This is a genomic window from Pseudomonas sp. QTF5, assembly GCF_000512695.2.
Taxonomy (GTDB): domain Bacteria; phylum Pseudomonadota; class Gammaproteobacteria; order Pseudomonadales; family Pseudomonadaceae; genus Aquipseudomonas.
This window is the reverse complement of record NZ_AZRW02000005.1, coordinates 1-115343: the sequence shown is the minus strand read 5'-3', so window position 1 is coordinate 115343 and position 115343 is coordinate 1. Positions and strand designations below refer to the sequence as shown.

Here is a 115343-nt window from a genome sequence, read left to right as displayed (position 1 = left end):
CGATCTGCTGTCACGTCACTTCGGGCATGAGTTTCGCGGGATGCGCTGCAACGCTGAGGGCCAGGTTGCCCGCAATACGGCGACTATCCGGGGCATTGGCGTGGTCTGGTTCACGCAGGTCAAGCAACAGGACGAATAAGTTCGCTCGAGAATCGCCGAAGTCGCCTCCTCGAACAGCCTCATGTGCAGCTCCATCACCTCCAACCCGCCTATCTCCACCCTTTGAACGGAAAGTTTTCGTTCAATGCGTGGCGCTTTGCCTTGTTTGAACTACTTTCAAACTAGAAGAAAACATAACGGTTTGAATTACCACATTAGGTTCAGCGATCAGATAGCGGATTGGCAAAAGGAGTTACCTCACTATGGTCCTGGCAAGCGTTTTCCGGCTCTGTGCTTTGATTGCCGGTTGCTTTTTAGGGGAGTCCGGTCGGCGGACAGTGCCGTCTTTAGCCGCTATTGCTGTCGATCCTGTGCCTATCGCTCGGGTCGACAACTCAGGCATCTGGATCACTAAAAACCGTTTTAGCGAAGGTCGCTCGCTGTTCAGTCAGACCAGCGTATTGCACCTGTTTGCATGTAGCACCACGGAATATTGCCGGGGCCATTAGTCAGGGGTCTGGCGGGGTAGAGGGCCACTCAAGGCCCCTTGTAGTGATCCGAGGCAACCCAGTTAGCCTCAAAGATGGCCTATTCAGCGAGGATGCACTTAATGAGCTATCGTACCGTGCCCGCTTTCAAGCGAATTATCCATGGCCTGTTCTGGACGGGCCTCAGCGTGAATGCGGCTCAGGCCGCGCCGGCCAATTGTTCCCAACTGGACAGTTTGCCGGCAACGTTCGAGGTCGGTCAGGGGCTTCAGAATGAACTGCGCGTCCCCGTCCCAGTGACACAGCTGGCAGTCGGCGATCCGAAAATCGCCGACGTGCAACCCAGCGGCAGCAATGCCTTCATACTCACGGGCCTTGCGCCGGGGGCCACCAGCCTGATGGTCTGGACCGCCTGTTCGAAAACACCGCGCCAAAGCATGGTGTTCGTCAAGGGCAAGGCCACCTCGGCGCTGACCAGCGTCTCGACAGTGCCTTCCGAAGACCCGCTGTTGCCGATCCAGGTGCAAACCGACATCCGCTTCGTTGAAGTCAGCCGGACCAAACTCAAGGAAGCCAATGCCTCGATTTTTGGCCGCCAGGGCAACTTCCTGTTCGGCTCGCCGAGAACCTTTCCCTCCATCGACGGCATTGTCACGCCGTCGGTGCCGGTGAACAACGGCATGTTCAACTTCGCTTTTGCGTCCAGCGATACTCTAGTGTCGATCAACGCACTGGAAGGCAGCGGTTTCGCCTACACCCTGGCACGGCCAAGCCTGGTCGCGCTCAGTGGGCAGAGTGCGAGCTTCCTGGCCGGTGGTGAAGTGCCGATTCCAGTGCCCAGTTCCGGCAGCGATAACGTGTCCATCGAGTACAAGGAATTCGGTATCCGCCTGACCCTGACGCCGACCATCGTCGGGAAAAACCGTATCGCGCTGAAGGTGGCACCGGAAGTCAGTGAACTGGACTTCACCAACGCCGTGAGCATCGCCGGCACCATTGTTCCAGCGCTGACCATACGCCGTACCGACACCAGCATCTCCCTGGCCGACGGCGAAAGCTTCGTCATCAGCGGCCTGATCAGTACCCGCAACAATTCCCAGGTGAACAAGTTTCCGGGACTGGGCGATATCCCGATTCTGGGCGCGTTCTTCCGCGACAACAGCGTCAACCGTGAAGAGCGTGAACTGCTGATGATCGTTACCCCGCATCTGGTCCAGCCACTGGCTGCCAACGCACAACTACCGTCATTGCCTGGCGAACAGCTGCGCAATTACGACCCGAATTTCTACCGCATGTTCTTCCTCGAAAATGGCGATTTCGACAGTCGCTCCGGGCTCTCACAATGAGCCTGAATCAGACTTACCTCGCCCTCACTCCTAACGGTGACCTTGAGCGCTTGCCAGGCCAGCTTTATTGCCATTGGCCTGGCGTTCAACGTGTTGTAGCCAAAGGACATTCGATGAAAGCAGTCATTGCAATAATGGCGACATTAATGCTCGCAGGGTGTGCCACTAATGGTTTGTCTTCGCGACCGGCTATCTGTGCCAAGCCCGATTCGGATCAAGAGTTGGCCCTGAGTCTGGCCGACAACATGGCCAACGACGGCCGTTTGTATGCCAGCCTGGCGAATCTTGAAGGTTTGCCCGAGAACCTGGTTCAGGTTCGCCTGCGCAAGGCTCGGGTGCTGCGCTTGATGGGGCGTAACGAGGCGGGGCCGTTGTATCAAAGCTTGCTCGGCACCTGTCTGGCCGCCGATGGGGAACATGGCTTGGGCCAGTTGGCCGCGGCCAAAAATGATTACGCCACCGCGACCACTCACCTTGAGCGTGCGGTGAAGATGGCCCCCACCGACGACAAGATGCGCAATGACCTGGGGGTCGTCTACCTCAATCAACGACGTATCCCTGAAGCACGCTTCGAGTTCATGACCGCCATGGAGCTCAAACAGTCCAATTCATTGGCGGCACTCAATTTGGTGACGCTGCTGATCTATCAGGATAACTGGAAGTCGGCTGCCGAACTCGCGAACCGTGCCAGCTTGAGTCCCCAGCAAGTCGCCGAGGCTCAAAGCCGCGCGGAAAAACTCAAGGCCTCCGCTAAAAAAGTGGCGGCTTCGGAGGGGAATCGCAGGACTGAGGTAGCCGCTGCCTCATCCCGTGCGACAAAGTAAAACGTACGAGGAGTCGAAATGAATACCAAGAGGCTGTTGATCGTGTGCATGGCTTGCCTGTCCACCAGTGCCTGGGCTATTGAACCAGGCCCCTCTTCGAAGGAGCAAAAAGGCACTGAGCAGTGGTTGGTGTTACAGAGTCGCGGCGTAGTTGCCTCCCCTAAACTGCAAACCGCTTCGGCCACCGAACGTGACCTGGCCATGCAGCGTTGGCTGAACAGCTTCCTCTACCCGATTCCGGAGTTTTTTGACCAGGAAGCAGCAGGAGCGATCCCCGGCAGTAATTGAGCTACGTCAACGGGTGATCAGCCTCTGACGTCGTCTAAAGTGGCCTGGCTGCAAAGCCGGGCTAGACGTCGTATGCAGGAAAGTATGGGTATCTACACATTATCCAAGCCAGACCGGATTACCCTGTAGGCGCTGCCAAAGGCAGCGATCTTTTTGATTTTCAGTCTGTCAGCCAACATCCCGAATCAGCCGCCATGCCTAGCCCAGCGGCGGCTGTTTCATCCGTTCCGCATCACAGGCAAAGGCCGCCGTGGCCATGCAGTGTTTGGCGCTTACCCCCATCCCCTGACGAAACATTCTGAACTTGGGAAGTTTCTGGCAGGCCATCGAGACTCTTCCTACATCAATCCCTTTAATGCCTTGTTAGCGTGTTCGGCCATTGACGCAGGTTCAAGCCCGATAGGGTGTTGCGCCTCGCTTTCACTTTCAGCTTAAGGACGAGCAGATGAAAAGCAAAAGGACAAGCGCATGTTCGCCCCGGCCAATGCTGCCCATTTCACGCTTGAACTCCCGACGGTTCGCAACGACTTCAAAGTGCTGGCCTTTGCAGGCACTGAAACCATCAGCGCCTTGTATTCGATCCAGGTTGAACTGGTCAGCGAGTACCGCGATTTCGATCTGGAGAGCCTGCTCGGCCAACCGGCCTTCCTCCAGTTCGGCCTTAACGGCGAAGGCATTCATGGGCATGTCGACGGGGCGTTCGCCGGAGAAATAGGTAACCGCCTGACCCGCTATCGCCTGAGCCTGGTACCGGCGCTGCACTACTTGCAGTTCAGCCACGATCAGCGGATTTTCCAGCACCAGACGGTGCCGCACATCATCACTCAGGTGCTCAAGCAGCATGGCATCCTGGCCGATGCGTTCAGGTTCCACGTCCGAACCAGTCCCGAGCGCGAATACTGCACGCAATACGGGGAAAATAATTTCCAGTTCGTCCAGCGCCTGTGCGCCGAGGAAGGTCTCGCCTGGCACCACCAGCATTCCCGGGACGGCCATGTGCTGGTGTTCACCGAGGACCAGACCTTCTTCCCCACCCTGGGTGAAACCCCTTTTCGGGAAGATTGCGGGATGGTGGCGGAGCATCCGGTGGTCAGCCGGTTTTCCCCGGGTTTCAGCACCCGCCCCAGCAAAGTCACGCGCCGGCACTACGACCTGAAACGCCCGAGTCGGTTACTGGAAAGTCGCTTTACCGGCGAGTTCAGCCCGAGCTTGAAGACTACCGCTACCCGCTGTTTTTCGAGAGCGAGAAACGCGGGCAACAGCTTGCCCGGCAGGCGCTGGAACGGCACCGCACCGATTACCAGTTGGCCGAGGGCGAAAGCGATCAGCCGACCCTGCGCAGCGGTCATTTTTTCAGCCTGACGCAACACCCACGCGCAACGTACAACGATTTGTGGCTGCTGCTCAGTGTCACCCACCGCGGAAAACAGCCTCAGGTGCTGGAAGAGTCAGTCACCAGCGACGCCAAATCCGAGGACGGTTTTACCCAGGGCTACCGCAACCGCTTCAGCGCGATTCCCTGGGACGTGTTTTATCGGCCACCGCTGCCGGCCCCAAGGCCGGCGCTGGTCTGTCAGACCGCCCGCGTCACCGGGCCGGCCGGCGAAGAGATCTACTGCGATGAATATGGTCGGGTCAAAGTCGAATTTCATTGGGACCGGGCCGAGCGCAACAGCGAACACAGCAGTTGCTGGCTGCGGGTATCGTCCAGTTGGGCGGGTGAACATTTCGGTGCGGTGACCATTCCGCGCATCGGCATGGAAGTGCTGGTCACCTACCTGGAAGGCAATCCCGACCATCCATTGATCACCGGTTGCGCGCCGAACAAGCTCACGCCCGTCCCCTATCCCTTGCCCGAACACAAAACCAAAACCGTACTGCGCAGCCACAGTTCACCGCATACCGGTGGATACAACGAACTGTCGATTGAAGACCGCGCCGGGCAGGAACTGATCTACCTGCGCGCCCAGCGCGATCTGGAGCAGAAGGTTGTCAATGACAGCCGGCTGGAGGTGGGTAACGAACGCCGGGAAACCATCAAGGGCCACAGCATTACGCTGCTGGAGGCAGAAGAGCATCGCACGGTCATGGCGGATCGCAAGGTGCAGCTTCAGGCCAGCGACTATCTGCAGGTGGCCGGGAGCAGCCACACGAAAGTCGATGACACGCTGGTGGTCGAAGCCGGTCAGCAACTGCACATCAAGGCGGGTACCCACCTGGTGCTGGAGGCGGGCGAGAGTATTTCGTTGAAGGTGGGTGGTCAGCACATCGTGCTCAATGCCGACGGCATATTCAGCAGCAGCGTGCTTGAGGTCGGCGGCGCGCCGGTGGCGGGGATGGCCGCCCAGGCTTTGTTGCCGGGGGCGGCGGCCGGCTGGTTGGTCTCCGTCGCGCCTGCGCCACTGGACGAGGACGAATCGGCCGAACTGGAGGAAGAAGAGGAAGAAGTCGAACTGGAGGGGATTACCTTGCGGATCGGCGTTTTCTTCGATGGCACCGGGAACAACAAAGCCAACAGTGAAACCGTGGCGGCCTGCTACGCCCCGGATGCCAATCTGGCTGAAGCCGCCGAGGAGATACAGAAGCATTGCGCGGCTTACGGGTACGACGGCAACGGGAGTTCGCCGGATAATAGTTATGGGAATGATGTGAGCAATATCGCGCGGTTGTATGACCTATATCCCGATCAGTCATACAAGCCTATGCCTGAAAACGCGAAAAAAGCCTCTTTGCGCGTCTACCTCGAAGGCATCGGTACTAAAAACAATGGCGAAGACTCGCTCTACTCACAAGCAACAGGCAGGGGCGAAACAGGTGTAGTGGCCCGAGTTGAGCAGAGTCCGGAAAAGATTCTGAAGCAGCTACGCTTACTCGAAGAGGAAAACCCCGGAGTGATGGTCGAGAAAATCGAATTCGATATTTTCGGTTTCAGTCGGGGGGCGGCAGCGGCGCGGCACTTTGCGAACGAGGTACTCAAGGGCGAACACAGCATTCTGGCAGCTGCACTTCCGGCCGGCTCTCCGCTCCTGTCCAACCGCTTTGATTGGCGCCTGACAACCGATGTCACCATCAACTTCATCGGCCTGTTCGATACCGTCGCCGCAATTGCCAACCCTGGACTGTTCGATTTCACCGGCACCAACAGCAGAAACCCCGGCGTCAATCTCAAACTACCAGACGGCTGTGCCAATAAGGTGGTGCATCTGGTTGCTCGTGACGAAATCCGGGAAAACTTCGCCCTCAACAGCCTGGGAAGCATCGATCTGGCCTTGCCCGGCGTGCACTCGGATCTCGGCGGCGGCTATTTGCCCAGAGCCAGGGAAAAGCTTCTGCTGGGCAACCCGGTGACCAGCACCATCAGCCAAAGCATGTCCCCGACCCGCAGTGCGGCTTACCTCACCGCCGAAAAGGAAGCGTACAACTGGTACGAAAGAGGCGTCATCGATGTCGACGGACCGGGAAACGAACTCAGAGTGGCACTCTGGGAACGACCGCTGACTCAATCAGTAGAAAGGGGGGGGACCCGATCGCGATCCGCAGAAGCGGGTTTATGCCGCAGCCAGCATTGAACGCCCGGTGCACGGTGAACTGTCGCTGGTGTATTTACGCATCATGCGCGAGCTGGCCGTCAGACATGATGTGCCGTTCAAGGTTATCCCTGACCTCCCGGCTCTGCGATTGCCTGAGGAATTGGAGGCTATCCACAAAAAGCTTCAGGCCTATGCCCTTGGCGAAACAACGGTCGAGGGGCTGACGATCAAAGAAAGGGCATTGTTACGCAGTCGCTATATCCATCTTTCCGCTCATTGGAATGCAGCCAAGGACTTGAACAGCAGCGATATGGAATTTGTGTTTATCAACCGACCTGCTGACAAAAACCGGCGAGTGGTACATCCCAATGAATAACATTGCCCGACTTATCAAAACATGCGCAGGCCTGCTGGTTGTGTTGCTGTTTGCTGGCGGTTCGCAAAGCTTCGCGCAATCAAGCTACGACGAAACTTGGTCATTGGGCTTCGGAGCCCCGGATTACATGGAGGTCTGGATTGAAACAGCAGACGTGGTGGATATCCGGGAGCGCGTCTTTCGTCGAGCCGGCTCCGGGATTGCATCAGTACTAACCCCCGGCGACAACAAGGGCAAGCCCGCAGGTTGGCCCAAAAGTCCCGGTAGAGGGGCCGGTCGAGACGTCACGGGTGCCAACCTGCCCCGGCTGATCTATGTGCGCTGGCAATCCCTGGCCGAACCGCAAACCTATGAGGTCTACATCGTCATTCCCGAATCCGCACGGGAGATCATGCGCAAACCTGAAAAAGCCTTTTGTAGGGCTGATGGCAAATGGATCACCGACTACCGCGACGACATCGGCATCGGTCTGGCACCCGGCGGTATTGCCAAAGTCTGGCTAGGCGGTCCCTGCCTGAAGTCGGTCGAGATTGCTCGGGTCGTGGGCACTATCAATAAACAAGGACCGTCTCTGGGCAAAAATGAAGGCCGTTATGCCTTACCCCTGTCGCCGGAGTCCAAAGCCTACATCGAAAAATTCGGCATTCCTTATGACTCCTGGTAACAGCCCCCGCGCAGCCTCGTCTATCAACAAGGCGTTCCGCCCAATCAAAACATGCGCAGGCCTGCTGGCTGGGTTGCTCTTGGCTGGTTGCACACAAAGCTTCGCGCAATCACCCGATCACAAGGAATGGTTCCTGGGCTTTGGAGCACCCGACTATATGGAGGTCTGGATTGAAACGGCGGACGTCGTGGATATCCAGGAGCGCGTTTTACGAAGAGCCGGCTCCGGGATTGCGTCGGTACACACTCCCAGCGACAACAAGGGCAAGCCCGCAGGCTGGCCCAAAAGTCCCGGCAGTGGAAAAGGCCGGTACGTCAACGGGGTCGATCTGCCCCGGCTGATCTATGTGCGCTGGCAATCCCTGGCCGAACCGCAAACCTATGAGGCCTACATCGTCATTCCCGAATCCGCACGGGAAATCATGCGCAAACCAGAAAAGGCTTTTTGCCGCTTCGACGGCAAATGGATCACCGACTACCGCGACAGATTCGGCATTGGTCTGGCGCCCGGCGGCATAGCCAAGGTTTGGTTGGGCGCTCCCTGCTTGAAGTCGGTCGAGATTGCTCGGGTCGTGGCAACCATCAACCCAAAAGGACCTTACGAGGGTAAATCCGGCGGCAAGCATCGGCCCCTTTCTGAAGTGTCCAAAGCCTACATCGAAAAATTCGGGATTCCTTATGGTTCCTGGTAACAGTCACCGCGCAGCCTCGTCTATCAACAAGGCGTTCCGCCCAATCAAAACATGCGCAGGCCTGCTGATTCTGTTGCTGTTGGCTGGTTGCACACATAGCTTCGCGCAATCGTCCGATCTCAAGGAATGGTTCCTGGGCTTTGGAGCGCCAGATTACATGGAGGTCTGGATTGAAACAGCGGACGTCGTGGATACCCAGGAGCGCGTTTTACGAGGAGCCGGCTCTGGAATTGCATCGATACACACCCCCGCCAACAACAAGGGAAAACCCGCTGGCTGGCCAGACAGTCCCGGCAGAGGAAAAGGCCGGCATGTCACGAGTGTCGACCTGCCCCGGTTGATCTACGTGCGCTGGCAATCCCTGGCCGAACCCCAAACCTATGAGGCCTACATCGTCATTCCCGAATCTGCACGGGAAATCATGCGCAAACCTGAAAAAGCCTTTTGCAGGGCTGATGGTAAATGGATCACCGACTACCGCGACGACATCGGCATCGGTCTGGCGCCCGGCGGCATAGCCAAAGTCTGGTTGGGCGCTCCTTGCTTGAAGTCGGTCGAGATTGCTCGGGTAGTGGGCACCATCAACAAGCAAGGACCGTCTCAGGGCAAAAATGAAGGCCGTTATGCCTTACCCCTGTCGCCGGAGTCCAAAGCCTACATCGAACAATTTGGCATTCCTTATGGCTCCTGGTAACAACAATCCGGCTGCCACGCAGAGCAAACCGTCCTGTCCCATCAAAAAATACGCAGGCCTGCTGATTGTGTTGCTGTTGGCTGGCTGCTCGCAAAGCTCCGCTCAATCAAACTACGACGCCTTGGATCCATTGGGCTGGAGCTTAATGTAACTGCGCGTTGAAAACTCAGACTGGCCCCATGGAGCTGTCGAAGGCTGCGATCCTTTGATTCAGAGGCCTGGGCAACGAATTGCCTGCCAGAAAAATCAAAAGATCGCAGCCTTCGGCAGCGCTACAGGGGATGTGTAAACCTATGGCAGGAAAGTGCAGATCAGGCTCGGGTGGCAAGGCCATCGTGCTCGACAGCCCCCCGCCCGTTTACCTCACCTGAATGCTTTGAACACACCGATCATGGCCGGGCCGATTGCAACCAGAAAGAAGCTTGGCCACAGGCAGAAAATCAGCGGGAATATCAGCTTGGTACCGATTTTCGCTCCCGCCTCTTCGGCGGCCTGTGTACGCCGGTCACGGAATTCATCGGCATAGATGCGCAGGGTATCGGCCACGCTGGTGCCGAAACGGATACTCTGCGCCAACAGGCTGACCAACCCTTGCACGTCATCCAGACCAGTACGCACAGCCAGTTGCTTGAGCGCCTCAGTACTGGAAATGCCCGCGCGGATTTGCGCATTGACCAGAGCCAGTTCTTCAGCCAGCTCAACCTGACTGACCGACATTTCCTCAGCTACCCGCTCGATCGTCAGGGGCAAGGCCAGGCCTGACTCCACGCAAACCACCATCAGGTCCAGGGCGTCCGGAAAGGCCGCACGCAGCCTGCCCTGCCTCGCCTGCTTGCGTTTTCCGACATACACCGCGGGCACCAGCCATCCGATAGCAGCGGCCATCAACACCAGCAACAATCCCGTCATCAGAGAAAGCCTGGGGATTATCGGCAACACCAACAGTGCTACGCCAACCAATACCAGTGGCAACAACAAGCGCACCGCCCAGTACATCTGCACCGCCGACGGTGAACGGTAACCGGCGTGCATCAACAGGGTTTGGGTGGGCGACGTCTGGGCAGCCTCAGTCGAGCCAAAGCGTTGGCCGACCCGCTCCAGCAATAATTGCAGATTACTGGGTGCGTCCTGCCCAGCATTCCCTGTATGACCGCGTTTTATCAGCGCCAGACGACGCCGAACGGGGTCCTGTAGCCCCAACAGCAGTAGCACCACGGTGACGACCGCGAGCACCGCACTCAGACTCATCGCACCGACGAACAACAGGCGCGCAACTTCCTCATTGCCTGTTACTCGACTGAATAACTCGAGCAAATAGTCCATGACCTGCACCTCCTCATGGCGAATAACGCTTAAACCTGAATCCGGATGATTTTGCGAATCCAGAAAATCCCGACCAACATGGAACCAAAAGCCGCGAATATCAGCTTATGGCCGACCGGATCATTGAGCAGCACCGGCAAGTAGTTAGGGCTGGTGAATACGATCACCGCCGCCAGCACGAAGGGAATGGCCACCAATATCCAGGCTGACATCCGCCCTTCGGCCGACAAGGTTTTGACCTTACGCTGAAAGCGAAATCGCCCGCGAATCAGCCGACTCAGACGCTCCAGCACTTCGGTCAGGTTGCCGCCGGTCTCGCGATGGATGAGGATCGAGGTCACGAGCATCATCACCGTCATGCTTGGCATCCTCTCCAACAGGCCAAGCATGGCCCGGCGTACATCGTTGCCATAGTTGATATCGGCAAAGGTCAAGCCGAACTCTTGAGCAACCGCTCCCTTGTGCTCCTCGGCGACCAGGCGCAGGGTTTCGTTGAAGGGGTGTCCAGCGCGCAGGGCACGGCACATGGCATCCAGCGCATCCGGCAGGCCTTCCTCAAACTCAGCGAAACGTTTGCCACGGTCACGAGAAATTTTCAGCAGGGGTATCCAGAACACCCCGAAGCCCGCCAACAGCGCCATCCACCAAACTGACGAGATCATCCAGATCGAGATGCCCGCACAGACGCCCAGGAACAGCCCGAGCAATATCACCCGATAAGCACGATATTCATGGCCGGCCTGCTCGATTATCTGGGTCAGGTTCACCATAAAGGGCAACTGCTCGAGCATGGCCTCCAGTGGCGACAAGCGCGTCAGGTATTTCTGCCGCAACACCGTCTGCATGTTGGGCAGATTGTTGGCTTTCTCCAGTACATGCAGGCGGCCGCGGATGCGCTTGCGCATCTTGCCGGCCTCGCCGAACACCGGCACCACCACGCCCTGGGACAGGAGGAACACGGCGATAAACACCATGCCTAGGAAGATCAGAATGAATTCACCAGGAATATGGCTCATGACTGCCGTGCCTCCATCCATTCAGGCCTGAACATGTTAAGCGGCAATTCGATACCGCGTTTGGCCAGTACATCGCGGAAGGCCGGGATCATGCCGCTGGGGCGATAATCGCCGAGTACCTCGCCGTTTTCGCCCATGCCTTGGCGCGCAAAGGAGAAAATTTCGGTCATGGTGATGATCTCGCCTTCCATACCGTTGATTTCTTGCACACTGACCAGGCGGCGCTTGCCGTCCTCCTGACGTTCCAGCTGAATCACCACATCGATGGCCGAAGCGATCTGCTGCCGCATGGCCTTGATCGGGAAGGTCGCCCCGGTCATCGACACCATGTTCTCGATTCGCCCCAACGCATCACGTGCGGTGTTGGCGTGGATGGTGGTCAGCGAGCCGTCGTGGCCGGTGTTCATGGCCGTCAGCATGTCCAGCGCCTCGGCGCCGCGCACTTCGCCAATGACAATGCGGTCTGGGCGCATCCGCAAACTGTTGCGCACCAATTCGCGCTGGCTCACCTCGCCACGCCCCTCGATATTCGAAGGCCGGGTTTCCAGGCGCACCACGTGGGGCTGCTGCAATTGCAGTTCGGCGGAGTCTTCGATGGTAACGATCCGCTCGTTTTGCGGGATGAAACTGGACAGCACATTGAGCATGGTGGTCTTGCCGCTGCCGGTACCGCCGGAAATCAGTACGTTCAAGCGTCCACGAACGATCGCCTTGAGCAGCAGGGCAATGGCCGGGGTCAACGTGCCCACCGAGATCAAACTGTCGGTATTGAGCAGGTCCACCGCAAAGCGGCGAATCGACATGCTCGGGCCGTCGATGGCCAGCGGCGGGATAATCGCGTTGACCCGCGAACCGTCCTTGAGCCGGGCATCCACTAGCGGCGAGGACTCGTCGATACGCCGACCCAGGCTGGACACGATGCGGTCGATGATGTTGAGCAAATGCTGATCATCGCGAAAGCGCACATCGGTCCGTTGCAGTTTGCCGAAGCGCTCGACATAGACCGAGGCATGGCCGTTGACCAGAATGTCGGACACGCTGTGATCAGCCAGCAACGGTTCCAGGGGACCCAGGCCAAGCACCTCGTCGGTGATCTGCTTGATGATCAACTGGCGGCTGGTGGTACTCACCGGTGCCGAATGCTCATCGAGCAGGCGCTGGCAAATATCGCGAATCTGCCGCGTGGCCTCGGCCTGTTCAAGGGAGTCCAGCAAGGACAGGTCCATGACCTTGAGCAGCTGCTGGTAGATCTTTTCCCGCCACTCGGCTTCCACCGGGGTGACCTGGCTTCGGGTTTCGTAAAGAACGTCCGGTGTTACACGCTCCCACGCCATTATTTCCTCTGCCGGATCCAGCAGTTCGTCGCCTGGTTGAGCGGCCGACGATGAGGCGGGTTTACCGGACTGTTTGCGCAAGCGGTTACGAAAGTCGCTGATCATGGGTCATCCCCCGAAAAAACGGTTGAAGGCGCGTTTGAGTAAGCCTTTGTTTCCGGCCACCTGTTGACCGACCAGGTCCTCGGTCATGTCGCGCAGTGCGGCGGTGATCGCTGCCCTCGGCGCATGCAGCCCCAACGGCACGCCAGTGTTCTGACTCTGGCTGACCAGGTTGAAGTCGTTGGGTAGTTTCGACAGATTGGTGCAGCGCAGTGCCTCACCGATATCTTTGAGGCTGATTGCTGCTGCCTTGTCAAAGCGGTTGACCACGATCTGCAATTGATCCCCGCGCACGCCCAGGTCATCGCGAAGAATCCGCACCAGGGAGCTGGCATCGCGCAGATGGCTGACGCTCTGCTGCACCACCACGTACACCCGATCCACCTGTTCCAGCACGGAGCCGGTGAGGTGGTCGATTTGCCGCGGCAGGTCGATCACCACCCAGTCATAGCTGGCGCGGGCCAACTTCAATAGGGTGTCAAGTTGCTCGGGTTGGGCATCTTGCGGCAGACACAGCTCACCGGCCCGACCACCCAGCACATGCAAGGTCGGGCTGAAGTGACTGCAAAAACCGCGTAGCGCGACGCTGTCCATGCCGTCGATCTGGTGCAACACCTCCAGATGGCTGTGCGACTGCGCCACATCCAGATAATGCGTCACGCTGCCGAATTGCAGGTCCATGTCCAGCAACAGGGTACTGCCACCCCTGGCACTGAGCTGCTGAGCCAGATTGCAGGCCACCAGGGTTCCGCCGGAACCGCCCTTGGCGCTCATCACGGCGATCAATTTCCCCTCTACCCCACTGCCGGTCCGAACCTCCATGACCAGACGATTCAAGGCGGCGACCAGTTCGGTCTCGGCGATAGGCTCGGGCAGCACGTCACGGGCGCCGGCCTGCATCGCCATACGCATACCTTCCTGATCGCTCAGCAGACCGCAGACCAGCATCGGCGGACGCTCATGGGCCGGATGCAGCAACAGCGCCGCCAGCTCCTCACGCCACAGGTGGCTGACGCGCAGCAGTAAAAGATCGGGCATCCGGTCCAGACCGTAGAGCGGGTCGACATGCCCATTGCTCACCAGGCGAGTACTCACCTCCAGGCAGGGCATGCGTTGGCAAACACTCTGCAGATCGCGCAAAGAGGTGGCATCACGGCTGCTGATCAGCAACCGCAGCCCCGCTTTGCCGGTCGAGGTGGAGAGCGGAGTGTCCTTGGTATTCAGCATGGTGTGATCTCCCCGGAATCGGAATGACGCCCAAGGCTTTCGCGTGGCAACGTTGCCCTGAATGTGGGCAAGGTAATGGGCACGCCGAACCCGGGAATAAACAGGTTGAAAACGAAGTTTTGCAGGCTCAACTGGACGTAGCGGATGGCACGATAACCGTTGACGCTGACCAGGTCGCCCGGGTTGACCACCTGAGCACCGTTGACGTCCAGGTAGGTCAGCGTCAGGTTGGTGGTGGCCAGATTGCTGATCAGCTGACTCGTACCGGCGTCAGTCGCGGCATTGAAAATCGCCCGCCGCAACACCACCGGGTCGCTGATATTGCACACCGCCGCCAGACGCGTACCACGCCGTACGGCTTCATCCAGCGCATTGATCGTGAAGTACAGGCGGCCAAATTCCAACGTGCCGAACAACAGCGTGAACATCAGCGCGCCAATGATGGCGAACTCCACCACATAGGTGCCGCGCATGTGTTTGCGATTCATCACAGTGCCCTCATGACAGTGGTGGCGACCAGCGGAATGCTCAGCGCAATCGGATTCCCAAAAAACCCGGGAAGCGACCCGGTGCAATTGCCACCGCCAATCACCGGGCAGAACGTATACGTGATGGTGACTCGCACATGGTCGAGACCCACCGCGGCGACCACTACGTTCGCAGTCGTCAACCCTGACACCACCGCGGTCCCGGTATTTGCAGGCACGCCATAGACCGCGACGTTTTTCGTCTGGGTCTGTAGCGCATTGCTCAGAGAGACAACGCCGAGTGTCGAGTCCCAGGCCTTGCTGGCGACGAAACGGTCGGCATCACGGCTAGCCTGTAGCAGGACGTTGTACTGATAGAGCATGCGACCGAACTCACCGAAGGCCAGCAACAGCAGCAGCAACACCGGCAGGACGAGGGTGAATTCCACCATGGCCAGGCCTTGCTGGCGCCGCGGATGTTTAAACGCGTGAAGTCTCATGACGCCTCCTACGAGTCAGTACTCGGAGTGCCGATGCCGAGATAGGTTTTGTAGAGCTGAATGATCTGCGGGCCGGAATCGTTTTCCGGCGAGGGGCTGGGCACGTTGTCGCCTTCGCACTCCTTCACAAACTGTCCGAAGATCTGCGCGTCCCCGCCGCCACCACTCATTGGCTGCACAACGAAATAGCAGCCGAAACCCAGGACGGGGATCGAGGTTGAACCACCCTGTTTCCCGGTGCAGTTACCCACCACGATTTTCAGCATCCGGCGCTCGAACACGCCATTGTTCTGACAGCCGCTGCCCCCTGCCACACACGCGGCAACGCTCGCACGCCAGTCGTTGTAGTCAAGTATCGCGTTGCCGCCTGCGGTGAGATCGCCGTTGCTCGAGGTGACGGGTTGTCCCTGGTACTTCACTTGTGGCGGGTTGACTGAGTCGTCGTAAATGATCGCGGGGTTGCTGGACGTGGTCACCAGGTCTGGCGGATAGTCCGAAGCACTGACCGGGCCGTTGTAGATGCCGAAGCGCGTATTCAAGCCTTGAGAGGTAGGGCCGACCTTGTTGCCTGGAGCAGTCTGGACGTTTTGCCCCACGTTGCGGCAGACCGAGCCGCCTCCGGCCAGATCCTCCCTGACCGTACTGCCGCCCGAGCCAAAATCGAGCAACTGAAAGTTGCCTGGCCCAATGGCGGACGAATTGCCGGCGGCCGTCTTCAATACCTGCAAATCACCAAGGTGGAAGCCCCAGTAAAGGTCAGCGGCCGGGTTGTATTGAGCCGGGTCGGGGTTGCCACAGACCATCAAAGGTGCGAGATCACACGGGCTGGTGGGGCTGGGTCCAGCAGTGGCGATCGCCGCCACCCTTTTGTTCCCCAAGCCGCCGGAGCCGAATGTCTGGACGAAGTTCCAGAAAAACCCCGTCAGGTTATAGCTCGGTACTGATACCCGAACGTATTTGGCATCCGCAGGCCCAGGATAGGCGAAAGGTCCATAGACGCTGCTGGACAGTTCCACCACCGCAAATGTGCCTGAATTGCCGGCGATCGCCGTAGCCAATTCGTTATTGCCCATGGCATTGGCATTTTGGTTCAGCGTGTTGAGCGCGGCAGCCTGCGTCGCGCTGGCGGCGTTGATTCCCCCTGTCACCTGACTCAGGGTTTTGGCGCCACTCAGGGCGGCGGCGTCAACAGCATTCTGCAGGCGCGTTTTGTTCAACAACATGTGGCCCGCATCGAGAGCCAAACCTGCCACCATGAGAATCGCCGCCAACGCGATCACCATCAATACGCTCACCGATCCTTCCTGGCGCCTTGGCGTCGCAGTGAACGGCTGCTGAATACGAAGATTCATCATCAAGCCCTCATTTACCGATACTGATCCGGATCGGCTCCGCCAATACCTTGGTGCCCAGGCACCCCTACTGCCCTGTCAACGTTTGACTACACTGGCTTGGGTCCCGCGGATGATGGTGACAACCCCACCCACCTCGCCGTTGCCGCGGCGCACCACGCGTTTTGGCGCTGGGGCAGCGGCCATCGCCATGGCCGGGGCGGCAGGCGCAACGGTCGCGATTTTTTTCTCGGCGTTCAGCGGGTTGCGCAGGGTCAGTTGCAATTTCCCTTCGGTTTGCGCCGTGACCAGGGTTTCAGCCTCTGCGGTCGTCATCTCCAGCGTCACTGCACGCACCACCACCGGTTGGGTCTTGTCGGTACCCGCCGTCTGGTCCACCGCCAACACCCGCAAATTCTCGAGGATGGTCCTGGACACAGCGTTATTGCCGGCGCCATCAGTTTTTTTAGTCGCCAGCACATCGACCCGGTTACCGGGTAACAGGAAGCCGCCCACGCCGACCACATCGTCTACCCGTACCGAGATGGCACGTTTGTCTGTCGCAATCAGAGAGGCCAGGGTACTGCCGCCCAAGTGCTCGCTCAGGCGTGCGCCGCGCATGACGTCGCCACGCAAGATGTCGAACGTTGCGATCTTGCCCACTGCCTTGTCGGTGGAATCGAGAGCATCGTCCGGGATCGTGTCCATGGGCATGCGCACGGTGCTGACCTGTTGGGCCTCGATCATCTGCCCGAATGGAATCTCTACGGTGGCGACTACCACGCTTCGAAGATGGTCATCCGGGGTGGCATTGAGCCGGGAGCTCAGCCAGGAGTCGGCCATCCATGCAGCACCAAGGCCCATGACCAGGGAAACACCTATCAGGGAAACAGTACGAGAGCTCATGTCAGTATCTCCGTATCAAAGAAAGTCGAGCTGGACGAAGTAGTTGTGCCAGGCCCATTCCAACTCTTGTGGCGACAAGGCCCCGGAACCGCCCATATAACGCTGACGATCGAGGGCCATGTTCAGGAGATCGCGGGGATGGCAAGGCACCAGGGGCATGCCTTCACTTGCATAAAGCCTTTGCAGTACATAACGCAGCAGCAGCGGGTCAAAAGGAATGCCCAGGCGCTCGCTTTCCTGACGCCAGATCTTTTCGTACTCTTCAGGCTTCAGGTAACCGAATTGCAGCTTGTAGCCAATCCGGCGCAGGAAGGCCTCATCGGCTAATTCCAGAGGATTGAGGTTGGTGGAGAACACCAGAATCAGATCGAACGGCAACTCGCAATGCCGACCGCCGCCCAGATTGATGAAATCGCGCTTCTCCTCCATCGGGACGATCCAGCGATTCAACAGCTCGGCGGGTGCCATGCGTTGACGCCCCATGTCGTCGATGATGAACAGGCCATTGCTGGCCTTGAGCTGCAAGGCAGCCTGGTACTGACGGGTGTAGGGGTCATAGCGAACGTCCAGCTGTTCCATGCTCAACTCACCGCCCGTAATGACGATCGGGCGTTTGCAGCACAGCAGTCGACGGTCGATCCCTTCGTTGAGCATCAGATTGTTCTGTTGACCGTTGTCATCCAGACGCTGATGCACCTGCGGGTCATAGATCTCGATCACCGACTCGTTGATCACGATGGCATGAGGCACCCAGATGGCCTCGGCGAACAATCGAATCAGCCGGCTGCTGACGTAAGTCTTGCCGGTACCCGCGGGGCCATAAATCATGATCGCGCGCCCGGAGTTCAGCGCCACGCCCAACTGATCGAGCATTGCCTCCGTGAGCACTACGCCAGCGAGGGCTCTATGCATATCGTTGGCATTGATGCGACCGTGGTGAATGGTCTGGATTTTGATCAGGGAGCGGTAGGAACTCACCGGGAAGGGTGCCGCACCGATATAGCCACTGCGCGACAGGGCGTCGCGGGCGGCACTGCGACCGCGTTCGGTCAGGCCATAACGCAGCATCTGTCCACTGGATTGCCCCATCTGGCCAAGCACTTCGACACGGCCGTCCTTGCGCAAAAACGCCAGGACTTCTTCAAGTACGGCGCCGGTCAGCGCCAGACGCTCCACCAGCCGCGGCATGTCGAGCACGCCGGCGTCATGCAGATGCTTGCACACCAACTCGCCGAGAAAACTGTCGGTCAGACCAGTTTCGCGAATAGTGCAGGGCTGAGGCGCCAGTCGCTGCACCGCTTCCCGTTCGCTGGGGTAGGCATCACTATCGACGATGACGTGCATGACTAACCTCCGAATCCACCGGCAACGAGTTGCCAGTAGACGCTGTTCAAGGTCCCGAGCAGGATCGCAACCGAATAAGGAAAGGGCTTGCTGGCCACGTCGTCCGAGCTTGGCGCCATATAGGCCCGCGCCCGAAGCATCAACCGATAGCGCCCCAGGGTCTGTAACAATTGACCGCGCACCAGCACGATCAGGAAACCGCACAGGCCTCCCCACAGCAGACTGAAGAACACAGCCCACAAGGCGTAATGGGGAGGTAGAAAACTGCCAACCATGGCCATCAGTTTGACGTCGCCGGCAGCCATGCCGCCCAACGCATACATGGGCAGGAACAGCCCGAAACCGATCAGGAGGCCCAGCAGGCCGTCCCCCATCCCGCTGATCCCGCCTGAGTAAGTCTGGCCGGCCAATCCCAAGGCCAGACCCACCAGGATCAGCAGGTTGGGAATGCGGTGGCGACGCAAGTCGCTCACCACCGCCACGCCCAGCAGTCCTATCAGCACAACGGTCGCTACCAGCTGTTCCATGGACATCGCACATCTCCCTACTGGAGTTGTTATTAGCAAGTACCAGGAAGAACGGCGTTGCAAAGAGCTATCATCCTGGTGTTTACGGCCCCGCCAAGAAGCGTGAACGTTGCAACAACAGCTACCGTAATCAACCCACCGGCCACCGCGTATTCCACAATGGTCAGGCCATCTTCATCTTTGGCGAACTTCACTACCGAAGCCTTGATTGTTTGCATGATCATTTTGCCCACCTCACTCGAATGTTGTTTTTTCGGAAGGCAGTGCGTTTTGCTCTGCCTGGATGCAACACTAGTCAGGGGCAAGGCATGGGCGTTAGGAAGATTTTGCACATCACTAGGACTTTTTTGCGGGGCGGTGAAATAACGTTGATTGGCCTTTGCAGAAGTCATAGGAGGGGTAAAACAAGGCATGGCATTGCAAAGGCGCTTGTCGTTGTTTCACAAGCGACGAGCGGTTGAAGCCGGGATGCGTTGAAAACACGTAAACAAACGGTCGGCAAAGCAGCACTTAGTGCGAATAGACTTAAGTCGCGTCTTTCTTATCAGCATTTAATCTGCAAAGTGATAGCACGTTAGCAATACTACTCAGCGAACAGAGGCATGAAGAACCCCAGAGTAGAGACATGACGTCCAATTTGACCAGAAGGCCATCGCTACTGTGGTTCGATCTGACTCACGATCGTTCCACGAAAGGACTCATCGCGCAGTTCGAGGACACTTGCGACTGCAAATTGACGAAAAACTCCGTGTTGCCCCATGGGGAACAGGCAGACATGATCTGCATCCATTTCGATCGCCCCGACACACCAGGGTTGAGGTTGTTGCTGGAGATCAAACGCACTACCCCCACCATCCCGATCACCATGTTCACTGTGCAGCACTCAGAGGAACTGGCGGTCTGGGCCATGCGCTCCAGTGTCTGGGAATACATGGTACTGCCGCTCTCGGCCACCGAGAGGAAGCGCTACCTGTTGGCGCTGGAGCAGCTCTGCGAGCTGCGCCGAAATGGCAAGACATCGCTGATCGACCACTCCCCTACTCTCCCGGACAGCATCCGCCTGACTTCCGGACACCAAAAACACCAGGCGCTGAGCCATATCATGCTGTACATCGATCAGCACTTTCGGGACAGCATCGATCAGAGGGATTTGGCCAAGCGCTGCGGCATGACGACCTTTCGCTTCAGCCGCTTGTTCAAGGAAGCCAATGGCGTGGGCTTCACCGATTACGTCCTGGACAAGCGCATGAACTTCGCCAAACAACTGCTCGACAACAGCCAGATGCCGATTACCAGTATCGGCTATGAGGCCGGCTTCAAAGACCCATCCTACTTCGCTCGCGCCTTCAAGCAGTTCGTCAACTGCACGCCCAGCGAATACCGTTTGACATGCCAACTCAGAGCGGTAGCCGCGCAACCGGCGCTGGAGGATACAACCGTTGAAGCGCTCGAAAGCCTGGTGCAGAGCCTCGGAAGTTGAGGCAGTTGTTCAGATTGCATTATGGCTACCCGATGCAAATGACAAATAACGCGCACAAAACAACGCCGCTTGTTGAACGCAATGCCAGTCAGTTAAGACACGGAATCCTGGAGCGAGCTTGCTCCGGGCGGCGTTCCGACGAAAGCGGTATATCAGGCGACATCAATGTTGACTGGACCGCCGCCTTCGCGGGCAAGCCCGCTCCTACAGAATTGCGCTTAACTTGTTGGCGGGGGAATCAAAAGCGAGCCTTGACCGTCATGGTGAAGTTGCGCGGGTCACCGTAATAGTTACCGAAGTTTTCGGTGCCAATGGTGGTGTAGTAGCGCTTGTCGAACAGGTTGTTGCCATTGAGCGCCAACGACCAGGTGTCATCGATGCGGTAACCGATACGACCGTTCCAGACGGCGTAGCCAGCCTGGGTAATCTTTTCGCCCGTCGCCGGGGATACCCGGAAATTGTCGCTTTGCGCGTTGACGCCGGCACCGATGCTGAACCGCTCGAACGCCCCGGCAAGGGCGTAATCGCCCCACATGCGCAGCACATGGCGCGGCACATAACTGTTGAAGGCGGCGCCATTGAGGCTGCTGTCAATGTCGTTGAGGGTCTTGGTCTGGGTATAGGTGTAACCGGCGAGCAATTGCAGGCGCTCGATGACCTCACCGCTGATTTCGGCTTCGAAACCCTGAGCGCGGACCTTGCCAGCATTCAAATAGCAGAAGCCGTCCGATGACGGACAGGTCGAGTTGTAGTCCGTCTGTGCCTGGTCTTTCTGCAGGGTCCGGAACAGGTTGAAGGAGGTGTTCAGGCGCCCTTCGAACCATTCGCCCTTGACCCCCAGCTCATAACTTTCACCCACCAGCGGCTTGAGCACCGAGCCACTTTCCGAGCGGGTATTGCCTTGGGGCGTGAAGATGTCCGAGTAACTGGCATAGGCGGTCAGGTTATCGTTGAGGTCCAGCAACACGCCGGCAAACGGGGTGACTTGACCGGTCTCCGTGCTTCTGGCGTGTTCCGAAGTTCCCGAATTGATGAACACCGAGTCGGTTTTGGAGCTGTACCAGCTCACTCGACTGCCCACGACAAACGTCAATGGGTCTGCCAGTTTAAGACGCAGGGTCGAGTACAGGCCTTGCTGTTCGGTGACGGTTTTCACCGGGCCACCGCGTGTCGAGTTCTCGATGAAGTAGCTGTCGTCCGGTTCCGTAATATGTCGATCCGGGTTGAACACGTTCTGCTTCTGCGGCAGGAGCGCGACCGAGTAGAAATCATCCTTGTCCGAGCGACTGGCGTTGAAACCGACGATCAGTTCATGTTGCTGGCCGAACGCGCCGAACTTGCCATCCACGTAGGCATCGAGGCCGTAATCGACCTGATCGTAGTCGTACAGGCTGCCCACCATATCTGTGGTCGAGGTACCGGGCGTCACCGAGCCTGCCGCAAATGCATATTTGATGTCCTGGGTGTTTTTCGTATAAACCCCTGCCACTTTCATGGCCCAGTCGTCGTTGATCTGATGTTTCAGATCGCCGAATACCGTAGTCCTCTGGCTGCGCCAGGTATTCCAGGACGGATCCAGGCAGGTGGAACGACTCAGTTTCAGATCGCTGCCATCCTTGTAGTGAGGCAGGCCGCCCCAGCAAGGGCTGGCATCGACATCTTCATAGGCGACTCCCAGGCCGAGCGTTGTGTCGGGCGTCAGATCGAAGTCCAGTGCATCGTAGTAGATCTGGTCCTTGCGACGGGCATCGTCATAAAAATAATGCCGGCTCTGTTCAGCAATCACCGCCCTGCCGCGCACAGTGCCGGCATCATTCAACGGGCCACCGGTATCGACTTGCCCGCGGTAGTTGTCCCAGGTGCCACCGGAGAGGCTGAGTTCGGTCTGGGCCGTGGCCTGGCCGCGTTTGCGAACGAAGTTCACCCCGCCCGAGGTGCCACCCGAGCCCTTCATCATCCCCGCCGCGCCACGCAAGACTTCGACCCGGTCGTAATACGCCATGTCGCTGCTGAAACTGTCGGCCTGGACATAGCTGTTGCCTATGTCCAGCGGCACACCGTCGTACTGATACTGACCCGACATCCGGAACCCGCGGGAATAGAAATACTTGCCGCCCATGGTCGAGTCGTAGACGGTAATGCCCGGGGTCTTTTCCATCACCTGATCGATGGTGTTCAGGTTCTGGTCATCGAGCATCTTGCGGGTCATTACCGTGACCGATTGAGGCGTTTCCCGCAGCGAGTGCTCGCCCTTGCCGATAGTGACCGCTCCCGTGGTGTACGAGCCGCTGTTCTCGGTGGTCGCTCCCAGTAGTTGCCCGTTGATGTTGGTAGCGCCCAGCTCCAATGCCGAACCGGTGACGGGCGCTGCGCGCAGCACGTAGGTGCCGTTGGCTTGGGGTTCGGCTTGCAGACCGCTGCCGCTCAGTAGGCGAGCGAAGCCTTCGCTGACGGCGAAAGAGCCTTTCAGACCTGGCGATTGCAGGCCCTGGGTTTGCCGGGCATCAAACGAAATCGCGGCCCCGGCGGCACTGGAGAAACGGGTGAGAACATCCACCAGGCTGCCGGCCCCAATATCGTAGGACTGAATCAAACGCTGTTGCGTCGAGGCCTCTGGCGCCGAGCTGGCATTCGCCGACCAGGCGCTGGCCATCGTGGCTGCCAGCAATCCGATTTTCACTGCGATCGCCAGACGACTTGGCGCGTTCACCCGAGACATGCTTGCTTCCCCCAAAACGGTCAATAAAAACTCACTGAGGGATGAGCCGAACGATGCGGGTGAAAAGTGCAGACGAAGCAGAAACTTTTTATCCGCGCCGCGCCGTCAGCGCGAATCGCCATTCGATACCTGGACCCAGAAACGGCTGTATCGGGTGACGCGCAACGAAAAACCACTCTCCAGCGCCGCCAGGGCGAGATCGGTGTTATCGATGGGAAAGACCCCGGAAACCTTCAAGTTGCCAATGGCCGGATCACAACGCAGCACGCCCGTGCGATAACGCGAAAGGTCGCTCAGCAACACCGCCAAAGGACGGTCGATGGCAATGATGCTGCCTTGCTGCCAGGCGCCTACCGAGACATCGTTGCCACGCAGCGTTCCCAAGGTGCGGTCATTGAAATCCAGACGTCTGCCGGCTTCGACCCGCATCTTTGACCCTGCATCCGGCAAACTGACCTCTACCGCCTTCTCCAGCACCGCCACCTCACCGCCCTGCGCCTGAGTGCGGACGATAAAACGCGTACCCAATGCGAGCACCTCGGCCTGGCGAGTGACGACCTTGAAAGGACGCTGCAACGGATCGACCGCCGTCGTCACGAGCATCTCGCCCCACAACAGTTCCAACACCCGCTGGCGTCCATCGAAACGAACGTTGACCGATGTGTCGGTGTTGAGCAGTACAGTGCTGCCGTCCGCCAGCCGAAATTCGCGGCGCTCCCCCACCGCCGTGCGGAAATCGCAAATCAGGTTTTGTGTGGTCTGACTGCGCCAACCCAACCAGCCCAGGGCGCCGGCAGACGTCATCAGCAAGGCACTACGCAGCACCTGGCGACGGGATCGATTGTCGGTATTGCTCAAGGTCGGCGCCGCCAATGCGCCCGGCACGCTCGCCATCTGTTCGGCCACCGCCGCCATTCTTTGCCAGGCCTGGCGATTCAAGGGATCTGCGACGAGCCAGGCGTTCCATGCGGCTCGATCCGCGTCGGTCGTGGTGCCGGAATGAAGCCGGGCGTACCACTGCGCGGCGACGCTGATGGCTTTCAACTCCTGGGGGGGCAGGTTCATGCGAGCTGCAACTGAATCTGCATCAGACAGCAATGCTCCATGGCCTTGGCCATGTGGTTATTCACCGTGCGAACACTGACGCCCAGACGCTCGGCAATTTGCGGATACGTCAGGCCATTGAATTGCGACAGGATGAAAGCTTGCTTGACTCGAGGCCCCAGCCCTTGCAGCAGACGGTCGATTTCCATCAGCGCCTGGAACAGGATCGCCTGCTCCTCCAACGATGGCTGCTGTGATTCGGGCGTGGCGGCCAGCGCTTCGAGATAGGACTGTTCCAGCGAACGCCGACGAAACAGATCGATCAACAACCCCTTGGCGATCATCGACAGATACGGTCGCGGCTCGCGGATATCCAGGGCGGTGCGAGCCTTGATGACCCTGACGAAGGTATCCTGAGTCAGGTCCGCTGCATCGAAGGCATTGCCCAGACGCTTGCGCAGCCAGCCCTGGAGCCAACCATGATGGTCACAATACAGATCGTTGACAGCACTGCGTAAGGACAAGTCGTTGGCGGACATGACAATGGAATAATTCGCGACTGATAATGACTCGCATTGTCATGCGACTAACGGCTGGTTGCAACACAAACATATCGCCTTGTAGGAGCGGGCTTGCCCGCCCTTGATATACCGCTTTCGCGGGCAAGCCCGCTCCTACAGGGGTCCTGTGTCTTGACTGACTGGCCTTTTCATTCCAAATGACAAATAACGCGCACAAAAAAACGCCGCTCAATGAGCGGCGTTTTTTTTGAATTTGGAGCGGGAAACGAGACTCGAACTCGCGACCCCGACCTTGGCAAGGTCGTGCTCTACCAACTGAGCTATTCCCGCAAATGGCGTCCCCTAGGGGACTCGAACCCCTGTTACCGCCGTGAAAGGGCGGTGTCCTAGGCCACTAGACGAAGGGGACACGCTGCCCGGAACACATGGTGTGTGTTTCGGTGCCCAGATCCGCATCCGAAGATTTGGTTCTGGTTTCACTCAGCCCTGCCCGAAAGCAAAGCCGTTTAAAACTGGAGCGGGAAACGAGACTCGAACTCGCGACCCCGACCTTGGCAAGGTCGTGCTCTACCAACTGAGCTATTCCCGCATTGGCGTCCCCTAGGGGACTCGAACCCCTGTTACCGCCGTGAAAGGGCGGTGTCCTAGGCCACTAGACGAAGGGGACACACGTACAACATTCACTCCCTACCGCGTTTCGCTGTGTGCTTTACGCTGTAAGTGGCGCGCATTCTATGGATGGATTGAGGGGTCGTCAACCCCCAGATATAAATTTATTTAAATCAATGACTTCGACCTGCTTTCGGCTGCCATCCAGGTTTCCGTCGCCTGACCTCTGGCGCCTATATTCTGGCATCCATCAAGACGCTATAGTCCATGCCGAGATGATGGCAATGTGCATCTCGCACGCTATTTACTTATATAAGCAGCAATACGGCCGATATAAGCAGAGCCGTAGCCGATTCAACTCGTCGAGCGGCCCTAGGCGCCCAAATGCCAAGCCACTACACTCGACTCGCACGCGAACCCTATAAGAGGTCTTACCGGTGACACCACTCATGATCACCCTGCTAGTCGTAGCCGGGATCGCACTATTGATCGCCATTGGCTACATGAACCATGTGGTGGAAAACAACAAGCTGGAAAAGGCCCGCACCAAGGTTGAACTCAATGACCGCCTGCGTCGCTGTGGCGAAATCACCGAGACCTTCCCCGGTCAGTTTATGACACCAGCGCTCAAGCTGCTGTTGACCCGTCTGGAACTGAACGTCTGCCAGCGCCTGCTGAACCTGGAAAAATCCAGTGCCATATTGAAGGCACGGATTACCGAGCTGAGTGCCTTGGTCGCCCGGGGTGAATCGATCCCCGTCAACAACCCGCCAGCTCCGATCCAGACCGAAGCCAAAGCCAAAGACGTGCGCTTCCTGCTTGAAGCCATGCATGGCCAGATCACTCGTGCCGCACAGGATGGTTTCCTGCCACCCAACGAAGCCAAGCGCTGGATCCGCGAAGTGCGCCACATTCTGGTGCTGCTGCACATCGAATTCTTCAACAACCTGGGCCAGCATTCCCTGCAACAAAACCAGCCCGGCCAGGCCCGCCTGGCCTTCGAACGCGGCGTGCAATACCTGCGCAAACAACAGGAGCCGCAGGTTTACGCCGAACAGCTGGAATACCTGGAAAAACTCCTGGCCCGCGCCAATGCCCTGGTCATGGACACCATCGCCCCGGTTGAAGGCGAAGTAAACCAACTGACTGAAGGCCTTAAAGACGTCGAGGCTGATGCCGACTGGAAGAAAAAAGTGATCTACGACTGATCATGTAATGCCAGTCAGTTAGGCGAGCAAACCGCTTTTCGTAGGAGCCAGCGGTGCGGCGATCCGACTTGCCGGCGAGGCGCTTTCAAGGACGCCTTCGCTGGCAAGTCGGATCGCCGCACCGCTGGCTCCTACACGGGCATTATCCGGCCCAGTGGCTTTTCAACGTTCGCCAGCCCCTACAGCCTGAAATGCCCCACCATCCCCTTCAACTCAACCCCCAATTGCGCCAACTCAATACTCGACGCGGCATTGCCCCGCATTGCCAGCGACGACTGATCCGCACTGGCACGAATACTGGTGACACTGCGATTGATCTCCTCGGCCACTGAACTCTGCTCTTCTGCAGCCGCCGCAATCTGCTGGTTCATCTGCTGAATCAACGACACCGCTGCCGCAATGCTCCCCAAGGCGCTCTCGGTCTGCAACGCATCGCTAACCGCCAGCTTCACCAACTCGCCACTGTTCTGAATCTGCTGCACCGACGACTGCGCCGCCGAACGCAAGGCACTGACCAGCCGTTCGATTTCCTCGGTCGATTGCTGGGTTCGCTTGGCCAGCGCCCGAACTTCATCGGCCACCACCGCAAAGCCCCTGCCCTGCTCGCCGGCCCGGGCCGCCTCGATGGCCGCATTGAGCGCCAACAGATTGGTTTGCTCGGCGACGCTTTTAATCACGCTGAGCACCGTGCCAATGTTCTGGATTTGCGCACTGAGGCTTTCGATGCTGGAGCTGGCCGAGGTAGCCGAGTCCGCCAACTGTTCAATCCTCGTCATGCTCTGGCGCACCACCTGCTGACCGCTTTCGACCTTGCCGTCGGCTGTCTGCGCCGCCTGGGCGGCCTCCTCCGCGTTACGTGCGACGTCGTGCACCGTGGCGGTCATCTGGTTCATCGCGGTGGCGACCTGCTCGGTTTCTTCCTTCTGGCTGCTGACTTCAAGGTTGGTCTGCTCGGTCACCGCCGACAGCGATTGAGCAGAGCTGGCCAGTTGTTCGATACCGGCCTGCAAACCACTGACGATACTGCTGAGCCCCGCGCCCATTTGCTGCATGGCCTGCATCAACTGGCCGATCTCGTCGCGGCGGGTCACTTCAATCGTTGCACTCAAATCGCCCGCGGCGATCTGCTGAGCGACACGGATCACGCGGCGCAGCGGTGCGACGACCAAACGGGTAATCACCCACGCAGCAATCAGCCCCACCAGCAAGGCCAGTGCCGAGGAACCGATAATCAACAGCGAATTCTTCTTCAGCTCTGCCTGCATCGACTGATCTTCGGCAACATAGGCCTGGTCCACCCGCTCCACCACTTGAGCGGCACGCTGATGAAGCTGCTCGTAGACGGTCTTTTCCTGCGCCAACAAGTCGGTGTACTCGGCGAGTTTTTCACTGAAACTGGCAATATGACCGGACACTTCATTGAGGACGGTCTGGTAACCCTCATCCTTGATCGTGGTTTTCAGCTGCCCGGCCTGGGTCAGCGCCTGATCGGCCTGCTCGATCTTGCCCTGCCCGGCGCTGTCGTCGCCCTTGCGGCTCAGGTCCAGGCGCACGCGCGCTTCGTCCATGGCCTGCAACATCAGCCGCGATACCTGACTGACCTGATTGGCCTGCTCGATGAATTGCGCGCCATCCTTGCCCTCGGATTCCTTCAAGGTATAGGCACCATCATCGGCGAGCCCGGCCTGCAGCACATCGAGGTTATTGGCCACGCTGGACACCGACCAACTGGCCATTTCCAGCGCCAGATCCTTGGCCTGACTCAGCGAGACAAACTCGTCAAAAGCCTTGCGATAGGCACCCAGAGATTGCTCGACATCATTCATCACCGGCACATTGGCCGCTGACTGGGCCTTGAGCTGGGTCGCCAGAGCGATCAGAGCGTCCACCCCGGCGCGCAAGGCGTCCGCGGTTTTCGGATTACCGTGCAAGGCGTACTCCTGCTCGAGCAGGCGAACCTTGAGCAAACCACTGTTGAGCGACGACATCTGCTTGAGCCCGTCGAAGCGCTGACTGATGGTTTGCAGGGACCATACGCCGATGGCCGCTACCAGGGCGGTCAACAGCAGCACCAGTACAAACCCGACACCCAGTTTTTTCGCCATACCGAGGTTGGCAAAACGTCCTTGCACGGCCGAAATCATTGCGCGTAGTCCCCTGCCATTGTCTGTTGATGCAGATTCGCAACGGGCTTGTGCCAACACAAGTCTCCGGCGCCCGAATAATGGCAAAAAGCTACGCCTACGTCGCTTTCAGAACGCTTGAGGTCGATCCCGAGCGGTGGCCTGAAAAAATGCCCGGGCACGAGGATCGCAGGCATAGGCAACGTTGATGCGCTGCCAGTCATGAGCCTGACCGGTCGGACTGAACGTCGTTGGGCAAGACAGCAGGACACCGAAGCGCCGTGCCTGAGTTCGCACCTGAGCGTAGTCAGACTTGCGCGATCGCGCCCAGATGAACAGGCCGCCCGACGGCTTGCCGAAAACCTCCCACTCCGCGTCTTCGAGCACCTGCAAGGCCGCCTCCCGGTCTGTGCTTAAACGCTGACGCTGACGTTGCACCAATTTACGATAGGCACCACTGGCCAACAGACAAGCCAGCACCGACTCGCTAAACCGTGAAGCGCCCATGCTACTGATCATCTTGACCCTGGCGAGTCGCGAAATAATGTCGGCATCGGCCACTACAAAGCCAACCCGTAACGAACTGCTGAGAGTTTTGGAGTAGCTGCCGACGTAGATCACGTTGTCATCGATACCCAGTGCCGCAAGGCGCGTGCCGGGGCCGCTGTGCAAATCGGCATAGACGTCGTCTTCGATCACCAGCACGCCATGGTTTTTGGCCAGTTGCAGAACCTGCTGAGCGACCCCCGGGGTCAAACTGCTGCCGGTGGGGTTGTGATAAAAGCTGTTGATGAACAAGCCACAGGGTTTGTACTTGCGCAACAGTGCCTCGAGTGCTTCGGTATCTGGCCCGCGTGGGGTTCGTGGCACCTCGATCATGCTGATCCCGTGTAGCCTGAGCAAATCGAACAACATCGAATAGCCGGGACTCTCCACCACGACGCAATCGCCCGGTTTGAACAGGGTACGCACAATCAAATCGAGCCCATGACTGGCCCCCGCCGTGGTCAGGATTCGGCTTTCATCCACCGCAATATTCAACTGTTTCAATCGTTTGAGGATCTGCTGACGCAAGGCAGGCAGGCCCAGCGGCGTACTGTAGTTGAACAACCCGGCCATGTCGGTGCGGCTGACCTGGCGTATGGCGTAGCTCAGGTCGTCAGTCTCACGCCAGCTTTCGGGTAATCCGCCGCACCCCAGCTTCAGTGCGCCGACGAGGCCGCTCTGCTGCTCAACCCCTTCGGACCAAGGAAGATCCCATTGCCCCTGAGTGGCCAGCGCCGTTGCCGCGACAAAGAAACCCGCCCCGTTACGCGTCGCCAGCACCCCTTGAGCCACCAGCCGTTCACAGGCTTCGACGACACTGGATTGACTGAGCAGATTGATCCGCGCGATTTGCCGCACGGAAGGCAAACGCGCCCCCGGCAACACCTCGCCGCGACGGAGCCAGTCGGCCAATGCGTCGACGATTTGCTGTACGACAGGCACCAATGCCTGTCGATCGATTCTCAACTCCATGAGCAAGCAAACTCCTGTCTGTTTTGCGGGAAACAGTTAATCACAGGAGTGCTCGAGGGGATGTGCGACAAAGCCGCCAAAACCCTCGATTCTAACCATTTGAAACACATTGTCCGGTGTCTTCACGGAACCGGCGCCGATCGATAAACAAATGTGGGAGCGGGCTTGCTCGCGAAGACGGCAGCACAGTCAACATTGATGTCGCCTGACACACCGCTTTCGCGAGCAAGCCCGCTCCCACAGGTTCCGCACCATCGCAGCCTGCAGCGTTAAAACGCCGTGACGCCACCATCCACCGCCAGCGAATGACCGGTGGTGAACGCCGCGCCGTCACTGCACAGGTACAGCACCGCGCTGGCAATTTCTTCGACTTTGCCAATACGCCCGACCGGGTGCATGGCATTGGCGAACTCGCCCTTCTTCGGGTCCGCTTCATAGGCTCGACGGAACATGTCGGTGTCGATCACCGCCGGGCACACTGCGTTTACACGAATCTTTTTCTTGGCGTATTCGATGGCCGCCGATTTGGTCAGGCCGATCACCGCGTGCTTTGAGGCAGCGTAAATGCTCATCTTCGGCGCAGCCCCCAAGCCGGCGACCGATGCAGTGTTGACGATCGCGCCGCCGCCCTGGGCCAGCAGCAACGGCAACTGATACTTCATGCACAACCAGACGCCTTTGACGTTGACGCCCATGATCGCGTCGAACTCATCGACCGTGCCTTCGGCCAGTTTGCCTTTCTCGATTTCGATACCGGCGTTGTTGAAGGCATAGTCGAGACGGCCGTAGGTATTCACGACCTCGTCCATCAGATTTTTTACATCGCTTTCCACAGTGACGTTGCAACGCACGAAGGTCGCTTCACCGCCGGCGGTGCGAATCAGCGCCACCGTGCCTTCACCGCCGGCCGCATCCAGATCGGCAACCACCACTTTCAAACCTTCAGCGGCGAACGCCAAAGCGGTTGCGCGGCCAATACCATTGGCCGCGCCTGTCACAACGGCGACCTGGCCGGAAAACGTCATGCTCATTGTTATGTCCTCGGAGGGAAGAATGCGGGGGATCGCGTGTGCCCAGTCTAGTCACAGGGGCGTATGGCACGGCAGCACTATCAGAGGGCCGGTTGGGCGCCCATGAGTTGCAGTGATAGAACGGGCGCCCTGACTATCACTGCACTGGATCGATGTGCATTCGCAGTGTCAGCCAACCTTGCGACATCGTCCATGAAGGTCTATCAACAAGACTTCATTCATCTTGAGTGCCTGTCATGACTACCCAGACCAATCGCCAGTTCCTGCTCGCCAAACGTCCCGTGGGTGCGGCTAGCCGCGAGACTTTCACCTATCAAGAAGTACCGGTCGGCGAGCCGGCGGCGGGTCAGATCCTGGTCAAAAACGAATACCTGTCCCTGGACCCGGCCATGCGTGGCTGGATGAACGAGGGCAAGTCCTACATCCCTCCGGTCGGCATTGGCGAAGTCATGCGTGCATTGGGCGTAGGCAAAGTCATTGCTTCGAACAATCCGGGTTTCTCCGTGGGGGACTACGTCAACGGCGCCCTCGGCGTGCAGGATTACTTCCTCGGCGAGCCACGAGGTTTCTACAAGGTCGATCCGAAACTGGCACCGCTGCCGCGCTATTTATCCGCGCTGGGCATGACCGGGATGACCGCCTACTTCGCCCTGCTCGATGTCGGCGCGCCGAAAGCCGGCGACACCGTGGTGCTGTCGGGCGCGGCTGGCGCGGTGGGCAGCATTGCCGGGCAGATTGCCAAGATCAAAGGTTGCCGGGTGATCGGCATTGCCGGCGGCGCGGACAAATGCAAATTCCTGATCGACGAGCTGGGTTTTGACGGTGCCATCGACTACAAAAACGAAGACGTGCAGGCCGGCCTCAAGCGCGAATGCCCGAAAGGCGTCGATGTGTATTTCGATAACGTCGGCGGCGATATTCTCGACGCTGTGCTGAGCCGCTTGAACATGAAGGCGCGGGTGGTGATATGCGGCGCCATCAGCCAGTACAACAACAAGGAAGCGGTCAAAGGCCCGGCCAACTACCTGTCGTTGCTGGTCAACCGAGCACGGATGGAAGGCTTTGTGGTGATGGATTACGCTGCACAGTTCGGCGCTGCCGGGCAGGAAATGGCCGGCTGGATGGCCAAGGGGCAGCTCAAGAGCAAGGAAGATATTGTCGAAGGACTGGAAACATTCCCGGAGACGCTGATGAAGTTGTTCAGCGGCGAGAATTTCGGGAAGTTGGTGTTGAAGGTTTAAACCCTATATCTGAAACGACCACAAACAAATGTGGGAGCGGGCTTGCTCGCGAAGAGGGAGTGTCAGTCAACATCGATGTCGACTGACACTCCCTCTTCGCGAGCAAGCCCGCTCCCACATTTGGATCTTCAGCGTTTGGTTAAGCGAGTTCGGCAACGACCGCAGCCAACGCCTTCGCCGGATCCGCCGCCTGGCTGATCGGACGGCCGATCACCAGATAGTCGGAACCGGCATCCAACGCCTGACGGGGGGTCAGGATGCGGCGTTGATCGTCCTGGGCGCTGCCCGCCGGACGAATCCCCGGGGTCACCAGTTGCAGCGACGGGTGAGCGGCTTTCAAGGCCTGGGCTTCCAGGGCCGAGCAGACCAGACCGTCCATCCCGGCTTTTTCCGCCAGCGCGGCCAGGCGCAGCACCTGCTCTTGTGGCTCGATGTCCAGACCGATACCCGCCAGATCCTCACGCTCCATGCTGGTCAGCACGGTCACGCCGATCAACAGCGGTTTCGGGCCGCTGCGCTGATCGAGCACTTCACGGCAGGCGGCCATCATGCGCAAACCACCGGAGCAGTGCACGTTGACCATCCACACACCCATTTCCGCAGCGGCCTTGACGGCCATGGCGGTGGTGTTCGGGATGTCGTGGAACTTGAGGTCCAGGAACACTTCGAAACCCTTGTCGCGCAGGGTGCCGACGATTTCCGAAGCGCAACTGGTGAACAGTTCTTTACCGACTTTGACCCGGCACAGCTTCGGGTCCAGTTGATCGGCCAGCTTCAGTGCGGCGTCACGGGAGGGGAAATCCAGGGCGACGATGATAGGCGTCTGGCAAGCGGACATGAGTGGGCTCTCAGGCAAGTCGAAATCGGCGCGCATTGTAGCGGAACCAGCGCCGCTGCGGGACCCGATGATCGGTAATTCGTCGTCGCGGCTCAGACAAGACTAGCTGCTGCGGCAATTGTGTCGAGTTCGGTACACACACGACACGCCCACAACACCCTTCAACGCTACCCTCGGCAGCCGCAACAGGTCCTACAGCACTTCCCGCCTCACGGCCGGACGCCTATGCTGAAGCCACAACCTCGCAGCCTATCTTTGTGGTTGGCAGCCTATCTGGCAGATGAACGCACGCATGCACAACTCCCCAGCACCTCTGAACGACGATCAAAAAGCGCCGACCGACGATAAACGCTGGAGCATTCGCGCCCTGATCGTAGACGATGACGTCCCGATCCGTGAACTGATGATCGACTACCTGGCCCGGTTCAGTATCCACGCCAGCGGCGCTTGCCCGCGAAGAACATTAAACATCAATGTTTAAAAAACCTTTCCAGACACTCACTCAGGCTACACAACCTTGCGTCGCTGCCTACGACTGCGCCAGAATCCGCCGGCTTGTGCGCCTTGAGCCTTGCCTCTATCGTTTCCCTGCCACTGCCTATCAGTGGTCGGGTTTCGCAGCCTGGGTCAATCAAGGCGCATAGCGCCACCGTTTCCTTTCAGTTGGCGCTTTTTTTTGTCTACTGCATTGCGTTATGGCGGCTGTGCGCGGGAGATCTTCGGGTCTGCCGGGTTCCTTGATTCCCGGTCTGCGAACCTGCGTACAGCTGCCACCTCCCTTCGTTTCGCAGCGAATCGTGGCGGCTCCACTAATCAAGGAGTATCACTATGTTCAAAGCCACACCCAATCCCCCTGTAACCAATCCAACTTCCCCCTACGAATCCCTCGATTCGAAAAAACTCCACGAAGCGGCCGACCGCGCCCTCGATCACTACCTCAAACCACCCACCCCCAAAGACACCCAGCGCAAACCCAGCACCATTTACCACGTCGGCGCCAAGGTCGATAACGAAACCCTGCTGGTCAACGCCTGCGAATCTCTGGCATCGGCGAGCGTGATGCTCAGTGAGTTCGCCGGGTTGATGGACATGCCCCATCGCAACATGATGTTGGGGATTCAATCGGTGGTCATGCTGGGGGAGTTGGCGGTGAATCGGGTGCTGGATAATCTCGATCCACAAGGCTGACGAAAATCTGTGGTGAGAGCACTTATTGTGGCGAGGGAGCTTGCTCCCGCTCGGCTGCGCAGCAGTCGTAAAACCTGAGTTTGCGGTGTGTCTGAAAAACCGTGATTGCCGGGTTTTGGGCCGCTTCGCAGCCCAGCGGGAGCAAGCTCCCTCGCCACAGGGATCGCGGTTTATCAGAGGAGCTCCCACAGGGGGAATGCGGTCAACTGTGTGCGAGCCTGCTCGCGATAGCGATTATCCAGACAACAAAAAACCCGCCATCCCCTGTCACCGGGAGGGCGGGTTTTGTCGTTTCAACTCACACGGTATCCACCTTCAACGAATGATCATTGAGCATGCCGTTGATGATCGTCGCCGTATCGTGACCGCCGGCAATCACGCCACCCGCTCCGGGGGTGACGCCGTAGTGGCTGGCCAGATTCACACCCGCCAGGTCGATGGTCTGGTTCGGCGTGGCACCGGCCATGGCGCTGACGTCGATGCTGGTAATCACCGAGGCGCCACTGCCGCTGACGGTGAAGTGCAGGTAGTCATCCAGTGACGCCGCCGTGCCGTTTTCGCCTTGTAGCAGTTGCGACAGGTCGAGTTTGTCGGTGCCTGGGGTGAAGTCGGTGATGACGTCGTGGCCGCTGTTGCCTTTGAGCCACTGGAAGGTGTCAGCGCCGCCGCCACCAGTGAGAGTGTTGTTGCCCAGGCCACCGATGAGGAAGTCGTCGCCGCCCCCGCCGTTGAGCACATCGTTCCCCAAACCGCCGTTGATGATGTTGCTGTTGTTGTCACCCATGAGGCTGTCGTTGAAGTTTGAGCCGGTGAGGTTTTCGATGCCCGTCAGGGTGTCAGTGCCCGCGCCAAGGGTGTTTTGCGCGGTAAGCAGGCCCAGGTCGGCGGTGACCCCGGCGGTGGCGTGGGCGTAGTTCGCGGTGTCGTTGCCGGTGCCGCCATCGAGCAAGTCGGTGCCGACGCCGCTGAACAGCAAGTCATTGCCGGCGCCACCGTGCATCTCGTTGTTGCCGGAACCTGCGGTGAGCACATCATTGCCGTCGCCGGCATTGATGACGTTGTTGCCAGCGCCCGCCACCAGTACATCGTCGCCCGAAGTGCCGGTCAGCGTATGGCCGTTCTGATAGCTGATGGTCACATTGGCCGAGTCGCTGCCGCCGTGGTTGTCGTTGGCGGTGTAGCTGCCGTGGAAGTCCGAAGTGCTGTCCTGAGCGCCGGCGTAGTTGACGGTCATGGTCAGCTGGTAGTTTTCCGCCCCCTTCCCGCTGTTGCCCGGACCACCGTCATCGATGTTGATGATGTGGATCCGGTACGTGCCGTCCGCCGTGGCGGTGATGGTCTGGCCGTCGGCGATGGCAGTGAAAGCCCCGCCGTTGACCGAGTACTCCAGGGTGATGCGGCCGGCCGCCAGGTTGTGGTCCAGGTTGAGGGTTTCCCCCTGTTTGAGGTTGACGGTGATGAGATCCTCGTCATTGGTGTTGTTGTTACTGACCGAGCCCAGCGCCCCACTGACCACCAGCACCGCCGTCATGGCCGCGGTGTTGGCGACAAATGCGCTACGGGCAATGGTGACTGCCTGGACGTTATTACCAGTGAAGCTGAAGCTCGAGTGGGTACCGATGAAGTCTGCGCCCTTGCCCCCCCATCCGGTGTTGAAGGTGGTCGGCGATGCCGTGAGCGCATCGCCATTGACGTCGGTGTCATTGGCCAGCAGCAATTCGCCCGGCAGCACAATGCTGCCCGACAGCACGTTGGTGATCACGTGGTCATCGACCGCCCCCGGTGGCGTGTTCGGAATCACGTTGATCACCAGCGTTGAGCTGGCCAGATCGCCGTCGTTGTCGCTGGCGGTGAAGCCGATGTTTTCGCTGATCGCCACGGCTGTGGTTGTCTGCGAGGTGTAGGTGTACTCGCCGGTGTCGAGGTTCACCAGCAGCGTGCCGCTGTTGTCGGTGGCGATGCTCAAGGTGTTGTTGGCGGTGTTGAACGTGCCGTGGTTGGCGCCGCCGCTGAAGTTCAGCGAACCCTGATTGTTGTTGGCTTTTGGATCATAGGTATAGGTGGTGCCATCGACGGTGATGGTTTTGATGAAGCCGCCATCGGCGCCGAACGTACCGCCCTCGCCCTCGCCCAGCAGCAAGCCGGTGACCGGCGCGCCTTGCACGGTGCCCGAGAGTACCGAGTTGAGTTGATTGAGGTCGGTCACCGCCACGGCATTGGTGTCGGTGTGCGTACTGCCGTCATAAGCCACTGGATCGAGGCTGTCGTTACTGACACCGCTACCGAGGCCGATGGCGTAGTTCTTGATGCCATTGGCGTCGAGGAAGGCTTTGAGGGCGATCTCGTCCGCGGTGCCGATGTCGCCTTCGTTGGGTTTGCCATCGGAGAAGAAGTAGCCGACGTTCTGCGCCCCGATGAGTTTGCCCGTGGTGTCGAACGCACTTTGCATGGTCGCCACGGCTGCGTCGTAATTGGTCCCGCCGCCCGCCGTCAGTGTAGCGATGAGCAACTTGGCGGTTGCCACGTCGACCCACACCGAGCTTTGGTCCGTAGCGCTGCTGCTGAAGGTGACGATCTTCACTTTCACATCGCCGAGGTCATCATATTTGTCGAGCAAGGCGCTGATCGCCTGCTTGGCCAGTTCCAGTCGCGACAGCCCCGACACGCCGGAGGGGTCGTCCATGCTCCCGGACACGTCGATCACCAGCAGCAGGTTGGAGTCGATCTGCACCGCGGGCACCGAACGGCCCGAGGCGACGGCGTCAGGCGGCACGTCATCGACGATGTTGACTACAAGGGTGCCGGTGGTGCTGTTGCCCACCGAATCGGTGGCGGTGTAGGTGAAGCTTTCGTTCAGGGTGTTCGCGCCGTCGTTGGCGTTGGGCGAAGTTTTCGGCGCCGAGGTCAGGGTGTAGGTGTAGCTACCGTCGGGGTTGAGCAGGATCTGCCCGTAGGTTCCGGTGGCGCTGCCGACCAGGGTGTAAGTGATCGCGCCGCTGGCGCCGGTGACCGCACCGACCAGCGTACCGGAGCCGGTTTCACCGGTGTTGCCAGACTCGCTGCCAGTGACGTTGCCCGCCGCCAGATCCAGGCCGTCCTTGGTTAAGTCCAGGGCTTTTTCGTAGACGGTCACGTCGGTATCGGTGACTGTTACGAGGCAGTTGTTGGACACGTCGATGGTCAGGGTCGTGGTGCTTTCATCGCCATCAGCATCGCGCACGGTGTAGGTGAACACATCCATGGCGCCCGGCTCGCCGACCGAGTTCGGATTGCTGTGGTACACGGCGTTGCCGTTGGCATCCAGAATCAGGTAGCCGTAGGTGCCGTTGATTTGCGTGTTCAAACCGCCCATGGCCGAGGTCGAAGTGTCGCTGCCGGCGCGCACGCCGACCACTGCACCTCCCAATGCCGGGCCGTCAGCACCGAACACATCGTTGTGCAGCACATTCCCGCTGACCGTACCGCCCTCTACCACCGAGACTGAATCGCAGTGAGCCGTCGGCACGTCATCAACGATGGTGATCACGATGGTGCTGGTGACGCTGTTGCCCAGCGCATCGGTGGCTTGATAGGTGAAACTATCGTTCAGGGTATTCGGCCCATCGTTGGCATGGGGCGTGGTCGCTGGTGCGGACGTCAGCGTGTAGGTGTAGCTGCCATCCGGGTTGAGCAGGATTTTCCCATAGCTCCCAGTGGTGCTACCGACCAACGTGTAATTGATCGCGCCAGTGGCGCCGGTGATGGAGCCAACCAAGGTGCCGCTGGCGGTTTCGCCGGTATTGTCAGGCTCACTGCCGGTAACCGTGCCTGCTGCCAGGTCCTGACCATCCAGGGTCAAATCCAGGGCTTTTTCGTGAACCGTCACGTCGGTATCGGGGGCCACTACGAGGGAGCAGTTGGACACATCAATGGTGAGGGTCGTGGTGCTTTCATCGCCATCACCATCGCGCACGGTGTAGGTGAACACATCCGTGGCGCCCGGCGCGCTGACCGAGTTCGGGTTGCTGTGGTACACGGCGTTGCCATTGGCATCCAGGGTCAGATAGCCATAGGTGCCGTCGATTTGAGTGTTCAGACCGCCGATGGCCGAGGTGGAGGTGTCGCTGCCGGCGCGCACGCCGACCACTGCACCACTCGATGCAGGGCCGTCAGCACCGAACACATCATTGCCCAGCACATTCCCGCTGACCGTTCCACCCTCTACCACCGAGACCGCATCGGCGTGAGCGGTGGGTACGTCATCGACGATGCTGATCACGATGGTACTGGTGACGCTGTTTCCGAGAGGATCGGTGGCTTGGTAGGTGAAGCTTTCACTCAGGGTATTCGGCCCGTCGTTGGCGTTGGGTGTGGTCGTTGGTGCGGAGGTCAGGGTGTAGGTGTAGCTACCGTCGGGGTTGAGCAGGATTTGCCCATAAGTCCCGGTGGCGCTGCCGACCAGGGTGTAGGTGATCGCGCCAGTGGCGCCGGTGACGGAGCCGACCAACGTGCCGGAAGCAGTTTCGCCGGTGCTGCCTGGCTCGCTGCCGGTGGTCGTGCCCGCCACCAGGTCCTGGCCATCCTTGGTCAAATCCAGGGATTTTTCGTTAACCGTCACGTCGCTATCGCTGGCCGCCACGAGGGTGCAATCGGCCACGTTAATGGTGATGGTCGTGGTGCTTTCATCGCCGTCGGCATCGCGCACGGTGTAGGTGAACACATCCGTGGCGCCGGGCGCACTGACCGAGTTCGGATTGCTGTGGTACACGGCGTTGCCGCTGGCATCCAGAGTCAGGTAGCCATAGGTGCCGTTGATTTGAGTGTTCAAGCCACCGATGGCCGAGGTCGAGGTGTCGCTGCCGGCACGCACGCCGACCACCGCACCACTGAGTGCCGGGCCGTCGGCGCCACCGACGTCATTATTCAGCACGTTGCCCGAGGCCGTTGCGCCCTCGGCGATCGTGGCGAGATCAGGATTGGCGGTGGGCAAGTCATCGACGATGTTGACGTTGATCTGACCCAATGCCGTGCTGCCATCGACGTCGGCGGCGACGACGTTGAGGTTCTCGGTGATGCTGTTGGTGCCGTTGGCGTTCGGGTGGGTTTCGTTATCCACCAGGGTGTAGCTGTAGCTGACCACGCCAGTCGTGCCGTTGAAACCGGTGATGGTCAGCGTATTGCCGAGTGCAGTGACAATCGATTGCGGGAAGCCGGCGGCCACGCCACCAGTAACTACCGCGATGCCGCCCACGGTCAGGGTTTGCAAACCGTCGAGGGCGGTGACGGTGAAGGTGCCGCTCTGGGTCAAGGCCGGTGTGTTGGGGCTGGTACCGTCGCTGAGGTTTTTCTCATAAACGGTGAGTTCGCCGCCGTTGACGTTCAGCCCATCGAGGGTCACCGGGTCATCGTTGTTATGGATGTTCAGCACCAGCGTCGCAGTGCTGGTATCGCCATCGGAATCGGTGAGGGTGTAGACGAAACTCTCGGTAGCGTTGCCACCACCGTTCAGGGCTTTGAAGTCCGCATCGCTGGTGTTCAGGGTGTAGGTGTACGTGCCATTGGCGTTGAGCACCAAGGTGCCGTAAGTCCCGTTGAATGTGCCGCCGATAATCGGCCCGCTGTCAGGGCCGGTGGCAATGCGGTCGGCGCCCTGAAGGTCATTGGGCAGCACGCTGCCGGTCAGGGTCAGCAGGGTTTCCGAGGCGCTATTGGCATTGGTGTCGTCGATGGCTTTGGGCACATCGTCGGTGATGTTGACGTCCAGCGAACCGGTGGCGGTATCGCCGTTGCTGTCACTCGCGACCACGGTGAACTGTTCACTGAGATTGTTGGCACCGTCACCAGCCGAGTGGGTTTCGTTGCCGACCAGGGTGTAGCTATAACTCACCACGCCAGTGGCCGGGTTGTAGCCGGTGATCGTCAGGGTGTTGCCCAGTTGAGTGGTGATCGACTGCGGAAAACCGGCGGGCACACCGCCACTGATCACGTTGATCCCGCCGATGCTCAGGCTGGTCAGCCCGTCTGCCGCAATGACTGTGAAGGTGCCGTTTTGAATCAGCGCTCCGGGGTTGCTGGCCGAACCGTCCGCCAGGTGGGCTTCATTGAGGGTCAGCTCGCCCCCCGCCACCGACAGGCCAATGAGGGTGACCGGGTTATTCAGCGCGCCTGTACCTCCTGCACCTCCTGCACCGTTGTCGCCGTTGTCCGGGTCCCGGCGTTCCAGGGGGAATTCGGGAATACCGTTGAAGCCCGCGGTGGAGAAACCAATCGTGGGATCAACCCGGCCCCCCACTTCCTCCAGCAACACAAAACTATGACCGCCACCCAATCCACCCGGCGCGCCCGTGGCGCCTGGCCCGGCGGCGGTGGCCTCACCGGTCTGGGTCGGGTCGGCGCCGGCGGCAATGGCTTTTTGCAGTTGCTCGACATCGGTCAGTTGCGCCTGGCTGGGCGCCACCACCTCGGCGGCCTGCGCATGCGGGGCCTGATGAGCCAATAACTGCGCCGTCATCGGCATACTGCTGTCACGCCCCAGGGTCAACTCCTGGCCATTTTTCAACTGCACCGCCACCGCGCCTTCGGCCCCGGTGACCAGCTGCTCGCCGGCAAACAGCCGATCGCCCTCGACCAGGGTGCGTCGCGTGCCATCACCCGCCACTGCGTACACCTGACCGATGACCTTACTGACGATACCGATGAGCGTTGCCATGTGCATTTCCTCCGCTGCCAACTGCTGTCGGCATCCTGTTTGCGCGAAGAACGTGCTCATGGTTCAAGCAGGTTGGCCTGGCGGATCGTTTGCCGAGAAAGCGTTTACCTGACGTAAACCGCCGCCTCCCGACTCTCTCGCCAGGCGTGTCGCTCGCGAGGGTAATTTCTGGATCGGGATAAAACCCTCTGCAATCAACGGCATCGGGGTCCACTTCCAAAATAACCGGCCTGCGAACAATGCGTAACGGTTCTGAATCACCAGAGCGACAAAAAAATGTCGTCTCTAAACCGTCTCGCTTCCCTCCCCTCCAGCACTTCTTCGCCCTGTGTCGAAAAGTGAATGTAACTTTTCCAAAGCCTTTCGATGCCCCTGAGAGCTCATAAAAACAAGGCTTTCGCATTGAACAATGTGCTGGATTTTTCGGAGCGCATAAGTTTTTTTTGGCATAGCTCTTATGAAAAATTTTTCTTAGCTACGCCTCAGGATGTTCTTAGCTCTGTTGTAACAAGCATGAAACGGGTTCACTTTAAAATAACGTCAAATATTTGGCGACTCTGCTAAACACCATCAGGAATCAGGGAGAGGCATCCATGCGCGTTTTAACCCCCCTCTGCAGCGCGATTTTGCTGGCCATGGCCTGCACTTCTCAAGCTCAGGCGATGTCATTGACCGAGGCGATCCAGAGCACCATTGCGACCCACCCGGAACTGGCGTCGCGGGTCGACGCCCGGCTCTCGGCCGACGAGCAGATTAAAGTCGCCAAAGGGGGCTTTTATCCATCGGTGGATTTGAACGCCGGCTACGGGCGCGGCTACAGCGATAACACCACCACGCGGGCACAGGGCAATCACCACACCGAAATCCTCACCTACACCCAATCGGAACTGCGCCTGCGGCAGATGCTGTTCGACGGTTTCAACACCTCCAACGAGGTCGCGCGCACCAAAGGCGTGGCCAACTCGCGAGCCTATTACGCTCAGGGCACCGCCCAGGATCTGGCCCTGCGCACCGTCGAGGTGTACCTCGAAGTGCTCAAGCGCCGCGAACTGGTGACCTTGGCCAAGAACAACCTGCAAGCGCACATGCGGGTCAACGATCAGATCGGCCTGCGCACCCAGCGTGGGGTTGGCAGCAACGCTGACTCCGACCAGTCCACCGCTCGCCGGGCACTGGCGCAAAACAACCTCGACACCGCCGAAGTCGATCTGGCCGATGCCGAGACGAATTTCTACAGCGTTGTGGGGCGCATGCCCGATGAACTCGAAGCGCCGCCATCGACCCGCGGCGAATTGCCCGCCAGCCTGCCGGAAGCCCAGCAGAGCATGGTGGAAAACAACCCGTACCTGAAATCCGCCCAGGCCGATGTGCAATCGGCCGAGAGCCAGTATGAAGTCGCCAAGTCGCCGTTCTACCCTCGCTTCGATGCTGAAGCAGCGGTGGGCGCGAATAACAATATTCAGGGCGACGAAGGCCACGACAACGAATGGCGAGTGGGTGTGGTGATGAACTACAACCTGTTCCGCGGTGGCAGCGACAAGGCCCGGCTGGCCTCCAATGCGCACCAGATCAACCAGGCGCTGGACATCCGCAACAACGCCCTGCGCCAGCTCAACGAGAACATTCACCTGGCCTGGAACGCCATGCTCAACGCCAAGAAACAAACCCCGACCGCCCGTGAATATGCCGAAACCACCACCCGCGTGCGGGCCGCGTATCAGGATCAGTTCGGCCTTGGTCAACGGACCCTGCTCGACTTGCTCGACAGTGAAAACGAACTCTACAACGCCAACCGCCGCTACACCGAAGTGCGCTACACCGAGGAATTTTCGATGTACCGCGTGCTGGCGAACATGGGTCAGTTGCTGAGCAAACAACGGGTGGTGCTGCCCGCTGATGCGATCGCCTCCACCGAAGTGAAAAACGAAGCTCGCTTGCCTGAACTGAAATGAAGTCCCCGACGTGACCAATTGTGGCGAGGGAGCTTGCTCCCGCTGGGTTGCGCAGCAACCCCGAACACCGTTTGAAGATGAAGACAGTGTGAGTGCTGCGCACTCAAGCGGGAGCAAGCTCCCTCGCCACAGGCAATCAATATGACCAGCATGGAAACAGGCAACACTGGCGTCGATCCGCGTCTGAGCTTCGATGACCCGCTTCTGGACGGTCTGTTGATCCTCTGCAAACTTCATGGCGCGACGGTCAGTCGCGCCAGCCTGAGTGCTGGGCTGCCAATGGCACACCAACGCTTGAGCCTGGACCTGCTGCCGCGCGCAGCGGCCCGGGCCAGTTTGCAGGCGCGTGTGTTGCGCCGTGAGCTGGGAGAAATTTCCGCGCTCAACCTGCCTGTGATGCTGATCCTCAACCATGGCCGCTGCGCGGTCTTGCGTCGCTTGGGCGATGACGGTCAGGCGCTGATTCTGCCGAGCGAAGCCGACGGCGGAGAACAATGGGTCAGCACGGACGAGCTGGCCGCCAACTACAGCGGCCAGGCTTTGTTCGCCCGGCCGCGGCATGAACTCGAAGACTTGCGCGCGCCGCTGGTGCCGCGAGTCGAAGCGTGGTTTCGCGACACGCTGAAGTTGTCGAAATGGCTGTACAGCGACGCGATTCTGGCGAGCTTTCTGATCAACCTGCTGGGCCTGATGGTGCCGCTGTTCGTGATGCAGACCTACGACCGGGTGGTGCCGAACCAGGCCACTTCAACGTTGTGGGTGCTGTCGATCGGCCTGCTGATCGGCACCGGTTTCGAACTGGTGCTGCGGGTGGTTCGCGCGCACTTGCTGGACACCGCCGGGAAGAAAACCGACGTGATTCTTTCGGCGACCTTGTTTGAACGCATCACCGGCATGGCGATGAAAGCGCGGCCAGCGACCATCGGTGGTTTCGCCCAGAGCATTCATGACTTTCAGGGCCTGCGGGAATTTCTCACCGCCGTCACGCTGACCAGCCTGATCGACCTGCCCTTCGCGGTGTTGATGCTGGTGGTGATCGGCCTGCTCGGCGGCTGGCTGGTGGTGATTCCGCTGTTGGCCTTCCCCATCACGATCATCTTTGCCATGGTGATCCAGGCACGTCTGCGCGACACCGTGCAGAAGAGTCTTAGCCTCGGTGCCGAACGCCAGGCTCTGCTGATCGAAACCCTCGGCGGCCTGGAAACCCTCAAGGCGTGCAGCGCCGAAAGCGAACGCCAACACAAATGGGAAAGCACCCATGGCGCCCTCACCCGCCTCGACAGCCATGCGCGCAACCTCTCGGCGCTGGCCACCAACGGCACGCTGTTCATTCAGCAATTCTCTGGCATGGCGACCATCGTCGCCGGGGTCTACAGCATCATCGCCGGCAACCTCAGCGTCGGCGCGCTGGTGGCGACCTACATGCTCGGCAGTCGCGTGCTCGCGCCGTTGGGGCAGATCGCCGGGCTGATCACCCGTTATCAGCAAGCGCAATTGACCATGAAAAGCACCGATGCGCTGATGTCGTTGCCGCAAGAACGTGACGCCAAACAGCGGCCGCTGGAGCGCACGCAATTGCAAGGCGCACTGGATGTCAGCGGCGTGACCTTTCACTACAACGGCCAGAATGCTCCGGCCCTGGCCAACGTCAGCTTCAGCATGAAACCCGGCGAACGGATCGGCATCATCGGCCGCAGCGGCTCGGGCAAAAGCACATTGGCGCGGCTGGTGATGGGTTTCTATGCGCCGGAAGAAGGCCAGTTGCTGCTCGATGGCCTGGACCTGCGGCAACTGGACGTCGCCGACCTGCGTCAACAGATCGGCTATGTCGCCCACGACCTGCCGCTGCTGGCCGGCAGCCTGCGCGACAACCTTACCCTCGGCGCGCGCTACATCAGCGATGCCCGGATGCTTGAAGTCGCCGAACTGACCGGCGTCACCGAGTTGGCTCGTCAACATCCCCAAGGCTTCGACCGGCCGGTGGGTGAACGCGGTCAGTTGCTGTCGGGCGGTCAACGGCAAGCGGTGTTGCTGGCGCGGGCCTTGTTGCTCGACCCGCCGATCATGCTGCTCGACGAACCCACCAGCGCCATGGACAACAGTAGCGAAGACGTCCTGCGGCAAAAACTCCACGGCTGGATTCAAGGCAAAACCCTGCTGCTGGTCACTCATCGCACCTCGATGCTCAGCCTGGTGGACCGGTTGGTGGTGCTGGACAACGGGCGGATCGTCGCCGACGGCCCGAAAGAAGCTGTCATCGATGCATTGCGCAAGGGCCGTGTCGGCTCTGCGACGGTTTAGGGGCGCCCACTCGATGCCAATACAAAACCTGTGGCGAGGGAGCTTGCTCCCGCTGGGTTGCGAAGCAGCCCCAAAGCCATTCACCTCGTTGGGTCAGCTGGAATGCATCGGCAGATTTTGCGACGGCTTCGCCGTCGAGCGGGACGGTGCGGCGATCCGACAAGCTCCCTCGCCACAGGTTGTGTTCGGTCTTGTTTCTCTTAACTGACGGGTATTGCCCATGTCTGCTCAAACACCGGATTCAGCCGCCCGAAGCTACCTCGGCAGTTTCAGCAAAAGCGCCGAAAGCGAATTCATGCCGGAAACCGCCGGCGCCTCGTTGCAGGATTCGCCGCGCTGGTCGCGGATCACCGTGTGGCTGGCGGCAGCGCTGCTGATCACCGCGCTGGTCTGGGCAAAATTCGCCGTGTTGCAGGAAGTCACCACGGGCGAAGGCAAGGCGATTCCGTCGAGCAAGATTCAAATGATCCAGAACCTGGAGGGCGGCATCGTCACGGAAATCTTCGTGCGCGAAGGGCAAATGGTGAACAAGGGCGACACCTTGCTGCGCCTGGATGACACGCGATTTCTGTCGAACAAGGGTGAAAGCGAAGCGGACCGCTATGCACTGACTGCGCAGGTCGAACGGCTGTCGGCCGAAGCGGAAGGCCGGCCGTTCAAGCTGTCCGCGGAAGTGATCGCCAAGGCGCCGCAAGTGGCCGAGGACGAACGCTCGCTGTACGAACAACGTCAGCGCCGACTGGCCAGCGAACAGCGCACGCTGACCGAACAACTTCGGCAGAAAACCCAGGAGCTGGCGGAATTCCGCTCCAAACAGGGGCAGTTCAGTTCCAGCCTGGCACTGCTGCAACAAGAGATGAACATGTCTGCGCCGCTGGTGGGCACCGGAGCAGTTTCGCCAGTGGAAATCCTGCGACTCAAACGCAGCGCGGTGGAAATCCGCGGCTCGCTGAACGCCACGACCCTGGCGATTCCCCGTGCCGAATCGGCGATCAATGAGATCAAAAGCAAGATCGATGAGTCCGAGCAATCCTTCCGCTCGGACGCGGCAAAAGAGCTGAATGAGAAACGCACCGACCTGTCGAAAATAACCGCGACAAGCATCGCCATCGATGACCGCGTGACGCGCACCACCGTGGTGTCGCCGGTTCACGGCATTATCAAAGTGCTGAAGGTCAACACCATCGGCGGCGTGGTCCAGCCGGGCAACGACATGGTGGAAATCGTGCCGCTGGAAGACAACCTGCTGATCGAAGCCAAGGTCCGCCCTCAAGACGTGGCGTTCCTGCACCCGGGCCAGAAAGCCATGGTCAAGTTCAGCGCTTACGACTATACGATTTACGGGGGGCTGAGTGCCAAGCTGGAGCTGATCGGGGCGGACACCATCACCGATGACAAGGGCAACAGTTTTTATCTGATTCAGGTAAGGACCGATAAAAATCACTTGGGCGGGGATGTGAAACCGCTGCTGATCATTCCGGGGATGGTGGCGACGGTGGACATTATTACCGGGGAGAAAACGGTGCTGGATTATTTGCTTAAACCGGTGTTGAAAGCGCGGACTGAGGCGATGCGGGAGCGGTAGTTTGTGATGTGATCGTTCCCACGCTCCGCGTGGGAACGATCACTATCTCGGCCCATGATTACGCAGAAAAACCTCCTCCCCCATCGCCGCAATCTGCCCCTCGATCAACGCCTCGAACGGTTTCAACAACTGCTCGAAAGTGGTCGGAGCTTCGAGGGTCTGCAACGCCTGCACAATCGCCTCCACCGTCGACAACGCCCCCGGCCCCGGAGCCTTGCGCAAGCGATAACGCGATACCGCCCCCTCAGCCAGGGTCACTCTGGGCAACGCGGCCAACAACGGATTGAGGTGCAGCATTTTGCGCGCCTTGCGCCAGGTGCCGTCCGGGACCACCAGCAGCAGCGGCTCATCATGAGCGGTGTAGGCCTGCATCGGCTGCGCCTCCTCACCGGGAAACAGCAACCGTGCCTGATAACCCGGCTGATTCAACAGCGTCGGCAAATCCTCGAACACCTCGCCCACAATCAACTCGGCATTCTTCAACCCCAGCGCCGCCAATCGCGCAGTGTTCAGTGCGTGGTTCACTTCGCTTGGATGCTGAAGTAGCAACACCCGAGTGCGGCTGTCGAGGCTCGGGATCAGCGGGCACAGGCAATGGGTTTGCGGGCGTAGACAGCGTGAGCATTGGATTCTGGACATCGCTTCTTTTTCCTTTAAGCGGCCTGATTGAGCTGCGCTTTGAGCAGGTCGCGGAAGGTCTGGATCAGTGGTTCGCGGCTGCGGCCACGGCGCACGATCATCGAGAACGGTGCCTGATAACCGAACGTCGCTGGCAGCAGCACGCGCAAATCACCTTTGTCGGCCCAAGCCTGGGCGTAGTGCTCCGGCAGGTAACCGATGTAGGCGCCGGACAGCACCAGAATCAGCTGGGCCTCCATACTTTCCACCGTTGCCGCGCTGTGCTTGAAACCGTGGCGCGCCAGTTCGGCCTGGCTCCAATAGCCGCGACCGACCATGCGCTGTTGGGTGATGACTTGCTCGGGAATGCGCCGCTCGGTGAACAGCGGATGGCGGCTGCTGCAATACAGCCAGTGCTGCTCGCGATAGAGCGGCATGTAGACCAGACCGCTCATGCGCGTAGAAAAGGCACCGATGGCCAGGTCGAGGCGGTTGTCCTGCACGCCGAGTTGCAGTTCGTAGGGGCTCATGACCGACAGATGCAAATGCACTGCCGGGTGTTCCTGACTGTAGGCACCGATCGCTTCGGCGAACGGCAAGGCCTTGTCGCTGACGGTGGAGTCGATCACGCCCAGGTTCAAGGTGCCGCGCAACTCGCCTTTGAGGGCGGCGGCGTATTGTTCGAAACCTTCCAGTTCGCCCAATAGACGCAGGGTTTCCTGATGGAACAGCTCGCCCTTGCTGGTCAGGCTGAAACCACCGCGACCGCGATGGCAAAGCACCAGGCCCAGGGCCGCTTCGAGCTGGCTCATGTAAGTGCTGATGGCCGAGGTCGAGAGGTTGAGCTCTTGCTGGGCGTTGGCGAACCCCTGATGGCGAACCACGCTGACGAAGATGCGTAATAGTTTCAGGTCGGGTAAAGCGTTGGCCATGAGGGGCTCCTGGTACAAGGATACGCACGGTGCTTCTGTTGAAACACAACCCTTGTGGGAGCGGGCTTGTTCGCGAAAGCGGTGTGTCAGGCAACATTGATTTCGACTGACACGACGCCTTCGCGAGCAAGCCCGCTCCCACATGGGTTGCGGTGTTCAGCCTCTGAATGACAGGCATCAGCGATTCTGTGCACGACGGCAAGTCTATCTCCGCCCTCGCCATTAGTTTAGAAAAATCTGAACTAAGTATTTGCCCGTAGCGATTCTTCCCGGTCACTACATTTCGCAGAATCGGCCCACAGCGGTGCCCGTCTCTCCCGAGCGTGCAACCGACATAATTAAAACAACGACGATGAGGCCTTACCCGTGGACAAGATTCTTCACCAACCACTGGGCGGCAACGAAATGCCGCGCTTCGGCGGCATCGCCACCATGCTGCGACTCCCCCATTTGCCATCCGCTGCTGGCCTGGACGCTGCCTTTATCGGCATCCCGCTGGACATCGGCACTTCCCTGCGCCCCGGCACCCGTTTCGGACCGCGTGAAATTCGCGCTGAATCGGTGATGATCCGCCCGTACAACATGGCCACCGGCGCCGCGCCGTTCGATTCGCTGTCGGTTGCCGACATCGGTGACGTGGCGATCAACACGTTCAACCTGCTGGACGCCGTGCGGATCATCGAAGAGGCCTACGACAATATCCTCGAACACGATGTGATCCCCCTGACCCTCGGCGGCGATCACACCATCACCCTGCCGATCCTGCGTGCCATCCATAAAAAGCACGGCAAGGTCGGCCTGGTGCACATCGACGCTCACGCCGATGTGAACGATCACATGTTCGGCGAGAAGATCGCCCACGGCACCACCTTCCGTCGCGCCGTAGAAGAAGGCCTTCTGGATTGCGACCGCGTGGTGCAAATTGGCCTGCGCGCTCAGGGTTACACCGCTGATGACTTCAACTGGAGCCGCAATCAAGGTTTCCGTGTGGTTCAGGCTGAAGAATGCTGGCACAAATCCCTGGCACCGCTGATGGCCGAAGTTCGCGAGAAAGTCGGCGGCGGTCCGGTGTACCTGAGTTTCGATATCGACGGCATCGACCCGGCCTGGGCACCAGGCACCGGCACCCCGGAAATCGGCGGTCTGACGACCATTCAAGCGATCGAAATCGTGCGCGGCTGCCAAGGCCTCGACCTGGTCGGTTGCGACCTGGTAGAAGTCTCGCCTGCGTACGACACCACCGGTAATACCTCGCTGTTGGGCGCCAACCTGCTGTACGAAATGCTCTGCGTACTGCCGGGCGTGGTCCATCGCTGAGGATCGGTCATGAGCGAACGTGATCAGGTACTCAACGCCGCCAATGAGTTGGTGTCGGCCTTTGCCCGTAACGATCGCGAAGCCTACTTCGGTGCATTCAGCGCCGACGCCAGCTTCGTGTTCTACACCCTCGAGCAGCCCTTGCTGTCGCGCGATGCCTATCAGGCGTTGTGGGACACCTGGCGCGCCGAGGACGGCTTCGAGGTGCTGTCGTGCACCTCGAGCAACGCCTTCGTCAGCCTGCAAGGTGACGTGGCGATTTTCATCCATGACGTAGCCACCGAGCTGCGCATGCAAGGGGAGCAACACTTCAGCCAGGAGCGCGAGACGATTGTTTTCAAAAAACAGACGTCTGGCCAAGAACAACAAGGCCTATGGCTGGCCTGCCACGAACATTTGTCCGCTATGCCGGAAGGGCTGCCACCCCCTTAGCCAAACAGGTGACTCTCACGCACGATGAGCGCGCCTTTATGATCGGAGCAGATCATGAATAACAACAACAAAGAAAAAAGCCTTAGCAGCATCGAAACAAACGGGGTCGAACAGATCCCGGATCATGAGCGCGACGCCAGACCCAGCGACCTGTTTCGCCTGATCTTCGGCGGCGCCAATACCTTTGCCACAGCGGTGCTCGGCAGTTTTCCCGTGCTGTTCGGACTGTCCTTCCAGGCGGGCGTGTGGGCGATTGTGCTGGGCGTGGTACTCGGGGCGCTGATCCTTGCGCCGATGGGCCTGTTCGGGCCGATCAATGGCACCAATAACGCTGTGTCCTCCGGCGCCCACTTCGGCGTGCACGGACGGATCGTCGGTTCGTTTCTGTCGCTACTGACCGCCATTGCCTTCTTCTCGCTCTCGGTATGGAGTTCGGGTGATGCGCTGATCGGTGGCGCCAAACGCCTGATCGGCATCCCGGAAACCGACCTGACCCTGGGCCTGGCTTACGGTCTGTTCGCGATCCTGGTACTGACCGTGTGCATCTACGGCTTCCGCTTCATGCTGTGGGTCAATCGCATCGCGGTGTGGGCCGCCAGCCTGCTGTTCCTGCTCGGCATCTTCGCGTTCGCCCCGACATTCGACAGCCAGTTCGCCGGCACCGTCGCCATGGGGCAGGCCGGTTTCTGGGCCGCCTTCATCGGCGCCGCGCTGGTCGCCATGAGCAACCCGATTTCCTTCGGCGCTTTCCTCGGCGACTGGTCGCGCTATATCCCGCGTGACACGCCCAAAGGCCGGATCATGCTGTCGGTGATCGCCGCACAACTGGCCACACTGATTCCGTTCCTGTTCGGCCTCGCCACCGCCACCATCGTGGCGATCAAGGCACCGGATTACATCGCGGCCAATAACTACGTCGGCGGTCTGCTGGCGGTATCGCCGAGCTGGTTCTTCCTGCCGGTGTGCCTGATTGCGGTGATCGGCGGCATGTCCACCGGCACCACTTCGCTGTACGGCACCGGCCTGGACATGTCCAGCGTGTTCCCGCGGGTGCTGTCGCGGGTCAAGGCCACGCTGTTGATCGGCGTGATGTCGATTGCCTTCATCTTCATCGGGCGCTTTGCGGCGAACCTGGTGCAGAGCGTGTCGACCTTCGCCGTGCTGATCATCACCTGCACCACCCCTTGGATGGTGATCATGATCATCGGTCTGGTCGTGCGTCGCGGTTTCTACTGCCCGGATGACCTGCAAGTGTTCACCCGTGGCGAAAAAGGTGGCCGTTACTGGTTCACCCTCGGCTGGAACTGGCGTGGCCTGGGTGCCTGGATCCCGAGTGCGCTGGTGGGTTTGTGCTTCGTGAACCTGCCGGGGCAGTTTGTCGGGCCACTCGGAAATCTGGCCGGCGGTATCGACATCAGCCTGCCAGTGACCCTCGGTCTGGCCTCGCTGGTGTACCTGACGCTGCTGAGCCTGTTCCCGGAACCGGCCACAGTGTTCGGCCCCAACGATCCACGCAGCAAGGGCACGGATTCGCTCGGTAAACCGGCGATGCGACAAACGGCCTGATTCAACACATTACCTGGTCAACGCATTACCTGTGGGAGCGTGGCTTGCCCGCGAAGGGAGCGCCACGGTCCACCAGGCAGACCGCGTTATCGTTCTTCGCGGGCAAGCCACGCTCCCACAGGTAATGCGGTGACCACAGGGATTGATTTTCGCCTCACCATAAAAAAGACAATCGGAGACACGCCATCATGGCTTTGGATTTATTCGTCGTTCTCATTTACGCCGCCGCGATGCTGGTGCTCGGCTACTTCGGCATGCGCAAGGCCAAGACCCACGAAGACTATTTGGTCGCCGGCCGTAACCTCGGCCCAGGTCTCTACATGGGCACCATGGCCGCTACCGTTCTGGGTGGCGCATCCACCGTCGGCACCGTGCGCTTGGGCTACGTTCATGGCATTTCCGGTTTCTGGCTATGTGCCGCACTGGGCTGCGGGATCGTGGCGCTGAACCTGTTCCTCGCCAAACCGTTGCTGAAGCTGAAGGTATTCACCGTTACCCAGGTGCTGGAAAAGCGCTATAACCCAATGGCTCGTACCGCGAGCGCGACCATCATGCTGGCCTATGCACTGATGATCGGCGTGACCTCGATCCTGGCGATCGGCACCGTGCTGCAAGTGCTGTTCGGCCTGCCGTTCTGGCTCTCGGTGCTGCTTGGTGGCGGTGTAGTGGTGATTTACTCGACCATCGGTGGCATGTGGTCCCTGACCCTGACCGACATCGTCCAGTTCGGTATCCAAACCGTGGGCCTGATGTTCCTGTTGCTGCCGATCTGCCTGTACCGGGTCGGTGGCTGGGATCAACTGGTTGCCCAATTGCCGGCCGCCAGCTTCAATTTCACCAGCATCGGCTGGGACACGATCATCACCTACTTCCTGATCTACTTCTTTGGCATCCTGATCGGTCAAGACATCTGGCAACGGGTATTCACCGCACGAAGCGAGAAAGTCGCCAAGTACGCCGGTACGTCTGCCGGGATCTACTGCATTGTCTATGGTCTGGTTTGTGCGCTGATCGGCATGGCCGCTCATGTGCTGATTCCGGATCTGGACAACGTCAACAATGCCTTTGCCGCCATCGTCAAAGTATCCCTGCCGGACGGTATCCGTGGCCTGGTGATCGCGGCTGCACTGGCGGCCATGATGTCCACCGCCAGCGCCGGCCTGCTCGCCGCATCCACCACCCTGACCGAAGACCTGTTGCCGAAACTGCGTGGCGGCAAACAATCGAACGTGAGCGTCAATCGCCTGTTTACCCTGCTGACTGGCATCGCGGTATTGGGCATCGCGCTGGTGGTCAATGATGTGATCAGCGCACTGACCCTGGCTTACAACCTGTTGGTGGGCGGCATGCTGATCCCGCTGATGGGGGCCATCTACTGGAAACGCGCCACGACGGCCGGCGCGATCACCAGCATGGCACTGGGCTTCGTCACCGCGCTGCTGTTCATGATCAAGGACGGTATGGACGCCAACACCCCGATCTACTACAGCCTCGGCGTGGGCCTGGTGAGTTTCGTGGTGGTCAGCTTGCTGTCCCGTCGCCCGGCAGTGGTAGCGAGCGCGATCTAAGCTGATGTTGTAGCAACGATTTCTTCGACGGGTGTGGCGTCGGTTGCCACACCCGTTTTTTTTCGTCTGAAGGAAACTGCTATTTACGCACGATGATTGACGAGTGGCAGCGCCGACACGCCTGAAGCCTGCTGTACTCAGCACCAGGAACAACAACAATAACGCCCTCGAAGAACAACCATGACAAGAGCCGACGTTCGTACAGCCGTGCATCGCTTCATCCGCCGCCTGCTGGAAAATCAGGATGACTTCGATGACAACACTCACCTGGTGCAGTTGGGATTGGATAAAGAGGATATTGAAGAGCTGATCTTCCATCTGGAAGATCAGTTGGGATTGACGGCGTTTACCGCTGAAGAAGACCGGATGCTCAAGACCGCGACGACCGTCGACGACTTGAGCCGGTTTTTGATTGAGATTGGGCGGTATTGAGACAGATCGTCAAATACACCCGATGCGACGAATGAACCTCTGTGGCGAGGGAGCTTGCTCCCGCTCGATTGCGCAGCAATCGCAAGCTGGGTCCGCGTTCAACCTGCCCTCCCTGATGGCGATGAATGAGGCCGCTGCGCGCCCCGGCGGGAGCAAGCTCCCTCGCCACAGGTGATGTGCCTGGCTTACCTGCGGCGCTGCTGTTGGCGGCGACGTTGTTCGTCGTCAGTGCGAATAGGCACGGGTTGCAGAGGCGGTTCGATCAAACCGAGTGCGACACCCAGGTCATGCAGCCAGTTTTGGATTTTCTCTTTCATGGTGCCCCCTTCAGGGTAGTGCCGAGCGGCCGAAGTTCTGTAGCCCCTTCGCACTGATAATAGTCCGAAGTCCTACGCAATGCTCGCCCAAGTTCGCAAATGATCTGTTACTGAATTGATCCAAATCCCTGTCCGTTGGTTTGTTTTGCCGTGGTTGGCTCAGCGGGCCATTGCTCGCGGCGCTGAGCAGTCACTTCAACGGTGAATTGCAACTCGCACTGTGATCGTCGGTAACGATTTGCTGCGCCCGGTCAGGGTTGTCCAAGTGCTTTGCGCAAACGACGGCGGACCCACTGTTCTGCGCTCACAAAAGTGATCCCGAGCAAAACCAGCACCGCGCCGATCACGAAGTTGAGGCTCAGTTCTTCCCCCAGCAGCACCACGCCGAACGTGACGCCAAACAGTGGCGTCATGAACGAAAATACCGCCAGGTTCGCCGCCAGATAACGGCGCAACAGCCAGAACCAGGTCAGGTAACTGAAGAACGACACCACCAACCCCTGAAACAGCACGCTGGCCACGGCAACAGGGGTCAGGCTGACATGGGTGACCTGACCGCTGAGGATCGCGATCAACAGCAGGCCGACGAAGCCGACGATCAGTTGATAAAACAGCGTCAGGGTCACCGGCGCTTCCGATAGACGCGAGGCACGCACCACCACGGTGGTCGCGCCCCATGACGCGCCGGCCAGCACGCCCAACGCATCGCCCATCAGCATGCGGCGGTCGAGGTTATCCCACGACACGCCACCGGCAAACGCAATGGCAATGCCGACGAAGGCGAGAACAATCCCCAGCCACTGCACCGGTCTTAAACGCTCACTCGGCAGCAGCCAATGCACGCCCAGCGCGGTGAAGATCGGCGCGGTGTAGAGGAACACTGACATATGCGCCGCCGTGGTCAGCAGCAGACCTTCGGAAATGAAGAAGAACTCCAGGCCAAACAACGCACCAGCCAGCAAGCCGCCGCGCCAGGTAGTACCGACCTGATCCCAGCCGCCCTTCCAGCAGATCAACAATCCTACGAGTAACGCGGAAATACCCGACCGCCCCGCCGCCTGCATGACCGGCGCGATGTCGGGCGCGGCCCATTTGATCATCACCTGCTGCACGCCCCAGATCAGGCACAGCCCGACCATCACTTGCAGGGCAAACCCATCGGCGCTACGCCGGGTGGCGCTCACCGGAACACCTCGACAACACAATCCATGGCAGTGACTCGACAGTAAAAATAAAGCCCCGGCCTCCTCTTGCTGAACAGAGGGTGCCGGGGCGAAAAATGATGCTGCCGATTATTAACCAGATGGACAGAAAAAGGTGTCTGCAAAAGACCTTTAAATCGTTGCTTGCGTCATGTGGCCGTCGCGTCCTCTCTGTAAGAGCTGCCGCGGCTGCGATCTTTTGCCTGTAAAAGATCAAGATCAAAAGATCGCAGCCTGCGGCAGCTCCTACAAGGGCCGGCGTCAGGTCAGCTGAGTTCGATACGATCAGCGTGAATGACGATCTGGCCGTTCTTGTACAACGCGCCGATGGCCTTTTTGAAGTTGCCCTTGCTGACGCCGAACATACTGCTGATCAGCGTCGGGTCGCTCTTATCGCTGACGGGCAGCGTGCCGTTGTTGTCGCGCAACTTGGCGAGAATCTTCGAGTTCAGACTGGTGGCCGCTTCTTCGCCCACCGGTTGCAGGCTCAGGCTGATCTTGCCGTCGGCGCGGACTTCTTTGATAAAGCCCTTCTCTTCTTTACCGGCGCGCATGAACTTGAAGATTTCGTTCTTGTGGATCAGGCCCCAGTGCTTGTTGTTGATGATTGCCTTGAAACCCATATCGGTCGCTTCGGCCACCAGCAAATCAACTTCCTGGCCAGGAGTGTAGTTGGCCGGAGTCTTGTCCAGGTAGCGGTCCAGACGTGCTGTCGCGGTAATGCGTCGAGTATGTTTGTCGAGATAAACGTGCACCACGACATACTCACCGGCCGTCATCTGGCGCTTTTCTTCGGAATACGGCAGCAGCAGATCCTTCGGCAACCCCCAATCCAGGAACACGCCGATGCTGTTGACTTCTACGACCTTCAAACTGGCGAATTCACCGACCTGAACTTTCGGTTTTTCGGTCGTGGCGATAAGTTTGTCATCGCTGTCCAGATAAATAAAAACGTTGAGCCAGTCTTCATCTTCGCTGGGAATATCTTTGGGGATATAACGATTAGGCAGAAGGATTTCGCCATCCGCGCCACCGTCCAGATATAAACCGAAGTTAGTGTGTTTAACCACTTGCAAACTGTTGTAGCGCCCGACTAAAGCCATGTCCAATACCCTCATTGCGTGGGCGGCATTCTACCCGGTTTTGCGGACGGTGTTCGGCGGCCGGCCCGGTGGCGCAGGAAAATCCGCGCAAGGCCTTAATTTTCCTGGGTTTGGCCATGGTCATTTGGCCGCTCGTCAGGCCGTTCGGGTGTTCTGTCACCTGGCCAGCTCATTCAAAAAGCGCTTTTTCTCCACTAGGGTTTTTAGTTAAAACAGCAGCTTAGGAGAACATTCCGAATAACAACTTGCGATAAATTACGTTTCTACGACGTGTATTTCGGGAGGATATTTGCCAAGCAATTGTCAAGCATTTCCTGTACCATACCTGGCCAAGTTAATTTCTACAGGTTAATGGCCGCCATGCGTGTAAAAGCATCCAACAGCAAAGCAAAGCCAGCTCCCGCCGTTGAAACCAGCGAATCGATCAACGACCAGATCGCTGCATTCCTCAAGTCCGGTGGCGAGATCCAGCAAATTGCCAAAGGCGTCAGCGGCCAGACGTTCGGCCCGTCCAAGCAGATCACGCTAGGCAAGAAGTAATTTCCCCTGCGTTAACTGGTCCATAAGCGCTTTGAGCTTCGAAGCGCTTGGACTGGAACCCTCCCGCAATTCCCCATCAAACAAATCAATATTTCAAAAATCGACGAACGGCCCTTGATGCCGAACATTCGCCGGTATGCTTGCACGTGTCTGGATCAAGCGTTTCAGTAGGTTTTCAGGACCTGCACCTCGCTGCTCATGGAGTGACGCATGTTCAAGCCCTCTCTTTTCCTGCTCGGCAGTCTGCTGTGGTGTTCGGACGTCCATGCGCAAGTCTTCCAGCGCGAACTGGGCGACTTCGATCTCAAACTCGCCACCACCCCCAGCCGCAGCATGGCCCAAGGTCTGGTCAAACCCTCGACGACCGGCTCGTTCCATGGTGGCCTCGACCTGAGCCACGACAACGGCTTCTATGTGGGTCAATGGTCCCCCAGTATGGGACTGAGCCCGTCGAGCAACCTTGAAGTGGACTCCTACATGGGCTTTAAACAGCCTTTCGATCAATCCCTCGGTTACGAAGTGGGCATGATCCATTACAGCTACCCGAAAGCGGACACCCTCGACAGCCAGGAGCTTTTCGGCGGCCTGACCCTGCTGGGCAGTCGCTTCGGCGCGGCCTTCAGCAACGACCCGGACAAACAGAACAGCACCCTGTTCGCCGACCTCAGTGGCAATCAGCCGTTCGGCATCGGGATCAGCCTGAAATACACCACCCACCAACTCAACACACCGGTGTCCGTTGATGATGGGTATGTAGGCAGCTTTACCGACTGGTCAGTGAAATTGTCCCGGCCGTTCATGGGCATCGATCTGGACTTGATCTACAGTGACTCAAGCCTGAGCGGCAGTGATTGCTCCGCTTATTCCGGCCACAATAGCCAGTGCGACGGCCTGGTGACGCTCAAGGCTGCGCACAGCTTCTATTAATCGGCTGAACTGCCGGGCTCATCCCGCGATCACATAAGAGAACCCCATTAGAAACCAGGTCTTCGCAAGGACTCGCCATGTCGCACTGGTTGAAACAGATCGGCGTCATCATCACCCTCAGCCTTACCGTCGCCGCGTGCAGCCGCGTGGGCCTGGCTTACCGCAATCTCGACGTGATCATTCCCTGGACGCTCAACGACTATCTGGAAATGAACCACGAGCAAAAAGACTGGTTCAACGAGCGTCTCAAAGAACACCTGAGCTGGCACTGCACCACGCAATTGCCCGGTTACCTCGACTGGCTGGATCGCTTACAGGCCATGGTCGAATCCAACAAGATCACCAACGCCGCACTGCAAACCCGCACCCAGGAAGCCAAACTGGCCATTGCCGAAACCGCCCGGGAAATCACCCCATCGGCCATCGAGTTGTTGCAGGGGCTGGATGACAAGCAAGTCGCGGAAATGAACGACGCCTTCGCCAAGGACCAGCGCAAACGCCAGGAGGCCTACCTCAAGCCGTCTCTGGAGCAACAGATCACAGAGCGAAGCAAGCGCATGGAGAAACGCCTGAATGTCTGGCTCGGACCGCTCAGCCCACCCCAACAGCAACGGGTAATGGCCTGGTCGAATGCCTTGGGTGATCAGAACAAGCAATGGATTGCCAACCGCGCCCATTGGCAACAGCAATTCAGCGCGGCAGTCGCGCAACGGCAAAGTGCAGAATTCCCACAGCGAATCGAGACACTTCTGGTAAATCGCGAGCGTTTGTGGACGCCAGCTTACCGCGAGGCCTACGCCAACACCGAAGCCCAGGCTCGGGCGTTGCTGGTGGACGTAATGGCCGAGAGCACACCGGTTCAGCGTGAACAGTTGTTGAAGAAGATTGAAGGTGTGCGCAAGGATTTCACTGATTTGCAATGCCTGAAAGCGGCGCGGCAGGATTAAGCGGGCCACCACCATCCAATGTGGGAGCGGGCTTGCTCGCGAATGCGGTTTAACATTCAAAATCTTTGCCGACTGTCACACCGCATTCGCGGGCAAGCCCGCTCCCACAGGGGGTAAACGTGAACTTCAGGCAATCTGCGCCTTCGACGCCACTTCACTAAACGTCAGCTCCTCCAGCGCATCTTCCTGTTCATCCAGCACCTGCCGCGGATGCTCATTACCCGGAATGCTGCTGTCGATCAAGCTCAACAATCTCGAGCCCCGGGGCGTCAAAATGTAATTCTCGCCATTGCCACCCTGATCCTCCGGTCGAGGCTCGATATAACCCCGCTGCAGCAGTAACTTTTCGTACTCGCCAGCCACCGTTTTCAGGTGATCCAGGTTCTCAAACGGCTCGCCCGCGTTGGCTTTCGCCGCCGCATACTGCTCGGCATAAGGCCGTGGGGTGAAACTGTGGCCGGCGCCGTTCTGCACTTCATGCAGCAAGCGTTCAATCAAATCCCAGTTATAAGTCATCCTGATCAACCTCCAGTGCCCGCGAGTGAGATGGCCTTCACAGTTTGTGACCGACAGGAACGGCGGCCGTTCAGCCGAGGTATTCCGCCCTACCGACCGGCGGTATGTCGAATAGGGCACAGGCCAAACGACTAGGCTACGTAAGACGGTTTACCCCTCTGCGCAGATCGACTTTCGCCAAAGCATGCAGGAGAAATCATCATGAACATTCAGAATCACCCGGTCGTGCCCCGAGAAGAATGGCTCGCCGCTCGCAAACAACACCTGGCCCACGAAAAAGCCTTCACCAGGGAGCGCGACAAACTCAGCGCCGAACGCCGCGCCCTGCCCTGGGTGAAAATCGACAAGCCATACCGCTTCCAGGGCCCCACCGGCGAGCTGAGCCTGGCCGATCTGTTCGGCGGCCGCAGCCAATTGATCATCTATCACTTCATGTTCGCCGCTGGCTGGGACGAAGGCTGCCCGGGTTGCTCGTTCCTGTCCGACCACATCGACGGCGCCAACCAACACCTGGCCCATCACGATGTAGCCGTGGTCGCAGTTTCCCATGCACCGTTCGCCGAATTCCAGCCCTTCAAACGGCGCATGGGCTGGAAATTCGACTGGGTGTCGTCCGAAGGCTGCGATTTCAACTATGACTTTGGCGTCTCAGCCCGAGCCGAAGACGTCGCCGCCGGAAAAGCTACTTACAACTACGAAAAATCCGACGGTGCCGAAGAAGAACTCCCCGGCCTCAGCGTGTTTTATCGCAACGAAGCGGGCGAGATTTTTCACACCTATTCAACGTATGCCCGCGGCCTGGACCTGCTGGTCGGCGCCTACAACTATCTGGACCTCACGCCTAAGGGCCGTAATGAAGAGGAAATCATGGATTGGGTGAGGCATCACGATCGGTATGAGGACAAGGCACCGGCCAGTTGCTGCCAGGGGGGATAAACCGCAGCCATCGCGGGCATTGGGCCGGGTTGAACACAACATCCGCCAACATCACAAATCCCCTGTGGGAGCGAGCCTGCTCGCGAAGACTGACTAACATTCAACATTGATGTCGGCTGATGCACCGCTATCGCGAGCAGGCTCGCTCCCACGAGGTTGCGTGGTGTTCTGTAGGTTGTGCGTTTGCCTGTGCCCTATAACAACCTCGGAATAAGGCACGTCCTGCTCTGTCACTGAACTTTTTCCGCTCTTCAGCCCTCAACCGGATAACCCGCCTTATCCGGAACCGAGGCCTGACTTTATGAAAACCCTGCTCAAACTCACTCTCGCCGCCACCCTCGCCTGCGCCCTCCCCGTTTGGGCCTGCCCTCCCGACGAAGCCACCGCCAAGCGCGAACAACTGGCCAAGGAAGTCGCCAAGATCACGGAGCAGAACCCGGCCAAGGCCAAGGAGATCAATGACGAGTTGCAGAAGATGGACCTGGAGACGGCCAGCGCGGATTTGCCGGACAAGTGCCAGTTGATCGATCAGCGTCTCAAGGAGTTGCAGTCGGCAGAGAAAAAGGCCGAGAGCTAACGGGCCAGATCAAAAGATCGCAGCCTTCGGCAGCTGAGCGTGCAGCTGTAGGAGCTGCTGCGATCTTTTGACGTAAAAAAAACCCGGACACTGTCCGGGTTTTTTATTGGATCGCTACCGCGCTTTATTCAGCAGCCGGTGCTTCCGGCTTGCGGCGCTTGAGCGGGGCCATGCCGTCCTTGCTGACCAGCGACAGGGCGTCGGTCTTCGGGCGGTTGGCGATCTTGCGCTTGGTCGGGGCCTTGGCGCCGGTTTTCTTTTTGTCGCCCTTGGCGTCGACCTTTTTCTTCTTCACGCCAACGGCTTTGCCCGAGGCCTTGACCTTTTTCGGTCCGCCGTAGGTGCCTTTGACTTCCTTGATGGTGCGGCGCTCGAAGCTCTGCTTGAGGTAGCGCTCGATGCTCGACATCAGGTTCCAGTCGCCGTGGCAGATCAGCGAGATGGCCAGGCCATCGTTGCCAGCGCGGCCGGTGCGACCGATGCGGTGAACGTATTCGTCGCCGCTGCGCGGCATGTCGAAGTTGATCACCAGGTCCAGGCCTTCCACGTCCAGGCCACGGGCAGCGACGTCAGTGGCCACGAGAATCTTCACGCCGCCCTGCTTCAGACGGTCGATGGCCAGTTTGCGGTCCTTCTGGTCTTTGTCACCGTGCAGCACGAACGCTTTGTATTCCTGCGCCACCAGACGGCCGTAGATACGGTCGGCCATGGCTCGGGTGTTGGTGAACACGATGGCCTTCTGATAGGTCTCGTTGGCCAGCAGCCAGTTCACGATCTGTTCTTTGTGCTGATTGTGGTCGGCGGTGATGATCTGCTGACGCGTGGTGGCGTTCAGATCGCTGACGTTGTTCAGCTGCAAGTGTTCAGGGTTGTTCAGGACCTTGGCGACCATCTCGCGCAGGCCCGAACCGCCGGTGGTGGCGGAGAACAGCATGGTTTGCTGACGGTTGGTGCACTCTTCCACCAGACGCTGCACGTCTTCGGCAAAGCCCATGTCGAGCATGCGGTCGGCTTCGTCGAGCACCAGCACTTCGACTTCTTTGAGGTCGAGGTTGCCGGCGTTCAGTTGCTCGATCATCCGGCCCGGCGTACCGATCAGGATGTCCGGCACCTTGCGCAGCATGGCGGCCTGGACCTTGAAGTCTTCACCGCCGGTGATCAGGCCGGACTTGATGAAGGTGAACTGAGCGAAGCGCTCGACTTCCTTGATGGTCTGCTGGGCCAGCTCGCGGGTCGGCAGCAGGATCAGGGTCTTGATGCTGACGCGGACTTTAGCCGGGCCGATCAAGCGGTTGAGGATCGGCAAAACGAAGGCAGCGGTTTTGCCGCTACCGGTTTGCGCTGTCACCCGCAGGTCACGCCCTTGGAGCGCCAGCGGGATAGCCGCTGCTTGCACAGGCGTTGGCTCGACAAATTTAAGCTCGGCCACGGCTTTGAGCAGGCGTTCGTGCAGGGCGAATTGGGAAAACACGGGTGCTACCTCGAAGAAATACAAAAAAACAGCTGCATAGGGTAACGGTTTCGAGCGCGAAGGCCGAGTTTCTTTATACAAACGGCTGCAAACAGTGGTTTTTTTGTTGCCTGTTTTGTCTCAAAACGTCATCCGGAACGTCTTAAATGCTCTAATCGCCCCGTCGCGTCCTACAGAAGAACCGTTTTCACCCATGGATATCAAACAGCTCTGGCTCAACGCCCAAGACCTCTGGGGTGCTCTCGATCAGCACCCGCTCCTGCATTCCACGCTCGCGCTGATGTTGCTGCTAGTAGTGGCGCTGGTGCTCGGACGAGTGGCGCGTTACCTCATTCTTCACGCGACCAAAATGCTCGGCCGCCAGCCGTCGCTGCACTGGATCACCGATTTTCGCCACAACAAAGTGTTTCATCGCCTGGCGCAGATGACGCCCTCGCTGATGATCCAGTTCGGCCTGCACCTGGTGCCGGAGTTGGGCAAGACCAGCCTGAATTTCCTCGGCAACGTGGCGCTGGCGTTCACCATTCTGTTCCTGGTGTTGGCCGTCAGCGCATTGCTCAATGCCCTGCTGGACATCTATGCCCGCACCGAACACGCCCGTACCCGCTCGATCAAGGGTTACGTGCAACTGACAAAAATGGTGTTGTTCGTGTTTGGCGCGATCATCATCGTCGCCACGTTGATCGACCGTTCGCCGCTGTTGCTGCTGTCGGGTCTGGGTGCCATGTCGGCGGTGATTCTGTTGGTCTACAAGGACACCCTGTTGTCATTCGTCGCCAGCGTGCAACTGACCAGCAACGATATGCTGCGGGTCGGCGACTGGATCGAGATGCCGCAAGTCGGTGCCGACGGTGATGTGGTGGACATCACCTTGCACACGGTCAAGGTGCAGAATTTCGACAAGACTATTGTGTCGATCCCGACCTGGCGCCTGATGTCCGAGTCGTTCAAGAACTGGCGCGGCATGCAGCAGTCCGGCGGGCGACGGATCAAGCGCAGCCTGTTCATCGACGCCAGCGGCGTGCGTTTCATCCGCGATGATGAAGAGCAGAAACTGTCCCAGGTGCATCTGCTGACCGACTACATGAGCCGCAAGAAAGCCGAGCTCAAGGCGTGGAACGAAGCTCAGGGCAACGTCGCGGCGATGTCGGCCAATCGTCGACGGATGACCAACATCGGCACCTTCCGCGCCTATGCGCTGGCGTATCTGAAGAGTCACCCGGAGATTCAGCCGAACATGACCTGCATGGTTCGCCAGATGCAGACCACCGCTCAGGGCATTCCGCTGGAGATCTACTGCTTCACCCGCACGACCGTGTGGGCCGATTACGAGCGGATACAGGGGGATATTTTCGATTACCTGCTGGCGGTGCTGCCGGAGTTTGGCTTGAGCCTTTATCAGCAGCCGAGTGGCGGGGATCTGCGCTCGGGGTTGCTCCCGGCGGTGTTGGGCGCGAGCCACATTCCCGAGCCCGAAAAACACGTTATGTAACACCGTCTCTAACCTGTGGGAGCGGGCTTGCTCGCGAAGGCGGAGTGTCAGCCGACATCTATGTTGAATGTCATACCGCATTCGCGAGCAAGCCCGCTCCCACAAGGGATTAGTGTGCAACCACCGGCCGGCGTACACCCAACCGACTAATCCATACCGCCATCAGAATCACCATCCCACCAAACAACAACCGCCCCAGCTCTTCATGCTGATTCCAGATCAGCAAATTGATCAGCAACCCCACCGGCACATGCAAATTGTTCATCACCGCCAACGTCCCGCCGTTGACCAGGCACGCGCCCTTGTTCCACCAATACAAACCCAGCGCGGTCGAGACCAGGCCGAGGAACAGCAGCACGCCCCATTGCAGCGGTGCTTCGGGCAGGAAGTTCTGTTTGCCGAACAGCAGAAACGCCGGCAACGCCACCGCCAATGCACCCAGGTAGAAGTAGCCGAAGCGCCGGTAATGCGGCAGATCGCTCGGATGGCGGGCCACCAGATGTTTGTAGAGCACCTGCCCGGCGGCGTAGGTGAAGTTGGCCAGTTGCAGCAATAGAAAACCCATGAAGAAATCCGGGTTGATCCGGTCATAGCGAATCATTGCCGCGCCCGCCACCGCCACCAGTGCCGCGATCAATGCCCAGGGATTGAAGCGCCGGTTTAGTGCGTCTTCGATCAGGGTCACGTGCAGCGGCGTGAGGATGGTGAACAGCAGCACCTCCGGCACCGTCAGCACTCGAAAGCTCAGGTACAGGCAGACGTAAGTCACGCCGAACTGCAACGCGCCGATCAGCAACATCCCGCGCATGAACGCCGGCTCGACCTGACGCCAGCGCGTCAGCGGAATGAACACCAGCCCCGCCAGCAGCACCCGCACCAGCACCGCGAAGTAACTGTCGACATGCCCGGCCAGGTATTCGCCGATCAAGCTGAAGGAAAACGCCTGGATCAGCGTGACAAAAAGTAGATAGCCCATGGTCGCCTCGTTTCGAATGGCGGCGACGATAGCGGGTTTTGCCCGTCATCGCGAATCGCCAGGCAACACATAAATCCCCTGTGGGAGCGGGCTTGCTCGCGAAGAGGGCGTGTCAGTCGATATTAATGTTGACTGACCCACCGCATTCGCGAGCAAGCCCGCTCCCACAGGTGTTGTGTGTCCGCTTACCAAATCGCAGGCAAAAAAAAGCCCGATCTCGCTAATGCGTTCAATCGGGCTAGAGCACTCAGGAGCAACAAGTGCAAAGGAGGTTCGATGCGCGTACAGGCTTGAAGGGTTGCGCCAGGTCACTAGACCCTCCAGCGATTATCTGGCGATTAACGGCTCAGGCAACCTGGGAAAGTTTGGCGTTGGCCTGGTTCAAGCCTTTCTCCTGGAAGCCGCCGCCCAGGTTCATGCCTTCGGCGTGGATGAACGTCACGTCGTGGATGCCGATGAAAGCCATGACCTGACGCAGGTACGGTTCCTGGTGATCAGAGGTGGCTCCGGCATGGATACCACCGCGCGCGGTCAGCACGTACGCACGCTTGCCGTTGAGCAAACCCTGGGGACCGGTTTCGGTGTACTTGAAGGTCACGCCAGCACGCAGAACGTGGTCGAGCCAGGCTTTAAGGGTGCTCGGAATGGCGAAGTTGTACATCGGCGCGGCCATCACCAGTACGTCGGCGGCCAGCAGTTCGTCGGTCAACTGGTTGGAGCGTTCCAGCGAGGCCTGCTCGATGTCGTTGCGTTGTTCGGCAGGTTTCATCCAGCCGCCCAACAAGTTGATGTCCAGGTGCGGCACCGGATTGGCGGCTACGTCCCGGACAGTGATCTGGTCGTTCGGGTGCGCGGCTTGCCACTGGCTGATGAACGTCTGGGTCAACTGACGGGAAACCGAGTCTTGCTGACGGGCGCTGCTTTCGATGATCAGAACGCGGGACATGGGATGTAGCCTCCATCTGAGAATGCTGTAGGTCGATGGAGTGAAGGTTAAACAGAGTCATATCGATGAAAAAGCGCAAATAACTGCTGCAAAGCATCGATAAATTCGTTTATAAGCAGAGCATGCCCTGTAGTAGCGGGCTTGCTCGCGAAAGCGGTGTGTCAGCCAACAGTGATTTCGACTGACACGATGCCTTCGCGAGCAAGCCCGCTTCCACTGGGTTGTAAAGTCATTTCGGGGTGCAGGTCAGGTTGATACGCATCTTGATAATGGTCCGGGTGAACTTGGCGGTGGCGTTTTTGTGTTTACCGGCGGGCACTTCGATTGTGCGGTTACGCGGCGCTTCCGGACCATTGTTGAAAACCACTTTGCAGATCGCATCGGTGCTGCCGTAGTTGTTCACCTGAATGGAGGCGATATCGGCATCTGTATCAAAGGCGTTGTAGTCGATGCTCAAGCCGTTCAGTTGCTTTTGAACGTCGATCGGATAAGCAAATGCAGTCAGCGGCAGCATCGCCAACACCGCATAACCCGCCATCACACAACACAGTTTTTTCATTCGGCAGTCTCCAATAAGGACTGCCAGCTTAGGACAAGAGGAGCTCAACATGAAAGCGCCCCGCGTGACCCTTGATCAATGGCGAACATTGCAGGCCGTGGTCGATCACGGCGGTTTCGCCCAGGCCGCCGAAGCGCTGCACCGCTCGCAATCGTCGGTCAGCTACACCGTAGCGCGCATGCAGGACCAACTCGGCGTGCCGCTGTTGCGCATCGACGGCCGCAAAGCGGTGCTCACCGAGGCCGGCGGCGTGCTGCTACGCCGTTCCCGGCAACTGGTGAAACAGGCCAGCCAACTGGAAGACCTGGCCCATCACATGGAGCAAGGCTGGGAAGCGGAAGTGCGACTGGTGGTCGACGCCGCCTACCCCAGCGCCCGCCTCGTTCGCGCCCTGACCGCGTTCATGCCGCAAAGCCGTGGTTGCCGGGTGCGTCTGCGCGAGGAAGTGTTGTCGGGTGTGGAAGAAGTGTTGCTTGAAGGCGTGGCCGATCTGGCCATCACCGGGTTCAGTATTCCAGGGTATCTGGGCGCGGAATTGAGCGATGTCGAATTTATCGCGGTCGCCCACCCCGAGCATCCCTTGCATCGCCTGAACCGCGAACTGAACTTCCAGGACCTGGAAAGCCAGATGCAAGTGGTAATCCGCGACTCCGGCCGTCAGCAACCGCGAGACGTCGGCTGGCTCGGCGCCGAACAGCGCTGGACCGTCGGCAGCCTGGCCACCGCGGCGACTTTCGTCAGCAGCGGCCTGGGCTTCGCCTGGCTGCCCCGTCACATGATCGAACGCGAACTCAAGGAAGGTACGCTCAAAGTGCTACCGTTGGATCAGGGCGGCAGCCGCAACCCGAGCTTCTACCTGTATTCGAACAAGGACAAACCCTTGGGCCCGGCCACGCAGATTCTCATCGAACTGCTGCGCACCTTCGATACCGCGCCGCTGGATGCGCCCTTCGCTGCCCCCGAACAAGCCTGACACGGAGTGTACCCATGGCTTATTTCGAACATGAAGGTTGTAACCTGCACTATGAGGAATATGGCCACGGCACCCCGTTGCTGCTGGTTCACGGGTTGGGTTCCAGCACCCTGGACTGGGAAATGCAGATCCCGGCGCTGTCGGCCCGCTATCGGGTGATCGTCCCGGATATTCGCGGCCACGGGCGCTCCGATAAACCCCGCGAGCGCTACAGCATCGCCGGGTTCAGCGCTGATCTGATAGAGCTGATCGAACATTTGAAACTCGGCCCTGTTCATTACGTGGGCTTGTCCATGGGTGGGATGATCGGTTTTCAGTTGGCCGTCGATCAGCCGCAACTGCTCAAGAGCCTGTGCATCGTCAACAGCGCGCCCGAGGTCAAACGGCGCAGCCGCAACGATGACTGGCAGTGGTTCAAACGCTGGAGCCTGATGCACGTGCTGAGCATGGGCACCATCGGCAAGGCCCTGGGCGCCAAACTGTTTCCCAAGCCCGAACAAGCTTCGTTACGACAAAAAATAGCGGCGCGCTGGGCAAAAAACGACAAACGTGCTTATCTCGCCAGTTTCAATGCCATCGTTGGCTGGGGGGTTCAGGAACGACTTTCCAGGGTGTCCTGTCCAACCCTCATCGTCAGTGCCGACCGTGACTACACCCCGGTCGCATTGAAAGAAACCTATGTAAAACTGCTGCCCGATGCGCGGCTGGTGGTGATCGCCGACTCGCGCCACGCCACCCCGCTGGATCAACCCGAACGCTTCAACCAAACGCTGCTCGAGTTTCTCAACGCAGTCGACACCACCACTCAGGATCACTGACCCATGCTGAAAAAAATCGCCCTCGCCGCCGGCTCCGTTCTGTTTGCTGCCAACCTGATGGCCGCCACGCCAGCCAAGGCGCCGCACGTGCTGCTGGAAACCACCAACGGCCAGATCGAAATCGAACTGGACCCGGTCAAGGCGCCGATCAGTACCAAGAACTTTCTTGAGTACGTCGACAGCGGCTTCTACAACAACACGATTTTTCACCGTGTGATTCCTGGCTTTATGGTCCAGGGCGGCGGTTTCACTCAACAAATGCAGCAAAAAGAAACCAAGGCGCCGATCAAGAACGAATCCAAAAACGGCCTGCATAACGTGCGTGGCACGCTGTCCATGGCCCGTACTTCCGTCCCGGATTCGGCCACCAGCCAGTTCTTCGTCAACGTCAAAGACAATGACTTCCTCGATCAGGGCGACGGCTACGCGGTGTTCGGTAAAGTCGTTAAAGGCATGGACGTCGTCGATGTCATCGTCAACTCCCAGACCACCACCAAAAGCGGCATGAAAGACGTGCCAGCCGATCCCGTGTTCATCAAGTCGGCCAAGCGCATCGACTGAGACTAAGCTGAACAGGGAGTTTTGAGCGGCCGCCGGTTCTTCCGGCGCCGCTCATATCGTTTAAAGGAGAGCCCGTGCGCGGGCGGAGAACTGATGCTTTATCGCCGTTTTGAAAAACTCATCGACATTTTCCGCGATGCACCGACGGCGGCTCCGCCGGATCGGGTTCTCCCCTTCTACACCTACTACCTGAAGCAGGTCTGGCCGAGTTTCGCCGTCCTGCTGATCGTCGGCCTGTTCGGCGCGCTGATCGAAGTGGCGCTGTTCAGCTACCTGAGCCGCATCATCGACCTCGCCCAAGGCACGCCCAACGTCAATTTCTTCAAGGAACACGGCATCGAACTGGCCTGGATGGCGGTGGTTGCGCTGGTCCTGCGCCCCATATTTGTTGGCCTGCATGACTTGCTGGTGCACCAGACGTTGAGCCCCAGCCTGACCAGCCTGATCCGCTGGCAAAACCACAGTTACGTGCTCAAACAGAGCCTCAATTTCTTCCAGAACGACTTCGCCGGGCGCATCGCCCAACGCATCATGCAGACCGGCAACTCGTTGCGCGATTCGGCTGTGCAAGCGGTGGACGCGCTATGGCACGTGCTGATCTACGCGATCAGTTCATTGGTGCTGTTCGCCGAAGCCGACTGGCGCCTGATGATCCCGCTGCTGACCTGGATTGCCGCCTTCATCGGCGCCCTCTACTACTTCGTGCCACGGGTCAAGGAACGCTCGGTGGTGTCGTCCGATGCGCGCTCCAAACTCATGGGGCGGATCGTCGATGGCTACACCAACATCACCACCCTGAAGCTGTTCGCCCACACCAACTTCGAGCAGCAATACGCCCGAGAAGCGATCAAGGAGCAAACCGAAAAAGCCCAACTTGCCGGCCGTGTGGTCACCAGCATGGACGTGGCCATCACCAGCATGAACGGCCTGTTGATCGTCAGCACCACCGGCCTCGCGCTGTGGCTGTGGACGCAATCGCTGATCACGGTGGGCGCCATAGCCCTCGCCACTGGCCTGGTGATCCGCATCGTCAACATGTCTGGCTGGATCATGTGGGTGGTCACTGGCATTTTCGAAAACATCGGCATGGTTCAGGACGGTTTGCAGACCATTTCCCAGCCGGTCAGCATCACCGACCGTGAGCAGGCCAAGCCTTTGAATGTGGCGCGTGGCGAGGTGCGTTTCGAGCACGTCGATTTCCACTACGGCAAGAAGAGCGGGATCATCGGCGACCTCAACCTGGCGATTAAACCCGGCGAGAAAATCGGTCTGATCGGCCCTTCCGGTGCTGGCAAATCGACGTTGGTCAATCTGCTGCTGCGCCTCTATGACGTGCAGGGCGGGCGGATCCTTATTGACGGCCAGAACATCGCCGAAGTCGGCCAGGAAAGCCTGCGTGAACGCATCGGCATGATCACCCAGGACACCTCGTTGCTGCACCGCTCTATCCGCGACAACTTGCTGTATGGCAAACCCGACGCCACCGATGCCGAACTCTGGGAAGCGGTGCACAAGGCTCGCGCCGACGAATTCATCCCGTTACTGTCGGACTCTGAAGGCCGCACCGGTTTCGATGCTCACGTCGGTGAACGCGGAGTGAAGCTCTCCGGTGGTCAGCGTCAGCGCATTGCCATCGCCCGGGTGCTGCTTAAGGACGCGCCGATCCTGATCATGGACGAAGCCACCTCGGCACTGGACTCGGAAGTCGAAGCGGCGATTCAGGAAAGCCTCGAAACCCTGATGCAGGGCAAGACCGTGATCGCCATCGCCCACCGCCTCTCGACCATCGCGCGGATGGACCGCTTGGTGGTGCTGGAAAACGGCAAGATCGCCGAAACCGGCAGCCACGCCGAACTGCTGGCCCATGGCGGCTTGTATGCGCGGTTGTGGCAGCACCAGACCGGAGGGTTTGTGGGAATCGATTAAGGTTTGTGATCAACACCGGCCCTGTGGGAGCGGGCTTGCTCGCGAATGCGGTGTGTCAGGCAACATCGATGTTGACTGACACTCCCTCTTCGCGAGCAAGTCGAATCGTCGCACCGCCGCTCCCACACTGGATCTCCACTATCGGCGGGTTACAGCGTCAACACCATCTCATGCCACGCCATCCCGCCATGGTCCGACGCCGAAGGCTTGATGTAGGCAAAACCAAACCCGGCATAGAGCGCAATGTGCCGCTCTTTGCACATCAGATGGATACTCGCCTTGTTCAGGGCACGCATGCGCTGGATGAACTCACCCATCAAGCGTTTCGCCAGGCCCTGCCCTTGATAGTCCGGGTGCACCACCACCGACATGATCACCACATGCGGGCCGGCCGGGTCATGGCCGATCAGCTCCTTGAACGCCTCGTCCGACATCTCCACCTCAAATGCCGCACCGGAATTGATGAAACCGGCTACAACCCCATCCACTTCCGCGACGATGAAGCCCTCGGGCCAAGTGGCGATGCGGGTGGCGATCTTCTCGCGGGTGGCAGCCTCATCGCCTTCGTAGGCAACGGTTTCGATGGCGTAGCAGCGGTCCAGGTCAGCGGGATTGACGTGGCGGATGACGGTGTTCATGGCAGCTCGGAATCGGCGTGGGAAAGGTTGGGGATCATAAATCAGCAACAACCCGACATCGAGAGGCGAATCACCGACCCGCCTCTCGATCCAGGCCATTACGCCTTGAGCGGCAGCCAGATTTCCAGCACGCCGGTATTGAGCTTCGGGTTGAAATCGTCGCTGTAGCGTTCGAACTCCGGAGCGTCCGCCGCTTCATGACCGGACTTCGGCAGCCAGGTTTTCCAGATGTATTGAAAGGTCTGGGGCAAGGCATCCAGCGAGCCCTTGTGTTCGAAGACTGCATACTTCTGAGGCTGAACTTCGATCCAGCGGTACTTCTCGGGCAGGTCGTCGAGCTTGCTGATTTCGACACCGGCGATGTATTCGAAACCACCCTTGCCATCCGGATTGCAGCAGATGCCGTAGGTTACTTCGCTTTTCTGACCGGGAATTTTGCCAATCTCAGGAATGAATTTCTCCCATAGGTCGGGGATCGCTTTGGTCGTATCCGCAGTAAATCGTCCACCAAGCCCCGCTATGAGCATGAAGTGCCCGTTTTCGAAGCGTGGCTCGGCCGTTTCGACGCCTGATTGCTCATCCATGGCTCAACTCCTTGTACAAAAAGTGGGTTCGGCTGGGAGTATAGAAGCCAAATCCGATTCGCCCAATTACAGTGCATGCAACTGTTCGACGACACCCGGACCGATAAACTCGTTGTAACCCGATAGGATCACGTAGACCGCGAAATAGCAGAAGATCGCTGCCGATGCCATGTAGGAATAACGCAGCAGTTTGTCGCCGAGCAATTTTCCTCCGTGGCTCGCTGCGAAGCACAGACCGACACACCAGAGCACTCCGGCGCACAGGAAGCCGCCGAGAAACAGCGCCGAGCTGAGCGCGTCACCGCCGCCGGAGCGGGCGATCAGCGAGCCGCCCACCGCGGCGAACCAGAGAATGGCACTGGGCGATGACATGGCGAGAAAAATTCCGCGAAAAAACTCCTTGCGATGGGAGTTGTGACCGACTTCAGCGGTCTGCGCCAACAGCGCTTCATGGTGAATCGCCGAATAAATCATCTTCGCCGCGAAATACACCAGCAACGTCGACCCGCCAATCCACAACACCCAGCGCACGGTTTCGTACTGCAGCAATACGGTCATGCCGGCCAATGCCAGTACCGCGTAAATCAGGTCGCCGACACACGTCCCCAACCCCAGCGCAAAGCCTTGAAAATAGCCGCGCTGCATCGCCAGCGTGATCATCGCGATATTGGCCACGCCGATGTCCAGGCACAGCGAAAGGCTCAACAAGAAGCCACTGGTAAATTCCATCGACCATATCCTTGGGAAAAAATTATTGATGCGCAGGCTAGACAGTTTGCCACGACTGCCCTTACATTCCGCCACAGGCCACCGCAGTGGCCAGCGTCGCTCGGACGGTTCCGGGCGCTTACGTTATCCGAGGCAACAATGGCCGAACAAGGTTCGCCGCGCCGCTTTGCGCGCATAGATCGACTCCCCCCTTACGTTTTCAACATCACTGCCGAGCTGAAGATGGCCGCCCGTCGTCGTGGCGAAGACATCATCGACTTGAGCATGGGCAACCCCGACGGCGCCACGCCGCCGCACATTGTCGAAAAACTCGTCACTGTCGCCCAGCGCGAAGACACTCATGGCTATTCCACGTCCAAAGGGATTCCGCGCCTGCGCCGGGCGATTTCCAATTGGTACAAGGATCGCTACGCGGTCGACATCGACCCGGAAACCGAAGCCATCGTCACCATCGGCTCCAAGGAAGGTCTGGCGCATTTGATGCTGGCCACCCTCGACCAGGGCGACACTGTGCTGGTGCCGAACCCGAGCTACCCGATTCACATCTACGGTGCGGTGATTGCCGGCGCCCAGGTGCGGTCGGTGCCGCTGATTCCTGGCGTTGATTTCTTCGCCGAACTGGAACGGGCGATTCGCGGCTCGATCCCGAAACCGAAGATGATGATCCTCGGCTTCCCGTCCAACCCCACCGCCCAGTGCGTGGAGCTGGATTTCTTCGAGCGGGTGATCGCCCTCGCCAAGCAGTACGATGTTTTGGTGGTGCACGACCTGGCCTACGCCGACATCGTCTATGACGGCTGGAAAGCCCCGTCGATCATGCAAGTGCCCGGCGCCAAGGACATTGCGGTGGAGTTTTTCACCCTGTCCAAGAGCTACAACATGGCCGGCTGGCGCATCGGTTTCATGGTCGGCAACCCGGAGCTGGTCAACGCCCTGGCGCGGATCAAGAGCTACCACGACTACGGCACCTTTACCCCGCTACAAGTCGCGGCCATCGCAGCGCTGGAAGGCGATCAGCAGTGCGTCAAAGACATTGCCGATCAGTATCGGCAGCGGCGCAACGTGCTGGTCAAAGGTCTGCATGAACTGGGCTGGATGGTCGAAAACCCGAAAGCGTCGATGTATGTCTGGGCCAAGATTCCCGAGGCTTATGCACACTTGGGTTCGCTGGAATTCGCCAAAAAACTGCTGGCCGAGGCCAAGGTCTGTGTCTCGCCGGGTGTGGGATTTGGCGAGTATGGAGATGATCACGTGCGCTTCGCCCTGATCGAAAACCAGGACCGGATTCGTCAGGCCGTGCGGGGGATTCGCGGGATGTTCCGGGCGGATGGGCTAGTCACCAAAACCAACGCCTGACACACAAAACCCGGTGGGAACAAACATCTGTGGCGAGGGAGTCCGCCCAGCCTGCGATGAGGCTGCGCTGTCGCGCAGAGAACATGCCGATAAATCGGCAAATAAATTTATCTTTAAAATCAATGAGATAAATTTTGTTCTATAAGAGCTTGCTCCCGCTGGGTCGCGAAGCGGCCCCAAAACCAATCACCGTGTTTTTTCAGATAGAACAGGTGGACGGATTTACGACTGCTGCGCAGCCGAGCGGGAGCAAGCTCCCTCGCCACAAAAAGCTTGCTCGACATTGGGTTAGATCTCACCCACAAAAAAACCGCATTGCTGCGGTTTTTTTGTGTTTGCCGATCGTGTCAGACGAACAACGACAACAGCAGGATAAAGCCCAGGCCCACCACGGACAGGATGGTTTCCATCGCGGTCCAGGTCTTGAAGGTTTCCGCCACGGTCATGTTGAAGTACTGCTTCACCAACCAGAACCCTGCGTCGTTGACGTGGGACAGGATCAGCGAACCGGCACCGGTGGCCAGCACCAGCAGCTCACGGTTCACACCCGGAATCATCCCTACCACCGGCACCACAATGCCAGCGCCAGTAATGGTCGCTACGGTCGCTGAACCGGTCGCGATACGAATCACCGCCGCCACCAGCCAGGCCAGAAGGATTGGCGAGATCTGCGCTTCCACCGCCATGTTGCCGATGACATTACCCACACCGCTGGTCACCAGCATCTGCTTGAAGCCGCCACCGGCCCCGATGATCAGGATGATCGCGGCGGTCGGCGCAAGGCTCGCGTCCAGCCATTTGAGCATCTGTTGCGAACCGATGCCCTGCTTGTAGCCGAAGGTGTACAGCGACAGCAGCAATGCCAGCAGGAGCGCCGAGATCGGGTGACCGATCAGGTCCATAAAGGTGCGGAAGAAGTTGCCGTCCGGCAGCGCCACATCGGCAAAGGTCTTGAGCAGCATGAGGAACACTGGCGACAGCACAGTGATCAGGGTGATGCCGAAGCTAGGCAGATCGCCTGCATCCTCATCGCGCACCAGTTGATCCACCAGTTCCTGATTCGGATGACCAGGAATGTGCTTGGCAATGAACGTACCGAAGATCGGGCCGGCAATAATGGCCGTCGGCAGCGCAACGATCAGGCCGTAAAGGATAGTTTTACCGATGTCGGCACCGAACACGCCGATGGCCAGCAACGGACCCGGGTGCGGCGGAACCAGACCGTGCACGGCGGACAGACCGGCCAGCAGCGGGATACCGATCTTGATGATTGACACGCCGGTGCGACGGGCGACGATGAACACCAGCGGGATCAGCAGCACGAAGCCGATTTCGAAGAACAGCGGGATGCCGACGAGGAAGGCCGCGAACATCATGGCCCACTGCACCTTGTCCTTGCCGAAGGCTCGAATCAGGGTCTGGGCGATCTGGTCCGCCCCGCCCGACTCGGCCATCATTTTGCCGAGCATGGTGCCCAGCGCCAGAATGATCCCGACAAAACCGAGCACCCCACCGAAGCCGTCCTGGAACGCCTTGATGATGGTGCCGATCGGCATGCCGGAAGTCAGCCCGAGAAAGGCAGCGGCGATGATCAGGGCAATGAACGGGTGAAACTTGAACTTGGTAATCAGGACGATAAGCCCGATCACCGTGACCACTGCATCTAGCAGCAGAAACGTCTCGTGGGACATGCCAAACATTAGGGGTGTCTCCTGGTTGTTGTTGTTATTAAAGCGGTTAATCAGAAGCCGTCAGGACAGCGCTATCTCTTGGAGTAAAACTCAACTGGCGAGTTTCAAGCCATGATCGAGCCACCAGGCATGTGCCTGCTTCGCCAATTCATCGACGCTATGGCTGGACGCATCCAGAGCCAGGGTCAGGGGCTCACCAACAGGCGATTCAAGTGTGGCGAACTGGCTGTCGATCAAGGTCGACGGCATGAAGTGGCCCGGCCGATGAGACACACGATCGGCGGCGACTTCGGGGGTCAGCTCAAGGAAAACGAAGCCCAGGCCCGGCAAGGCACTGCGCAAGCGTTCGCGGTAACTGTGTTTGAGGGCCGAGCAAGTCAGCACTGGGCGTTCGCCCTTGGCATCAATGCGGCGCAGTTCATCGCACAAGCTGTCGAGCCAGCCGGCACGGTCTTCATCGTTCAGGGGGATACCCGCGCTCATCTTTTCGATATTGGCCGCAGGGTGGAAAGTGTCGCCTTCGATGGCGGTCGCGCCGCTAAGCTGGCACAGGGACTGGCTGACGCACGTCTTGCCGCAACCGGCAACGCCCATGATGACCAGGGCGGTGATGGGATGATTCATGTAACACCTCAGCGCGCAGACAGCGCTACCTTTGCTACGTAAGACTCCAGTGCAAAAGCAGAAGTTGCCGACGCCTTCTTGTCATTTTTGTGGGTTGCAGCATGTTCGTTCTCGATGCCAAAAAGCGAGGATCAGGCAAACCCCGCTCATGCATTTGCAGCCGCCTCGAGACAGCGCTACCTTAGTGCCTTGAATTTTGTTTGGCAAGCCGTCCGATGATTACCCCTAAAAACGATAAAAATACTCGCACCACTGGCCGCCCTACCCTCAACGAAGTCGCGCGCCTGGCCGGTGTCAGCCCGATTACCGCGTCCCGCGCCCTGCGCGGCGTGAGCACGGTGGCCACCGAACTGGTGGAAAAAGTCCAGAAGGCCGCCCTCGACCTGAACTACGTGGTTAACCCCGCAGCCCGTGCCCTGGCCTCGGCCCAGAGCCATTCCGTGGTGGTTTTGGTGCCATCGCTGTCCAACCTGCTGTTCATCGACACGCTGGAAGCCATTCATCAGGTTTTGCGACCAAAGGGCTTCGAAGTCCTGATCGGCAACTTCCATTACTCGCGCGATGAAGAAGAAAACCTGCTGCGCAATTACATGGCTTATCAGCCTCGCGGCTTGTTGCTGACCGGTTTCGACCGCACCGAAAGTTCGCGGCGAATGATCGAGGCCAGCAACATTCCCAGCGTCTACATGATGGAACTGGACAGTGCAGCCGGGCTCAATTGCGTCGGTTTTTCTCAAGTCGCTGCCGGCGAAACCGCGGCTGAGCATTTGCTCTCCCGCGGTCGCAGACGCCTGGCCTACATCGGCGCGCAGCTGGATCAACGCACACTGCTACGTGGCGAAGGTTTCCGTCGCGCGCTGCAAAAGGCCAATTTGTATGATCCAGCCCTGGAAGTGCTGACCCCGCGCGCCTCCTCCGTGGGGTTGGGTGGTGAACTGTTCCTGCAACTGCTCGCCAGCCATCCCGATGTCGATGCGATCTTCTTCGGCAACGACGACCTGGCCCAGGGCGCACTGCTCGAAGCCCTGCGCTGTGGCATCAAGATCCCCGAACAGGTGGCGATCCTCGGCTTCAACGACCTGCCGGCCTCGGCTCACATGGTCCCGCGCCTAAGCAGCATCAGCACCCCACGCGAGGCCATTGGCCGTCGCTCTGCGGAGCTGATGCTGACCTTGCTGGCCGGCAATTCAGTGACCAAACCGGTGCAGGATATGGGGTTTGAATTGAAGGTGCGCGAGAGCACCTGACGCGCGACCATTCCCATGCTCCGCGTGCTAGATTCCCGATACCTGGAACAGCAAACGGAGAAGCTCAATGGGACATACGCTGAAGATTTTGGGTCGGGCCTCGTCAATCAACGTCAGAAAAGTCCTGTGGACCTGCGACGAACTGGGGGTTTCATACGAACGCGAAGACTGGGGCAGCGGCTTCGCATCGACCCAGAGCCCGGAATTTCTCCAGCTCAACCCCAATGCACAAGTGCCGGTCCTCATCGATGAAGCCGGCGTGCTGTGGGAGTCGAATACCATTTGCCGGTACCTGGCCGGCAAACACCAAAACACTGACCTGTTGCCCATTGAACCGGCAGCCCGCGCTCGCGTAGAGCAGTGGATGGACTGGCAAGCCACCGAACTCAACCCGTCATGGGGCTACGCATTTTTTGCGCTGGTCCGGCAATCGCCGAACTTCCAGGACTCGCAGCGGATTGCTGATGGCGTTCGCGGCTGGAACGCGAAAATGGGCATCCTCGAACAGCAACTCGCGACAACCGATGCGTATGTTGCCGGACCACACTTCACACTGGCCGATATTCTCATCGGGTTGTCGGTCAACCGCTGGCGCATGACACCGATGGAGCGCCCGGACTACCTCGCCGTCGACGCCTATTGCCAACGACTGGCGCTACGGCCGGGGTTCATGGAACACGCCTGTAATGGTGTGCCTTGATTTCGCCTGAACGACTAACTCGGTCCGCCCCTGAACGGGCGATCGACCCACACGGATAATGCCAATCAGTTAGGCACGGAACCTGTGGGAGCGGGCTTGCTCGCGAAGGCGGTGTATCAGGCGACATCAATGTTGATTGTGTCGCCGTCTTCGCGAGCAAGCCCGCTCCCACATGGATTGCGCTCTGCAAGCATACCCAACAACGCCCGCACCGCCGCCGAAGGTTCTTTGTTGGGCGCGACCATCAAGGCAAACTCGCGATCGATACGCGGCGTCACGGGCACGACACGCAGGCCTTGGCGATTACTCGGCAGGGTCATTTCCGGTACCAGGGTCACACCGATATTTTCCCGCACCAGAGTGAACGCACTGCTCCACTCTCGCACCTCGGCCCGCACATCCAGCAGTTTCAGCCCGGCATCGGCGGCCAGACTGCGGGCATTGGTCGAACAACCGCCCGTGGCCAGCACAAAGGGTTGCTCCGCCAGTTCCGCCAGTGAGACGCCCCCTTCATTCGAGCGGCGCGCCAAGGGGTGTCCACCGGGAAGAACCGCCACCCAGGCATCTCGCCCCAAACGACCGGCATTGCGCGCGGGTGCCGGGTTCAACGCCACGCCGACATCCACCAGCCCGTCACTGAGCAACGCTTCCACTTCATCGTCGCTGACTTCCAGCGCCACCACTTGAATGCCGGGATACAGTCGATTGAACTGGCGCAGCAGCGGCGGCAGAAAGGTCGCCAGCACCAACGGGAAACTGGCCAGGCGAATCGTCCCACGCTGGATATCTTTAGTGGCGTCGACGGTACTACGAATGTTCTCCAGAGCACCGAGCATGGTTCGCGCCTGTTCGATCACAGGCAAGCCGATGGCGGTCGGCAAGGTCTGACGGTTTTCCCGGCTGAACAGCTGAACGCCCAGGGTTTCTTCGATCAGTGCCAGCGCCTGACTGGCACCGGACTGGGTCATTCCGACCCGCTCGGCGGCCCGGGTAATGTTGCCGGTATCGGCCACCGCCACCACCATTCGCCAGTGCATCAGGTTCATCATGGCAGTAGCTTTCCTAATGGCAGTTTTCTGAAAGATTAATTTTACCGAGCGTGCCGCGCACTATGACACTGGCGCAAATCCGCAACCAGAGCCCTGCCCATGAAGTTGTATTACGCCCCGCAAGCCTGCTCATTGGCGCCGCACATTGTGCTGCGCGAACTGGATTTGCCGTTCGAGTCGGTCCGCGTCGACAACAGTACCAAGCAAACCATCACTGGCGAGGACTTCCTCGCCATCAACCCCAAAGGCTACGTCGCGGCGTTGCAGCTGGAAAACGGCGATGTGCTGACCGAAGGCCCGGTGATCCTGCAATACCTGGCGGATCTACGGCCTGAGGCGAACCTGGCACCGGCAAACGGGACGTTCGAGCGGGTGCGTTTGCAGGAATGGCTGAACTTCGTTTCGACCGAGATTCATGGCGGGCTGGGTTGGCTGTTCAACTCACAGTTTCCGGATGATGCGAAAACGCTCATCAAAGAGAAATTGTTCAAGCGCTTTATCGTGTTGAATCAGACGCTGGAGCGGCAGGATTATTTGATGGCTGGCGAATTTGGTATTGCTGATGCGTATCTGTTTACGGTACTGCGCTGGACTCAGGTGTTTGGCATCGATTTGAATCGGTGGCCGGCGCTGGCGCGGTTTCAGATACGGATTGATCAACGGCCAAGCGTGAAAGCGGCGTTGGCTGCGGAGGGATAAAAAACAAGGAGCCCGAAAACTCAGGCTCCCTTGACGCGGGATCAGTGGCCGAATACACCCACCTTCTTGGCTTTCTTGTCCGCACGCTTCTCAATCGCGGTTTTCGCCGGCTTTTTCTTCGCCGCTTTCTTTGAATCCATACCTTTGGACATGATACGTACTCCACTCAGACCGGATGTGAGATCAGGTATACACCTATCCCCGCGCGCGTGTTCTTTTATAATCACCCGCTTTGCATACCGACTGTCCGAGCCCATGCCCAACACCCAATACACCTTGCTCGACGAGCCGTTATGGCCGTTGATGAACAAGTTTTACCGCGCCCACCAATCGTCGATGAAAGCTGTGCGCGATGCTCGGCTGTGGGTCGCAAAACGCGATGAAATCATCGCAGCGTTATGTTTGCGCCCAGTGGCCGGCGGGCATTGGCTGACCGGGCTGTTCGTCGACCCGCGTTGTCGCGAACAAGGGATCGCTGCGGCGTTGATTGCCCACGCCATCAAGAACCTCGAAGAACCAGTCTGGTTGTTCTGTCATCCGGATTTACGTGGCTTTTATGAGCGCCGCGGTTTTACGTTCGACCCGCCCCTGCCCTACGCCATGGCTGAACGGTTGAACCGTTATGCGCGCAGCAAACCGATGATTGCCATGGGACTGGAACCGAAGCACTAAAGACCTGTGAAGATTTAAATGTGGGAGCGGGCTTGCTCGCGAAGAGGCCGTCACATCCGACATCTCTGTCGACTGACACTCCGCTTTCGCGAGCAAGCCCGCTCCCACATTGGCTTTGTGTTGGATTCGAAGGGCGGTGTCAGTCATCCGCCGCAGGGTCGAGGTCAGGGAACATCACCTCGGTAAACCCGAATTTGCTGAAATCACTGATGCGCGACGGGTATAACCGGCCGATCAGGTGATCGCATTCATGCTGCACCACCCGCGCGTGAAATCCTGAGGCAATGCGCACGATCGGCTCGCCCTTGGGATCGAAGCCTTCATAACGAATCTGCTGATAGCGATCCACCGCCCCCCGCAGCCCCGGCACCGACAGGCAGCCTTCGAAACCCTCTTCGAGGGTCGGGCTCAACGGCGTGATCAGCGGGTTGATCAGAATCGTCTGCGGTACCGCTTCGGCGTCCGGATAGCGTTCGCTGTGCTCAAAACCAAAGATCACCAGTTGCAGGTCGACACCGATCTGCGGCGCGGCCAGGCCAACTCCGCCGACGCTTTCCATGGTCTGGAACATGTCGTCGATCAATTGCCACAACTCGGGGCTGTCGAACATTTCTGCCGGCACCGGCGGGGCAATGCGCAGCAGGCGCTCATCGCCCATTCTCAGAATGTCACGGATCATTTTATGGCTTCGTCAGTGGTCGGCTTGATTGAGTGGTCCCGTCCCAGTCCCGAAACGTGTTGTTTGGGTTCTTCGGGCACCTTTTCGCCAGGTTTTTTGCCTTCGGTCGACATGTGCTCGATCGCTGCGTTCATTTCCGCGCCCAGCAACAGCACCGCGGCGGAAATATAGAAGTACAGCAACAACACGATGATCGCGCCGATACTGCCATACATGGCGTTGTAATTGGCGAAGGTTTTGACGTAAAGACCAAAGCCCAGCGAAGCGATAATCCAGACCACCACGGACAACACCGCACCCGGGGTGATGAAGCGAAACTCTTGTTTGACGTCGGGCATGACGTAGTAAATCAGCGCCACCGCCATCATCAGCAGAACGACGATCACCGGCCAGCGCACAATAGTCCATAAGGTCACGATGAAATCTTCGAGGCCGACTTGCGCGGCGATCCAGCCCATCACCTGCGGCCCGAGCACCATCAGCGCGGCAGCGATCAGCAACATACCGGCGATGCCAATGGTGTAGAAAATCGACAGCGGAAAACGTTTCCAGACCGGACGCCCTTCGACCACGTCGTACGCGGCGTTCATTGCGCTCATCATCAGCCGCACACCGGCGGACGCGGTCCACAGGGCGATCACGATACCCACCGACAGCAACCCCCCCTCCGATTGCTGGAGTTGGTCGATCACCGGGTTCACCTGCTCCAGCGCCTGGGGCGGCAGAACCAGTTCCGATTGCAGGCGCAGCCAGGAGAAAAAGTCCGGCAAGTGCAGAAAACCGATCAAGGCGATCAGGAACAGGATGAAAGGAAACAACGAGAACAACATCTGATAGGCCAGCGCCGAGGCATAGGTCGACATCTCGTCGTCGACGAACTCGGTGACCGTGCGCATCATCACGCGATGCAGGGGCAAACCTTTCATGGTCGGAAAAAACATTAGCGTCTCCTTTCGCCGCAAAAAGGTTGAAGTCAAGGCGACTCAGGGGCCGTTTTCTACATCAAAGTAGCCTACTTGGCGACTTCGAAACAATTACAGGGACCATCCCGCTTATTCGACACAAAAACGGCCATCCGTGGATGGCCGCGCTCTTGCACTTGTCAAAGGCCGAATCAAGCCTTGTCGACACCTTTTTTGATGGCGTCCTTGGCTTTGCCAACCGCTTGCTGCGCCTCGCCTTTCTTCTCCTGCACCACGCCTTCGGCGCGCATTTTGTCACTACCGGTGACCTTGCCAACGCCTTGTTTGACGTTGCCGGCCGCTTCGTTTGCCATGCCTTTCACTTTATCGCCAGTGCTGCTCATGGTATTTCTCCTGTGAACATTTCAACGGGGAAAGTCGTTACACAAGGATTGACCCAAGGCCTTTGCGCGGAGTTTCATTTATTTTGCAGCAGAACATTTCATCGTTCCAGGCAGGTTAGGCTTTATGTTTTCAGGCTTTGCCCGGAGAATGCGCAACGTATTCAGGCCATGGCGCTGAAGATCCAATCCCGTAGGAAAGTTATGAAACTCGATAAAAAGCAGGCCATTGCCCGCAGAAACCAGGAACTCGGCGGTGCAGTGCTTGGCGTCAACAACTGCCATTTCACCGAATTGAACCGCAACCGCAATATCTTCTGGTTCGATATTCCGGTCGCGCGCCTGGCCGTTGGTCAGTACGAATGGATTCACTTGCTGATGCACACCCCGGATACCGACGAACTGCTGCACCTGAAAGTGCCGACAGTGTTCCTGCGCGAGAAACTCGAAGGCCTGGTGGTGCGCAACCAGGGCAAGCGCAAGGCAGCCCTGAGTCTGGAACTGAGCGCCGACAAGGACTCCTACCTGCAGGACATGCGCCCGGCCGGCACCAACGTTGATTTCGCGCAGTTCCGCCTGTAAGTTGATCGTTCCCACGCTCTGCGTGGGAATGCCGCCACGGACGCTCCGCGTCCGATGCTGGGACGCAGAGCGTCCCGGGCTGCGTTACCACGCAGAGCGTGGGAACGATCAGTCAGGCAACAAAAAGCCCCGTATCTGCGGGGCTTTTGTTTGACTAGGCGCTGACTTTCTTCACGCCCAGTTTCTTCAGCTCTTCGTCGCGCAGTTCGCGGCGCAGGATCTTGCCGACGTTGGTGGTCGGCAGCGCGTCGCGGAACTCCACGGCTTTGGGCACTTTGTAGCCGGTGACGTTGGCGCGCATGTGCTCCATCACCTGTTCCTTGGTCAGGGTCACACCCGGTTTGGCGACGATGAAAATCTTGATCGCCTCGCCCGACTTCTCGTCCGGCACACCGATGGCCGCGCATTGCAGAACGCCCGGCAGGGTCGCCAATACGTCTTCCAATTCGTTGGGGTACACGTTGAAACCGGAGACCAGGATCATGTCTTTCTTGCGATCGACAATGCGCATGTAACCGTCTGGCTGGATCAGCGCGATGTCACCGGTCTTCAACCAGCCTTCGCTATCGAGTATTTCATCGGTGGCATCCTGGCGCTGCCAGTAGCCCTTCATGACTTGCGGACCTTTCACACACAGCTCACCGATGGCGCCCAACGGCTGTTCAACACCGGCATCGTCGATGATTTTGCACAGGGTCGATGGCACCGGAATACCGATGGTGCCGATCTGGATGTTCTGGCTCGGGTTCACCGTGGCCACCGGGCTGGTTTCGGTCATGCCGTAACCTTCGCAGATCGGGCAACCGGTGACCGCTTTCCAGCGCTCGGCCGCGGCCAGTTGCAAGGCCATGCCGCCGGACAGGGTGATTTTCAGGCTGGAGAAATCCAGCTTGCGGAACGCTTCGTTGTTGCACAACGCGACGAACAGCGTGTTCAGGCCGACGAAACCGCTGAACTTCCATTTCGACAGTTCCTTGACCATCGCCGTCAGGTCGCGCGGGTTGCTGATCAGGATATTGTGGTTGCCGATCAGCATCATCGCCATGCAATGAAAGGTGAAGGCATAGATGTGGTAAAGCGGTAGCGGCGTGATCAGAATCTCGCAACCTTCGTTGAGGTTGGAGCCCATCAGCGCCTTGCACTGCAGCATGTTCGCCACCAGGTTGCGGTGGGTCAGCATTGCGCCCTTGGCCACGCCGGTAGTGCCGCCGGTGTATTGCAGCACGGCAACATCGCTGCTGGCGGGGTTGGCTTCAGCCACTGGCTGACCATGGCCCTTGCTCAGCACGTCATTGAATTTGATGGCCTTGGGCAAGTGATACGCCGGGACCATCTTCTTCACGTACTTGATGACGCTATTGATCAACAGGCGCTTGAGCGGCGGCAGCATATCTGCCACTTCAGTGACGATCACGTGCTTGACGCCGGTTTTCGGCACGACGGCCTCGGCCAGATGCGCCATGTTGGCCAGGCAGACCAAAGCCTTGGCACCGGAATCGTTGAATTGGTGTTCCATCTCCCGCGCGGTGTACAGCGGGTTGGTGTTGACCACGATCAGCCCGGCGCGGATCGCACCGAAGACGGCGATCGGGTACTGCAACACATTGGGCAGTTGCACGGCGATTCGATCACCGGGTTGCAAATCGGTATGCTGTTGCAGGTAAGCGGCAAAGGCACCGGACAATTCGTACAGCTCACCGTAGGTGATTGTCTTGCCCAGGTTGCTGAATGCCGGTTTGTCAGCGAAGCGTTGGCAGGATTGCTTCAACACTGCCTGAATATTCGGATACTCGTCTGGATTGATCTCGGCAGCAATTCCAGCTGGGTACTTATCCTTCCAAAAGTCTTCGATCATGGAAGCCCACTCCTCAGCAACGCGAATTCAAATACCGCATTTGATGCGATTATTATTGGTGTTTGATTATTGGTGAGTCTGGCTTTTAACAAGGCCGAGAAGTCACAAAGCGCGCCGAGAGTAGCAGCTTTGCCAAGGGGCTACCAGAGCCTAAATCGGCCTCCACGGTCACTTTAATGACTCAAGAATAGCAAGCGGTCATTTTAGAGCAAAAATTCTATAGAGCCTTAAAAGCCCTGTATTTTGGGCCTCTTCCCTCAAAAGCATCGCGGGCAAGCCCGCTCCCACAAGGTCCGCGTCGTACACATTCTTTGTGCACAACACTAAACCTGTGGGAGCGTGGCTTGCCCGCGATCGCGTGATGCGCGGCCATTCACCGATCAGGCGATCTCACGCAACTCCCGTCGCAGAATCTTGCCCACCGGCGTCATCGGCAATGACTCACGCAAGACGATGTGCTTGGGCACCTTGTACGCCGTGAAGTTTTCCTTGCAGTAAGCCTTCAGCTCTTCAAGGCTGACCCCGGATTCACGGGCCACCACAAACAACTTCACCGCTTCCCCCGAACGCTCGTCCGGCACGCCGATCACCGCGCAGTTGGCGACTTTCGGGTGGGCCATCACCACATCTTCGATCTCGTTCGGGTACACGTTGAAGCCCGAGACGATGATCATGTCTTTTTTTCGATCGACGATGCGCACGAAACCGTCCGGGTCGATCACCGCGATGTCACCCGACTTGAACCAGCCGTCGGCGTCCAGCACTTCGGCGGTGGCTTCGGGCTTCTGCCAGTAACCCTTCATGATCTGCGGGCCCTTGATGCACAGTTCGCCACGCTCGCCCAGCGGCTGCTCGACGCCTTCATCGTTGATCACTTTCAGTGTCGTACCCGGCACCGGCAGGCCTACAGTGCCGATGCGCGACTTGTCGCCATAAGGGTTGGTGCAGGCCACCGGCGAGGTTTCGGTCAGGCCGTAACCCTCGGTGATCCGGCAGCCGGTGAGCTGTTGCCAGCGCTCGGCCGTAGCCTTGACCAGCGCAGTGCCGCCGGAGTTGGTGAGTTTGAGACTGGAGAAATCCAGGCTCTTGAAGTCGGGATGATCCATCAGCGCGACGAACAGTGTGTTGAGCCCCAGCAGCGCCGAAAACCGCCAGTTCTTCAGTTCCTTGATGAAGGCGCCAATGTCCCGTGGATTGGTGATCAACACGTTGTGGTTGCCGGTCACCATCATGCACATGCAATTCGCCGTGAAGGCATAAATGTGATACAGCGGCAGCGGCGCGATCATCACTTCCTGGCCTTCGCGCAGCAGCGGTTGACCGTCAGCGCCGAATTGCCCCAGACACGCCCGCGCCTGCTGCATATTCGCCACCAGATTGCCGTGGGTCAGCATGGCGCCCTTGGCCAGCCCGGTGGTGCCGCCGGTGTATTGCAGAACGGCGATATCGTCGAGGCCGACGTTCAGCGGTTTGATGCCCAGGCCCCGGCCCAGACGCAGCGCGCTCTTGAAGGAAATAGCCTGCGGCAACGAATACGCCGGGACCATTTTCTTGACCTTGTCGACCACGGTATTGATCAGCCAGCCCTTGGCGGTGGGCATCAGGTCGCCCATCTTCGCTTCGATCAGGTACTGGATGTCGGTGTCGGGCAGCACTTCCTGGACCTTCTGTCCGAACACGTTCAGGTAGACCAGCGCCCGGGCACCGGAGTCCTTGAACTGATGACGCATCTCCCGCGCGGTGTACAACGGGTTGGTGTTGACCACGATCAGCCCGGCGCGCAAGGCACCGAACACGGCAATCGGATAATGCAGGACGTTGGGCATCTGCACCGCAATGCGATCCCCCGGCACCAGGTCGGTGTGGGCTTGCAGGTAACCGGCGAACGCTGCGCTGTAGCGTTCCAGTTCGGCGTAGGTCAGGGTCACGCCCATGTTGCTGAATGCCGGGCGGTCGGCAAATTTCTTGCAGGAACGCTCGAACACCTCGATCACCGACTTATAGACTCCAAGATCAATATCCAGGGGCACGCCGGCCGGGCGTTTGTCATTCCAGAAATCAGGTTGCATTATTTTTGTCCTCTTTACCTGAGCCTATCCGGGGGCCGCTTTCTGTCCTTCTCTCTCATTCCTCAAAAGCAGAAAGCGAAAAGCGGTGCTTCCCGGACACTAGCAGCTATGGTGAATCAGGCAAATATGCGCACGGGCGTCATAGATCGCGTGAATCTTGCTGCCCCGCCGTGGCCTGATCAGACGGTAGGCGACGGATGCGCTATACAATGCAGCGGGGCTGTTTTCCACCCAGCAGTCTCATGCAGTCCAACGCAAAGGAATCGCCATGATCCACGACACTTTCTGGCTGACCGCGAGTGACCGCAGCCGCCTTTTCGTCAACCAGTGGCTGCCGGCCGCGCCGCTCAAGGCGGTGATCCTGCTGGCCCACGGCATGGCAGAACACAGCGGTCGCTACGGCCGTCTGGCGCAAGCATGCTGTGATCAGGATTACGGCGTTTATGCGCCGGACCTGCGTGGACATGGCAAAACTGCCGAAAACGGCACCCTGGGCCATTTCGCCGACGATGATGGCTGGTGCAAAGTGGTCGGCGACCTGGCCAGCCTTAACCAACACATCGGCCAACAGCATCCCGGCGTGCCGATCGTGTTGCTGGGTCACAGCATGGGAAGTTACATCGCCCAGGCTTATTTGCTGCACCACAGCGCCAGCCTGCACGGGGCGATTCTCAGCGGCTCGAATTTCCAGCCTATAGCGCTCTATCGCGCAGCACGACAGATTGCTCGCCTCGAACGCCTGCGTCAGGGCCCAAAGGGGTGCAGTGCGCTGATCGAGTGGCTGTCATTCGGCTCATTCAACAAGAAATTCAAACCGGCGCGCACGCCGTTCGACTGGCTGAGCCGCGACCCGGCCGAAGTCGACAAATACGCCAATGACCCGCTCTGCGGCTTTCGCTGCACCAATCAACTGTGGATCGATTTGCTCGGCGGCTTGCAGCAAATCAGCAAAGCGTCCAATCTCGCCCAGATCGATCCGGGCCTGCCGCTGCTGGTGATTGGCGGCGAATGTGATCCGGTGAGCGAAGGCAAACGTCTGAAAGATCTGGCCCACGCCCTGCGCGACGCTGGCTGCCAGAGTCTGCAGCTGACGATTTACCCGCAGGCCAGGCATGAACTGTTCAACGAGAGCAACCGCGACGAAGTGATGGCCGATGTGCTGAACTGGATCGCCCAAGCCTTGAGCGCTCGCCGGCCACCCAGAACCGAATAATTTTTTGTGTGTTTTTTAATTCGTCACAGGAATCGAGACAGATGACCCAGGTTACCAACACCCCTTACGAAGCCCTCGAAATCGGCCAGACCGCCAGCTATAGCAAAACCGTCGAAGAGCGCGACATTCAGTTGTTCGCCGCGATGTCCGGCGACCACAACCCGGTGCACCTGGACGCCGAATTCGCCGCCGCCAGCATGTTCAAGGAGCGTATCGCCCACGGCATGTTCAGCGGCGCGTTGATCAGCGCGGCGGTGGCTTGCGAGTTGCCTGGGCCGGGGACTATTTATATCGGTCAGACGATGAGTTTTCAGAAACCGGTGAAGATTGGCGACACCCTGACCGTGCGCCTGGAGATTCTTGAAAAACTGCCGAAGTTTCGTGTGCGTATCGCCACGCGGGTGTTCAACCAGCGCGACGAGCTGGTGGTGGACGGCGAGGCGGAGATTCTGGCGCCGCGCAAGCAACAGACCGTGACATTGCCGACGTTGCCGGCGATCAGCATCGGCTGATTTACGCTCACCTGTGGCTGGGCTTCCTGTGGCTAGGAGGCTTGCCTGTGGCGAGGGAGCTTGCTCCCGTTCGGCTGCGGAGCAGTCGTAAAAGCCGCCACCGCGCCTGATCAGCTGAATCGAGGTGCCCGATTGGGGGGCGCTGCGCACCCCAGCGGGAGCAAGCTCCCTCGCCACAGTGAATGCAGCGTCATCGTTCGCCTACAATCCCGAACACAAAAAAACGCCAGACTGGCTGGCGTTTTTGACAGATAACGAACGCTTACGAGCGTGCGCGAGCCTGATTACGTAGCGCTTTCACCTGATCGTGATTGCGTTGCACGCCGTGATACTGACGTTCAACGATGTCACGAATGCTTGCCAGGTTGTTCTTGTTAATTTTTTCCAGTGCTTCCCTGTAAGACTTCAGCGCATGGTCTTCACCGCGTTCGGCCTCGTTCAGCACTGCCTCTTCATCCTTGCCGGTGAACATAGCCTTCACGTCGACCCACCGACGATGCATATCGCCGCTGACACTGGTGGAAGTTTCCGGATCACCGCCCAGGGAACGCACAGTCGCCTGCAGCTCGGCCGCAGCGGCAGCGCAATCGGCGGAGCGCTGAACGAACAGGGTTTTGAGTTCTGGATTTTTGATGTCTTCGGCGCAAGTCTTGAACCCTTCCTGACCGTCTTTACTGGTTTCAATCAGGTCGTTGAGTACAGAGATCGCTTCTTTGTTGATGTCGGTCATTTTTCAATTCCTTGCGGTTGATGAAAGATGCAATAAGTAGTTGCACCCTGCATGCCAGCTTTGAATTGACGTCTTTTTACTTATATTTCAATTGGTTGGCTTTTAGCGCGAGATCTGTATCCGCTTTTTTTGCATGATCTGTCATTTGGCCTGCATGCAGAATGCCTGTATTTTCCAGACTGCTTTGAATCAAGACGAACTGATGATGAATCCCGAAAAGCTCGAACTGCTGATTACCCGCGAAATGCCCTTCGGCAAATACAAGGGCCGCATCATCGCTGACCTGCCAGGCCAGTACCTGAACTGGTTCGCTCGCGAAGGTTTCCCCCATGGTGAACTCGGCGGTTTGCTGGCCTTGATGCAGGAAATCGACCACAACGGTTTGTCGGAGCTGCTCGAACCGCTGCGCGCCAAACACGGCAAACCCGCCCCTCGCCACTGACCCGCCCTACTTCACCGAGTTGCTCATGCCCGATAACACCCGCCGCTCCCGTGATGAAGCCTTTTGGCTGACCTTTGCCGACCGCTATGCTGTCGAGCCCGGCCCTCTGAACCTGGAGAACGGTTACTTCGGGCGCATGTCGCGCACCGTGGTCGAGGAGTATCAGCGCAACATCGAACTGATCAACCGCGGCAACTCGGTGCATGTGCGCCAGCGCTTCGAACAGGGCGAAAGCGTCAAGATTCGTGGGCAACTGGCCGAGCTGATCGGTGCCCCCGCCGAAGCCGTCGCCCTCACCCGCAACGCCTCGGACGGCCTGCAATCGCTGATCCGCAACTACAACCGCCTGGAACCGGGCGATCAGGTGTTGATAGGCGATCTGGAGTACGACACGGTCAAGGGCGCGATGCGTTGGCTGGCGCGCTATCGAGGTGTGGAAGTGATCGAAATCGAACACCGCCACCCCGCCAGTTTCGACAGTTTACTGGCCACTTACCGCGAAGCTTTCATGCGTTATCCGCGACTGAAGCTGATGGCCCTGACCCACGTCACCCATCGCACCGGACTGGTCATGCCGGTGCAGGCGATTGCCGCTGCCGCCAGGGAATACGGCATCGACGTGATCCTCGACGGCGCCCATGCCCTCGGCCAGATCGAGTTCAATCTCGATGAGCTGGGCATCGCCTTTGCCGGCTACAACCTGCACAAATGGATCGGTGCGCCGCTGACCCTCGGTTTCATTTACATCGCGCCCCAGCGCCTGGCCGACATCGACCCGGACATGGGTGAGATGCATTTCCCGGTCACCGACATTCGCGCCCGCACGCCCTACAGCACGCCCAATATTCCGGCCCTGCTGACCCTGCCGCTGGTGTTCGAAGAACATCGCGCCATGGGCGGTTCCGTCGCCAAGGGCGCGCGGCTCAATTACCTGCGCAACCGATGGGTCGATGCCGTTCGGGGGTTACCGGGAATCGAAGTCATGACCCCGAATGACCCGCGCCTGTATTGCGCCATTACCTCGATGCGCTTTACCCGGCATGCCGATCAGCAGGCGATGGTCGAGCGCCTGCTCAACGACTACAACCTGTTTACCGTGGCGCGTAGCGGCGCAGCGTGTGGCCCGTGCATCCGCATTACGCCGGGGCTCACAACCACCGCAGCGGACATGGATCTGCTGGCCCGGGCGCTGAGCGAACTGCGTTGACATCACACGGTGTACTTGTCGAAATCCTCGGGTTTGATTTGCGATGACACCGCAAACGTGTCGACACCGATGGTCATGTGCCCGAAAAAGCCGTCTTCATTCGAGTCTCGACCGATGGCGTGAACGTTCAGGGTCGAGGCTTCCCCCCCCATGGTTTCATAGAAAAAATCTTGATCGTTGGTCAGCGGTGAGACGGCTCGACCACTGTACTCACGGGTGTTAAGCACCGATCTTGATGCGATCTCGGGAAAATAAAGTTGCCCGACCCAAGCGACATGCCGCTCTTCCAGATAGTTGTTGCCGGCCGTGATGCGGACAGCGACGTGGATGTGCAGGGCGCGTCCAGCGTAATACCCCGGATAAATGGTGGTAAACCGCACGATGCCTTTTTTGTCCGTGAATTGGCCACCGCGCAGGTAAGTGTCGTCATCGGTACGCGGGATCGAGCCGATATCACCGACGTCGACCTCCTTGTCCGGGTCGACCTTGCTCCAGCCCGAATACGCCCCGCGCGCGTTGCAATGCCAGATATCGACCACAGCCTCCGTGACCGGTTGACCGGTCATCGCATCGACGATCGTCAGTCGCAGCACCAGGGGGATGCCATCCATGCCTTCGCTGATGTTTCGCCTGATCAGTTTGGGGTTTCGAAAATACGGGCCGGCGATCTGTTCGGGTGACAGTTGGCACACCGGTGGTGGGGATGTAATTGCAGTGTTGTCGTCCATGACGTTCTCTCTTCCATAAGATGAACGCAGGTTAACGCTAGACGAGCGGCGAGATGCGGTAACTATGTATCGCATCTTTTCCTCAAAAAAACGGCGTGGCAGCCATAAGGCTTTTTTTTAGGCAAAAAAAACGGTGCACCGACCAAGTGCACCGTAAAGCCGTAGAACACACAACGAAGTGTTTGGTAAATCCGGTGAATCAGTCCAGCAGGGCCAGCGCCTCGGCGGTGCATTCCTGGATGCGGGCCCAGTCGCCATTCTTGATCCACTCGGGGTCAAGCATCCAGCTACCGCCCACGCACATCACGTTTTTCAACGCCATGTAGCTCTTGATGTTGGCCGGGCTGACGCCGCCGGTCGGGCAGAATTTTACTTCGCCGAACGGGCCGCCCAGCGCCTTGATGGCCGCGACGCCGCCACTGACTTCCGCCGGGAACAGCTTGAAGCGGCGATAACCCAGGCTATAACCTTCCATGATGCCGGAGGCGTTGCTGATGCCCGGCAACAGCGGGATCGGGCTGCCGACACTGGCTTCAAGCAGGTCACGGGTGATGCCCGGCGTCACGATGAATTGCGAACCGGCCGCTTCGGCAGCGGCCAGCATGCTGCGATCAAGCACAGTGCCGGCACCGGTCACCAGTTCCGGACGCTGCTCGCGCAGGATCTGGATCGCCTTGAGACCGAACTGCGAACGCAGGGTCACTTCCAGCGCCGTCAGGCCACCGGCCGCCAGGGCGTCGGCCAACGGCAGCACGTCCTGTTCACGAGCGATGGTGATCACCGGCAGGATCCGCGCCTTGGCGCAGAGGCTGTCGATCAGGGCAACTTTGTCCGCCATGGAAACGGTCGGGGATGTGTTTGTCATAGCGGCTGATCCTTGGTTCATGGGCACCAGTAAATCTCTAACGTAGGTTGCAGAAACGCCCGAATCGGCATGGCAGCGACATCGTCACCGGCCAGTGCGGCATTCAGCGTGGTCAGCTTGGACTGACCGGAAATCGATAGAACAGTGTGCTTCGCCGAGGCCAGCAGCGCGCGACTCATGGTCAGGCGCTGATGGGGCACGGTTGGCGCCAGCATCGGCCAGCAACGACGAGTGCCGTCGATTTTCAAGGCGTCGGCCAGGTTCGGGCTGTTGGGGAACAGCGACGCGGTATGACCGTCGTCACCCATGCCCAGCACCAGCACGTCGATCGACGGCAATTCGGCGAGCAAGCGATCAGCCTGTTCGGCGGCCTGCTCCAGATTGGCGGTGGCACTGTAGAGGCTCAGGAACTGAGCTTTGGCCGCCGGGCCTTGCAACAGGTAACGCTTGAGCAGGCCGGCATTGCTGTCGGCATGTTCCACCGGCACCCAGCGCTCGTCAGCCAGGCTGACCACTACTTTCGACCAGTCCAGCGCCTGCTTGGCCAAGTGCTGAAAAAACGCCACCGGGCTACGTCCACCGGACACCACCAGCGTCGCGGCGCCTTGTGCGGCAATCGCGTCGCTCAGTTGTTTGGCCACCGCCAATGCCAGGCCTTCGGCCAGCAGCACCGGGCTTTTGAACTCATGGGCGCTGACGCCCTGAGGCAGTTTCAATTCAGATATCGCCATACCACGACCTCCCGTCCCGCGTAATCAGTGCAATGGAGCTCATCGGCCCCCATGACCCGGCCGCGTACGGCTTGGGCGCATCACCGGATTTTTTCCACCCGGCGATTAACTGGTCACACCACTTCCACGCGGCTTCGATTTCATCTTTACGGACAAACAAATTCTGATTGCCGCGCATCACTTCCAGCAACAACCGCTCGTAGGCGTCGGGAATCCGCGCGCTGCGATAAGTGTCGGAAAAATTCAGCTGCAACGGACCGCTGCGCAGCTGCATGCCCTTGTCCAGGCCTTGTTCTTTGGTCATCACACGCAAGGAAATGCCTTCGTCCGGTTGCAGGCGGATGATCAGTTTGTTGCTGATCTGCAAGCGCTGCTCGGGGGCGAAGATGTAGTGCGACGGTTCCTTGAAATGGATGACGATCTGCGACAGCTTTTGCGGCATGCGCTTGCCGGTACGCAGGTAAAACGGCACGCCGGCCCAGCGCCAGTTGCGAATGTCGGCACGCAGGGCGACGAAGGTTTCGGTATCGCTCTGGGTGTTGGAATTAGGCTCCTCCAGATACCCGGGTACCGATTTGCCTTCGCTGTGGCCGGCGATGTACTGACCGCGCACCACTTGAGTGGTCAGGCCTTCCGGACTGATCGGCGCCAGCGCCTTGAGGACTTTGACTTTCTCGTCGCGGATACTGTCGGCGGACAGATCAGCTGGCGGGTCCATGGCGATCAGGCAGAGCAATTGCAGCAGGTGATTCTGGATCATGTCCCGCAACTGCCCGGCCTTGTCGAAATAGCCCCAACGGCCTTCGATCCCGACCTGCTCGGCCACGGTGATTTCCACGTGGGAAATGTAATTCTGGTTCCACTGGGTTTCGAACAGGCTGTTGGCGAAACGCAGGGCGATCAGGTTCTGTACGGTCTCTTTGCCCAGGTAGTGGTCGATGCGGTAAGTGCGGTTCTCCGGGAAGAACTGCGCTACGGCGTCGTTGACCTTGCGCGAGGATTCCAGGTCCGAACCGATGGGTTTTTCCAGCACCACGCGGGTGTTTTCGGTCAGGCCGACCTTCGACAGGTTCTCGCAAATAGCGCCATAAACCGCCGCCGGGGTGGCGAAGTAGGCAATCACCCGCTGGGCACTGCCAGCCTGCTCGGCCAAGGCGACATAGTCGTCAGTCTTGAGGAAGTCGACGTGCAGGTAGCTCAAACGGGCCAGGAAGCGCTCGACCACCGCTTCATCCAGCTCTTTGGCACCCACGTAACGGCGCAGCTCAGTGGCGATGAATGCCAGATGCTGTTGCTCGCTGCCGGGTTCACGGGCCAGCGCGATAATGCGCGTATCCTCATGAAGCAGGCCGGCACCATCGAGTTGATAGAGGGCAGGAAACAGCTTGCGCAAGGCCAGATCGCCGAGAGCGCCGAACAAGGCAAAGGTGCAAGGTTCAACCGTAATCGAAGGCATGATGTTTGTTCTTTTATCAAGTTAAGCTACAAATACCTTTTTTCAAGGCATCACTCAAGGGAAAATGTAGTAATAACCACAACATTTTCGCAAAATATAGATTCCGAGTGGTGGTCGGTCGGAGCCATCAGTAGGATAGGCCACCGTTATGGGCCGTATCAAAGGCCCAATTTGCATTAGCCGAACGCTTATTTGCGCTGCTGACCTAAGGAACATGAAATGGACCGCGTGCGAAATTTACTGGAACAGATCCAGAATCGCCTTGAAGACCTGAACAAGGCAGAACGCAAAGTCGCCGAAGTGATCCTGCTCAACCCGCAGCAGGCCACCCGGTTCAGTATCGCCGCCCTCGCCCAGGCCGCTTCGGTCAGCGAACCGACGGTCAACCGTTTTTGCCGCTCGTTCGGTGTCAGCGGCTACCCGGAACTGAAACTGCAGCTGGCCCAGAGTCTGGCCAGTGGCGCGGCGTATGTCAGCCGCGCGGTGGAAGCCGACGACAACCCGGAAGCCTACACTCAGAAAATCTTCGGCAGCGCGATCGCGTCCCTGGACAGCGCCTGCCAGGCATTGGACCCGAACCTGATCAGCCGTGCCGTCGACCTGTTGATCCAGGCCCGGCAGATCCACTTCTTCGGCCTCGGGGCCTCGGCACCGGTGGCGCTGGATGCGCAGCACAAGTTCTTCCGCTTCAACCTGGCAGTGACCGCCCATGCCGACGTGCTGATGCAACGCATGATCGCCTCGGTGGCCCATACCGGTGAGTTGTTCGTGATCATTTCCTACACCGGTCGCACCCGCGAACTGGTGGAAGTGGCGCGCATCGCCCGGGAAAACGGCGCTTCGGTACTGGGCCTGACGGCCGAGGGTTCGCCGCTGGCCAAGGCCAGCACCTTGAGCCTGAATATTCCACTGCCGGAAGACACCGACATCTATATGCCGATGACGTCACGGATCATTCAGCTGACCGTGCTCGATGTGCTCGCCACCGGCATGACCCTGCGCCGGGGCGTGGATTTCCAGCCGCATCTGCGCAAGATCAAGGAAAGCCTGAATGCCAGTCGGTATCCGATTGGCGATGAGTTTAATTAACCCACCATGATCGTTCCCACGCTCTGCGTGGGAATGCCTCTAGGGACGCTCCGCGTCCAGTGACGCGGAGCGTCACGGGCTGCATTCCCACGCGGAGCGTGGGAACGATCACTACATTCCCACCCGCGCCTGCAAACTCAAATGCGCCCGCTCCCCCGGCGGCAGGCACAGGCTGTCGGTGCCGCCGCTGGCCGCTTCCACACAGACAAACTCTGAAATCTCGTTCCAGCTCACGCCCAGCAATGGCCGCGAGCCCGGATGCCAGACCACCGTGTCCGCATGGTCACCGGTGTCGATGCACAGTTCCCGCTGCCAGGCGTGGTCCTTGAGCTGCAATTCGCCGTCATGCTGGAACACTCGCTGACAACCGCCGTCGACCCGCAACTCACCTTCCTGCTGGCAAATCTGGCGGTTCAACTGGTCGTAACCTTGCGCGCCGTCGAGCCCAGACAGCGCTACCTCACCCACGTCACCAATACGCCAATAGGCGTGCAACGCCTGGCTCAACTGGCACGGCATGTCGTCCTGATGCTCGGTGCTCAGGTGCAAATCCATGCGCTCGCCCAGGTGTGCGTGCAAGTCCACTTGCCAGTCGCACAGCTGTAACTTCCAGTGCAGATGCACGCCATCGTCATCACTGCTGCTGTCGAGCAGTTTCCAGTCGAGCAAACGCGCCCAGCCATGGGACGGCCAGGCGTTTTCGCTCGGATGACGGCCGTACCACGGCCAGCACACCGGCACGCCGCCGCGAATCGCGCCGACATGGGGCCACTTCGCCGCGCACCACAGCCAGGGTTTCTGACCCTTTGGCTGGAAGTGCAGCAACTGCGCGCCCTGACGACTGAACACCGCCTGACACAGCGGATGGTCGATCACCAGCACATCGCGCATCTGATAGCGCTCCCATGCAAACACCGGACGTTCGCGCAAGGATTTGAAGAAGCGTTGTAGCGGATGCTCAAGCATGTGCCACGGTCCTGAAAATCATTTTTCTACCTGATCGTTCCCACGCTCTGCGTGGGAATGCATCCCGTGACGCTCTGCGTCACATACGATGGACGCAGAGCGTCCAGAGCGGCGTTACCACGCAGAGCGTGGGAACGATCTGTCCAAGGGGTGTGCTGCCCCCAAAAAAAAGCGGACAGCCATGGCCGTCCGCAAAAATGCGCACATAGAGAGGAGCTTATCGCAACAGCGTTAGAACACCGACTGAATTTTCAGACCGGCGACCAGCGCGTTGTCGACTTCATCCACACCACCTGGGTGAGTGATGTATTGCAGGTTAGGACGTACGGTCAGCCAGTTGGTGACGTGGAAGCCGTAGTTGATCTCGTAGTTGTACTCGGTGGTACGCAGTGGCGAGAACAGCGGATCTTCGTAGTCGCTGACACCATTGGCTGCGTTGGTCAGCTCGGCGTTTTTCTTCACGTCATCGTTGACATGGATACGGGAGAAACCGATCCCGACGTCATCTTTAGGACGCGCATCGAACGGCCCCTTGTACACAAACATCAACGACTGGTAGTTGTCGACGACGTTGGTGTCCTTGTCGTGGAAGGTGGCGTTGGCCGCGATGTTCAGACCGCGTGAAGCATCGCCGTTGTGGGTGGTGAGTTGTTGCTGCGCCACGAACCAGTAGCCATGCTTGCTGTCGTGGCTGCGATAGGCGTTGCCGGTGGTCGCTGCATCATTGCCGTTGTCGTCTTTACGGACGTCATCGGCGTTGGCAGTGCTCTTGTAGTAACCGACACGGTATTCGCCCGGCAGGTCGTTGACCTTCGGTGACCAGACCAGTTCGACCGGCAAGACGGTGCCCTTGGTACCACTGCCGCTGAGCTTGAAGCCGTTACCGTGCTCCAGTTGCGACGGGTTCTGGTTGTACGCGCCGATCTGCGCATAAAACTCAGGAGTGATGTTGTACTTCACGCGAACCGCCGCCTGCATGACCGGCCAGTTGTACCAGATGTTGGTAGCCCAGTTACCCGCTTGTGAACCGCAGAACGCCAGGTTCTGGAATTCGCATGGGAAGGTGTTGAAGTCTTCGCCTTCGCCGAAGTAACCGGCCTTGACGTCCAGTTTACCGTCCAGGAACTGGTGCTTGATCCACAACTGGGTCAGACGGACCATGTGGCCACGGCCGTAGACTTCCTGGGAGGAACTCAAGGTGCCGGCACGCGGGTCGCCGACACGGTCATTGGAGATGTTCTGACCGTTACGGTTGGTGAGCTGGATCTTGGCCTGGGTGTTATCCCAGCCCCACAGTTTTTCCAGGTCCAGCGCCACGCCCAAGCCAAACTGGTCGGCGTAACGCGCGGTCTTGTCGTCGTTATAGCCGCCATGCAGGTTGGCGCCCACTTCACCGACGTAGTCGGCCTTGATGTCGATACCTTGTTCGATCAGCCTGGTCCGCTCACCACCCCAATCCCCCGTCATCCACTGCGAGTCGGCACTGAACGCGTCAGCCGCGTGTGCGCTACCGGCCATAGTCATCATCGCAAGCGCAGACAATTGGCAGATAAGCTGAGCGTTGTTCTTCTTCTTCATCCCTACAATCCTCGTCTTTATTGTTATTAACTGTTTTTATCTAACGCGGTTTACAACGGTTGTGACGGATGGCGAGCACCCGCCACAAATCCCCCTGTGGGAACGGGCTTGTGTGGGAGCCTGGCTTGCCTGCGATGGCATCAACTCGGTTCAACGTTGAACCGAGTCGCCTGCATCGCGGGCAAGCCCGGCTCCCACACAACCCCATTCCCACATTTGATCTTTATCTGCCTTTGAACTGCGCTACGTTGGCGCTGTGAGCTTCGGTTTTCGGCAGGCCGGCCACCCCCAGGCGTTCACCGGTCTTGGCGTCGAACAACAGCACTTTCGATGGATCGAATTGCAGGGTCAGAGTCTCGCCCACGGCCGGCGCGACGTCCGGTGCCAGGCGGCAGCAGACTTTGGTGTCGTTGAGGTTGACGAATACCAGGGTGTCGGGGCCGGTCGGTTCGGTGACCTGCACTTCGGCGCGAATGGTCGGCAAACCATTCGGCTCGCCGTTCGCCAGTACGATCTGTTCCGGGCGCATGCCGAGGATCACTTCGCGGTCTTCGAGCCCGGCGTCCTGCATTCCCAGCGGCAATTCGCAGCGCGCCTGACCACTGTCGAGCAGTGCTATCAACCGACCTTCCTTACGTTGCAAACGCAGGGGGATGAAGTTCATCGGCGGCGAACCGATGAAGCTCGCTACGAACAGGTTGGCCGGGTTGTTGTAGATGTCTTTCGGCGTGCCGAACTGCTGAATGATCCCATCCTTCATCACCGCCACTTTGTCGCCCAACGTCATGGCTTCGATCTGGTCGTGGGTCACGTAGACCGTGGTGGTTTTCAGGCGCTGGTGCATCAGTTTCATTTCCGTGCGCATCTCAACCCGCAGCTTGGCGTCGAGGTTGGACAGCGGTTCGTCGAACAGGTAAATCTTCGGCCGCCGCGCCAGCGCCCGGCCCATGGCCACGCGCTGTTGCTGACCACCGGAGAGCTGACCGGGCTTACGGCTGAGCAGGTGTTCGATTTGCAGCAGCTTGGCCACGCGAGCGACTTCTTCGTCGATTTCGGCGGTGGGCATTTTGCGAATCTTCAGGCCGAACGCGATGTTGTCGCGCACGCTCATGGTCGGGTACAGCGCGTAGGACTGGAACACCATGGCGATGTCGCGATCTTTCGGGCTCATGCCACTGATGTCGGCGTCGTCCACCAGGATCGCCCCGCCGCTGATGTTTTCCAGACCCGCAATGCAGTTCATCAAGGTGGATTTGCCACAGCCCGATGGACCGACCAGGATCAGGAATTCCCCGTCATCAATCTTCAGTTCGATGTTTTTCAGGGTGTCCGGCAAGCCGGCACCGTAGGTCTTGTTGACGTTGCGTAATTCGAGAGTTGCCATGTTCTACCCCTTGACCGCGCCGGACGTCAGCCCACGCAGGAAATACTTGCCAGCGAATATGTAGACCAGCAGTGTCGGCAGCCCGGCGATCATCGCGGCGGCCATATCAACGTTGTATTCCTTGGCCCCGGTGCTGGTGTTGACCAGGTTGTTCAGGGCCACGGTAATCGGCTGGGCATCGCCACTGGCGAAGACTACGCCGAACAGGAAGTCATTCCAGATTTGCGTGAACTGCCAGATCAGGCAGACCATCACGATCGGGATCGACATCGGCAGCAGGATCTTCCAGAAAATCGTGAAAAAGCCCGCGCCATCCAGCCGCGCCGCCTTGACCAGCGCATCCGGAATGCTCACGTAGTAGTTGCGAAAGAACAGCGTGGTGAACGCCAGGCCGTAGACCACGTGCACCAGCACCAGGCCCGTGGTGGTGTTGGCCAGGCCGATCTTGCCGAGGGTGAACGAGGCTGGCAGCAGCACCGTCTGGAACGGCAGGAAGCAGCCGAACAACAACAGGCCGAAGAACAGTTGCGAACCACGGAAGCGCCACATCGACAGCACGTAGCCGTTCATGGCACCGATGAAAGTAGAGATCAGTACCGCCGGCACGGTGATTTTCACCGAGTTCCAGAAGTAGCTGCCGACACTGTCCCAGGCCTTGATCCAGCCGATGCCATCAATCACTTGCGGCCAGCTCAACAGGTTGCCGGTGCGGATGTCTTCCGGGGATTTGAAACTGGTCAGCAGCATCACCACCAGCGGGACCAAATAGATCGCCGCGGCCAGTAACAAGGTTGCGTAGATGGCGATGCGACTGAAGCTGATCGCCGGTTTGCCAAGTTGATTACTCATGGCGTTTGCCTCGCAATTCGGAGTACAGGTAAGGCACCAGAATCGCCAGGATCGCGCCGAGCATCATCATGGCGCTCGCCGAACCAATGCCCATCTGGCCACGGCTGAAAGTGAAGGAGTACATGAACATCGCCGGCAGGTCAGACGAGTAGCCCGGGCCACCCGCGGTCATCGCCGCCACCAGGTCGAAGCTCTTGATCGCGATGTGCGCGAGGATCATGAAGGCGCTGAAGAACACCGGGCGCAGGCTCGGCAATACGATCTTCAAATAAATGGTCGGCAGGCTCGCCCCGTCGACTTGCGCCGCGCGGATGATCGATTGATCGACGCCACGCAGGCCGGCCAGGAACATCGCCATCACAAACCCGGAGGCTTGCCATACGGCAGCGATCACCAGGCAATACACCACGCGATCCTGATCCACCAGCCAGTCGAGGCGGAAGCCTTCCCAGCCCCAATCGCGCAGCATCTTGTCCAGACCCAGGCCTGGGTTGAGCAGCCATTTCCACGCGGTACCGGTGACGATCATCGAGAGCGCCATCGGGTACAGGTAAACGGTGCGGATGAAGCCTTCCTTGCGAATGCGCTGATCCAGCAACACCGCGAGGAACACACCCAGCACCAGGCTGATGCCGATGAACATGCCGCCGAACACCGCGAGGTTCTTGCTCGCGACCCACCAGCGATCGTTGTCCATCAGGCGAATGTATTGCTGCAGGCCGACCCACTTGTAGCTCGGCATGAAGCTGGAATTGGTGAAGGACAGAACAAATGTCCAGATGATGTAACCGTAAAAACCAACCAGGACGATCAGCATGCTAGGCGCCAAAACCAGCTTGGGGAGCCAGCGCTGCAATGCGTCGAACGGTGAGGCTTTGCTGAAAACCGCCACAGAGCTCATCGGGATAATCCAGGTGAAGAGAAATGGAATCGGCACGGCGATCCCTTGTGGGAGCGGGCTTGCTCGCGAAAGCGGTGTGTCAGTCGACATCAATGTTGAATGTCAGTCCGTCTTCGCGAGCAAGCCCGCTCCCACATAGGGTCACGCGGTGTCAGGGATTACTGGGCAGCTTTGACGGCCGACGCCAGTTGCGCGCTAGCCTTGGCCGGGTCAGCGTTCTTGTCGTTCATGAAGTTGGTGACCACATCGAAGATCGCTCCCTGCACGGCCAGGGACGTGGCCATGTTGTGCGCCATGCTCGGTTGCAGGCCGCCGGTCTTCTCGTCAGCCAGGAAATCCTTGGCGGACGCTTGAGCGCAAGAGTCAAAACCGAGCTTGTCCATTTCATTCAGCATGTCGGTACGCACCGGGATCGAACCCTTGTTGATGCTGAAGACCTTCTGGAAGTCCGTGCCAAGAGCGACCTTGGCCAGGTCTTGCTGGGCGGCGATGTCGCCTTTGCGATCGGCTTTGAGCTTGAATACAGCCATCGAGTCGATGTTGTAGGTGAAGGCTTTTTCGGTGCCCGGGAACGGCACGCACTGGTAGTCCTTGCCTGCAACTTTCTTCGCGGCGGTCCATTCGCTCTTGGCCCAGTCGCCCATCATCTGCATGCCGGCCTTGCCGTTGATGACGTCGGCTGCAGCGATGTTCCAGTCACGACCAGCGCGGTTCGGGTCCATGTAGCCGGTGATTTTTTTCAGCTCGGTGAAGGCCTTGGCCATCTCCGGCCCGGAGAGGGTTTTCTGGTCCAGGTCGACCAGGGCTTTCTTGTAGCCGTCTGCGCCCATGACCGAGAGCACCACGTCTTCAAACACGGTGCTGTCCTGCCAAGGCTGGCCACCGTGAGCGAGCGCGATGAAGCCGGCGGCCTTCAGCTTGTCGCCGGCGGCATAGAATTCTTCGAGGGTGGTCGGCGCTTTTTCGATCCCGGCTTTCTTGAAGACTTCCGGGTTGATCCACAGCCAGTTGACGCGGTGGATGTTCACCGGCACGGCGACGTAATCGCCTTCGTATTTCACGGTGTCGGAGACTTTCTTGATCAGCAGGCTGTCCCAGTTTTCCGATTTGGAAACTTCTTTCAACGCATCGGTGCTGAGCAGGCCAGTGCTGCCCCACTCCTGGATGTCCGGCCCCTTGATCTGAGCGACGCCCGGCGGGTTACCGGCCACGGCGCGGCTTTTGAGTACGGTCATGGCCGTGGAGCCGCCACCGCCGGCGACTGCGCCGTCTTTCCAGGTGAAGCCATCTTTTTCGACCTGGGCCTTGAGCACATCGACCGCTGCTTTTTCACCACCCGACGTCCACCAGTGAACGACTTCCACCGAACCTTTGGAATCGGCAGCAAGGGCACTGACGGGGAATGCAGCAACGGGAAGCAGCGAAGCGAGAGAAATGACAGTAGCGAGGCGAGAAATCGCATTCATCTAGTAGTACCTTTCTTGTTGTTATGCATGCAAGTCTGGTGCTTGCGCTGCATAGGATTCTAAACAGGGGATGCCCCTTCGCAGGTAACGAAGGGACGCGCGAATGTCACCATATGGTTACACAACTGATTACACAGCAACGCTCTGGGACAACTGCGCCAGCGCAGTGGCCATGCTCGGCGCCAGCGGCAGGCGCGGGATCAAAACGGCTTGCCAGGCGTGATACAGATCGGGTTTGCCGGCCCAGATATCGGCGCTCGGACGGTTCAGCGGATCGAGTTCGTGATGCCAACTGCCATCGCATCGGTCGATGAAATGACTGTCACAAAACTCCCAGAACAGTCGGTACCAGTGCTCGTATTGCTCATCACCGGTGCGTTTGAGCAGCGCACTGGCGGCGGCGCTGGCTTCGGCGTGTGTCCAGTGCAGGCGATGGCGAACCACCGCGCGATTGTCCCAGTCGAGGGTGTAGACAATGCCCGGCGCACCGTCGACGTCCCAGCCGTGCCGGCAATTGTGCTCGAAGAGTTTTTGCGCATCGGTGGCGAGCCAGCCCGGCGTGAGTATCCCGGCCTGCACCCGCGCCGCTTCAAGATGCAGCAACAGCCGCGCCCATTCAAAACCATGGCCCGGCGTAGTGCCGTAGGGGCGAAAGCCGTCGGCCGGGTTGTCGTGGTTGTAGTCACGCAGCGGCTGCCAGTCACGGTCGAAATGCTCGACCACCAGGTAATCGTTGGCCGCGGCGTGATCGTGAATGACGCGCTCGACGATGCGTTGGGCGCGAATCAGCCAGCGGTTGTCCTCGGTGACATCGGCCAGGGCGAGGAAGGCTTCGGTGGCGTGCATGTTGCTGTTGGCGCCGCGATAGGCTTCCTCGCAACTGAAGTCGCGGTTGAAGGATTCGCGCATGGCGCCCTCCTCTTCGCACCAGAAATGCGTGTCGATGATGTGGATCGCATCGTCGAGCAAGGCTTGTGCACCGGGGCGCTGAGCGACCACCGCAGAACTCGCGGCCAACGCCACGAAAGCATGCAGGTAAGCGGCTTTGCCGGTATTGCCGTCACGGTGTTCGGGCGTGGCGAACCAGCCTCCGTGTCCGGCATCGCGCAGTGGCCCACTGAGGGCTTTGATGCCGTGATCCACCAGCTCGGCAAAACCCGGCAGGCCCTGGATATGGGCCATGGCGAAGCTGTGGGTCATGCGCGCGGTGTTCATGGTTTCAGCTTGCGCGTTGGCCGGCAGGCGACCCTTTTCATCGAGATTGCCGAAACCTTCGGCAAGCTTTGAAGCCTTGGCAAATGCCAACAGACGCAGGCCTTCGGCGGCGAGCCATTGCTGATGGGCAGGCGCGTTCAGCCAACTGCTGAAGGCCGGTTGGAAGGTGTCCATGGGAGTACCTTTTTTGTTGTTATGACTGGGGGCAGTCTAAACAACGGCCGGTAGCGGGCAGGTAACGAAGGGGGCGAGCTATGTCACCGAGTTGTGACATTTGCCTTGAGGGATGTATTGAAGGGACTGACGCCTTCGCGAGCAAGCCCGCTCCCACAGTGGTTCTGCGTCGTACACAAGTCCAATGTGAGAGCGGGCTTGCTCGCGAAGAACGATAACGCGGTCTTCCTAATCAACACTGCGCGGCAATTGCAACGTCACCCGCAACCCGCCTTCACGCAGGTTTTGCAGGCTGACTTCACCGCCATGGCTATGGGCAATGTTGCGCGCAATCCCCAGCCCCAAGCCATAACCCTGCTGCTGCCCGGCCAAGCGGAAGTGCGGCTCGAACACTTGCTCCAGCCGCTGCTCCGGCACGCCCGGTCCTTCATCGTCGACATGCAGGACAAACGCGCTTTCGTCGTCATCGATGTGCAGATGTGCGTTCTGCCCATATTTCAAAGCGTTGTCGATCAGGTTGCCGATGCAGCGCTTGAGCGCCAACGGCTTGCCAGGATACGGTGCCAGCGCCCGCCCCTGTTGGGTCACGCGGCCATTGCCGTTAGGTGCCAGATACGGCTCCACCAGACAGTCGAGTACATGGTTGAGGTCCACCGGCTCGATGTTTTCGTGGATGTCGGTGTCTTTCACGCATTGCAACGCGCCTTTGACCAGCAACTCCAGCTCATCCAGATCACGGCCGAACTTGGCTTGCAGCTTTTCGTCTTCGAGCAATTCCACCCGCAGTCGCAACCGGGTAATCGGTGTGCGCAAGTCATGGGAAATCGCGCTGAACAACTGGCTGCGTTCGGTCAGGTATCGGCTGATGCGGTCACGCATCGCATTGAAGGCGCGGCCCACTTCCACCACTTCGCTGCCGCCGCCCTGGGCCACCGGCTCGACGTCGGCGCCCAAAGACATGTCCCGAGCCGCCCGCGCCAATCGCTTGAGTGGCCGGCTCTGCCAGTGCACCAGCAAGCCGATGAACAGCAGCAAGAAACCACTGGTGAGCACGATGAACCAAACCTGTTGCGCCGGCAGGCCTTGTTCTTCAAGACTGGTGTAGGGCTCGGGCAACAGCGAGGCGATGTACAGCCATTCGCCTGGTGCCATCTGGATTTGCGTGACCAGCACCGGCGGGTTCACCGGTTCCAGGGTCAATGCGTAATGTGCCCAGGAACGCGGCAACTCATCGAGCTTCAGGCCGCCGTTGAAAATCCGCAGGTCTTCGGGGCTGACGAAGGTCACCGAGATGTCGATGTCCTGGCCCAGCGACTCACGCAGCACTTCGTCCACCGCTTTGAGCACCGCTTCTTTGCGCGGAGTAATCGGCAGCACCTCCATGCCCAAGGGTTTGTCGTTGAGGGTCACCACGAACCGGGTGCCGCCCATGCTGCGTAACTGATCGAGTACCAACGGCCTGAACGCCACCGGCAACGAGCGGAAATAACTGACGCTGGCCGTCATCGAATGCGCCAGGCTACGAGCACTAGTGACTAACCCTTCGAGCTGCGTGGCGCGCAATTGCGAGACCCAGATCACACTCGACAGCGCCTGGGCGAACAGCACCGCCAGCAGGGTCAGCAGCAACATGCGCCCGAGCAACGAGCGCGGCACCGGCACCCGCCCGGCGAGCTTGCGCAGGAACTCAGTGACCATTGCTGGCAACCACGTTGGCTGCCAATTGGTAGCCACTGCCACGCACGGTGCGGATCAGCCTCGGTGGTTTTTCGGTGTCGCGCAGGCGCTGCCGCAAACGGCTGACTGCCATGTCGACGATGCGATCGAGCGGCATCAAGTCACGGCCACGGGTGGCGTTGCCGATGGTGTCGCGATCGAGGATTTCCTGAGGGTGATCGAGGAACAATTTCAGCAGCGCGAAATCGGCGCCCGAGAGAATCACTTCCTCGCCATCGATGTGGAACAGTCGATGGCTGACCATGTCCAGCCGCCAGTCATCGAAGGCCAGCACTTCGCTGCCGGAACGCTCCTGACCGAACTGCGCGCGGCGCAACAAGGCTTTGATGCGCGCCTGCAATTCACGTGGGCTGAAAGGTTTGCCGAGGTAGTCATCGGCGCCCAGCTCCAGGCCAATGACACGGTCGGCCTCGTCGGAACTGGCGGTGAGCATGATGATCGGCACATGGGCCTGACGCGGGTGCTGGCGGATCCAGCGGCAAAGGCTGAAACCGTCTTCGTCCGGCAGCATCACGTCGAGAATCACCAGATCGCTCGGTGCCTCGTTCAAGGCCTGACGAAAGCCTGCACCATCAGGCGTGGTGCGGACCTGGAAACCGGCGCGGGTCAGGTAGGTGTCCAGCAACTCGCGTATCTCTTGATCGTCATCGACCAACAAAATCGACTTGTTGACTGAGCTCACGGGGCGGCGTCCTTGTTGTTTGTGTTGGGGAGGATTATGCCTTAAGCACCGAATCTACAAACACTGCAGAACTACTGTGGGAGCGGGCTTGCTCGCGAAGGGGCCATCACATTCAACATCAACGTTGACTGACACACCGCTTTCGCGAGCAAGCCCGCTCCCACATTTTTGATTGCATTTCAGGCTGGAATGGATTGCTCCAGCGCCACACCCGCGCCGACCAACCCGGAATACGGCGCCGTCACCAGCCACACCGGAATGCCCTTGAAGTAATCGCTCATGCAACCCTTGTCGGCGAAGCACCGGGCGAAACCGCTTTCAATGAAGAAATCGGCAAACCGTGGAATCACGCCGCCAACAATGTACACACCACCGCGCGCACCGGTGGTCAGCACGTTGTTGCCGGCCACGCGACCGAGCCAGCAACAGAACTGTTCGAGCACTTCCAGGGCAATCGGATCACCCGCCAGCCCGGCCGCCGTAATTGCCTCAGGCGTGTCGAGCACCGGCGTGTGACCGTCCACCGCGCAGATCGCCCGGTAGACCCGCGGCAAACCACTGCCGCTCAACGCCGTTTCAGCGCTGACATGGCCGATCTCGTTGAAGATGTGCTGCCACAGCTGGGTTTCTCGCGGGCTGCTCAGCGGCAGATCGACATGACCACCCTCCCCCGGCAGCGGGGCAAAACGGCCCTCGCCCAGATCCAGCAACGTGCCCACGCCCAGGCCAGTGCCCGGGCCGATCACCACCGCCGGCCGCAACGGTTCCGGCGTGCCTTCGCAGACCACGCGAAATTCGCCCGGCTGCAAGCGGGTCATGCCCAGCGCCATTGCCGAGAAGTCGTTGACCAACAGCAGTTGATCCACCTGCAAGGCCTTGCAGAAACCCTTGCGACTGAGCCGCCAGTGATTGTTGGTGAACTTGAATTCATCGCCACTCACGGGGCCTGCCACCGACAGGCACACCGAGCCGATCGAACCCGGCGCCAGACCGAGCCCGCCCAGGTAGAGGACAATGGCCTCTTCCGGGCTGGCGTGGTCTGCCGTCGCCAGCACCTGGACCGATTCCAGCTGCTGGTTTTTCCACAACGCGAAACGTGCGTTGGTGCCACCGATGTCACCGACCAGAGCCAGTTTCAATTAAGCGTCTCCAGGGCAGAAGTAAAGGCGCTGGCGCCTTGCTCTGCGGAGCTGAAGGCCATGCGCATGAAACCAAACAGTTCGCGACCGCTGCCAATGTTGTTGCCCAACAAACCTTTGGCTGGCTCGCGCGCTGCGAATTCTTCGGCGTCCACCTTAAGCTCCAAGGTGCCTTTGACGCCATCGACGCGGATGATATCGCCCTCTTGCACCCGCGCCAAAGCGCCGCCCACATAAGCTTCCGGACTGACGTGGATCGCCGCCGGGATTTTCCCCGAGGCGCCGGACATACGCCCGTCAGTCACCAACGCAACTTTGAAGCCGCGATCCTGCAGCACGCCGAGGAACGGCGTCATCTTGTGCAGCTCCGGCATGCCGTTGGAGCGCGGCCCCTGGAAGCGCATCACGGCGACAAAATCCTTCTCCAGCAAACCGGCCTTGAACGCATCGGCCAGATCCTGTTGATCCTGGAACACCATCGCCGGTGCTTCGACGACCTGGTTTTCCAAAGCAACGGCGGATACTTTCATCACACCACGGCCGAGGTTGCCTTCCATCACGCGCAAACCACCCTCTGGCGAGAATGCGCGAGCGACCGGACGCAGGATGGTTTCGTCGAGGCTTTCGATCGGGCCTTCGCGCCAGACCAGTTCGCCGTTTTCGAGGAACGGTTCCATGGTGTAGCGGCTCAGGCCGTGACCGAGCACGGTGTTGACGTTTTCGTGCAGCAGCCCGGCTTCCAGCAGTTCGCGGATCAGGAACGACATGCCACCCGCCGCCTGGAAGTGGTTGATGTCGGCTTTACCGTTCGGGTACACGTGGCTCAGGGTTGGCACCACCTCGGAGAGGTCGGCCATGTCCTGCCAGGTCAACTGGATGCCCGCGGCCATGGCGATGGCCGGCATGTGCAGCGTGTGGTTGGTTGAGCCGCCAGTGGCGTGCAGGGCCACGATGGAGTTGACCAGCGAACGCTCGTCGACGATTTCGCCGATCGGCATGAAGTCGCCGTTCTGCTTGGTCAAGCGGGTGACCTGGTGCGCCGCTTCGCGGGTCAGGGCATCGCGCAACGGGGTGTTCGGGTTGACGAACGAGGCGCCCGGCAAGTGCAGGCCCATGACTTCCATCAGCAACTGGTTGGTGTTGGCGGTGCCGTAGAAGGTGCAGGTGCCAGGGCTGTGATAGGACTTCATCTCCGATTCCAGCAGCTCTTCGCGAGTCGCCTTGCCTTCGGCGTAGCGCTGACGCACATCGGCTTTCTGCTTGTTGGAGATGCCCGACACCATCGGCCCGCCCGGCACGAAAATCGTCGGCAGATGACCGAAACGCAACGCGCCCATCATCAGGCCCGGCACGATCTTGTCGCAGATGCCGAGCATCAGCGCGCCGTCGAACATGTTGTGGGACAGCGCCACAGCAGTGGACAACGCGATCACTTCGCGGCTCGGCAGGCTCAGTTCCATGCCCGGCTCGCCTTGGGTCACGCCATCGCACATCGCGGGGGTACCACCGGCGAACTGGCCGACGGAGCCGATTTCGCGCAGGGCTTTTTTGATCTGTTCCGGGAAGACTTCGTACGGCTGATGCGCCGAGAGCATGTCGTTATATGACGAAACTATTGCGATGTTGGCGGAGTTCATCATCCGCAGGCTGTGCTTGTCGTCGCTGCCACACCCGGCCACGCCATGGGCGAAGTTGGCGCATTGCAGCTTGCCGCGCATCGGACCGTCGCTGGCGGCGCTGCGGATCAATGCAAGGTAAGCCTCACGCGTGGTGCGGCTGCGGGCGATAAGCCGTTCGGTGACCTCAAGGACGCGGGGATGCATGTGTAGAACTCCAGGCTAACGGATGTGGCGACCTGATTGTCTATGCTGACCAAGCACCGCTGTGATCGGGGTGACAGACGGTTTTCCTGATCATTCGGACCAGTTGATTCAGGTCACTCGTTGTAGATAAAACAAAATATTGCCACTAAAAAGGCTTGTTTTCTATTTTTTTGCGAATAATCTTGTAATTCCAACAACAAAACGACGGCGGCGCTGTAAATGACTCTTCGAATCGCAATCAATGGTTTTGGCCGTATCGGCCGTAATGTCCTGCGCGCACTGTATACCCAAGGCTATCGTCAGGATCTGCAGATCGTAGCGATCAACGATCTGGGCGACAGCTCGATGAATGCCCATCTGCTCAAGTACGACACCGTTCACGGCACATTCGATGCCGATGTCCAGCACGATCAGGAAAGCCTGACCGTCAACGGCGACCGTATTTCGGTCAGCGCCATTCGCAACCCGGCTGAATTGCCTTGGGCTGCGGAGAAGGTCGACGTCGTGTTCGAATGCACCGGTCTGTTCACCGATCGTGCCAAAGCCGCCGCGCATATTACGGCCGGCGCGCGCAAAGTGATTATCTCGGCCCCGGCCAAAGGCGCCGACGCCACCGTGGTTTATGGGGTTAACCACGACATTCTGCGCCAATCGCACCAGATCATTTCCAACGCCTCGTGCACCACCAACTGCCTGGCCCCGGTGGCTCAGGTGCTGCACCGCGAGCTGGGCATCGAAAGCGGTCTGATGACCACCATCCATGCCTACACCAACGACCAGAACCTGACCGACGTCTATCACACCGACCCGTACCGCGCCCGTTCCGCCACCCAGAACATGATCCCGAGCAAGACCGGCGCCGCTGAGGCGGTGGGCCTGGTGCTGCCGGAACTGGCGGGCAAACTGACCGGCATGGCGGTGCGTGTTCCAGTGATCAACGTATCGCTGGTGGACCTGACCGTGCAGCTCAAGCGTGAAGCCTCGGCCGATGAAGTCAACGCGATGCTCAAACAAGCCAGCCAGCACTCGAAGATTCTGGGTTACAACACCCTGCCGCTGGTTTCCAGCGACTTCAACCACAACCCGTTGTCGTCGATCTTCGACGCCAACCACACCAAATCCAGCGGCAAACTGCTCAAAGTGCTGGCCTGGTATGACAACGAATGGGGTTTCTCCAACCGCATGCTCGATAACTGCCTGGCGCTGTGCAACGCAGAATAAGCCCGCGCTGTAGGACCTGGCTTGCCAGCGAAGGCGTCCTCAAGATCGCTTTCGCCGGCAAGCCGGCTCCTACGGGGCGAAGGCGCCCTCAAGATCGCTATCGCCCCTATCTGTTGCCCTGGAGCAACCCATGATCGGCATCAGCTTTACGCAAAAAACCCTGGCAGCGCGCAAGCGTATCGCCCTGGTTGCCCACGACCACTGCAAAGTATTTTTGCTGGACTGGGCCGAGCGGCAGAAAGACAAACTCGCACAGCATGAACTGGTCGCCACCGGCACGACGGGGTTGTTGTTGCAACAACGCCTCGACCTGCCGGTGGAAAGCATGATCAGCGGTCCGCTGGGCGGCGATCAGCAACTGGGCGCGCAAATCGCCGAGCAGAAAGTAGACATGCTGGTATTCTTCTGGGATCCGTTCGAACCGCAACCCCACGACCCGGACATCAAAGCGCTGCTGCGGGTCGCGGCGGTGTGGAACATTCCAGTAGCCTGCAACGAGTGCAGTGCCGATTACCTGCTCAGCAGCCCGTTGATGGATCAGGCTCACGAACACCGCATCCCGGATTACGCGACCTATCTGTCCGGACGGTACTAGCACAGGCTTGCGGTCTACCGACAGGTTTTGATCTCGGAGAGTCACTCGCCGCGCAGGCGCTCAAAATGAGCCTGCGCGTCCTCTTCAGGCCTCGGATCCCAGTTTTTGATACCGGGCGTGTGCATCTCCCGCAAACGCTCGACAACCAAAAAATGCAGCTGCTCCGGCGTCTGCCATCCCCACCGCTGTGCCAGGTCGAGTTGTTCTATCAGCCAGGCTCTCGGCGACGGGTCTTCCGGCAATCGGGCAAGGTCCTCACTGTGCTCGGCCAACAGGTACTGCCCCACATTAGCCAACAGGATCGCCCGCGCCTGGTTGACCGGCGCCGGGATATCCAGCCATTGCGCAGAGTCGGGGACCGGGTATTCGGCCGACGCCGGATTTTCTACTGTCGTCCAGTGCTCGCCCTGCCAGTAACAGGCACTGATGACCGGACCCAGATATTCGGGGTACGCCGACTCGGGAAGATGAGCCAGTGCTCGCGCCAACACCCGATTATCGTGGAAACGGTACAGCGCCTGTTGCGATCGCTTCCCGATTAACAGACGTTCGCGCCAATGTTTCACCAGCATTCCGATTGAGTGATTTTCGATGCTCGCCAGCCACCCCCAATCCAGGGACTGCCCTTCGAACAACTCATTGAGCGATGACGGATTCAGACTATCGATTGAAAAAATAAACGGGCCGCCCACGGCCAGCGCGGCGACGGCGGTTTCCCTGTAGACGCTGCGATAGTGTTCAGGTGTCAGCTGGTGCAACAAGCTCTGATGAATCCGCGGCGCCGCCTTCGAGTCAAGTATCAAACACAGACCGCGGCCAAGTTGTGATTGCTGCGCCATCCACTGAACAGGCAGGTTGCTCATGCGCAGACTCCTTCGGTTGAACAAACTCCCTCTCGACAGGCCTCGCAGATCGGGCAGAAGTCTGCGGATTGCTCGCCAGCCAGAGCCATCAGCGCCCGTTGGACAAAAGCGATGACCGGCGCTCGTTCGATCGGGGCCGTCAATGCCTGAGTTGCACCCGGTATCAACGGTGCCGCCAGCGTACCCAGCGCAGGGCTGCCCCCCACCTCGATTGCACAACTGCTGTAAATGCCACTCGAACTGATCACAAGATGCTGATCGCCAGCACGCAAGGTCATGTTATCGCCTGCGTCGAGCACCAGTTTCACCCCCCCTTTGAAATGAATTTCCTGACCCGCCTCTGCGACCAGCACCTCACCCACATAGGTATGGCTGCTTTGCGCGATGTGCAGATGATCATTGGCCATTAGCCGGGTTTTGCGGTCGCCTGTGGTGGTGCGATGTTCTTCGGTCTCGAACACACTGGTGCTGGTGCCCCTGACAGTTTCCCGGCGCTCGCGACCGACTTCCAGCCGACTGTCGTTTTCAATTTTTTGCTCCATGTCGCGCTGCGCCCGAAGGTAGATCAACTCTTGCCCGACGCGATCTTCGATATGCAATTCATTGAACCCTGTGCTCTTGCTCGAACTGCGACTACGAAAGACGCTTCGGGTCTTGTTCTGCGGCAGTTCATAAGGCACCGGGTTGGTACGGTGAGGCAGACAACCGGAAATCACAGGGCTATCAGGATCGCCATCCATAAAGGTGACCAATACTTCCATGCCGACACGGGGAATGCTGACCACTCCGTAGCCGTCGCCAGCCAAAACGGTCGAGACTCTCAGCCAGCAACTGCTTTTATCGGTTTGCGGGTCGGTACGGTCCCAGTAAAAACAGACTTTGACCCGACCGTATTCATCACAGTGGATCTCCTCTTCTGCCGGCCCGGTGACTTTGGCGGTTTGACTGCCAGAAATGGTCGGTTTGGGGTATTTTTTCGGCGGTCGATACGAAGCCTCCCAAGGCGTCGCGGTGAAGGTGTTTCGATACCCCTGAAAGTCCTCGGCATGGATCTGACTGGGCATCGCCTCTTCTAGCACTTGTAATTGCTGGCCTTCATGCGTCACGCCGGTCAGTAGCCAAAGATCATTCCATTGCGCACGATGATGATCAGTCATGACGAGAAAGTGACCGCTGTGCAGGTTACCGAGGTCGCTGGAGCCTTCCGCCAAGCAGTAGTCGCTGCGATGTTGCTCCAACTGGCGCGTGGCCAGCCGCTTGCCCTCATCACCGTTTTTGAAACGTCCCGGCGCCCGGTAATCCTCCAGGGGCGGAGCGACCGGGCTTTTGTGCTTTTCTTCGAGACGCCGGTTCGGCTTTTCGAAGTCATAGTCCCGAATCGCCACTTGACTGGGACGAGTGGCGAAACGCACGCCGAAAGTGTCAATCACCGGGTGATCGGCAACCTGACCATTTTTTTGTCGAAAGACTGACGGGGCTAACCGGCGAAAATAGGTCTGATCATCGCCAAACACTAATAGGTGCCCTTGTGGGCTGTGCTGAAAATGGTAGTGAATACCCGACTCTTCACAGAGTCGCTGAATAAACCCCAGATCGGTTTCATTGAACTGAACACAGTACTCGCGCGGCGGATAGACGCTTGGGCCCAATTGAAAAGAGAACGCATCACCGAGAATGCCGTGCTTGTTCAAAACTTCGGTAATGATCTGCTCGACGCTGCGTTGCTGAAAAATTCGCTGGTCGCTGCAGAGGGCCAGATACGCCAGTTGAGGCACTAATGTCAGTTCATAACGCGTCAGTCGTTTACCTGACTCTCGCTGCGCAACGTTATAAATCAGCCCGTGCAAGCCCTCGCCGGGAGGGCCAAAGCCGAGGAATGCAGGTTTGTGCAGCGGCGTCTCGAGGTCAAGATTCGACCGCTCACTGACCAGCTCCAGCGTCACCTCATAGGGCTGGCTGATCGATTCACTGGCTTTGAAGGCCAGGACCTGAAAGTCATGCTGCAACCCGCTGATATCGAGATAGAAGTGCGGTTCGGAGATTGAGTCATGCATCGGAGAGTCCTTTAAAAGGTTGGCCACACTCAGCTGATCGAATCGATATCCAGCGGCTCGCGGGCCAGCAAAAATCCATCATCCAATTGCCTTGGAATCATTGCGTACTGCTCCAGACGGCGATTTTCAGCGTGTTTGCTCCAGCGTTCCACGCTACCGGGGAACTCCGGTAACCGGGCAGCACTGCCGTACACATCCGCCAGGGTAAGGCGGCGATAGCGCACGGTTTGCAAACGTTTATGGGTTTCTTCCAGCCGACCTCGCTCTCCGTACAGGGCACTCATCGCGGCCTTTTCCTTCGTCGTCGCACCATCCGGCCCCTCGTTATGGCGCACCTGGCGGGCATACTCGTAAAGCTTCTCCCTGAGCGTTGCCAAGGCGTGTTCGACGACGCGGTACTCACGTTCAGTGACCACGGTTGCGCCGGTTTCCTGGGCTTGTTGCCAGCGGCGCAAGGTCGCCCAGGCAAAA

At 59.1% G+C, this 115343-nt stretch carries 100 protein-coding genes, 4 tRNA genes and 5 pseudogenes (1 of these 109 running past the window's edge); 45 read left to right on the top strand and 64 right to left on the bottom strand.

Going from position 1 to position 115343, the window contains the following annotated elements; translation table 11 throughout:
• The 8 genes and pseudogenes from IC37_RS05940 to IC37_RS05900 all read left to right on the top strand — a co-directional run.
• On the top strand, nucleotides 1-139 hold the 3' portion of the coding sequence (locus IC37_RS05940) for a hypothetical protein (protein WP_256580674.1). It extends 239 nt beyond the left edge of the window; only the last 139 of its 378 coding nucleotides appear in the window; its start codon lies beyond the left edge, outside the window; it ends in the stop codon at nucleotides 137-139.
• A 570-nt stretch (nucleotides 140-709) separates the two neighbouring features.
• Nucleotides 710-1933: a type II and III secretion system protein family protein gene (locus IC37_RS05930; RefSeq protein WP_030131939.1), complete on the top strand. Its 1224-nt coding sequence runs from the start codon at nucleotides 710-712 to the stop codon at nucleotides 1931-1933.
• A gap of 113 nt (nucleotides 1934-2046) precedes the next feature.
• Nucleotides 2047-2757 carry a tetratricopeptide repeat protein gene (locus IC37_RS05925; protein WP_030131938.1) on the top strand — a complete coding sequence of 237 codons (711 nt, stop codon included), beginning with the start codon at nucleotides 2047-2049 and terminating at the stop codon, nucleotides 2755-2757.
• An 18-nt stretch (nucleotides 2758-2775) separates the two neighbouring features.
• The gene (locus IC37_RS05920; protein ID WP_030131937.1) at nucleotides 2776-3045 is read left to right on the top strand and encodes a DUF3613 domain-containing protein; all 270 of its coding nucleotides are present in this window, start codon (nucleotides 2776-2778) and stop codon (nucleotides 3043-3045) included.
• A 468-nt stretch (nucleotides 3046-3513) separates the two neighbouring features.
• A pseudogene (tssI, locus tag IC37_RS05915) lies at nucleotides 3514-6951 on the top strand (type VI secretion system tip protein TssI/VgrG).
• Entirely contained in the window at nucleotides 6944-7615 is a 672-nt protein-coding gene (locus IC37_RS05910; RefSeq protein ID WP_030131936.1) for a DUF2931 family protein, read from the top strand. Before tssI (IC37_RS05915) ends, IC37_RS05910 begins: the two are co-directional and overlap by 8 nt.
• A complete protein-coding gene (locus IC37_RS05905) occupies nucleotides 7602-8306 on the top strand; it encodes a DUF2931 family protein (RefSeq protein WP_158225652.1) in 705 nt (234 codons plus the stop codon). The genes IC37_RS05910 and IC37_RS05905 overlap by 14 nt, the downstream gene beginning before the upstream one ends.
• Nucleotides 8293-9000, top strand: coding sequence for a DUF2931 family protein (locus tag IC37_RS05900; protein ID WP_030131934.1), 708 nt, complete (start codon nucleotides 8293-8295; stop codon nucleotides 8998-9000). The genes IC37_RS05905 and IC37_RS05900 overlap by 14 nt, the downstream gene beginning before the upstream one ends.
• A gap of 363 nt (nucleotides 9001-9363) precedes the next feature.
• On the opposite strand, the gene IC37_RS05895 is transcribed toward IC37_RS05900, so the two are convergent.
• From IC37_RS05895 to IC37_RS05845, 11 genes are all read right to left on the bottom strand, one after another.
• Complete coding sequence (locus IC37_RS05895) at nucleotides 9364-10323, bottom strand: type II secretion system F family protein (RefSeq protein ID WP_030131933.1); 960 nt, start codon at nucleotides 10321-10323, stop codon at nucleotides 9364-9366.
• 29 nt (nucleotides 10324-10352) lie between these two features.
• Entirely contained in the window at nucleotides 10353-11339 is a 987-nt protein-coding gene (locus IC37_RS05890) for a type II secretion system F family protein (RefSeq protein ID WP_030131932.1), read from the bottom strand.
• Nucleotides 11336-12778 (bottom strand): CpaF family protein, encoded by a 1443-nt coding sequence (locus IC37_RS05885; protein WP_030131931.1) that lies wholly within the window; start codon nucleotides 12776-12778, stop codon nucleotides 11336-11338. The genes IC37_RS05890 and IC37_RS05885 overlap by 4 nt, the downstream gene beginning before the upstream one ends.
• 3 nt (nucleotides 12779-12781) lie before the next feature.
• The gene (locus tag IC37_RS05880; protein ID WP_030131930.1) at nucleotides 12782-14002 is read right to left on the bottom strand and encodes an AAA family ATPase; all 1221 of its coding nucleotides are present in this window, start codon (nucleotides 14000-14002) and stop codon (nucleotides 12782-12784) included.
• Nucleotides 13996-14490 carry a TadE/TadG family type IV pilus assembly protein gene (locus IC37_RS05875; protein WP_030131929.1) on the bottom strand — a complete coding sequence of 165 codons (495 nt, stop codon included), beginning with the start codon at nucleotides 14488-14490 and terminating at the stop codon, nucleotides 13996-13998. Before IC37_RS05875 ends, IC37_RS05880 begins: the two co-directional genes overlap by 7 nt.
• A complete protein-coding gene (locus tag IC37_RS05870; RefSeq protein WP_030131928.1) occupies nucleotides 14490-14969 on the bottom strand; it encodes a TadE/TadG family type IV pilus assembly protein in 480 nt (159 codons plus the stop codon). Before IC37_RS05870 ends, IC37_RS05875 begins: the two co-directional genes overlap by 1 nt.
• A gap of 8 nt (nucleotides 14970-14977) precedes the next feature.
• On the bottom strand, nucleotides 14978-16324 hold the full coding sequence (locus tag IC37_RS05865; RefSeq protein WP_030131927.1) for a TadE/TadG family type IV pilus assembly protein: 1347 nt from the start codon (nucleotides 16322-16324) through the stop codon (nucleotides 14978-14980).
• Nucleotides 16325-16399: 75 nt separating this feature from the next.
• On the bottom strand, nucleotides 16400-17206 hold the full coding sequence (cpaB, locus tag IC37_RS05860) for a Flp pilus assembly protein CpaB (protein WP_030131926.1): 807 nt from the start codon (nucleotides 17204-17206) through the stop codon (nucleotides 16400-16402).
• Between the two features lie 15 nt (nucleotides 17207-17221).
• Entirely contained in the window at nucleotides 17222-18550 is a 1329-nt protein-coding gene (locus tag IC37_RS05855; protein ID WP_030131925.1) for an ATPase AAA, read from the bottom strand.
• A gap of 2 nt (nucleotides 18551-18552) precedes the next feature.
• Nucleotides 18553-19083 carry a prepilin peptidase gene (locus IC37_RS05850; RefSeq protein ID WP_030131924.1) on the bottom strand — a complete coding sequence of 177 codons (531 nt, stop codon included), beginning with the start codon at nucleotides 19081-19083 and terminating at the stop codon, nucleotides 18553-18555.
• A 26-nt stretch (nucleotides 19084-19109) separates the two neighbouring features.
• A complete protein-coding gene (locus IC37_RS05845) occupies nucleotides 19110-19301 on the bottom strand; it encodes a Flp family type IVb pilin (RefSeq protein WP_030131923.1) in 192 nt (63 codons plus the stop codon).
• A gap of 401 nt (nucleotides 19302-19702) precedes the next feature.
• Between IC37_RS05845 and IC37_RS05840 the strand changes: the two genes are divergently transcribed.
• Nucleotides 19703-20557, top strand: a complete 855-nt coding sequence (locus tag IC37_RS05840; RefSeq protein WP_030131922.1) for a DNA-binding response regulator — start codon at nucleotides 19703-19705, stop codon at nucleotides 20555-20557.
• 238 nt (nucleotides 20558-20795) lie between these two features.
• Here IC37_RS05840 and IC37_RS05835 read toward each other — a convergent pair whose 3' ends face one another.
• From IC37_RS05835 to IC37_RS05805, 7 genes are all read right to left on the bottom strand, one after another.
• Entirely contained in the window at nucleotides 20796-23276 is a 2481-nt protein-coding gene (locus IC37_RS05835; protein WP_030131921.1) for a TonB-dependent receptor, read from the bottom strand.
• Between the two features lie 105 nt (nucleotides 23277-23381).
• Nucleotides 23382-24341 (bottom strand): FecR domain-containing protein, encoded by a 960-nt coding sequence (locus IC37_RS05830; RefSeq protein ID WP_030131920.1) that lies wholly within the window; start codon nucleotides 24339-24341, stop codon nucleotides 23382-23384.
• Nucleotides 24338-24859 carry a sigma-70 family RNA polymerase sigma factor gene (locus tag IC37_RS05825; protein WP_030131919.1) on the bottom strand — a complete coding sequence of 174 codons (522 nt, stop codon included), beginning with the start codon at nucleotides 24857-24859 and terminating at the stop codon, nucleotides 24338-24340. Before IC37_RS05825 ends, IC37_RS05830 begins: the two co-directional genes overlap by 4 nt.
• Nucleotides 24860-25095: 236 nt before the next feature.
• Nucleotides 25096-25171: transfer RNA gene (locus IC37_RS05820), tRNA-Gly, on the bottom strand.
• A gap of 3 nt (nucleotides 25172-25174) precedes the next feature.
• Nucleotides 25175-25250 (bottom strand) — tRNA-Glu (locus IC37_RS05815).
• 104 nt (nucleotides 25251-25354) lie between these two features.
• Nucleotides 25355-25430, bottom strand: a tRNA-Gly gene (locus IC37_RS05810).
• Between the two features lie 2 nt (nucleotides 25431-25432).
• Nucleotides 25433-25508, bottom strand: a tRNA-Glu gene (locus IC37_RS05805).
• A gap of 391 nt (nucleotides 25509-25899) precedes the next feature.
• Between IC37_RS05805 and IC37_RS05800 the strand changes: the two genes are divergently transcribed.
• Complete coding sequence (locus tag IC37_RS05800) at nucleotides 25900-26658, top strand: hypothetical protein (protein ID WP_030131918.1); 759 nt, start codon at nucleotides 25900-25902, stop codon at nucleotides 26656-26658.
• A 179-nt stretch (nucleotides 26659-26837) separates the two neighbouring features.
• On the opposite strand, the gene IC37_RS30880 is transcribed toward IC37_RS05800, so the two are convergent.
• The 4 genes and pseudogenes from IC37_RS30880 to IC37_RS05780 form a co-directional block, all read right to left on the bottom strand.
• Nucleotides 26838-27701, bottom strand: coding sequence for a methyl-accepting chemotaxis protein (locus tag IC37_RS30880; protein WP_371916311.1), 864 nt, complete (start codon nucleotides 27699-27701; stop codon nucleotides 26838-26840).
• Nucleotides 27699-28763, bottom strand: a pseudogene (locus tag IC37_RS30875) (HAMP domain-containing protein); the annotation flags it as partial. The pseudogene IC37_RS30875 and the gene IC37_RS30880, both read right to left, overlap by 3 nt.
• A 147-nt stretch (nucleotides 28764-28910) precedes the next feature.
• Nucleotides 28911-30299 (bottom strand): PLP-dependent aminotransferase family protein, encoded by a 1389-nt coding sequence (locus IC37_RS05790; protein ID WP_030131916.1) that lies wholly within the window; start codon nucleotides 30297-30299, stop codon nucleotides 28911-28913.
• 269 nt (nucleotides 30300-30568) lie between these two features.
• Nucleotides 30569-31330 (bottom strand): SDR family oxidoreductase, encoded by a 762-nt coding sequence (locus IC37_RS05780; RefSeq protein WP_030131915.1) that lies wholly within the window; start codon nucleotides 31328-31330, stop codon nucleotides 30569-30571.
• Between the two features lie 236 nt (nucleotides 31331-31566).
• On the opposite strand from IC37_RS05780, the gene IC37_RS05775 reads away from it, so the two are divergent.
• Entirely contained in the window at nucleotides 31567-32571 is a 1005-nt protein-coding gene (locus IC37_RS05775; RefSeq protein ID WP_030131914.1) for an NADP-dependent oxidoreductase, read from the top strand.
• A 139-nt stretch (nucleotides 32572-32710) separates the two neighbouring features.
• Here the strand turns inward: IC37_RS05775 and pyrF are convergent, their stop codons facing one another.
• Nucleotides 32711-33409 (bottom strand): orotidine-5'-phosphate decarboxylase, encoded by a 699-nt coding sequence (pyrF, locus tag IC37_RS05770; RefSeq protein WP_177409381.1) that lies wholly within the window; start codon nucleotides 33407-33409, stop codon nucleotides 32711-32713.
• Between the two features lie 292 nt (nucleotides 33410-33701).
• Here pyrF and IC37_RS05765 point away from each other — a divergent pair.
• Nucleotides 33702-33854, top strand: a pseudogene (locus tag IC37_RS05765) (DNA-binding response regulator); the annotation flags it as partial.
• A 383-nt stretch (nucleotides 33855-34237) separates the two neighbouring features.
• Nucleotides 34238-34597, top strand: a complete 360-nt coding sequence (locus IC37_RS05760; RefSeq protein ID WP_030131911.1) for a DUF6124 family protein — start codon at nucleotides 34238-34240, stop codon at nucleotides 34595-34597.
• Between the two features lie 298 nt (nucleotides 34598-34895).
• On the opposite strand, the gene IC37_RS05755 is transcribed toward IC37_RS05760, so the two are convergent.
• A complete protein-coding gene (locus IC37_RS05755) occupies nucleotides 34896-41285 on the bottom strand; it encodes a retention module-containing protein (RefSeq protein WP_030131910.1) in 6390 nt (2129 codons plus the stop codon).
• 593 nt (nucleotides 41286-41878) lie between these two features.
• Between IC37_RS05755 and IC37_RS05750 the strand changes: the two genes are divergently transcribed.
• From IC37_RS05750 to IC37_RS05740, 3 genes are all read left to right on the top strand, one after another.
• A complete protein-coding gene (locus IC37_RS05750) occupies nucleotides 41879-43237 on the top strand; it encodes a TolC family outer membrane protein (RefSeq protein ID WP_030131909.1) in 1359 nt (452 codons plus the stop codon).
• A gap of 141 nt (nucleotides 43238-43378) precedes the next feature.
• On the top strand, nucleotides 43379-45538 hold the full coding sequence (locus IC37_RS05745; RefSeq protein ID WP_030131908.1) for a type I secretion system permease/ATPase: 2160 nt from the start codon (nucleotides 43379-43381) through the stop codon (nucleotides 45536-45538).
• A 220-nt stretch (nucleotides 45539-45758) separates the two neighbouring features.
• On the top strand, nucleotides 45759-47123 hold the full coding sequence (locus IC37_RS05740) for an HlyD family type I secretion periplasmic adaptor subunit (protein WP_030131907.1): 1365 nt from the start codon (nucleotides 45759-45761) through the stop codon (nucleotides 47121-47123).
• A gap of 42 nt (nucleotides 47124-47165) precedes the next feature.
• On the opposite strand, the gene IC37_RS05735 is transcribed toward IC37_RS05740, so the two are convergent.
• Together IC37_RS05735 and IC37_RS05730 are read right to left on the bottom strand one after the other, a co-directional pair.
• On the bottom strand, nucleotides 47166-47762 hold the full coding sequence (locus IC37_RS05735) for a tRNA-uridine aminocarboxypropyltransferase (RefSeq protein ID WP_030131906.1): 597 nt from the start codon (nucleotides 47760-47762) through the stop codon (nucleotides 47166-47168).
• A 14-nt stretch (nucleotides 47763-47776) separates the two neighbouring features.
• On the bottom strand, nucleotides 47777-48673 hold the full coding sequence (locus tag IC37_RS05730; RefSeq protein WP_008153227.1) for a LysR family transcriptional regulator: 897 nt from the start codon (nucleotides 48671-48673) through the stop codon (nucleotides 47777-47779).
• A gap of 366 nt (nucleotides 48674-49039) precedes the next feature.
• Between IC37_RS05730 and speB the strand changes: the two genes are divergently transcribed.
• From speB to IC37_RS05705, 5 genes are all read left to right on the top strand, one after another.
• Entirely contained in the window at nucleotides 49040-49990 is a 951-nt protein-coding gene (gene speB / locus IC37_RS05725) for an agmatinase (protein WP_030131905.1), read from the top strand.
• A gap of 9 nt (nucleotides 49991-49999) precedes the next feature.
• The gene (locus IC37_RS05720) at nucleotides 50000-50422 is read left to right on the top strand and encodes a nuclear transport factor 2 family protein (protein WP_030131904.1); all 423 of its coding nucleotides are present in this window, start codon (nucleotides 50000-50002) and stop codon (nucleotides 50420-50422) included.
• Nucleotides 50423-50476: 54 nt separating this feature from the next.
• Nucleotides 50477-51988, top strand: a complete 1512-nt coding sequence (locus tag IC37_RS05715; RefSeq protein ID WP_030131903.1) for a cytosine permease — start codon at nucleotides 50477-50479, stop codon at nucleotides 51986-51988.
• A 188-nt stretch (nucleotides 51989-52176) separates the two neighbouring features.
• A complete protein-coding gene (locus IC37_RS05710; RefSeq protein ID WP_030131902.1) occupies nucleotides 52177-53556 on the top strand; it encodes a sodium:solute symporter in 1380 nt (459 codons plus the stop codon).
• Between the two features lie 180 nt (nucleotides 53557-53736).
• On the top strand, nucleotides 53737-53988 hold the full coding sequence (locus IC37_RS05705; protein WP_030131901.1) for a phosphopantetheine-containing protein: 252 nt from the start codon (nucleotides 53737-53739) through the stop codon (nucleotides 53986-53988).
• Nucleotides 53989-54173: 185 nt separating this feature from the next.
• On the opposite strand, the gene IC37_RS30370 is transcribed toward IC37_RS05705, so the two are convergent.
• The 3 genes from IC37_RS30370 to IC37_RS05690 all read right to left on the bottom strand — a co-directional run bounded on the left by IC37_RS30370 (nucleotide 54174) and on the right by IC37_RS05690 (nucleotide 56610).
• Nucleotides 54174-54305: a PA1414 family protein gene (locus IC37_RS30370; RefSeq protein ID WP_256580670.1), complete on the bottom strand. Its 132-nt coding sequence runs from the start codon at nucleotides 54303-54305 to the stop codon at nucleotides 54174-54176.
• Nucleotides 54306-54556: 251 nt separating this feature from the next.
• On the bottom strand, nucleotides 54557-55489 hold the full coding sequence (locus IC37_RS05695) for a DMT family transporter (protein WP_030131900.1): 933 nt from the start codon (nucleotides 55487-55489) through the stop codon (nucleotides 54557-54559).
• Between the two features lie 284 nt (nucleotides 55490-55773).
• Nucleotides 55774-56610 (bottom strand): S1 RNA-binding domain-containing protein, encoded by an 837-nt coding sequence (locus IC37_RS05690; RefSeq protein ID WP_030131899.1) that lies wholly within the window; start codon nucleotides 56608-56610, stop codon nucleotides 55774-55776.
• A 351-nt stretch (nucleotides 56611-56961) separates the two neighbouring features.
• Here IC37_RS05690 and IC37_RS05685 point away from each other — a divergent pair, with 351 nt between their 5' ends.
• The 3 genes from IC37_RS05685 to IC37_RS05675 all read left to right on the top strand — a co-directional run bounded on the left by IC37_RS05685 (nucleotide 56962) and on the right by IC37_RS05675 (nucleotide 59024).
• Nucleotides 56962-57150, top strand: coding sequence for a hypothetical protein (locus IC37_RS05685; RefSeq protein ID WP_030131898.1), 189 nt, complete (start codon nucleotides 56962-56964; stop codon nucleotides 57148-57150).
• Nucleotides 57151-57360: 210 nt separating this feature from the next.
• The gene (locus IC37_RS05680) at nucleotides 57361-58077 is read left to right on the top strand and encodes a TorF family putative porin (RefSeq protein ID WP_030131897.1); all 717 of its coding nucleotides are present in this window, start codon (nucleotides 57361-57363) and stop codon (nucleotides 58075-58077) included.
• A 77-nt stretch (nucleotides 58078-58154) separates the two neighbouring features.
• A complete protein-coding gene (locus tag IC37_RS05675) occupies nucleotides 58155-59024 on the top strand; it encodes a DUF6279 family lipoprotein (protein WP_030131896.1) in 870 nt (289 codons plus the stop codon).
• A 126-nt stretch (nucleotides 59025-59150) separates the two neighbouring features.
• On the opposite strand, the gene IC37_RS05670 is transcribed toward IC37_RS05675, so the two are convergent.
• A complete protein-coding gene (locus IC37_RS05670) occupies nucleotides 59151-59540 on the bottom strand; it encodes a hypothetical protein (protein WP_030131895.1) in 390 nt (129 codons plus the stop codon).
• Nucleotides 59541-59741: 201 nt separating this feature from the next.
• On the opposite strand from IC37_RS05670, the gene IC37_RS05665 reads away from it, so the two are divergent.
• On the top strand, nucleotides 59742-60476 hold the full coding sequence (locus IC37_RS05665) for a thioredoxin family protein (RefSeq protein WP_030131894.1): 735 nt from the start codon (nucleotides 59742-59744) through the stop codon (nucleotides 60474-60476).
• Between the two features lie 301 nt (nucleotides 60477-60777).
• On the top strand, nucleotides 60778-61053 hold the full coding sequence (locus tag IC37_RS05660) for a hypothetical protein (protein WP_030131893.1): 276 nt from the start codon (nucleotides 60778-60780) through the stop codon (nucleotides 61051-61053).
• 124 nt (nucleotides 61054-61177) lie between these two features.
• On the opposite strand, the gene IC37_RS05655 is transcribed toward IC37_RS05660, so the two are convergent.
• The gene (locus IC37_RS05655) at nucleotides 61178-62524 is read right to left on the bottom strand and encodes a DEAD/DEAH box helicase (RefSeq protein ID WP_008013572.1); all 1347 of its coding nucleotides are present in this window, start codon (nucleotides 62522-62524) and stop codon (nucleotides 61178-61180) included.
• A 193-nt stretch (nucleotides 62525-62717) separates the two neighbouring features.
• Between IC37_RS05655 and IC37_RS05650 the strand changes: the two genes are divergently transcribed.
• Nucleotides 62718-64016, top strand: coding sequence for a mechanosensitive ion channel family protein (locus tag IC37_RS05650; RefSeq protein ID WP_095920342.1), 1299 nt, complete (start codon nucleotides 62718-62720; stop codon nucleotides 64014-64016).
• Between the two features lie 15 nt (nucleotides 64017-64031).
• Nucleotides 64032-64121 (top strand): annotated as a pseudogene (locus tag IC37_RS30870) (DUF4381 domain-containing protein); the annotation flags it as partial.
• 4 nt (nucleotides 64122-64125) lie between these two features.
• On the opposite strand, the gene IC37_RS05645 reads toward IC37_RS30870, so the two are convergent.
• From IC37_RS05645 to IC37_RS05630, 3 genes are all read right to left on the bottom strand, one after another.
• Entirely contained in the window at nucleotides 64126-64992 is an 867-nt protein-coding gene (locus IC37_RS05645) for a carboxylate/amino acid/amine transporter (protein ID WP_030131892.1), read from the bottom strand.
• A 346-nt stretch (nucleotides 64993-65338) separates the two neighbouring features.
• A complete protein-coding gene (locus IC37_RS05635; RefSeq protein WP_030131891.1) occupies nucleotides 65339-65938 on the bottom strand; it encodes an FMN-dependent NADH-azoreductase in 600 nt (199 codons plus the stop codon).
• 229 nt (nucleotides 65939-66167) lie between these two features.
• Nucleotides 66168-66497, bottom strand: a complete 330-nt coding sequence (locus IC37_RS05630) for a hypothetical protein (protein ID WP_030131890.1) — start codon at nucleotides 66495-66497, stop codon at nucleotides 66168-66170.
• Nucleotides 66498-66546: 49 nt separating this feature from the next.
• On the opposite strand from IC37_RS05630, the gene IC37_RS05625 reads away from it, so the two are divergent.
• The 4 genes from IC37_RS05625 to IC37_RS05610 all read left to right on the top strand — a co-directional run bounded on the left by IC37_RS05625 (nucleotide 66547) and on the right by IC37_RS05610 (nucleotide 70775).
• Nucleotides 66547-67470, top strand: coding sequence for a LysR family transcriptional regulator (locus tag IC37_RS05625; protein WP_030131889.1), 924 nt, complete (start codon nucleotides 66547-66549; stop codon nucleotides 67468-67470).
• A gap of 14 nt (nucleotides 67471-67484) precedes the next feature.
• Nucleotides 67485-68288, top strand: a complete 804-nt coding sequence (locus IC37_RS05620) for an alpha/beta fold hydrolase (RefSeq protein WP_030131888.1) — start codon at nucleotides 67485-67487, stop codon at nucleotides 68286-68288.
• Between the two features lie 3 nt (nucleotides 68289-68291).
• The gene (locus IC37_RS05615; protein ID WP_030131887.1) at nucleotides 68292-68849 is read left to right on the top strand and encodes a peptidylprolyl isomerase; all 558 of its coding nucleotides are present in this window, start codon (nucleotides 68292-68294) and stop codon (nucleotides 68847-68849) included.
• A gap of 93 nt (nucleotides 68850-68942) precedes the next feature.
• The gene (locus IC37_RS05610; protein WP_030131886.1) at nucleotides 68943-70775 is read left to right on the top strand and encodes an ABC transporter ATP-binding protein; all 1833 of its coding nucleotides are present in this window, start codon (nucleotides 68943-68945) and stop codon (nucleotides 70773-70775) included.
• Between the two features lie 149 nt (nucleotides 70776-70924).
• Here the strand turns inward: IC37_RS05610 and IC37_RS05600 are convergent, their stop codons facing one another.
• The 3 genes from IC37_RS05600 to IC37_RS05590 form a co-directional block, all read right to left on the bottom strand.
• Nucleotides 70925-71413 carry a GNAT family N-acetyltransferase gene (locus IC37_RS05600; RefSeq protein ID WP_030131885.1) on the bottom strand — a complete coding sequence of 163 codons (489 nt, stop codon included), beginning with the start codon at nucleotides 71411-71413 and terminating at the stop codon, nucleotides 70925-70927.
• 98 nt (nucleotides 71414-71511) lie between these two features.
• Nucleotides 71512-71997, bottom strand: coding sequence for a GyrI-like domain-containing protein (locus IC37_RS05595; protein ID WP_030131884.1), 486 nt, complete (start codon nucleotides 71995-71997; stop codon nucleotides 71512-71514).
• Nucleotides 71998-72063: 66 nt separating this feature from the next.
• The gene (locus IC37_RS05590; protein WP_030131883.1) at nucleotides 72064-72726 is read right to left on the bottom strand and encodes a LysE family translocator; all 663 of its coding nucleotides are present in this window, start codon (nucleotides 72724-72726) and stop codon (nucleotides 72064-72066) included.
• 138 nt (nucleotides 72727-72864) lie between these two features.
• Between IC37_RS05590 and alaC the strand changes: the two genes are divergently transcribed.
• Complete coding sequence (gene alaC, locus IC37_RS05585; RefSeq protein ID WP_030131882.1) at nucleotides 72865-74082, top strand: alanine transaminase; 1218 nt, start codon at nucleotides 72865-72867, stop codon at nucleotides 74080-74082.
• 347 nt (nucleotides 74083-74429) lie between these two features.
• Here alaC and IC37_RS05580 read toward each other — a convergent pair whose 3' ends face one another.
• Nucleotides 74430-75782, bottom strand: coding sequence for a GntP family permease (locus IC37_RS05580; protein WP_030131881.1), 1353 nt, complete (start codon nucleotides 75780-75782; stop codon nucleotides 74430-74432).
• An 81-nt stretch (nucleotides 75783-75863) separates the two neighbouring features.
• A complete protein-coding gene (locus IC37_RS05575; protein WP_030131880.1) occupies nucleotides 75864-76397 on the bottom strand; it encodes a gluconokinase in 534 nt (177 codons plus the stop codon).
• 215 nt (nucleotides 76398-76612) lie between these two features.
• Between IC37_RS05575 and IC37_RS05570 the strand changes: the two genes are divergently transcribed.
• Nucleotides 76613-77644 carry a LacI family DNA-binding transcriptional regulator gene (locus tag IC37_RS05570; RefSeq protein ID WP_030131879.1) on the top strand — a complete coding sequence of 344 codons (1032 nt, stop codon included), beginning with the start codon at nucleotides 76613-76615 and terminating at the stop codon, nucleotides 77642-77644.
• A 67-nt stretch (nucleotides 77645-77711) separates the two neighbouring features.
• Nucleotides 77712-78344: a glutathione S-transferase family protein gene (locus tag IC37_RS05565; protein WP_030131878.1), complete on the top strand. Its 633-nt coding sequence runs from the start codon at nucleotides 77712-77714 to the stop codon at nucleotides 78342-78344.
• 116 nt (nucleotides 78345-78460) lie between these two features.
• Here IC37_RS05565 and IC37_RS05560 read toward each other — a convergent pair whose 3' ends face one another.
• A complete protein-coding gene (locus tag IC37_RS05560) occupies nucleotides 78461-79393 on the bottom strand; it encodes a LysR family transcriptional regulator (protein WP_051414881.1) in 933 nt (310 codons plus the stop codon).
• A gap of 99 nt (nucleotides 79394-79492) precedes the next feature.
• Here IC37_RS05560 and gstA point away from each other — a divergent pair, with 99 nt between their 5' ends.
• On the top strand, nucleotides 79493-80092 hold the full coding sequence (gene gstA, locus IC37_RS05555; protein ID WP_030131876.1) for a glutathione transferase GstA: 600 nt from the start codon (nucleotides 79493-79495) through the stop codon (nucleotides 80090-80092).
• A 255-nt stretch (nucleotides 80093-80347) separates the two neighbouring features.
• A complete protein-coding gene (locus IC37_RS05550; protein ID WP_030131875.1) occupies nucleotides 80348-80764 on the top strand; it encodes a GNAT family N-acetyltransferase in 417 nt (138 codons plus the stop codon).
• Between the two features lie 139 nt (nucleotides 80765-80903).
• Here the strand turns inward: IC37_RS05550 and def are convergent, their stop codons facing one another.
• From def to IC37_RS05535, 3 genes are all read right to left on the bottom strand, one after another.
• Nucleotides 80904-81443, bottom strand: coding sequence for a peptide deformylase (gene def / locus IC37_RS05545; protein WP_030131874.1), 540 nt, complete (start codon nucleotides 81441-81443; stop codon nucleotides 80904-80906).
• Entirely contained in the window at nucleotides 81440-82384 is a 945-nt protein-coding gene (locus IC37_RS05540) for a YihY/virulence factor BrkB family protein (protein ID WP_030131873.1), read from the bottom strand. The genes def and IC37_RS05540 overlap by 4 nt, the downstream gene beginning before the upstream one ends.
• A gap of 173 nt (nucleotides 82385-82557) precedes the next feature.
• Nucleotides 82558-82749, bottom strand: coding sequence for a CsbD family protein (locus IC37_RS05535; protein WP_030131872.1), 192 nt, complete (start codon nucleotides 82747-82749; stop codon nucleotides 82558-82560).
• 201 nt (nucleotides 82750-82950) lie between these two features.
• Here IC37_RS05535 and IC37_RS05530 point away from each other — a divergent pair, with 201 nt between their 5' ends.
• On the top strand, nucleotides 82951-83328 hold the full coding sequence (locus IC37_RS05530; protein ID WP_030131871.1) for a hypothetical protein: 378 nt from the start codon (nucleotides 82951-82953) through the stop codon (nucleotides 83326-83328).
• 154 nt (nucleotides 83329-83482) lie between these two features.
• On the opposite strand, the gene fadD1 is transcribed toward IC37_RS05530, so the two are convergent.
• Together fadD1 and fadD2 are read right to left on the bottom strand one after the other, a co-directional pair.
• Nucleotides 83483-85183: a long-chain-fatty-acid--CoA ligase FadD1 gene (gene fadD1 / locus IC37_RS05520; protein WP_030131870.1), complete on the bottom strand. Its 1701-nt coding sequence runs from the start codon at nucleotides 85181-85183 to the stop codon at nucleotides 83483-83485.
• Between the two features lie 380 nt (nucleotides 85184-85563).
• A complete protein-coding gene (fadD2, locus tag IC37_RS05515) occupies nucleotides 85564-87252 on the bottom strand; it encodes a long-chain-fatty-acid--CoA ligase FadD2 (RefSeq protein ID WP_030131869.1) in 1689 nt (562 codons plus the stop codon).
• 268 nt (nucleotides 87253-87520) lie between these two features.
• Between fadD2 and IC37_RS05510 the strand changes: the two genes are divergently transcribed.
• Both IC37_RS05510 and IC37_RS05505 read left to right on the top strand, forming a co-directional pair.
• Nucleotides 87521-88465: an alpha/beta hydrolase gene (locus IC37_RS05510; RefSeq protein ID WP_030131868.1), complete on the top strand. Its 945-nt coding sequence runs from the start codon at nucleotides 87521-87523 to the stop codon at nucleotides 88463-88465.
• A gap of 41 nt (nucleotides 88466-88506) precedes the next feature.
• A complete protein-coding gene (locus IC37_RS05505; protein WP_007934748.1) occupies nucleotides 88507-88977 on the top strand; it encodes a MaoC family dehydratase in 471 nt (156 codons plus the stop codon).
• A gap of 262 nt (nucleotides 88978-89239) precedes the next feature.
• Here the strand turns inward: IC37_RS05505 and IC37_RS05500 are convergent, their stop codons facing one another.
• The gene (locus IC37_RS05500; RefSeq protein ID WP_030131867.1) at nucleotides 89240-89707 is read right to left on the bottom strand and encodes a PA2169 family four-helix-bundle protein; all 468 of its coding nucleotides are present in this window, start codon (nucleotides 89705-89707) and stop codon (nucleotides 89240-89242) included.
• Nucleotides 89708-89912: 205 nt separating this feature from the next.
• Between IC37_RS05500 and IC37_RS05495 the strand changes: the two genes are divergently transcribed.
• A complete protein-coding gene (locus IC37_RS05495) occupies nucleotides 89913-90149 on the top strand; it encodes a DUF3820 family protein (RefSeq protein WP_007949456.1) in 237 nt (78 codons plus the stop codon).
• A 25-nt stretch (nucleotides 90150-90174) separates the two neighbouring features.
• On the top strand, nucleotides 90175-91356 hold the full coding sequence (locus IC37_RS05490; RefSeq protein ID WP_030131866.1) for an aminotransferase class V-fold PLP-dependent enzyme: 1182 nt from the start codon (nucleotides 90175-90177) through the stop codon (nucleotides 91354-91356).
• A gap of 2 nt (nucleotides 91357-91358) precedes the next feature.
• Here IC37_RS05490 and IC37_RS05485 read toward each other — a convergent pair whose 3' ends face one another.
• The 4 genes from IC37_RS05485 to zwf form a co-directional block, all read right to left on the bottom strand.
• On the bottom strand, nucleotides 91359-92084 hold the full coding sequence (locus tag IC37_RS05485; RefSeq protein ID WP_030131865.1) for an intradiol ring-cleavage dioxygenase: 726 nt from the start codon (nucleotides 92082-92084) through the stop codon (nucleotides 91359-91361).
• 199 nt (nucleotides 92085-92283) lie between these two features.
• On the bottom strand, nucleotides 92284-92949 hold the full coding sequence (locus tag IC37_RS05480; protein ID WP_008072964.1) for a bifunctional 4-hydroxy-2-oxoglutarate aldolase/2-dehydro-3-deoxy-phosphogluconate aldolase: 666 nt from the start codon (nucleotides 92947-92949) through the stop codon (nucleotides 92284-92286).
• Nucleotides 92950-92966: 17 nt separating this feature from the next.
• Nucleotides 92967-93680, bottom strand: a complete 714-nt coding sequence (gene pgl, locus IC37_RS05475) for a 6-phosphogluconolactonase (RefSeq protein ID WP_030131864.1) — start codon at nucleotides 93678-93680, stop codon at nucleotides 92967-92969.
• Nucleotides 93667-95136, bottom strand: a complete 1470-nt coding sequence (zwf, locus tag IC37_RS05470) for a glucose-6-phosphate dehydrogenase (protein ID WP_030131863.1) — start codon at nucleotides 95134-95136, stop codon at nucleotides 93667-93669. The genes pgl and zwf overlap by 14 nt, the downstream gene beginning before the upstream one ends.
• Before the next feature lie 228 nt (nucleotides 95137-95364).
• On the opposite strand from zwf, the gene IC37_RS05465 reads away from it, so the two are divergent.
• Nucleotides 95365-96225, top strand: coding sequence for a MurR/RpiR family transcriptional regulator (locus IC37_RS05465; RefSeq protein WP_177318273.1), 861 nt, complete (start codon nucleotides 95365-95367; stop codon nucleotides 96223-96225).
• Nucleotides 96226-96336: 111 nt separating this feature from the next.
• On the opposite strand, the gene IC37_RS05460 is transcribed toward IC37_RS05465, so the two are convergent.
• The 11 genes from IC37_RS05460 to edd form a co-directional block, all read right to left on the bottom strand.
• On the bottom strand, nucleotides 96337-97191 hold the full coding sequence (locus IC37_RS05460; RefSeq protein WP_030131862.1) for a D-hexose-6-phosphate mutarotase: 855 nt from the start codon (nucleotides 97189-97191) through the stop codon (nucleotides 96337-96339).
• A 231-nt stretch (nucleotides 97192-97422) separates the two neighbouring features.
• Nucleotides 97423-98769 (bottom strand): carbohydrate porin, encoded by a 1347-nt coding sequence (locus IC37_RS05455; protein ID WP_030131861.1) that lies wholly within the window; start codon nucleotides 98767-98769, stop codon nucleotides 97423-97425.
• A 223-nt stretch (nucleotides 98770-98992) separates the two neighbouring features.
• A complete protein-coding gene (locus IC37_RS05450) occupies nucleotides 98993-100153 on the bottom strand; it encodes an ABC transporter ATP-binding protein (protein ID WP_030131860.1) in 1161 nt (386 codons plus the stop codon).
• Between the two features lie 3 nt (nucleotides 100154-100156).
• A complete protein-coding gene (locus tag IC37_RS05445) occupies nucleotides 100157-101002 on the bottom strand; it encodes a carbohydrate ABC transporter permease (protein WP_030131859.1) in 846 nt (281 codons plus the stop codon).
• Complete coding sequence (locus IC37_RS05440) at nucleotides 100995-101903, bottom strand: carbohydrate ABC transporter permease (protein ID WP_007902369.1); 909 nt, start codon at nucleotides 101901-101903, stop codon at nucleotides 100995-100997. The genes IC37_RS05445 and IC37_RS05440 overlap by 8 nt, the downstream gene beginning before the upstream one ends.
• A 158-nt stretch (nucleotides 101904-102061) precedes the next feature.
• Nucleotides 102062-103369 (bottom strand): ABC transporter substrate-binding protein, encoded by a 1308-nt coding sequence (locus tag IC37_RS05435; protein WP_030131858.1) that lies wholly within the window; start codon nucleotides 103367-103369, stop codon nucleotides 102062-102064.
• A gap of 129 nt (nucleotides 103370-103498) precedes the next feature.
• Nucleotides 103499-104758, bottom strand: coding sequence for an AGE family epimerase/isomerase (locus tag IC37_RS05430; RefSeq protein WP_030131857.1), 1260 nt, complete (start codon nucleotides 104756-104758; stop codon nucleotides 103499-103501).
• Nucleotides 104759-104986: 228 nt separating this feature from the next.
• Nucleotides 104987-106456 carry an ATP-binding protein gene (locus IC37_RS05425; RefSeq protein WP_030131856.1) on the bottom strand — a complete coding sequence of 490 codons (1470 nt, stop codon included), beginning with the start codon at nucleotides 106454-106456 and terminating at the stop codon, nucleotides 104987-104989.
• Nucleotides 106446-107177 carry a response regulator gene (locus tag IC37_RS05420; protein WP_008006907.1) on the bottom strand — a complete coding sequence of 244 codons (732 nt, stop codon included), beginning with the start codon at nucleotides 107175-107177 and terminating at the stop codon, nucleotides 106446-106448. The genes IC37_RS05425 and IC37_RS05420 overlap by 11 nt, the downstream gene beginning before the upstream one ends.
• Nucleotides 107178-107356: 179 nt before the next feature.
• Nucleotides 107357-108316 (bottom strand): glucokinase, encoded by a 960-nt coding sequence (locus tag IC37_RS05415; RefSeq protein ID WP_030131855.1) that lies wholly within the window; start codon nucleotides 108314-108316, stop codon nucleotides 107357-107359.
• Nucleotides 108313-110139 carry a phosphogluconate dehydratase gene (gene edd / locus IC37_RS05410; protein ID WP_030131854.1) on the bottom strand — a complete coding sequence of 609 codons (1827 nt, stop codon included), beginning with the start codon at nucleotides 110137-110139 and terminating at the stop codon, nucleotides 108313-108315. The genes IC37_RS05415 and edd overlap by 4 nt, the downstream gene beginning before the upstream one ends.
• Nucleotides 110140-110358: 219 nt before the next feature.
• Here edd and gap point away from each other — a divergent pair, with 219 nt between their 5' ends.
• Nucleotides 110359-111360, top strand: a complete 1002-nt coding sequence (gap, locus tag IC37_RS05405) for a type I glyceraldehyde-3-phosphate dehydrogenase (protein WP_008013978.1) — start codon at nucleotides 110359-110361, stop codon at nucleotides 111358-111360.
• 130 nt (nucleotides 111361-111490) lie between these two features.
• Nucleotides 111491-111955, top strand: coding sequence for a methylglyoxal synthase (locus IC37_RS05400; protein WP_030131853.1), 465 nt, complete (start codon nucleotides 111491-111493; stop codon nucleotides 111953-111955).
• A 41-nt stretch (nucleotides 111956-111996) separates the two neighbouring features.
• Here the strand turns inward: IC37_RS05400 and IC37_RS05395 are convergent, their stop codons facing one another.
• The 3 genes and pseudogenes from IC37_RS05395 to IC37_RS29935 form a co-directional block, all read right to left on the bottom strand.
• A complete protein-coding gene (locus IC37_RS05395) occupies nucleotides 111997-112818 on the bottom strand; it encodes a DUF4123 domain-containing protein (RefSeq protein WP_030131852.1) in 822 nt (273 codons plus the stop codon).
• Complete coding sequence (gene tssI / locus IC37_RS05390; RefSeq protein WP_030131851.1) at nucleotides 112815-114872, bottom strand: type VI secretion system tip protein TssI/VgrG; 2058 nt, start codon at nucleotides 114870-114872, stop codon at nucleotides 112815-112817. Before tssI (IC37_RS05390) ends, IC37_RS05395 begins: the two co-directional genes overlap by 4 nt.
• Nucleotides 114873-114901: 29 nt before the next feature.
• Nucleotides 114902-115343 (bottom strand): annotated as a pseudogene (locus IC37_RS29935) (lipase family protein); the annotation flags it as partial.

Coding starts and splice junctions, on each gene's coding strand:
- IC37_RS05550 (WP_030131875.1), top strand. CDS start 80,348: ATGCCCAACACCCAATACACCTTGCTCGACGAGCCGTTATGGCCGTTG.
- IC37_RS05925 (WP_030131938.1), top strand. CDS start 2,047: ATGAAAGCAGTCATTGCAATAATGGCGACATTAATGCTCGCAGGGTGT.
- IC37_RS05845 (WP_030131923.1), bottom strand. CDS start 19,301: ATGATCATGCAAACAATCAAGGCTTCGGTAGTGAAGTTCGCCAAAGAT.
- IC37_RS05600 (WP_030131885.1), bottom strand. CDS start 71,413: ATGAACACCGTCATCCGCCACGTCAATCCCGCTGACCTGGACCGCTGC.
- IC37_RS05570 (WP_030131879.1), top strand. CDS start 76,613: ATGATTACCCCTAAAAACGATAAAAATACTCGCACCACTGGCCGCCCT.
- IC37_RS05760 (WP_030131911.1), top strand. CDS start 34,238: ATGTTCAAAGCCACACCCAATCCCCCTGTAACCAATCCAACTTCCCCC.
- IC37_RS05690 (WP_030131899.1), bottom strand. CDS start 56,610: ATGGCTTTAGTCGGGCGCTACAACAGTTTGCAAGTGGTTAAACACACT.
- IC37_RS05895 (WP_030131933.1), bottom strand. CDS start 10,323: ATGGACTATTTGCTCGAGTTATTCAGTCGAGTAACAGGCAATGAGGAA.
- IC37_RS05440 (WP_007902369.1), bottom strand. CDS start 101,903: ATGAGCTCTGTGGCGGTTTTCAGCAAAGCCTCACCGTTCGACGCATTG.
- IC37_RS05610 (WP_030131886.1), top strand. CDS start 68,943: ATGCTTTATCGCCGTTTTGAAAAACTCATCGACATTTTCCGCGATGCA.
- IC37_RS05850 (WP_030131924.1), bottom strand. CDS start 19,083: ATGTCCATGGAACAGCTGGTAGCGACCGTTGTGCTGATAGGACTGCTG.
- IC37_RS05730 (WP_008153227.1), bottom strand. CDS start 48,673: ATGGCCAACGCTTTACCCGACCTGAAACTATTACGCATCTTCGTCAGC.
- IC37_RS05745 (WP_030131908.1), top strand. CDS start 43,379: ATGACCAGCATGGAAACAGGCAACACTGGCGTCGATCCGCGTCTGAGC.
- IC37_RS05495 (WP_007949456.1), top strand. CDS start 89,913: ATGAATCCCGAAAAGCTCGAACTGCTGATTACCCGCGAAATGCCCTTC.
- IC37_RS05705 (WP_030131901.1), top strand. CDS start 53,737: ATGACAAGAGCCGACGTTCGTACAGCCGTGCATCGCTTCATCCGCCGC.
- IC37_RS05930 (WP_030131939.1), top strand. CDS start 710: ATGAGCTATCGTACCGTGCCCGCTTTCAAGCGAATTATCCATGGCCTG.
- IC37_RS05920 (WP_030131937.1), top strand. CDS start 2,776: ATGAATACCAAGAGGCTGTTGATCGTGTGCATGGCTTGCCTGTCCACC.
- IC37_RS05595 (WP_030131884.1), bottom strand. CDS start 71,997: ATGGATGAGCAATCAGGCGTCGAAACGGCCGAGCCACGCTTCGAAAAC.
- IC37_RS05630 (WP_030131890.1), bottom strand. CDS start 66,497: ATGAAAAAACTGTGTTGTGTGATGGCGGGTTATGCGGTGTTGGCGATG.
- IC37_RS05450 (WP_030131860.1), bottom strand. CDS start 100,153: ATGGCAACTCTCGAATTACGCAACGTCAACAAGACCTACGGTGCCGGC.
- alaC (WP_030131882.1), top strand. CDS start 72,865: ATGGCCGAACAAGGTTCGCCGCGCCGCTTTGCGCGCATAGATCGACTC.
- IC37_RS05430 (WP_030131857.1), bottom strand. CDS start 104,758: ATGGACACCTTCCAACCGGCCTTCAGCAGTTGGCTGAACGCGCCTGCC.
- IC37_RS05565 (WP_030131878.1), top strand. CDS start 77,712: ATGGGACATACGCTGAAGATTTTGGGTCGGGCCTCGTCAATCAACGTC.
- IC37_RS05790 (WP_030131916.1), bottom strand. CDS start 30,299: ATGGAGTTGAGAATCGATCGACAGGCATTGGTGCCTGTCGTACAGCAA.
- def (WP_030131874.1), bottom strand. CDS start 81,443: ATGATCCGTGACATTCTGAGAATGGGCGATGAGCGCCTGCTGCGCATT.
- IC37_RS05910 (WP_030131936.1), top strand. CDS start 6,944: ATGAATAACATTGCCCGACTTATCAAAACATGCGCAGGCCTGCTGGTT.
- gstA (WP_030131876.1), top strand. CDS start 79,493: ATGAAGTTGTATTACGCCCCGCAAGCCTGCTCATTGGCGCCGCACATT.
- IC37_RS05445 (WP_030131859.1), bottom strand. CDS start 101,002: ATGAGTAATCAACTTGGCAAACCGGCGATCAGCTTCAGTCGCATCGCC.
- IC37_RS05880 (WP_030131930.1), bottom strand. CDS start 14,002: ATGCTGAATACCAAGGACACTCCGCTCTCCACCTCGACCGGCAAAGCG.
- IC37_RS05425 (WP_030131856.1), bottom strand. CDS start 106,456: ATGGTCACTGAGTTCCTGCGCAAGCTCGCCGGGCGGGTGCCGGTGCCG.
- IC37_RS05650 (WP_095920342.1), top strand. CDS start 62,718: ATGGATATCAAACAGCTCTGGCTCAACGCCCAAGACCTCTGGGGTGCT.
- edd (WP_030131854.1), bottom strand. CDS start 110,139: ATGCATCCCCGCGTCCTTGAGGTCACCGAACGGCTTATCGCCCGCAGC.
- IC37_RS30880 (WP_371916311.1), bottom strand. CDS start 27,701: ATGGGCGCGGGGCTCAGCAGTATCGTCAGTGGTTTGCAGGCCGGTATC.
- IC37_RS05735 (WP_030131906.1), bottom strand. CDS start 47,762: ATGTCCAGAATCCAATGCTCACGCTGTCTACGCCCGCAAACCCATTGC.
- IC37_RS05505 (WP_007934748.1), top strand. CDS start 88,507: ATGACCCAGGTTACCAACACCCCTTACGAAGCCCTCGAAATCGGCCAG.
- IC37_RS05480 (WP_008072964.1), bottom strand. CDS start 92,949: ATGACAAACACATCCCCGACCGTTTCCATGGCGGACAAAGTTGCCCTG.
- IC37_RS05560 (WP_051414881.1), bottom strand. CDS start 79,393: ATGATGAACCTGATGCACTGGCGAATGGTGGTGGCGGTGGCCGATACC.
- IC37_RS05715 (WP_030131903.1), top strand. CDS start 50,477: ATGAATAACAACAACAAAGAAAAAAGCCTTAGCAGCATCGAAACAAAC.
- IC37_RS05840 (WP_030131922.1), top strand. CDS start 19,703: ATGACGTCCAATTTGACCAGAAGGCCATCGCTACTGTGGTTCGATCTG.
- IC37_RS05755 (WP_030131910.1), bottom strand. CDS start 41,285: ATGGCAACGCTCATCGGTATCGTCAGTAAGGTCATCGGTCAGGTGTAC.
- IC37_RS05510 (WP_030131868.1), top strand. CDS start 87,521: ATGATCCACGACACTTTCTGGCTGACCGCGAGTGACCGCAGCCGCCTT.
- IC37_RS05680 (WP_030131897.1), top strand. CDS start 57,361: ATGTTCAAGCCCTCTCTTTTCCTGCTCGGCAGTCTGCTGTGGTGTTCG.
- IC37_RS05750 (WP_030131909.1), top strand. CDS start 41,879: ATGCGCGTTTTAACCCCCCTCTGCAGCGCGATTTTGCTGGCCATGGCC.
- IC37_RS05775 (WP_030131914.1), top strand. CDS start 31,567: ATGACTACCCAGACCAATCGCCAGTTCCTGCTCGCCAAACGTCCCGTG.
- fadD1 (WP_030131870.1), bottom strand. CDS start 85,183: ATGATCGAAGACTTTTGGAAGGATAAGTACCCAGCTGGAATTGCTGCC.
- IC37_RS05865 (WP_030131927.1), bottom strand. CDS start 16,324: ATGATGAATCTTCGTATTCAGCAGCCGTTCACTGCGACGCCAAGGCGC.
- IC37_RS05645 (WP_030131892.1), bottom strand. CDS start 64,992: ATGGGCTATCTACTTTTTGTCACGCTGATCCAGGCGTTTTCCTTCAGC.
- IC37_RS05665 (WP_030131894.1), top strand. CDS start 59,742: ATGAACATTCAGAATCACCCGGTCGTGCCCCGAGAAGAATGGCTCGCC.
- fadD2 (WP_030131869.1), bottom strand. CDS start 87,252: ATGCAACCTGATTTCTGGAATGACAAACGCCCGGCCGGCGTGCCCCTG.
- IC37_RS05830 (WP_030131920.1), bottom strand. CDS start 24,341: ATGAACCTGCCCCCCCAGGAGTTGAAAGCCATCAGCGTCGCCGCGCAG.
- IC37_RS05615 (WP_030131887.1), top strand. CDS start 68,292: ATGCTGAAAAAAATCGCCCTCGCCGCCGGCTCCGTTCTGTTTGCTGCC.
- zwf (WP_030131863.1), bottom strand. CDS start 95,136: ATGCCTTCGATTACGGTTGAACCTTGCACCTTTGCCTTGTTCGGCGCT.
- IC37_RS05620 (WP_030131888.1), top strand. CDS start 67,485: ATGGCTTATTTCGAACATGAAGGTTGTAACCTGCACTATGAGGAATAT.
- IC37_RS05780 (WP_030131915.1), bottom strand. CDS start 31,330: ATGAGCATGACGTTTTCCGGCCAGGTCGCCGTTGTGACAGGCGCGGCC.
- IC37_RS05460 (WP_030131862.1), bottom strand. CDS start 97,191: ATGCTTGAGCATCCGCTACAACGCTTCTTCAAATCCTTGCGCGAACGT.
- gap (WP_008013978.1), top strand. CDS start 110,359: ATGACTCTTCGAATCGCAATCAATGGTTTTGGCCGTATCGGCCGTAAT.
- IC37_RS05800 (WP_030131918.1), top strand. CDS start 25,900: ATGATCACCCTGCTAGTCGTAGCCGGGATCGCACTATTGATCGCCATT.
- IC37_RS05530 (WP_030131871.1), top strand. CDS start 82,951: ATGAAACTCGATAAAAAGCAGGCCATTGCCCGCAGAAACCAGGAACTC.
- IC37_RS05670 (WP_030131895.1), bottom strand. CDS start 59,540: ATGACTTATAACTGGGATTTGATTGAACGCTTGCTGCATGAAGTGCAG.
- IC37_RS05710 (WP_030131902.1), top strand. CDS start 52,177: ATGGCTTTGGATTTATTCGTCGTTCTCATTTACGCCGCCGCGATGCTG.
- IC37_RS05455 (WP_030131861.1), bottom strand. CDS start 98,769: ATGAAGAAGAAGAACAACGCTCAGCTTATCTGCCAATTGTCTGCGCTT.
- pgl (WP_030131864.1), bottom strand. CDS start 93,680: ATGGCGATATCTGAATTGAAACTGCCTCAGGGCGTCAGCGCCCATGAG.
- IC37_RS05485 (WP_030131865.1), bottom strand. CDS start 92,084: ATGGACGACAACACTGCAATTACATCCCCACCACCGGTGTGCCAACTG.
- IC37_RS05575 (WP_030131880.1), bottom strand. CDS start 76,397: ATGAATCATCCCATCACCGCCCTGGTCATCATGGGCGTTGCCGGTTGC.
- IC37_RS05435 (WP_030131858.1), bottom strand. CDS start 103,369: ATGAATGCGATTTCTCGCCTCGCTACTGTCATTTCTCTCGCTTCGCTG.
- IC37_RS05540 (WP_030131873.1), bottom strand. CDS start 82,384: ATGTTTTTTCCGACCATGAAAGGTTTGCCCCTGCATCGCGTGATGATG.
- IC37_RS05500 (WP_030131867.1), bottom strand. CDS start 89,707: ATGACCGACATCAACAAAGAAGCGATCTCTGTACTCAACGACCTGATT.
- cpaB (WP_030131926.1), bottom strand. CDS start 17,206: ATGAGCTCTCGTACTGTTTCCCTGATAGGTGTTTCCCTGGTCATGGGC.
- IC37_RS05890 (WP_030131932.1), bottom strand. CDS start 11,339: ATGAGCCATATTCCTGGTGAATTCATTCTGATCTTCCTAGGCATGGTG.
- IC37_RS05885 (WP_030131931.1), bottom strand. CDS start 12,778: ATGATCAGCGACTTTCGTAACCGCTTGCGCAAACAGTCCGGTAAACCC.
- IC37_RS05855 (WP_030131925.1), bottom strand. CDS start 18,550: ATGCACGTCATCGTCGATAGTGATGCCTACCCCAGCGAACGGGAAGCG.
- pyrF (WP_177409381.1), bottom strand. CDS start 33,409: ATGTCCGCTTGCCAGACGCCTATCATCGTCGCCCTGGATTTCCCCTCC.
- IC37_RS05625 (WP_030131889.1), top strand. CDS start 66,547: ATGAAAGCGCCCCGCGTGACCCTTGATCAATGGCGAACATTGCAGGCC.
- IC37_RS05905 (WP_158225652.1), top strand. CDS start 7,602: ATGACTCCTGGTAACAGCCCCCGCGCAGCCTCGTCTATCAACAAGGCG.
- IC37_RS05400 (WP_030131853.1), top strand. CDS start 111,491: ATGATCGGCATCAGCTTTACGCAAAAAACCCTGGCAGCGCGCAAGCGT.
- IC37_RS05490 (WP_030131866.1), top strand. CDS start 90,175: ATGCCCGATAACACCCGCCGCTCCCGTGATGAAGCCTTTTGGCTGACC.
- IC37_RS05590 (WP_030131883.1), bottom strand. CDS start 72,726: ATGGAATTTACCAGTGGCTTCTTGTTGAGCCTTTCGCTGTGCCTGGAC.
- IC37_RS05875 (WP_030131929.1), bottom strand. CDS start 14,490: ATGAATCGCAAACACATGCGCGGCACCTATGTGGTGGAGTTCGCCATC.
- IC37_RS05740 (WP_030131907.1), top strand. CDS start 45,759: ATGTCTGCTCAAACACCGGATTCAGCCGCCCGAAGCTACCTCGGCAGT.
- IC37_RS05675 (WP_030131896.1), top strand. CDS start 58,155: ATGTCGCACTGGTTGAAACAGATCGGCGTCATCATCACCCTCAGCCTT.
- tssI (WP_030131851.1), bottom strand. CDS start 114,872: ATGCATGACTCAATCTCCGAACCGCACTTCTATCTCGATATCAGCGGG.
- IC37_RS05870 (WP_030131928.1), bottom strand. CDS start 14,969: ATGAGACTTCACGCGTTTAAACATCCGCGGCGCCAGCAAGGCCTGGCC.
- IC37_RS05395 (WP_030131852.1), bottom strand. CDS start 112,818: ATGAGCAACCTGCCTGTTCAGTGGATGGCGCAGCAATCACAACTTGGC.
- IC37_RS05835 (WP_030131921.1), bottom strand. CDS start 23,276: ATGTCTCGGGTGAACGCGCCAAGTCGTCTGGCGATCGCAGTGAAAATC.
- IC37_RS30370 (WP_256580670.1), bottom strand. CDS start 54,305: ATGAAAGAGAAAATCCAAAACTGGCTGCATGACCTGGGTGTCGCACTC.
- IC37_RS05580 (WP_030131881.1), bottom strand. CDS start 75,782: ATGTTTGGCATGTCCCACGAGACGTTTCTGCTGCTAGATGCAGTGGTC.
- IC37_RS05535 (WP_030131872.1), bottom strand. CDS start 82,749: ATGAGCAGCACTGGCGATAAAGTGAAAGGCATGGCAAACGAAGCGGCC.
- IC37_RS05720 (WP_030131904.1), top strand. CDS start 50,000: ATGAGCGAACGTGATCAGGTACTCAACGCCGCCAATGAGTTGGTGTCG.
- IC37_RS05825 (WP_030131919.1), bottom strand. CDS start 24,859: ATGTCCGCCAACGACTTGTCCTTACGCAGTGCTGTCAACGATCTGTAT.
- IC37_RS05635 (WP_030131891.1), bottom strand. CDS start 65,938: ATGTCCCGCGTTCTGATCATCGAAAGCAGCGCCCGTCAGCAAGACTCG.
- IC37_RS05660 (WP_030131893.1), top strand. CDS start 60,778: ATGAAAACCCTGCTCAAACTCACTCTCGCCGCCACCCTCGCCTGCGCC.
- IC37_RS05685 (WP_030131898.1), top strand. CDS start 56,962: ATGGCCGCCATGCGTGTAAAAGCATCCAACAGCAAAGCAAAGCCAGCT.
- IC37_RS05900 (WP_030131934.1), top strand. CDS start 8,293: ATGGTTCCTGGTAACAGTCACCGCGCAGCCTCGTCTATCAACAAGGCG.